Origin of the sequence: Paraburkholderia dipogonis (assembly GCF_046027395.1) — a bacterium.
Taxonomy (GTDB): Bacteria; Pseudomonadota; Gammaproteobacteria; order Burkholderiales; family Burkholderiaceae; genus Paraburkholderia; species Paraburkholderia dipogonis_A.
In genome coordinates, this window is sequence record NZ_JAQQEG010000038.1 from 1 (window position 1) to 95,034 (window position 95,034).

Consider the following 95,034-nt stretch of genomic DNA (forward strand, 5'->3'; position numbering starts at 1 on the left):
GGCATGCAAAGAAAGTAGGTGCCGCCCCGCACAGGGGCAACACTAATAGACCACAAAGAATTCAAGGAAAGGCCAACACCATAGGAGCACAACCCAAGAAGCAATCAAACCTGCCGCAGGCAATACTGAGCGACAGCGTCCAAAACCGCCTCATCCTCACCCACAGCAACAGCGCACTTAATCAGAACAGAGGGATGCAATGCCTGGCATTGCTCGATCACCAGAGGCAAGTCTTTCCTGACATGCCCCCCTTGCCCAAAAAACACCGGCACAACGGTGACAACATCGCAGCCTTGAGCAACAAGCTCACCCACAGCCGTAGGCAAATCCGGCTCCATCAACTCAAGAAACGCCAACGCCACCGGCCCAGCCTCAGGAGAAGCGCCCCGCAACTTGATAGCGAGTCTCTCAAACGGCTCCCGCCACCGCACATCTCTCGCGCCATGCCCAAACAAAACAATCCCATGCATAGCCATGGCGCACGCCCCTAATGACGATCAACCCACTTCAACCCAACCAGCCCGAGCACGAGATAAACCAACCCAGGCGTAGCCGCAGTCAAAGGCGCGGGCCAGGTATTCAACGTCCCGATATGCGAGAACAGCGTATTGAACAGTTGAAAACTCATCCCCAGCATAATCCCGCCGAAAACCTTCATCCCCACGACACCAGCCCGCGTATGCAAATACGCAAACGGCAACGACAAAACCAGCATCACGAACACAGCAAACGGATACAACAGCTTGCGCCACAACGCAATTTCATACCGCTGCGTGTCCTGATGATTCTCGGTCAAATGCTGGATATACCGGAACAGATTGAACATCGACATCCGATCCGGCGACACCAGCAGTACAGACAGAATCTGCGGCGTCAATTCCGAACGCAGCGAATACTCCGGCACAGTGACTTCCTTCGCCCGATACACGGGATTCAACGCATCGGCGGGCGTGCCCGGAGGAGGGGGCACATCGATCAATTGCGTATCGGTCACACCGGTCAACTGCCAATGACCCGGCGGCTGATACTTGCCGCTCTTGGCGGTCCGCACATTCGAAAGCCGGAACTTCGAATCGAATTCGTAGATGCGCACATTGCTGATCGTCGCGTCCGGCTTCAATTCGCCGACGTTGACGAAGCGCGTCACCTGCTCGCCGTCCGCGCGTGCCGTCAGCGTGTCTTTCACCCACACGCCCGACTCGAAGTTGCTCGACACGGAAGACCCGAGCGCCTCGAGCCGCACACGCTCCGACAACTGATCCGTGTAAGGACCAACCACTTCACCGATCAGATAAGTCAGCAAAACCAGCGGAATACCGATCTTCAACAACGACCGCAACGCCTGATTCGTAGCAAGCCCGGATACACGAAAAATCGTGTACTCGGAATTCGCCGCCATCTGCGCAAACACATAGATCGCGCTGATCAAAGCCGCAACCGGGATGATTTCGTAGAAGCGCGACGGCGTCTGCAGCGCAACCCGCAACACGGCGTACTGAAACTTGTAATTGCCGTGCCCAACCGAGTTCAGTTCGTTGATCAGATCGAAGAAAAAGAACAGACCCGAAAACGCAAACAGAATGAAGATGAACGTGAGATAGATCTGACGCGCGAAGTACCTTTCATAGATGCGCATCGGTCAGGCTCCCTGCGAACGGCTGAACATCGCCCGCGTGAAGAGCGGCCGGTTGCGCACGCGCAGCCAGAAAATAAACGCGACGATCGCCGCGACGATCACGTGCAGGCCCACCAGCCCGACCGGGAACGACATCTTGCCCTGCTCGATCCACGACTGCACCACGTTCAACAGATTCGAATACGTCAGATAGATGAGCACCGCCATCACGAGATTGATGGTGCGGCTGCGCCGCGGATTCTGGTGCGCGAGCGGAATGGCCAACAGCATCAGATTGATTGCGATGAGCGGCAGCCCCGCGCGCCAGGCGAATTCGGCGAGATTATCGTTGCTCGGATTACGCAGCAGCGTGAGCGTGGGCGTGCCGGTCGTACTGGGCGTATTGACGACCGGCTGGCTCTGGATCTTCACGCCGTAGCGCTCGAACTCCATGATGCGGAAATCGGGCTGGCCCGGCTGGCCGTCGTAACGGCGGCCGTTTTCCAGCACGACGAAGCGATCGCCGTTCTTACGCGTCTCGGTATGGCCGGTCTTCGACACGACCACGTTGACCTTGCCGTTCTCCGTGCTGGTCACGAACACGTTTTCCACACGCGCCTGGTCGGGCGACATCTTCTCGATGAAGAACACGCGATGACTGGTGGCCGATTCGCGGAATTGACCCGGCGCGAGCAGCGAGACTTCGTCGCGCTGCTGGAAGCGCGCGCGGATCAGCTTGCTCTGCTGGTTCGACCACGGCCAGCCGACGAACACGAAGAACATGATGAGGATGATGATCGGCGTGGCAAAAATGCCGATCGGCTTGATGAATTGCGTCAGACTGACACCCGACGAGAGCCACACGACCATCTCGGAGTCTTTGTACCAACGGGTCAGGACGAACAGGATCGACACGAACAGGGTCGCGACGAGCATGATCGCCAGGTAGCCGATCACGGTCAGGCCGATCAGGACCAGCACGTCGCGCGGGTCGATCTCGCCCGAGGCTGCGAAGCCGACGATGCGGATCATCATCGTCGTCAGCACGAGCGTGAGGAGAACCATGAACACGGCACCAGCCGTATACGCGAGTTCGCGCTGGAGGGAGCGTTCGAAGATCATTATTGATGATGAGAGGGGGCGCTCTCAGTGGCGCACGGGTTGCTTCCCGTCACACCTCCGGTGCAGCCGCCGCGGGAAAAATAGCGGATAATTGCGGCTTTCATCCTAAGCCCAGATTTTATCCGAGGACAAGCGCGATGGACTTTAGCATAAAAGCCTGTGATTGGACCAAAGGCTCGTCAAACGGTTTCCTGACTGGGAAATCCGATTGCATCGTAATCGGCGTGTTCGAGTCGCAAACCCTGTCGGGCGCGGCTCTCGAGATCGACGAGGCCACCCGCGGCCTGCTGAACCGCATCATCAAGGCCGGCGACATGGACGGCAAGGCCGGCACCACGCTGTTCCTGCATGAAGTGTCGGGCATCGGCGCCTCCCGCGTGCTGCTGGTCGGCCTCGGCAAGCAGGACGCTTTCAACCAGAAAGCCTACGGCGAAGCCGTGCGGGCCGCCTGGCGCGCGCTGCTGGGCACCAAGATCGTCCAGGTTACCTTCACGCTGGCGCAAGCGCCGATCCTCGAACGCACGGCCGATTGGGGTGTGCGCGCTGCGATCCTCGCGCTGCGTGAGCTGACCTACAAGTTCACGCAGATGAAGAGCAAGCCGGACAATTCGGCACGCGCCTTGAAGCGCATCGTCTTCAGCGTCAACACCGGCGACGAGAAGGCCGCCAAGCTGGCCGCGAAGCAGGGCGCCGCTCTCGCCAATGGCATGGACCTGACGCGCGACCTGGGCAATCTACCGAGCAATGTGTGCACGCCGACCCATCTCGCCAACACCGCGAAGAAGCTCGCCAAAGACTGGAAGCTGAAGGTCGAAGTGCTGGGCGAAAAGCAGTGCGAAGCGCTCAAGATGGGCTCGTTCCTGTCGGTCACGGCCGGCTCGGTGGAACCGGCGCAGTTCATCGTGCTGCAGTACCAGGGCGGCGCCGCGAAAGCCGCGCCGGTGGTGCTGGTCGGCAAGGGCGTTACGTTCGATACGGGCGGCATCTCGCTGAAGCCAGGCGAAGGCATGGACGAGATGAAGTACGACATGTGCGGCGCCGGTTCGGTGCTGGGCACGTTGCGCGCCGTCGCCGAGATGGGCTTGAAAATCAACGTGGTCGGCATCATTCCGGCGGTCGAGAACATGCCTTCGGCCACGGCCACCAAGCCGGGCGACATCGTCACCAGCATGAAGGGCCTGACGATCGAAGTGCTGAATACGGACGCCGAAGGCCGCCTGATCCTGTGCGACGCGCTGACCTACGCCGAGCGTTTCAAGCCGGCTGCGGTGATCGATATCGCCACGCTCACGGGCGCCTGCATCATTGCGCTCGGCCACCACAACAGCGGCCTGTTCTCGAAAGACGACGCGCTGGCGGGCGAGCTGCTCGACGCATCGCGTGAAGCATCCGACCCGGCCTGGCGTCTGCCGCTCGACGACGAGTATCAGGACCAGCTCAAGTCGAACTTCGCGGATCTGGCCAACATCGGCGGCCGTCCGGCGGGCAGCGTGACGGCGGCGTGCTTCCTGTCGCGCTTCACCGAGGCGTATCCGTGGGCACACCTGGATATCGCGGGCACGGCATGGAAGAGCGGTGCGGCGAAGGGCGCCACCGGCCGGCCGGTGCCGTTGCTCGCGCAGTTCCTGATCGACAGGGCCGCTGACGGTCGCGCCGCACAATGACGCAATGCAGTAAAGATGCAGGCGCGGCTGCAAATGCAGGCGCAAAGCGGAGCCGCCGATGACGAGAATCGACTTTCACTCGAACGTCGGCGATTCGCTGCTGTATGCGTGCCGCCTGATCCGCAAGGCGTATCAGGCGGGCCAGCCGACCATCGTGCTGGCCGAGCCCGCGCGCCTGAAGGCCTTCGACGAACAGTTGTGGACCTTCTCGCCGCTCGACTTCGTGCCGCATTGCATGGCGGGCACGCCGCTCGCCGCGCAAACGCCGATCGTGCTGGCTTCCAGCCTCGACGACGTGCCGCATCATCAGGTGCTGCTGAATCTGGGCGCCACGGTGCCGGCGCAGTTCGCGCGCTTCGAGAGATTGCTGGAAGTGGTCGGTAACGCACACGAGGAACTCGCTGCGGGCCGCGAACGCTATCGCTTCTATCGCGATCGCGGCTATGCTTTGAACAACTACAAGCAAGGCAGCTAGGTCCTGTTTCGTCCGCGTCGCGTGTGTCTGGTCTCAGGCATCCGGCGTGCACGCGGGCTGCTTCAGCTTCGACTCAAACACGGAGAGCGCACGTGTCCGATCCCAACGACGATTCGATCCCGGTTCTGCACGAGGTTCTCGTGCAGGGCCATTCTGTGCAGGCGCGGCAAGCGTCGAGCGATGCGGCCGAGCTCGACGGCCCGCGCGAACCCAGTTTCAAGGCAGAGCCCGTGCTCGCGCCGCAGCCGGTGCTGACGCCGGAGCAGGTGAGGTCGGCGGAACCGGTGCTCGCGGCGCAGCCGTTGCATGCGCAGGAACCGACCCTCGCACCGCAACCGCCGCGTGCGCCGCAAGACGCCGCGCATCCGGCGCATCCGGCCGACCATCATCATCCGAAGAAGCGCCCGCGGGCGCACCACGCCGCGGAGCCGCGGCATGCGCATGACGACGCGCAAGCGCCGTCGGCGGGCGTGTTCGATCGGGCCGAGCCGATCACACCGCTCGAGGCGGGCTCGACCGTACCGCCGGATATCGCGCGCGAAGGCGCCGTCGAGCCGCCGCTGGCGCTGGACGCCGACGTCATTGCCGAACGTCTGCGCGGACGCGTCGCCAGTTTTCTGGCGGGCGACGGGCGCAGCGTAATCGAGGAACGTTGCCGCGAGGCCTTGCAGGTGCACACAGGCTGGCTCATCGACCAGATCACGCGAGAAGTGGCGCTGACGCTGGAGAGTGAGATGACAGGCTGGGTGCGGGAAGCGGTGGTGGAAGAGATCGCGCGGCGCGCCTCGGCAGCGCGTGATCGTGTGAGTGAAGCGGGCGCGCGTTGAGCGTCGCCACCGCCTGCGTGCCGTTCAGCTTAAGTACTGGCGCCGTGGTACGACCATCTACTGGGGACTACGTGCGCTGGGAGCGTTGCCCGCGCGCAGCGCCTTTCGCGAGGCGCTCTTTGTCTGAACCGCTTATTTGAGCGTCAACACCCAACTCGCCAGCGTAGCCGCCTGATCGGGCGTGAGTTGCGTATTGGCGGGCATCGGCACCGGACCCCACACGCCCGTGCTGCCATCCAGAATCTTGTGCTGCAAATAAGCGGCGGCGTCTTCGCGACCGGCATATTTCGCCGCGACATCATGCAGCGCCGGTCCCATGAAGGAACGCGTGACCGAGTGACAACTCATGCAGTTCTGCTGCTGGGCCAGCGCGAGGCCAGCGGCCTCGGCATGCGCCGCCGGACTGCCGGCACTCAACGCGACGCCCAGCACGACGGCGGCTGCAAGCGCTGTGTGCGACTTTGATTTCATTCTGGTCTCCGTCGGTGCGGATGCCCGACTCGTGGTGCCAGCATTATAAAAGGAAAGGGGCGCACGGATTCCCGTGCACCCCTTTCGCTTTTACGTAGCCTTACGCGTTTTCGCAGGACTGTCGTCGTGATCCCGGACCACGCGCGTTCGCCAGCCGGCCGTAACCGTAGCCGTAGCTGCAGCCGTCGTTTAGCCCGTTATCGCCCCCTTGTTGGCCGGGAGCGCCAGTGCGAAGTACTTCGCCAGCACGCCACGCGTGTAACGTGGCTTCGGCTGTTGCCATGCGGCACGGCGGCGCTCCAGCTCGGCGTCGTCGATGTTCAGTTGCAGCAGCAGCTTGTGCGCGTCGATCGTGATCGAGTCGCCTTCCTGCACGAACGCGATCGTGCCGCCCACGAAGGCTTCCGGCGCGACGTGACCGACCACCATGCCCCACGTGCCACCCGAGAAGCGACCGTCGGTGATCAGGCCGACGCTTTCGCCGAGACCCTTGCCGATGATCGCCGAGGTGGGAGCGAGCATCTCCGGCATGCCGGGGCCGCCCTTCGGGCCGAGGTAGCGCAGCACAACAACGTCGCCGGCCACGATCTTGTCGGCCAGAATCGCTTCCAGCGCGCTTTGCTCGTCGTCGAACACGCGCGCCGGGCCGGTGATGACCGGGTTTTTCAGACCGGTGATCTTGGCGACCGCGCCGTCGACGGCCAGATTGCCCTTCAGGATCGCGAGATGGCCTTCCTTGTAGAGCGCCTTGTCGATCGGGAAAATCACCTGCTGATCGGCGCGCGGCTTGCTCGGCACGTCCTTCAGCTCTTCCGCGATGGTCCGGCCGGTGATCGTGATGCAATCGCCGTGCAGCATGCCCGCGTCGAGCAGGATCTTCATGACTTGCGGAATGCCGCCAGCCTTGTGCAGATCGGTGGCCACGAACTGGCCCGACGGCTTCAGGTTGCAGATCACCGGCACCTTCTTGCGCATGCGCTCGAAGTCCTCGATGCTCCATTCCACTTCGGCCGCGTGCGCGATCGCCAGGAAGTGCAGCACGGCATTGGTCGAGCCGCCGGTAGCCATGATCACGGCCACGGCGTTTTCGATCGACTTCTTCGTGACGATGTCGCGCGGCTTGAGATCCTTCTTGACCGCTTCGACCAGCACGCGGGCCGATTCGGCCGCCGAGTCGACCTTTTCCTGATCCGGATTGGCCATCGTCGACGAATACAGCAGCGACATGCCCAGCGCCTCGAACGACGAGCTCATGGTGTTGGCGGTGTACATGCCGCCGCACGAACCCGTGGACGGGCATGCGTTCTGTTCGACCCCTTCGAAATCTTCCTGCGACATGCGCCCGGCCGTGAACTCGCCGACGGCTTCGAACGACGACACGATGGTCAGGTCGGTGCCCTTCCAGTTACCCGGACGGATCGTGCCGCCGTACACGTAGATGCTCGGCACGTTGGTGCGCAGCATGCCGATCATGCCGCCCGGCATGTTCTTGTCACAGCCGCCGATCACGACCACGCCGTCCATCCATTGGCCTTGCACGCAGGTCTCGATGCAGTCGGAGATCACTTCGCGCGACACCAGCGAATACTTCATGCCTTCCGTGCCCATCGACATGCCGTCCGAGATCGTCGGCGTACCGAAGATCTGCGGATTCGCGTCGGCGCCCTTGATCGCGGCGACGGCCGCGTCGGCCAGGCGCTGCAAGCCGGCGTTGCACGGCGTGATGGTCGAGTGGCCGTTGGCGATGCCGATCATCGGCTTGTCGAAGTCGGCCTTCTCGTAGCCGAGCGCGTAGTACATCGAGCGATTCGGCGAACGCGCCACGCCCTGCGTGATGTTCTTCGAACGACGGTTGTATGCCATGGGAACTCCAGTCTGTTTTGTTTTGATCCGCGCTGCGGGTTCTTGCATCGCCGGCGCGGGCTGCCGGCGGCATCCGTCCAGTGTAGTCCGGCGTGTCGCGCAAGGATGCAGTTTCGCGATGCGCGCGTCCAATATATTATTCGGGCTTCATTAGGTCGTAAAATGTATCAATCATGCTGCCTGCCATTCCCGATCTACGCCAGCTGCGCTATTTCGTTACCGTCGCCGAAGAAAAGCACTTCGGGCGCGCGGCTGTGCGTCTTTCGATGACGCAGCCGCCGTTGTCGCAAGCCATCCGGGCGCTCGAGGAGACGCTCGGTGTCGAATTGTTCGCGCGCACCAAACGTTCCGTCGAGCTCACGTCGGTGGGCGCCGATCTGCTGCCCGAGGTGCAGCGCCTGCTGGCGAGCGCCGAGGGCTTACGACCGCTCGCGCAGAGCCTCGCGCGCGGGGAGGCAGGCGTATTGTCGCTGGCTTTCGTTTCGACGGCGGACTATGGCCTGCTGCCGCTGTTGCTGCGCGATTTCGGCGCGCGCCATCCGCGCGTGCGGCTGGAATTGACCGAAGCCACCAGCGACGTGCAGGTGGACGAACTGGTGGCCGGGCGCATCGACGCGGGTCTCGTGATCGCGCCGCTGCCCTCGCGCCACGCCACCCAGCTCTCGTGGCTGCCGATCGCGCGCGAGCCGCTGGTGATCGCCATGTCGACGGAGATGGCGGCGCGCGTGGCGAGCGCCAGCGGCGACGATGCCGACCCGCGCGCCGAATGGCTGGACACGCCGATCAGCCTGCGCGATGTGGCCGACGCGCCGCTCGTGGTCTTCCCAAGACGTCTGGCGCCAGGCTTTTATGACATCATTATGGATTGCTACGGCGTGGCGGGCCTCGCACCCCGGGTCGGCCAGGAAGCGATCCAGATGCAAACGATCGTGAGCCTCGTGTCGGCCGGCATGGGTGTCGCACTGGTGCCGCAATCGTTGCGTAATCTGCGCCGCACCGGCGTCGTGTACCGGCCGCTGTCCGAGTCGGTGCCCGCGATCGAGACGGGTCTCGTCTGGCGGACGGCGGAGGTGAGCCCGGTGCTGGCGGGCTTCATCGACATCGTGCGGGCGCATGCGGCGACCGTCGAGGTGCAACAATCCGCTGCGCCGTGCGTTTAAGAGCGTCTTTGCGAACGCATTGGCGGCCGAACCGTCCAACGCATGCACCGCAGGATGCGGGCAGCGCCGCCCACTACTAGAAAACTGCTTCTGAACCTGAACTGCCCATAACAACACGATGCTCATTCACCCCAATTTCGACCCCGTTGCCATTCATCTGGGGCCGCTCGCCGTGCGCTGGTATGGACTGATGTACCTCGTCGCGTTCATCGCGGCGATCGTCGTCGGCCGGCTGCGGCTGCGTTTGCCGTACGTCGCCGCACAAGGCTGGACCGCCAAAGATATCGACGACATGCTGTTTTACGGCGTGCTGGGCACGATCCTCGGCGGCCGGCTCGGCTACGTGCTGTTCTACAAGGCGAGCTTTTATTTCGCGCATCCGCTCGACATCTTCAAGGTGTGGGAAGGTGGCATGTCGTTTCACGGCGGCTTTCTCGGCGTGACGCTGGCCATGGTCTTGTTCGCGTATCAGCGCAAACGCTCGTGGCTGCAGGTCACGGACTTCGTCGCGCCGATGGTGCCCACCGGCCTCGCGGCGGGGCGCCTCGGCAACTTCATCAACGGCGAGTTGTGGGGCCGCGTGACCGATCCGTCGGCGCCGTGGGCCATGCTGTTTCCGGGCGCCGCGCCCGACGACGCCGCGTGGCTCACTGCGCATCCGCAACTGGCCGCGCAATGGCACTTGAACGAAGTGTTCGCGCAATATCACATGCTGCCGCGCCATCCGTCGGAGCTGTATGAAATCGCGCTGGAAGGCGTCGCGCTGTTCTTCGTGCTGTTCTTCTTCTCGCGCAAACCGAAGCCGATGGGCGCGATTTCCGCTGTGTTTCTGATCGGCTACGGCCTCGCGCGCTTCACGGTCGAATTCGCGCGTGAGCCGGACGACTTCCTCGGTCTGCTTGCCATGGGCCTTTCCATGGGCCAATGGCTGTCGCTGCCGATGATCCTCGTCGGTATCGGCATGCTGGTGTGGTCTTATCGCCGCGCGCGGCGTGAGCCGGCGCAGGCGGTCAGTGCGAGTTGATCCTTAGCTACGGTTTGTCGTAGCCAATGAAAAAAGCCACGGCGTGCCGTGGCTTTTTCTTTTACTGCATCAAACCACTGCCGCTAGCAGTAAAACGCGTTACTTCATCTGCACCGAGCCCGACACGTTGACGGTCACCGTCGACGTGCCGCCTTCGATCGGCACCGGCGCCGAGGCCTTCGCGTCCGCGCCCATGGCGCGCGCGCTCATCATCATCATCGGACGCGGCATCACGCCGTTGTGGCCGACGTTGACCTCGCGAATCGAATAACCGCTGTAGCCGAACGCCTGCGCGGACGAAGCGGCCTGCTCGCGGAACGACTTGATCGCTTCGCCGGTGAGCTTCTGTTCGGCCGCGCGCTGCGCTTCGGGCGAGAGCGAGAACTGCACGTTGCCGACCTGCATGATCGATGCCATTTGACCCGCGAGCTTCGACGCCGCGGCGAAATCGTGCGACTCGAGGACGATCTCCGTGCGGCCGCGCCATGCGGAAATGCGCCCGTCACGGTCAGTGGACGGATAGATCGAGAACGAGCCCGTACGTGCCGTTACGCCGCTCACGCCCTTGGCTTTCTGCAACGCCGAATCGGCGCGCTGGTTCAGCGTTGCCGTGAGCGCCGACGGATCGCTCGCTTCCTGCTCGTAGAACAGCGTGATATCGACGACATCTTGCGGCACTTCCGCGCTGGCCTGCGCGTTCAGCGACAACACGCCGGCCGGCTGATACTGCATGGCGCCTTGCGCGCGTGCGACGGCCGGCGTCAGTGCGAGCGCGGCAGGCGCGGCGCAGACGAGAGCGAAAGCGAGTGCACGTGCGGTGTTTTTCGTCATTGTTGGACTCCTTGCTTGAACAGGTTATGCACGATTGGAGCGAACGCCGCGCAATGGCACGACGTTTGCGAGTCCGTTAGGCGGTTGTAACCTGAGCTTGGTTCCCTTGTTTGACGTTGCTTTAACGTTTGCGTGTGCATGAATACGCGCGGCGCATCATCAAGCGCGCAACGTCAAGCGAGCCGCTTGGTGATGAAGCGCCATTCGGCTTCGGTCACCGGCGTGATCGACAGGCGGTTGCCTTTGGCGAGCACACGCATGTCCTTGAGTTCGTCATGCTCGCGCAGCGCGGCGAGTGGAATCAACGGGATCTTCTTCTTGAACACCACATCGACGAGCACCCAGCGCGGCGTTTCCTGCGACGACTTCGCGTCGTAGTAAGAACTCTTTTTGTCGAACTGCGTGGGATCCGGATACGCCGTGGACGACACCTCGGCGATACCCGCGATGCCGGGCTCAGGACAACTCGAGTGATAGAACAGAACGCCGTCGCCGACCTGCATCATGTCGCGCATGAAATTGCGCGCCTGATAGTTGCGCACGCCGGTCCACGGCAACGTGCGGTGCGGTGCGTTGGCGAGATGGTCGATGCTTGCTTCGTCCGGTTCGGACTTCATTAGCCAGTAGCGCATGAATCGAATTGAACGTTAAGAGGTTGAAGATGCGGAAGAAATCGGCGTACAAAAAACAGCGCCCAAAGAAAAACGGCACCGAACCGAAGTCCGATGCCGTTCTAAATAAGGTCCCCGCCTTAGCCGCTAGGCCGGCATCCTGAACCGGGGGTTCAGAATTGGTCGCAGTTAGCAACACTTCGGGTACATCAGACAGAGTGACGCGCACACCCGTGCTACAAATTTCCGCAACCGTGCACATGGCATTGGTTCAAGGAATATATGACCTTGGCGAACCAGGCAGGGAAGCTAAACCGATGAAGCTAAAAAACGAACTACCGATTGAACTCAAACGTTTGCTGAATCTTGCACGCCTTGTGCTCACGCACTCCGTTTGAATCCGCCGCCGATCTCAGGACCGGCAGCACGATAACACACGACACTTACTGCATGCTGTACTGCTCAATCACAGTACCTAGTTGTTCGTTCATTTGATGCATTGTACGCCGGATTTCTTCAGCGGGAAATGCTTCTCCGTGTCTCACGCTCGATTGCAGCCTAAGCAGTTCCGATGCCAGCGACAGCGCAGCCATGACAGCAATGCGATCCGTGCCGCGCACGTTGCTGTTATTGCGGATCTTCGACATTTCGGCGTCGACGCGAGCGACCGCTTCGAGCAGCGCCGCTTCCGTTTCCGGCGAGCAGGCGAGGCGATAGGGCACGCCGAGAATCGATACTTCGATCTGCTTGGTGGTCATGCATTTTCTCCGTGGCGGGTCGCGTCGCTCTCGGCTTCGACTTCGTGCTGAGCGGGCTCGAGCAGATCGAGCTGGTTGTCCGGCTCGCTGTTCGCGCGGGCACGCGGCAGCTTCTCGAGAATCGCATTCAGGCGCACCTGTGCGTCGTCGATCTTCGCCGATAGCGCGTCGCGTTCCGCCTGCAGCGCGTTACGTTCCTCGCGCAGCATTGCAAGTTCCGTGCGCGTGGCTTCGGCATCGGCACGCGATTGGGCGAGCTGGTCTTCGAGCGCGAGTCGCGCTTCATTGTGGCGCTGGCTGATCGCAATCAGCTTGCCGATATTCTGTGAAAGTGTTTCGAGTTCGGTGAGCATCTGCTGCGTCCTCTAAAGACATCGCATTTTAGCGCGGAATGTCGCAGGTTCCGACAATTGTCTCGTTTCGAGACGTAACAACATCGCTTTGTGCAGGCTTTTATCGACCATATGATGAAAAAGTACTCATGCGTCGGACAATAACCTGCACTTAACAGAACGGATGGCCAAGGTTCCAGCATTCTTGACGGACCCCGAGGCCGCTCCTAAACTTGCCGCACTCTGGTGCCCGCGTGCGCTTTTCAACGGCGCGCGCAGTTAAACGGGAAGCAGGGCGCGCCGTTCGCCTGAACGCGCCAACCTGCGCTGCCCCCGCAACGGTAAGCGACCGCATTCGTCATGCAAGTCGATCCTGATCGCGTGTTGGAAGTTCAACTCGCGAGTGTGCCACTGCGCGTCACGCGTGGGAAGGCGGAATCGATGTGTCGCCAGCCCGGATACCGGCCAGAGGGAGAGGCACGTCACGCGCGAAAATGTTAAATACGCGGGCGCCTCGTTACGCATCGGCCTGCGGGGAAGCGGGCCGCGCACGCTACCCACAGGACTTTCATCCCATGCTGTCCCCCATCGCCCGCGCGGCGTTGCTCGCTTTCGCGGGCCTGCCGATCGTCGTGCATGCGCAAGCTGTTCCTTCATCTTCTTCTTCGTCCCCGTCGGCGGATTCATCGGCTGCCGTGTCGTCTTCGGCGGTGCTGTCGCCCGTGGTGGTGACCGCGGAGCGCGGGCCGCAAGCACTCGCCGATACGATCCCGCAGACGTCGCTGTTCGATCAGCAGGATATTGCCGACACCACCGCGACCGATTTGCCTGGCCTCCTGCAACTCGCGCCCGGTGCGCAAATCTCGCGTACAGGTGGCCCTGGTTCGACCACGAGCCTTTACTTGCGCGGCGCATCATCGACGCAATCGCTGCTGCTGATCGACGGTGTGCGCGTCGATTCGGTGAGCCTGGGTGCGCCGCAACTGGCGCAGATCCCACTCGACCAGATCGATCACGTCGAGGTGGTGAACGGCAACGTGTCGGCGTTATACGGCTCGGGCGCGATCGGCGGCGTGGTGCAGGTGTTCACGAAAGACGGCGGCGACCACCCGCCGCGTTTCAATTTTTCGCTGGGCTACGGCAGCTATCACACGCAGACGCAGCAGGCGGGCGTGAACGGCGCGTTGGATAAAGACGGCAACACGACCTTCAGCATTTCGCTCGCGCGTTCGAAGGACGATGGTTTCTCGTCGCTCAATCCACGCGAGGCGCCCAATGCCAATCCGAATGCGAACGGCTATCTGAACGAGAGCATCTCAGCTTCGCTGCGCCACAAGTTCGACGACAAATGGGACGCCGGCGCCAGCTACTTCCAGTCGAACGGCAACAACAGCTACGACAATGCGTACGGCGTGCCGACCGATCTGAACAACCTGTATAGCAAAGTGCGCCAGGTCTCCGTATTCGCGAACGGCAAGCTGACCGACTGGTGGACGACGCACTTCATCGTCGCGGAAGGCGACGACCGCAGCGTGTCGAATACCAACGGTGTGTACAACGGCCGCTTCGATACCGACAATCGCCAGTACACATGGCAGAACGATTTCGCGCTGGCCGCGCAGCAGAAGTTGCAGGTCGGCTATGAGCATCTCGATCAAAGCCTCGATTCGGATACGTTTGCGGCGCCCGACCGGCATGTGGATTCGGGTTTCGTCGGCTATACGGGGCGCTTCGGGCGCAACCAGATTCAGGCCAACGTGCGCCGCGACCAGTATTCCGATTTCGGCGGAGCGAACAGTTACTATCTCGGCTATGGCTTCGACATCACCGGCCATTGGAAGGTGACCGCAAGCTATTCGGATTCGTTTCGCGCGCCGAGCTTCGACGATCTGTACTACCCGTTCAGCGGCAATCCGTCGATCCAGCCGGAACGCAGCCATTCGATCGAAGCCGCGTTGCAGTACGCATCGAATGCGCTTGGCGTGATGCGCCTGACTGCGTTCCAGACGCGCTACTCGAATCTGATTGACTATGAGCAGGTGACGCCCGGCATCTATCTGGCCGAGAACGTCGGCCATGCGAAGGTGCAGGGGCTCGTTGGATCGTGGAGCGGCCATGTCGGCAAGACGGACGTGCGCGCGTCGGTGACGCTGCAAAATCCCGTCGACCTCGACAACGATGCCGACCTCGTGCGGCGCGCTCGGCGCTTCGGCGCGCTGACGGTGAACCGCAGCTTCGCCGGGTGGCGTGTGGGCGGCGAGTGGATCGTGAGCGGCCCGAGCAATGACAGCAGCGGCAAGCTGGGCGGCTATGGCGTGGTGAATCTGTCGGCGCGCTACAACATCACGAAAGCATGGTACGTGACCGCGCAAATCCAGAATCTGTTGGACAAGGACTATGAAACGGCCTACTCGTATAACTCGCCGCGGCGCGGTGCGTATCTCACGGTTGGTTGGCAGCAGCAGTGAGCGAGTCGCCTCGTTGAGATTGCGCGGATGAGCCGACACATGAGCCGACACTCGAGTTCGATGCCCGCGACACTGCGCGTGATGAGCGCGAAGCGCGCGGCCGCGATCTGGCTCGCGCTCGCCGTGATCGCGCTGACGGTGTTGATGGCATCGCTCGCGCTCGGCAGCGTATCGCTTGCGCCAATGCGCGTGCTGGCTGCGCTGATGCCGTCGCATGCGTCGTCGGTCGCTTCTTCTGACTTGGCCGCCGAGATCGTCCGCACGCTGCGTCTGCCGCGCGCGGTCGCCGGCTTCGCCTGCGGCGCGTTGCTCGCGTTGGCCGGCGCGTTGCTGCAGGTGCTGTTGCGTAATCCACTGGCCGAACCGTATGTGTTGGGCGTATCGGGCGGCGCGGCGACCTTCGCGCTGGTCGCGATGATTGCCGGTTGCGCATGGTGGATCGTCGACGCGAGCGCGTTCGCCGGGGCATTCGTGTCGATCCTGCTGGTGCTCGGCCTCGCGCGCCGCGAGTTGTGGCGCGGCGAGCCGCAGGACACGTCGCCGCGTTTGCTGTTGACCGGCGCGGTGATCGCGGCGGGCTGGGGCGCGCTGATCACCTTGCTGCTCAACCTCGCGCCCGACAACCGTTTGCGCGGCATGCTGTTCTGGCTGACCGGCGACCTCAACGGTGGCACGATGCCTTGGACGGCGCTCGCCGCGCTCGTCATCGTGCTGATTGCGATCGTGCCCGCCGCGCCGCGTCTCAATGTGCTGCTGCGTGGCGACGCCGCCGCGCAGGCGTTGGGCGTGGCGGTGATGCCGCTGCGTTTGCGGGTCTATCTGGTGGCCTCGCTCGCGGCGGCCGCTGCGGTGACGACGGCGGGCACCATCGGCTTTGTCGGACTGGTCGTGCCGCACATGCTGCGGCTCGCGTTCGGTAACGATCAGCGCATGCTGCTGCCGGCCGCGGCGCTCGGCGGCGGTGTCGCGGTGATGGGCGCGGACCTGATCGCGCGCACCGTGATCGCGCCGGCGCAGTTGCCGGTCGGAGTGATCACGTCGATCATCGGCGTGCCGGTGTTTCTGTGGATGCTCTTGCGCAGGCGCCGATGATGCAAGCCCACTCCGTTTCCGAATCCGTCCTCAGCGCGCAACGTTTGACCTTGCGTGTCGGCGCGCGCACTTTGCTCGACGCCTTCACGCATACCTTCTACGCAGGCGAGATCTGGTGCATCGCCGGCCCGAACGGCGCGGGCAAGACGACGCTGCTCTCCACGCTCGCGGGTTTGTTGCAACCGTCGGCGGGACATGTCGAACTCGACGGCGTGCGCCTCGCCGACTGGCCGCCGCTGCCGCTCGCGCAACGCCGCGCGCTGATGCCGCAAAGCGCGCCCGACGCATTCAGCGCGAGCGTGCTCGATATCGTGATGCTCAACCGCTTTCCGCATCTCACCGGCTGGGGCTGGGAGCGCGAGGCCGATCGCGAAGCGGCACACGCGGCGTTGGATCTGTTGGGCCTCGCCGCATTCGCCGCGCGTGACGTGCTGTCGCTCTCGGGCGGCGAGCGGCAACGCGTGGCACTAGCGGCGGTGCTGTGCCAGAACACGCCGTTGCTATTGCTCGACGAACCGTTGTCGCATCTCGATCTGCATCATCAGATCGACTGCCTCGAGGCATTGGCCGCGTGGACGCGCGAGCCTCGGCGTACAGTGATGTTTTCGTGCCACGACCTGAACCTCGCGCGCCGCTTCGCCACGCATGCGCTGCTGCTCGACGGCGCGGGCGGCGCGTATGCCGGACCAGTGCACGACGTGTTGACGCCCACGCGGGCGAGCCGCGCATTCGGCTATCCGTTGCTTCTGATTCGCGACGGCGAACACGAGGCGCTGATTCCCGCGCCGCGCGCACGTCACGAATCGCCTGTCGGCCATGACACACCGGCAAGCTGATCGCTTCATTCCAACATCCTCTATCAGACACGCTCATGACTTCATTGCCACGCTTGCCCGGACTGCCCGAAGTCGAACCGCTCGATCAAACGCTGCGTGACGAACTGCAGCACATCATCGATACCAAGACGAAGCCGCCCGGCAGTCTCGGCCGGCTCGAAACGCTCGCGCGTCAGATGGGCCTGATTCAGCGCACGACGCATCCCACCGTGACGCGCCCGGCGATGATCGTCTTCGCCGGCGACCACGGCGTTGCCGAGGAGGGCGTGAGCCCTTATCCGCAAGCGGTGACCGCGCAGATGGTCGCCAACTTCCTCGCAGGCGGCGCGGCGATCAACGCGTTGAGCCGCGTCTCGGGCATCGAGCTCGAAGTCGTCAACGCGGGCATCGCGACGCCGTTGCCGTCGACGGTGGGCCTCGTGGACATTCCGGTCGCGGCCGGCACGCGCAACTTCGCGCGCGAACCGGCCATGACCCACGACCAGGCACTCGCCGCGATGCAGGCGGGCGCGGCGCGCGTGCGGCATCACGCGGCGCTCGGCACCAATGTGATCGGCTTCGGCGAGATGGGGATTGCGAACACGTCGGCGGCCGCGTGTCTGATGAGCCGGTTGTGCCGAGTGCCGATCGATGAATGCGTCGGCCGCGGCACGGGTCTCGACAACGCGGGACTCGCGAGGAAGCGCAACGTGCTGGCGTCCGCGCTGGCGCGTCACCCGGTGTCCAACGATCCGCTCGACGTGCTTGCCACCTTCGGCGGCTTCGAGATCGCGATGATGGCAGGCGCCTATCTCGCGGCCGCCGAGGCACGCATGACGATTCTGGTCGACGGCTTCATCGCGACCTCGGCCTTGCTGATCGCCGATGCCTTCGCACCGAGCATGCGTGAGTACTGCGTGTTCGCGCATGCGTCGAACGAAGCGGGGCATCGTCGCATGCTCGATCATTTCGGCGCACTGCCGTTGCTATCGCTCGACATGCGTCTCGGCGAAGGCACTGGCGCGGCACTCGCGGTGCCGCTGTTGCGGGCGGCAACGGCGTTCATCAACGAGATGGCGAGCTTCGAATCGGCCGGCGTCGCGAATCGCGATGCATGATCCGCTTGATCCTTCAGACAGAAACGCTCGACCGGCACACTCATGAATCCGCTCGCGGAACTGCGCTATTTCTTCACGGCGCTCGGCTATTTCACGCGCGTGCCCGTGCCGCGCTGGGTCGGCTACGAGCCGCATTATCTGAACGCGGCGGCGCGTTATTTTCCGCTCGTCGGCGTATTGATCGGCGGATTGAGCGCGCTCGTCTATCTCGCCGCGCTGCGCGTTTTTCCCGCGGGCGTGGCGGTGCTGTTGTCGATGGCCGCGTCGCTGCTCGTGACCGGCGCGTTCCATGAGGACGGTCTCGCTGATTGCGTCGATGCGTTCGGTGGCGCCTATACGCGCGAAGATGTATTGCGAATCATGCATGACTCGCGCATCGGCGCTTTCGGCGCCATCGCGCTCGTCATAGCGCTTGCGTTGAAGTGGCAAACGCTCGCCGCATTGCCGCCGATGCGCGCCGCAAGTCTGATGATTGCCGCCCACGCGGCGAGCCGTACCTGTGCGATCAGCTATCTGGCCACGCTCGACTACGTGCGTGCCGAAGGCAAGGCCAAACCGGTGGCGCAGCGCCTGAGCGCCGGTGCGTTCATCTGCGCCGCGATATTCGGTTTGCCGTGGCTGCTGTGGCCGGACGGGCTCGCTGCGCCGGACTGGCGCTTCGCGGGCTCGGCGGTCGTGGTTCTGCTCGCACTTCGCGTGGCAATGGGCCGATATTTCGTCAGACGCATCGGCGGTTATACAGGCGACTGCCTCGGCTTCGCGCAGCAAGTTTTTGAATTGAGCATCTACCTGGTGGGGCTCGCATGGATATCGTCCTGATTCGTCATCCCGCGGTCGCGCTCGATGAGGGCGTGTGTTACGGCCACAGCGACGTGGCGCTAGCTGAAGATGCCGAGGTGTCGTCGACGACACTCGCCTTGAAGCTCGCGACTTTGCAGGTGCCGGCGCCACGCGTGCTGATGTCGAGTCCGTTGAAGCGTTGCTCGGCGCTCGCCGCCGAGTTGGCTAACGACTTCGGCTCTGTGATCAGTCACGACGATCGTCTGATGGAAATGAACTTCGGCGATTGGGAAGCGCAACGCTGGGACGCCATCGATCGCGAATTACTCGACGACTGGGCGGCCAACTTCGAACACGCGCGTGCGCATGGCGGCGAAAGCGTCGCGCAGTTCGTCGCGCGGGTGCGTGCGTGGCTCGATGCATTTGCGCTCACGCGTGAGTTGTCGCCGGCTTATGTGGTCACGCATGCGGGTGTCATGCGGGCGATTGCGTCGATCGTGCTGGACGTGCCGCTGGAACGCTGTCTGCGATGGTCGCTCGATATGAGCGGGATCGTCTGGTTGCGCAGAAACGATGAAACGCAGCAGTGGTCGTTGGTGCGCTGGAATGCGTGAGGCGCGTCGCGGCTGATTGCCCTCGCGTTACTGCGCGCCTGGTTTCCGGCGTGAGCGCGCCACTTCGAGGTCTTCGCACATCTGCTTCGCGCCTTGCGCAATGCGTGGCGCAGGACGGTTGATCAGATCGCCGTCGATAGCAAACAGATTGTTGTTTGCCACCGCTGTCAGGCTCGGCCATGCGCGCCATGTGCCGAGTTGCGGCAAGGTGGTGTCGGGTTTGGTCGCGCCCGGTGCTGCGGTGACGATCGCTTCGGGATTCGCTGCGAGCACTGCTTCGGTCGAGACGGTCGGCACTAGCGGTTCGAGTTTGGCGAACACGTTGCGGCCGCCGCACAGCGCGATCACGTCGCTGACCATGTGCTCGCCGTTGAGCGTCATCAACGGTTGATCCCAGACCTGATAGAACACGCTGACGGGTGGCCGGCTCGCATACTGGTTGCGCAGTTTCGCGATGTCCTGACGATAGGCGGCCGCCGCAGCGTCCGCCGTCGATGACGTGCCTAATAGTTGTCCGAGCTTCGTCAGCGACACGGCCACGTCGTCGAGATGATGCGGCTCGCTGAAGAACAACGGAATGTGCATCTCGCGCAGGCGATCGAGCTGACGCTGCGCATTGCCATGCCGCCACACCACGATCAGATCGGGCTTCAGCGCGACGATGCGCTCGAGATCGAGCGCCTTGTTATCGCCGACGCGCGGCAACTGTTTTGCCTCGGGCGGATAGTCGCTGTATGACACGGCGCCGACCACTTTCGCGCGGCCGCCCGCGGCATACAGCAATTCGGTGACGTGCGGCGCGAGGCTGATGACGCGTTGCGCCGGAGCGGGCAGGGTGACGATTGCGCCGGTGTCATCGGTGACGGAGATTGCGGCATGCGCGTGCAGTGCGTTGATGAAAAGCGCGGTGGCGAGGGTGAAGCGGACGGGTCGGTTCATCGGGCGAGGCTGCGGGGCGCGTAGTTATTGTGGGAGTGAGGGTTTCGTCTTCTTTGAATCAGCCCGCTCACGTAGCATCGATCTCTCGTACGGCTTCGTGCAAGCTCTCTTCGAAGCGTGTCCATTCGGCCTCGCTCGCAGGCAAGCCGAATCGAACGCTGCCCGACGAAGTGAACAGACGCGTCCACACGCCGCGTCGTGCGAGGGCTTCATTCAGAGCGGCGGCGCGTGAGTCGTCGGTCCACGCGAAGAGCGGCGTGCTGCGTGTGGCGAAACCATGCGCGTGCAACAGGTCGGTGAGCCGCGCGCTTTCGGCATCGAGCCGAGTGCGCATGTGCTGTTGCCAGGCTTCATCGGCGAAGGCGGCTTTGACGGCGTGACGGGCCGGACCACTGACCGTCCACGCGCCGAGCGTGTGGCGCAAACGCGCGAGCAACGCCGGCGCACCGAGCACGAAACCCGCGCGCACACCGGCGAGGCCGAAGAATTTTCCCGGCGAGCGCAACACGAGCAAGCCATCACGATGCGTGCTCGCCGCGAGCGACGCCGACGGCATCGTATCGGCGAACGCCTCATCGACCAACAGCGTGCCGCCACGTGCGCTCAATTGTTCATGCCAGTGCAGCAGCCTGGCGGCGCTCAGATGCGCGGCGGTCGGATTGTTCGGATTCACGACGACCACATGCATGAGCGCTTCGGGCAATGTTTCCCAGGCGACATCGAGCGGCATCACTTCATGGCCGCTGCGTTTGAAAGCAGGCGCGTATTCGCTATACGTAAGCGGCGCGATGCCGACGCATGCGCGCGGCAGCAGCGCGGGCAGCGCGCGAATCGCCGCCTGGCTGCCCGCGACGGGCAGCACATGCGCCGCATCGGGCGCGCCGTAGTAGCGCGCGGCGCAGGCGGCGAAATCGTCGCCGTCGTCGGGCAGGCGGCGCCAGGCATCGGCGGGAACCGGCGGGACCGGGTAGCCGTGCGGATTGATACCCGTCGACAGATCGAGCCATTGTGCGTACGGAATGTCATAGCGCCTGGCCGCTTCGTGGAGATTGCCGCCGTGCACGACTGCGTCGATTGCGGCACCCGTTTCGTTCACGCGGCCGGTCATTCGCTCAACCATGAAAGGGCACGCTCAACAGCGCCAGCACGATCAGCACCGCGAGCCACAGAATGACCGTGCGCTCGACCAGCATCAACGCGGCGGTAATGTGGCTGGCTTTCGCGGAATGCCCGAAGCCGAGCGTCGGCCGGTGTTCGAGCGCGCCGTGATACACCGCCGGGCCGCCGATCAACACGTTCAGACTGCCTGCGCCGGAGGCCATCACCGGTCCCGCGTTCGGGCTGTCCCAACGCGGCGCCTGCTCGCGCCAGCAGCGCCACGCGGTGCGCGTGTCGCCGAGCAACGCATAGCTGGCGGCGGTCAGACGTGCGGGAATCCAGTTGAGCACGTCGTCGATACGCGCGGCGGCCCAGCCGTAGCGCAGATAGCGCGGCGTGCGATAACCCCACATCGCGTCGAGCGTGTTGGCGAGACGAAACGCGAGCGCGCCCGGACCGCCCGCGATGGCGAACCAGAACAGCGCGCCGAAGATCGCGTCGTTGCCGTTTTCGAGCGTCGATTCGACGGCGGCACGCGACAACGCGCCTTCGTCGGCATCCGAGGTTTCGCGTGAGACGATGCGCGCGGTCAGCAAGCGCGCTTGCGGAAGATCGCGCTGCGCCAACGCGTGGGCGATCGGTGCGATGTGATCGTGCAGGCTGCGCGCGCCGAGCGCGAACCACAGCAGCAGGACATGCACCACACAGGCCGCAAAAAACGGCAGCACGGCGACCAGGCACCATGCGACCAGCACCGGCGGCATGACTGCCAGCGACCACGCCAGCAGACCTTTGAGCCGCAAGCGCCGGCCGGTGTTGTAGCGCTTTTCCAGACGCGTCGCCCATTTGCCGAAGCCCACCAGCGGATGCGCCGTGCGCGGCTCGCCGAACCAGCGGTCGACAACGACGCCCGCGGTGGCCAGCGTCACGAGAAGCGGGAGCGAGAGCATCACGCGTGGCTCGCGATTTTCAGCGCGAGCGGCAAACCGGCGACCATCATCGTGGCTTTAGTGCTCAACGCGGCGATGCGCTGATTGAGCCTCCCGAGTTCATCGACGTAAAGACGCGTGGCGGCGCCGAGCGGCACCACGCCCAGACCGATTTCGTTGCTGACCACGATGAGTTTGCCTTTCGCGTTGACGAGCGCCGCCTCGAGCGCGGCGACGCGCGCGTGATATTGATCGATCGGCAAGCCTTCGCCTTCCGGCGGACAAAGCAGATTGGCGAGCCACAACGTCAGGCAATCGATCAGGATGCAGTGGCCGGGCGCGTCGCTTTGCGTCACGGCGCCGGCAAGATCGACGCCCGCTTCGAACAACTGCCAATGCGCCGGACGCCGCTCGCGATGATGGACGATGCGCGCGCGGAATTCGGCGTCGTCCGTTACGCGCGCGGTGGCGATGTAGGTAACGGGGAGGGCGCTGTCGCTGGCAAGCTGTTCGGCGTGCATGCTCTTGCCTGAGCGGGCGCCGCCGAGAACGAAGGTGAGGTCGCGGGGAGTCATCGCGTGATTGTACCGGCGTGCAGCGCGGGCCGGCGCGATGGGATAATGCCGCGTTCGAGGCGGTCCACACGCTGCGCTGCTGCATGAAGGATGCGTTGCCGGTTGGCTCATTGATTGTCGGATTTGCATGACCGACTGACCGACACGGACCGCCTGACTGCCTGACTGCCTGACTGATTGACTGCCCGATCCATTGCCTGAATTGATTACCTGTTCACCGCCGAGCCCGAGATTCCGTGACCACCACTTCGACCCCGCCTGACGCCATACCCGTACCGCGCGGCACGCTGATGATCCAAGGCACCACGTCCGATGCCGGCAAGAGCACGCTGGTCGCTGGTCTGTGCCGGCTCGCGCGCCGCGCCGGGGTGCGGGTCGCGCCTTTCAAGCCGCAGAATATGGCGCTCAACAGCGCGGTGACGGTGGACGGCGGCGAGATCGGCCGCGCTCAGGCCTTGCAGGCGGTCGCCGCGGGCATTGCCGCGCACACCGATCTGAACCCGGTGCTGCTCAAACCGACCAGCGATCGCGGCGCGCAAGTGATCATCCACGGCAAGGCGCGCATGAATCTCGACGCGCGTGCGTATCACGACTACAAACCCGTCGCGTTTGAAGCGGTGCTGCAATCGTATGCGCGTCTGCAGGCGGCGTACGAGACGATTTTCGTCGAAGGCGCGGGCAGTCCGGCCGAGATCAACTTGCGTGATCGCGATATCGCCAACATGGGCTTCGCGGAGGCGGTCGATTGCCCGGTCGTGCTGGTGGCCGATATCGACCGCGGCGGTGTGTTCGCGCATCTCACCGGCACGCTCGCGTGCCTGTCGGCGAGCGAGCAGGCGCGGGTGCGCGGTTTCATCATCAACCGTTTTCGCGGCGATGTCAGTTTGCTGAAGCCCGGTTTGGACTGGCTCGAAGCGAAGACCGGCAAGCCGGTGCTCGGCGTCGTTCCCTATCTGCACGGCCTGACGCTCGACGCTGAAGACATGCTGCCGCCCGAATTGCGCGCGGCGCACAACGGCGGCGCGGCGCGCATGCTGCGGGTGGTCGTGCCGGTGCTGCCGCACATTAGCAATCACACGGATTTCGACGCGTTGCGCGCGCATCCGCAGGTCGATTTTCATTACGTGCGAAGCGGTACGCCGGTGCCGCCGGCTGATCTGATCATTCTGCCGGGCTCGAAAAACGTGCCCGGCGACCTGGCGTTTTTGCGCGCGCAAGGTTGGGATGCGGTGTTGCAAAAGCATTTGCGTTATGGCGGCCGCGTGATCGGGATTTGCGGCGGCATGCAGATGCTCGGGCGCGAAGTGGCCGATCCGCATGGTGTGGAGGGCGCGCCCGGTACGTCGGCGGGGCTCGGCTGGCTTGATTACTCGACGGTGCTCACGCGCGAGAAGACGCTGAAGAACGTGACCGGACGCTTGGCGTTGCCAGGCTCGCCCGAAGTGGCCGGCTACGAGATTCATATGGGCGAGACGCGTGGCCCGGCGCTCGACACGCCCGCGCTGCGATTGGGCGACGCGCAGACGGCGCATCCCGACGGCGCGATTTCCGCCGATGGCCAGATTCTCGCGACTTACGTGCACGGTCTGTTCGACACGCCGGCCGCGTGCGCCGCGTTGCTCGCGTGGGCGGGTTTGACCGATGCCGAGGAAATCGACTACCCGGCGTTGCGCGAGGCGTCGTTGGACCGCCTCGCGGATACGCTTGCGGAGCATCTCGATTTGCCGAAACTGTTTGCGGCGATTGGGTGACCTCACGTTGAGCGCGCGGTGGCGATTAAATCCTTTTGGGAAATAATCAAAGCCTGTAAGGCGATTTTTCACGCCATATGGTTCGAATAGAGTTCCGACATCGACGGCCGCTTGGGACCGTCTCTCTCGACAAGGATCTCGTCATGAACTCGAACCGCTCCGCCGATCTGGCCGCTTTACTCCTTCGCGTCGCCTTGGGCGTGCTGTATCTCGCGCACAGTCTGCAGAAGATTTTCGTCTTCACACTGCCCGGCACGGCGCAGTTCTTCGTGTCGCTCGGTTTGCCGGGTTGGCTCGGGTATGTAACGGCGTTCGTCGAATTGTTCGGTGGCATTGCCCTGCTGCTCGGCGTGCAGGTCCGCTGGGTCGCGCTGATGCTGCTGCCGTTCATGCTCGGCGCGATGTCGCAGCATCTGCATAACGGCTGGGGTTTCGCGTCGCCGAACGGCGGCTGGGAATATCCGGCGTTCTGGGCGGTGACGCTGGTGGTGCAATCGCTGCTTGGTGGCGGAGCGCTGGCGTTTAATGGGGTGAAGGCGCCGCGGGCGGTGGCTGCTTGATGGTTTTGCTTCCGACGTAAAGGGCATGTGCGCGAAAGGCTCTCCGTCGTTTCACAAGGCTGTCGGAGAACCGAAGCAGCTTCTTCAGAATCCCCCGGAAACGATATGTTTCGGGGGATTTTGCTTTTACTGGCAGCCTCCGCGATCGTTCGTACCGGCCGTTCCTCGCTGCTGCGCGACAAAACGGGTCATTGCGGTGACGCTGCGCGACAAATACGTCAACTGAGGCGGCCTGGCTTCGCTGGAAAACGACATTTGTCGCGCAGATCACTTCGGCTTTCGGGATCGCAAATTTCTGTGAGGGGCTCCGCTTGCGCCCTCTACTCAATACAACACCATCTGCGTGCAACGAAACAGCGCCATCGTCCTGCCATTCGGATCGGTGACCGTGGCGTCCCACACCTGCGTACTACGCCCAAGATGCACGCCCTTCGCGACCGCGCGAATCGTCCCTTCCGTCGCCGTGCCGAGAAAGTTGCTTTTCAGCTCGATGGTCGTGAAATTGCGCGCCGTCTCCGGCAGATGCGCCAGGCACGCGTAGCCACAGGCCGTATCGGCGAGACCGATCACGGTGGCGGCATGCAGAAAGCCGTTCGGCGCGAGCAATTCCTTGCGCACGGTCAATTCCGCGGTCAGGACGCCTTCTTCCAACGACAGCACATGCACGCCCAGCAGGCCGGGCAGCGAGCCTTTCTGGCGTTCGTGGAGGCGTTCGACGGTGTATTCCGGGCGGAGTTTGCTCATGAGATTCGGGTCCTCGATGGAAAAATCGGCGGGGCACGGCGGTCAATTACCCGTTTGGGGGCTTCGGCCAAAGTGCATTTGTCGATATTATCAACGGCTGGATCGACAGGTGGGTCTGAACCCGGCACGAGTCCGGCACGAATGCGGGCACACTTGCGCATGTCAGAGCAAATACGCGGCAAACCGGCTGGCGGCGTCCAGCCTTCTTTCCGGGAGAATTCATGACGGTGATCGTGGTGGCGAATCCGAAGGGCGGCGTGGGTAAAAGCACGCTGTCGACCAATCTGGCCGGCTATTTCGCCGCGGCCGGCGAATGGGTCGCGCTGGCGGACCTGGACAAGCAGCAGTCCGCGCACGCGTGGCTGTCGCTGCGGCCCGATACGCTACCGGCCATCGAAACCTGGGAAGTCAATCAGGACGCGCCCGCCAAACCGCCCAAAGGGTTGGAGCACGCGGTCATCGACACGCCAGCCGGGCTGCACGGCAATCGTCTGAGTATCGCGCTGGATCTGGCCGACAAGGTGATCGTGCCGCTCCAGCCGTCCATGTTCGATATTCTCGCCACCCAGGAATTCCTCGAGCGGCTCGCCAAGGAGAAAGCGGTCAGGAAGGGCGCGATCGAAATCGGCGTGGTCGGCATGCGTGTCGATGCGCGCACGCGCTCGGCGGAACAACTGCATCGCTTTGTCGAGGGTTTGAAGCTGCCGGTGCTGGGCTTCTTGCGCGACACGCAGAATTACGTGCAACTGGCGGCCCACGGGCTGACCCTGTGGGATGTCGCGAAAAGCCGGGTGGAGAAGGATCTGGAGCAGTGGCAGCCGATCGTCGAGTGGACTAACGGCACCAGCAAGAAGGGTTGAAGTGGCAGGGCAGGCGGCTGTGCCGCCCGCTGCATGATGATGCAGCCCGCGTTGTAAATCTTCAGGGGTTTCGTACGGTGTGCGCGCGTCGGTGGACTACGAGGTGCTCCGGTGCAGATCTGCGTCTGACGCCCCCCGCTCCGTGGCCCGCCAAACGGGACCTCTGCGCGGCGAGCGTAGCGAACGCTCAAGGGACCTACAGGGCGTTTACGTCCAGTTCTGCGTCGGCACGTGATCGCGGCTGCCCTTGATCTTGTTGTTGTCGTCCACGAATACCAGGTCCGGCTTCCAGCCGGCCTTCAGTTCCGCCTCGTCCACCACTGCGAACGCCGCGATGATCACCAGATCGCCCAACTGCGCGCGCCGTGCGGCCGAACCGTTCAGCGAAATCATGCCGCTGCCGCGTTCGCCCTTGATCGCATAGGTCGAGAAACGCTCGCCGTTGTTGATGTTCCAGATGTCGATCCGCTCGTTTTCGACGATGTTCGCCGCTTCCAGCAAATCTTCGTCGATCGCGCACGAGCCCTCGTAGTGCAGCTCGCAGTGCGTGACCGCGACGCGGTGGATCTTCGACTTCAGCATGTTGCGTTGCATGACCAATCCTGTGTGATTTCTTAAGCGTGTCTACGTTATCTAAGACGGCTTCAGATTTCGAGGTTGTCGATAAGGCGAGTGGCGCCGAGCTTGGCGGCGGCCAGCACGACCAGTTCCGCGTTCGCGTCTTGCGGACCCGGCGGCAGCAGATCCGAGCGCTTGCGCACCGCGATGTAATCCGGCTGCCAGCCGCGTGCAGCGAGAGCCGCCATCGCCGCCTGTTCGATCTTTGCGAAGTCGCGCTCGCCGGAAAGCACGGCGTCGCGCACGCGATTCAGTTCGGCGGCCAGCTTCGGCGCCTCGGCGCGCTCGGCGGCTTGCAGATAGCGATTGCGCGAGCTGAGCGCGAGGCCGTCGGTATCACGCACGGTTTCGGCGGCGATGATGTCGGTGGGCAGCGCGAACTGGTGGCACATGCGGCGCACGATCATCAACTGCTGGTAATCCTTCTTGCCGAACACGGCGACGCGCGGCTGCACGCACGACATCAGCTTCATCACCACCGTGCACACGCCCTGGAAGAACCCTGGCCGGAATTCGCCTTCGAGGATATCGCCCAGATCATGCGGCGGATGCACGCGGTACTCCTGCGGCTCCGGATACAAATCCCTTTCCGTCGGCGCGAACAGCACGTAGACGTTTTCCTTCTGGAGTTTTTCGATGTCCGCTTCCATCGTGCGCGGGTATTTGTCGAAATCCTCGTTCGGACCGAACTGCAGCCGGTTGACGAAGATGCTCGCCACGACCGGATCGCCGTGCTGGCGCGCGAGGCGCATCAGCGACAGATGGCCCTCGTGCAGGTTGCCCATGGTCGGCACAAAGGCAGTGCGATTCTGGCCGCGCAACTGGTCGCGCAATTCATGGATCGAGCTGATGACTTTCATGATCGGACAGGGATTTCCTCGCGCGGCGCAAGACCGGGTGGACGCAAAACCCTTGGGGTTGCGCGGCCCGCCGCCTCACTGGTAATGACAGGTTCGGAGCGCCGGATTGTAGTGGATTTGCGCGCCTGCCGCACCGAAAAAAGGCCGCTTCTCCCGCGCAGCGGAATTGCGCCCGGCGGGATTCCGCCCCGTCCGAGGGCTTCAGGCGGGCAGATAGGCGAGGCGCACATAGATCGGTGCGAACGGTTCCGCCTGGGTGATTTCGACGAGTGATTCACGGCACAGCTCAAGCACGGCGATGAAATTCACCACCACCACCGGCACGCCCTTGCTCGTGTCGAACAGGTCGGAGAACTCGATGAAGCGCGCGTTCTGCAGTTGCCGCAGGATCGAGCTCATGTGCTCGCGCACCGACAGCTCTTCGCGCGAAATCTTGTGATGCTGGACCAGCTTGGCGCGCTTGATCACATCGGCCCACGCGGCGCGGAGGTCTTCGCTGTTCACGTCCGGAAAACGCGGCGTGATGCTTTGCTCGATGTAGACCTCGGCGCGCAGGAAATCGCGCCCGAGTTGCGGCAACTGGTCGATGCGTTGCGCGGCGAGCTTCATCTGCTCGTATTCGAGCAGGCGCCGCACGAGTTCCGCGCGCGGATCCTCGGCTTCTTCGCCGCTGTCGGCCTTCTTCACCGGCAGCAGCATGCGCGACTTGATCTCGATCAGCATCGCGGCCATGAGCAGATACTCGGACGCGAGTTCGAGATTGGTCTGGCGCAACTGGTCGACGTAGCCGAGGTATTGCACCGTGACGTCCGCCATCGGGATGTCGAGCACGTTGAAGTTCTGCTTGCGGATCAGGTACAGCAAGAGATCCAGCGGTCCTTCGAACGTCTCGAGAAACACCTCGAGCGCGTCCGGCGGGATGTACAGATCCGTCGGCAGCTTGAAGAGCGGCTCGCCGTACAGGCGTGCAAAAGCAATGCCGTCGACGGTGTCCGGTGTCGAATCGGTGGCGGGCGCGGCGAGCGCGGCGTCGGCGGGGGCCGGCGGTGCGCCGTGGGCCTCGTCGGCGTGACTCACGCGCTTAGAAGTTTTGATAGTACGAGTAAGGCGTCTGTTCTACGCGCGAAGCTCTCTGCTCGGCGCGTTCTTCCAGATCGATCGGCTGTTTGTCCCACAGCAGCGCGCGGCCGCGGCGTTGTTCGGCTTCCAGATTGGGTTTCTGTTGCTTGAGCTGGTTCAGGAACTGGGTGATGTCCGATTGATACATGGCTCGACGTCCGTGGTGTGGGAATTGGCGGCTGCCCGGCGGTCATTCGCGGGTTGCCTCGCGCGGTGCCGCTGCTATTCCATAATTTTACCGCATGCGCGGCGCGCGGTCGAAAAACGGCGGCCTGGCCGGGCGGGCGGCGCGTGAAAATAGCTGGAACCCGCGCGGTGCGGCGTGCGTCAAAGGCGGGCGCGTTGGCGGGCGCGTTGGCGGGCGTGGCGGTGTTGCGGCTGTTGCGGGCGTTGTGGGTGCCTGGCGTTAGCGTGGCACGGGCACGGGCACGGGCGTCGGGATCGGGATCGGCATCGGGATCGGCATCGGGATCGGCATCGGCCTCGGCCTCGGCCGGCCAGCGGCACCGGCAATGGCAATGGCAATGGCGACGGCACTGGCAACGGCAACGGCAACGGCAACGGCAACGGCAACGGCAACGGCAATGGCCGGCGGCTTTGGCAACGGCATCGACACCCGCGCTGGCGTCGCACAGCATGGCGCGCCGCGCGCGAACCCGACGGCAAACCCCGCCGGCAGGCCGCGGACGCCGTTTTAGAGATCTCGCGGCGCCCCGCCGATGTGGTCAAATAGCGTGCTTCGGCCGCCGCGGCGCGCCTGAGCGACAAAATTCATCAACCACGGCCGGAGGTCCTGTTTGGCGGGGTGCGCGATCGACAAGCCGCGGCTGCGGCGCGGCAAGGCCAGTTCCGGGCGTGGGCATCGCACGCCCATGCGGCATTGGCTGCGCACGTGGCTGGCATTCGGCCTCCTCATGCTGACGCTGGCAACCGGCAACGCCCACGCCGCAAAAGCGGCGGCCAGCTACAAGGTCGATGTCGAAGCCACGCCGCGCTCGCTGCGCAAGCTGCTCGAAGCGCATCTGGATATCGCGCGTTTCGCCAAGCGCCCGGACATCAGCGACGACCAGTTCGAGTTTCTGATCACCGCCACACCCCAGCAGGTCCGCGATCTGGCCTCCACGCAGGGCTATTTCACACCGATCGTACGCACCGACGTACGCACCGTCGACAATGCGAAGCGCGTCACGGTGAGCGTCGATCCTGGCCCGCAGACCGTCATCTCATCGATTTCGCTGTCGTTTCGCGGGCCGGTGCTGACCGAGGATCCAGCCCAGGAAAACGCCGCGCGCTTCGCATTTTCGCTGCACGAAGGCGAGCCGTTCTCGCAGGGCGATTGGGATGATGCGAAAAACGCGTCGCTCAAGGCGTTGCAGGCGCGCCGCTATCTCGGTGCGAAGATTTACCACTCCGAGGCGCGAGTCGATCCGCGCACGCACGAGGCGACACTGTCGGTCACGTACGAGAGCGGGCCGACCTTCACCATGGGCAAGCTCGACGTATCGGGCACGCGGCGCTATCCGGAACAGATCGTCGACAACGTGAACCCGATTTCGGAAGGCGATATCTACGACGTGCAGCGCATCACGGAATTACAGCGGCAGTTGCAGAACACGCCGTACTACGCGAGCGTCGCGATCGACGTGGATAGCGACCCGGCCAAGCCAATGGACACGCCGGTGCACGTGAAGGTGTCGGAATATCCGTACAACAGCATTCGAGGCGGGATCGGCTACTCGACGGACAACGGCCCGCTGGTCCAAGGTTCCTATTCGTATCTCGATACGTTCGGCAAAGCGTGGCCGTTCACCATCCAGGGACGCGTCGACCAGATCCAGCAATACGGCCAAATTCAACTCGCCATGCCGCCGGGGCCGCGTGCGTGGACCAATAGTGTTCTGGCGTCCTACACCACGACCGACGTTTCAGACACGCGCATTTACAGTATCCGCGGCGGCGTGCAACGGGCCCGGACCTCGCAATTCATCGACTACAACTACTCGCTCCTGTACTACCAGGACCGGCTCGATCAGAACGCGTTCGCGCCGACCACGAGCCGCGCGCTGGTGCCGTCCTGGTCGTGGACCCGGCGCAATACCGACGACCCGCTGTTCCCGCGCAAGGGCAACCTGATTCATGTCGAGGCGGGCTTCGCGGTCAAAGGCGCGCTGACCGACCAGACCTTCATTCGCGGCTATGCGCGCGGCCAGCAGTACTTGCCGATCGGCAAGGAAGACCTCGTGCTGATTCGCGCCGAACTCGGCGGCGTGTTCACGAGCGGCCCTTCGAGCGGCATACCGGCCTCGCTGCTGTTTCGCGCGGGCGGTTCGAATTCGGTGCGCGGCTATGGCTATCAGAGTATCGGTAACAACGTCGACGGTTCGGTGCTGCCAACAAAGTATCTCGTCACGGGCTCGGCCGAGTACCAGCACTGGTTCAGTCACGACTGGGGCGCAGCCGCGTTCTTCGACGTCGGCACCGCCACCGACACGTGGGGCGAAAAAGTCTTTTATCCCGGCGTCGGCGTCGGGGCGCGCTGGCGCAGCCCGGTCGGCCCGGTCAACGTCGATGTCGCCTACGGCATTCGCAACAAGAGTGTGCGGCCGTATCTGACGCTGGGCATTGCCTTCTGATGAAAACCTGCTTCCACATGATCCACGCATGACCACGGACGTTTCCGCCCAACCTCCCGCGCAGCCGCCCGGTGCACAACCGCCGGAGCAGCCGCCCGGACAGCAGCCGCCGCCCGAGGCGCCGCCGCCAAGGCGCCGGCTCGGCCGGTTGCTGCTGAAAACGTTCGCGTGGACGGTGGCCGTGCTGGTGCTGTTGCTCGCGTTGGCGGTGGGTTTGCTGTACGGCGCACTGACGACCGAGCGCGGCACCGCCTATGCGTGGCAGGCGGCGGTGAAGCTGCTGGGCGGCAAGCTGAGCGGCACGCTGGAGCGCGGTGCCCTCGCGAACGGGCTGCAATTGCGACAAGTGCGGTGGCGCAGCCTCGACGGCAGCGGCACGGATATCCAGATCGACCGCGTGGCGGGCCGCTGGGCGCTCGCGCGCGAACCTTGGCGCTTCACCATCGACTATCTGCATATCGGCACGGTGGACGCGCGTATTGGTTCTTCGTCGTCGAGCAGTAGCGGGCCGGTGAAGTTGCCGCAAGACTTGCGCTTGCCGATGCAGCTCGACGTTCGCGACGTCCAGGTCGACAAGCTGCTGCTGCGTCAGGGCGCGTCGACGACGGAGTTTTCGCGCTTCGTCTTTCATGGACGCAGCGACGGGCGCCATCACGAGGCCGCGATCGAGCGGCTGGACACGCCGTTCGGCGCGGTGACCGCGGCGGCCAAACTCGATGGTGTGCGACCGTTTCCGCTAAGTGGGGAGATCGGCTATTCGGGCAAGGTGAACGACGAGGCGGTGCAGGTGGGTGGCCATCTGAGCGGCTCGTTGGAGAATCTCGTCGCGGAACTCGATGCTAGCGGGATGAAGCTCGCCGGTCATGCGCGGGTCGAGGCTACGCCGTTCGGCGAAGTGCCGTTACAGCGCGCTACGCTGACCTTCGATCACATCAACCCGCAGGCTTTTGCGCCCGGCGCGCCGTTGGCCGACCTGGCCGTGCGGGCGGAGTTGCAGCCGGTGGGGCAGGGCGCGACGGGGGAGGTCGTGTTGGGGGTGAGTGGGGCGAGTGGGGCAAGCGGGGCGAGTGCCGCCGTGGGGGGGGGCGCGGGCCCCCCCCCCCCCCCCCCCCCCGGCCGCCCCCCCGCCCCCCCCCCCCCCCCCCCCCCGCGTCCTTACGCATTCCGAAGATGAGACTTGTGAAGTTTCACTGGCCGCGCACCGCGGCGCGAATCGCGCTGTGCGCCGGTGCGTGTCTGGCATTGAGCGCGCTTTGCGCGCAGGCGCGGCCCTCGATTGCGCAGTACGACGAGCCCAAATATCCCGTCGATTTCACGCACTTCGACTATGCGGATCCCACGGCGCCGAGCGACGGCAAGCTCAGCTTCCAGAACTTCGACGAACTGCAGAGCTACGATTCGCTGAATCCGTTTCTCGTGCGCGGCGCGCCCGCGCCGGACATCCTTCATCTGATGTTCGATACGTTGATGCAGCGCAGTTGGGACGAGCTCGCCTCCGAGTATCCGCTGATCGCCGACGATGTCGAAGTCGCGCCGGACCTCAGTTCGGCCACCTTCCACATCAATCCTGCCGCACGCTTTTCGAATGGCGATCCGATCACCGCGACCGACGTCAAATACTCATTCGACACATTGACGAGCCCAAAGGCCTCGCCGCTCTTCAATGCGCAGTTCTCAGTCATCAAAAGCGCGACCGTGATCGATAAAAACACGATCCGCTTCGTTTTCAGACACGCCGAGCGCGACGCGCCGCTGATCGCCGGCGATTTGCCGATCTTCTCGCCGAAGTGGGGCATGCGCGCGGACGGCACACGTCTACCGTTCGACCAGATCGCGAACGAGCCGCCGGTCGCGAGCGGTCCGTATCTGATCGAGTCGCGCAAGAACGACAAGCAGATCACCTATCGCCGCAACCCCGATTACTGGGCCGCGAATTTACCGTCGCGGCGCGGCATGTTCCGCTTCGCGAGCATCACCTTCAAACTCTATCGCGACCACTACACACAACTGGAAGCGTTCAAGGCCGGCGATGCCGACGCGATTGTCGAATACAGCGCAACGCAATGGGCGCGTAAATACGTCGGCAAGAACTTCGACAATGGACTGCTGAAGCGGGGAGAATTCGCCGACGGCCCCGCGCAGATGCAAGGCATGCTGATGAATCTGCGCAAGCCGATGTTCCAGGACCCGCGCGTGCGCCACGCACTGACGATGGCATTCGACTACGACTGGATGAACCGCCTGATGTTCTACGGTCAATACCGGCGCACCAGCAGCTATTTCGCGGCGAGTCCGTTCGGCGCGACCGGCATGCCCGGCCCGAAGGAACTGGCCTTGCTTGAACCATTGAGGGCCAGCGTGCCGCCGGAAGTATTCGGTCCCATGCTCAAGCAACCCACGACGATCGCACCGGATTCCTTGCGCGGCAACTTGCGCGTGGCGCGCGATCTGCTGGCGCAAGCCGGCTGGCACTATCGCGATGGCGCCTTGCGCGACGCAAACGGCACGCCGATGACGATCGAGATCATGGACGATCAGCCGGGCATGGACCGCCTGATCCTGCCGTATATGCAGGCCCTCGGCATGCTCGGCATTCAGGCGCATATGCGCGAGATCGACAGCGCGTTGTACCAGAAGCGGCTGGACAACTTCGAGTACGACATGACCACGTTCATCTATCCGCCGGTGACGATTCCCGGCGCGGAATTGACGCGCCGCTTCGGTAGCGCGGCGGCGTCGGAAGTCGGCTCGGAAAACTATCCGGGCATCCGCTCCAAAGCGGTCGACTCGCTAATTCACTCAGCGCTCTCCGCCGACAATCTCGACGACCTGGAAGCGGCGACTCGCGCCCTGGATCGCGTGATGATCTATTCGTTCTACCTCGTGCCGGAGTATTACGCACCTGGCGCGCGGATCGGCTACAAGTCGACGCTCGGTCATCCGGACAAAGTGCCGATGTCGTATCAATACGAAGACTGGGTGATCGACTACTGGTACACGAAAACGCCGGCCGCCCAGACCGCATCTTCCACCGCGGCTACGGCCGCTACGGCCCACTGAGGCACAGCATGCTTGCCTACATTCTCAGACGATTGTTGTTGATGGTGCCGACCCTGCTCGGCGTGGTCACGCTGACCTTTGTCGTCACACAGTTCGTGCCGGGTGGGCCGGTCGAACAGGTGATGACGCAACTCCGCCACGGCGCTGGCCGTGGCGGAGAGGCGGGGGCGGGCGGCGGCGGTTATCACGGCAGCCAGGGCGTTGATCCGCAGCAGATCGAGCAGATCAAGAAGCAGTTCGGCTTTGACAAGCCGCCGCTCGAACGTTATCTGCTGATGCTCAAGCGCTACGCGACGTTTGACCTCGGCCAGTCCTACTATCAGCACGACAGCGTGTGGGACGTGATCAAATCGAAGCTGCCGGTGTCGATCACGCTAGGCTTATGGACGGTGCTGCTCACGTATCTGATATCGGTGCCGTTGGGGATCGCGAAAGCGGTGCGCAACGGCTCGCGTTTCGACACCGTCACGAGCGTGCTGGTGCTGGCCGGCTATGCGATTCCCGGATTCGTGCTCGGCGTGTTGCTGCTGATGCTCTTCGGCGGCGGCACGTTCTGGCAGGTGTTTCCGATGCGCGGCCTCACGTCGGATAACTTCAACGATCTCAGCGCGTTCGGCAAAGTGCTCGACTATCTGTGGCACATCGTGCTGCCGGTCACGGCATCGGTGGTGGGCAACTTCGCGATCGTCACGATTCTGACCAAGAACACGTTTCTGGAGGAAATCGGCCGGCAGTATGTGCTGACCGCGCGCGCGAAGGGCGCGCCCGAGCGCGACGTGCTGTGGAAACACGTGCTGCGCAATGCGGCGATTCCGCTGCTCACCGGTTTGCCGGCGGCCTTTGTCGGCGCGTTTCTGAACGGCAATCTGCTGATCGAGACGCTGTTCTCGCTCGACGGTATGGGTCAACTGTCGTACGACTCCGTGATTCGCCGTGACTATCCGGTCGTGCTCGGTTCGCTCTTTCTGTTCACGCTGATTGCCCTCGTAACCAAACTCATTGCTGACGTCTGCTATGTCCTCGTCGACCCCCGCATCCAATTCAACCGCCTGGACCGCTGACGCGGCCGGCGCGGCGCACGCGGCGTCGCCGTCTCCGTGGCGGCGTACGTGGCTGCGCTTCAGGCAGCAGCGTCTGGGCTACTGGAGCCTCGTCATTTTCGTGTCGCTGTTCGTCATCAGCCTGCTCGGCGAGGTGTTGTCCAACGATCGTCCGTTACTCGTCCGTTACGACGGACACTACTATTTTCCCATCGTGAAGGACTATCCGGAGACGCTGTTCGGCGGCGATTTCCCGGCGCGTGCGAATTACCTCGATCCGTATATCCGTTCGCGGCTCGAATCGAACGGCAACTTCGCGATCTATCCGCCGAATCATTTCCACTACGACACGATCGACTATTTCGCCGCGCATCCTTATCCGGCGCCGCCTACCACGAGCAACTGGCTCGGCACGGATCAGTTCGGGCGCGACGTGCTGGCGCGGCTGCTGTACGGTTTCCGTTTGTCCGTGCTGATGGCGCTGGCGCTCACGGTGTCCGGCGTCGTGGTCGGCGTGCTGACCGGCGCGGTGCAGGGCTTTTACGGCGGACGCACTGATCTGATCGGCCAGCGCCTGATCGAAATCTGGAGTTCGATGCCCGACCTGTACCTGCTGATCATCTTCGCGTCGATCTTCGAGCCCACGTTGTGGCTACTCTTCATTCTGCTGTCGATGTTCGGCTGGCTCGTGCTGTCCGATTACGTGCGCGCCGAATTTCTGCGCAACCGTTCGCTCGATTACGTGAAGGCGGCCCGCACGATGGGTCTGAGCAACTGGCAGATCATGTGGCGCCATGTATTGCCGAACAGCCTGACACCGGTGATTACCTTCCTGCCGTTCCGCATGAGCGCCGCGATTCTCTCGCTGACCAGCCTTGACTTTCTCGGCCTCGGCGTACCGCCACCGACGCCGAGCCTCGGCGAACTGCTGCAGGAAGGCAAGAATAATCTCGACGCGTGGTGGATCTCGATGTCGGCGTTTGCGGCGCTGGTGATTACGCTTCTATTGTTGACGTTCATGGGCGACGCATTGCGCAATGCGCTCGACACGCGCTCGCGCGGCTCGGCTTTCGGCGGAGGTCCGCGATGACCAACACTCAGGCGCCGATCGCTCGACCGTTGCTGGAAATCGACCGTTTCTCCGTGCGTTTCGGCGACAAGGTCGCCGTGCACGAACTCAGCCTCTCCATTGCACGCGGCGAGCGCGTGGCGTTGGTCGGCGAATCGGGTTCGGGCAAGAGCGTCACCGCGCTGTCCATTCTGCGGCTCGTCGAGCATGCCGAATTGAGCGGCCGCATGCTGCTCGATGGTGAAGACCTGCTGCAGAAAACCGAGCAGCAGATGCGTGGCCTGCGCGGCGCCGACGTCGCAATGGTGTTTCAGGAACCGATGACGGCGCTCAATCCGCTCTTCACGATCGGCAAGCAGATTGCCGAGAGCTTGCGCTTGCACGAAGGTTTGCGGCCCAACGCGGCGCGTGAGCGCGGCATCGAATTGCTCAGGCGCACGGGTATTCCCGAACCGGAGCGGCGCATCGACAGCTTTCCGCATCAGTTGTCCGGCGGCCAGCGGCAGCGCGCGATGATCGCCATGGCGCTCGCGTGCCGTCCGCGTTTGCTGCTCGCGGACGAACCGACGACGGCGCTCGACGTCACCGTGCGCCAGCAGATCGTCGACCTGTTGATTTCGTTGCAGGAACAGGAAGCGGCTGAGCGCGGCATGGCCGTGCTGCTGATTACTCACGACCTGAATCTGGTGAAGCGTTTCGCGCAGCGCGTCGCGGTGATGGAAAAGGGCGTGCTGGTCGAAACCAATACGACCGAGGCGCTGTTCACGAGCCCGCAGCATCCGTACACGCGGCGGCTGCTCGACAGCGATCCGCAACGCGCGGTCGAGCCCGTCGAGGAGGGCGCGCGCCGCCTGCTCGAAGTGCAAGGCTTGGCCGTCGATTACCGCACGTCGGCGAAAGGCTGGCGGTCCATGTTCGGGCGCTCCACGTTCCGTGCGGTGCATGACGTCGATCTGAGCGTGCGGCGCGGCGAAACGCTTGGCATTGTCGGTGAATCGGGTTCGGGCAAATCGACTTTGGCCGCGACCGTGCTCGGCCTGCAACAGCCGGCTGCCGGTCATATCCATATCGACGGCTTGCCGCTTTCCACGCTCAAGACGGCGAGCTCGCGCCGCGCGTTGTATTCGCGCATGCAGGTCGTGTTTCAGGACCCGTTCGGCTCGCTGTCGCCACGCATGACGGTGGAGCAGATCATCGGTGAGGGTCTCGCCGTGCATAAGCCGGAAGTGGATGCGAAGGCGCGGCGCGCGCGCGTCGGCAGCCTGCTCGAAGAAGTCGGCATGCCCGCCGACGCGATGCTGCGCTATCCGCATGAGTTCTCCGGCGGCCAGCGTCAACGCATTGCGATTGCGCGCGCGCTGGCGGTCGAGCCGGAATTGCTGGTGCTCGACGAGCCGACCAGCGCGCTCGATGTCTCGATCCAGAAACAGGTGCTGAATCTGCTGACAAATCTGCAGAAAAAGTACAAGCTAAGCTATTTGTTCATTACGCACGATCTGGCGGTGATGCGAGCCATGGCGCATCGTGTGATCGTGATGAAGTCGGGACGCATCGTCGAAGCGGGCAACACACTCGATGTGTTGCATGCGCCGTCGCATCCTTATACCCAGTCGCTGCTGGCTTCGTCACTGAACGTGCCGGAGCCCGGCGGCGCCGCGACTCATACGGGACATGCCAATGATTGACGAACGTTGGGCGCAAGCCGCCCAAACGCTGAAGAGCCGCGCAGCGTTCTGGTCGCTGCGCATTGTCGACGAACAGGTCGACGACCACGAGATCCGCAACGACATCGCGCAGCCGCTGCGCACGGTGCGCGATCGCGGTGCGATGCTGATCGCGTGGGTGGGCGCCGGCGCGGGTTATGCCGCGACCGCGAATCTCTCGGCGGAGGGTTTGCAGGCGGCGCTCGATATAGCCACCGTGCGCGCTGAAGCGAGCGCGGCCTTGTCGTTGATCGACCATCGGGAAGTTGCGCGTCCGGCGGCGAGTGGCCAGTATGTGTCGCCGAACGCGCAACGCGCGTTGCCTAACCGCGCCGAATGGCTCGAGCTTCTCGGCGCGGAATGCGCCGGTGCGAATCTCGACGCCAAGATTGTCGAACGTGTGGCCGCCGTGCAGATCACGCACACCGATCAGCTTTACATCACCGGCGACGGCGTGCGGATCGACCAGCAGTTCCGTTTCGTGATGCCGCAATTGAGCGTCGCCGCACATGCGAACGGCGATACGCAGGTTCGCACGCTGGGCGGCAACTACGGCACGCTCGGACAGGGCGGCATGGAAGTGCTGGCGCGCTTCGGCTTCGAAGGTTCGGGCGCCCGCGTCGCTAACGAAGCGCTGCAATTGCTGGCCGCGCCGAATTGCCCATCCGGCAAGCGCGATTTGCTGCTGATGCCCGACCAGATGATGCTGCAGATTCACGAGTCGATCGGCCATCCGCTCGAACTGGACCGCATTCTCGGCGATGAGCGCAACTTCGCGGGCTGGAGCTTCGTCAAGCAGGACATGTTCGGTTCATACCGCTACGGTTCGGAACTATTGAACGTCACCTTCGATCCGGAGCTGCGCGAAGAAGCAGCGGCCTACGCATTCGACGACGACGGCACCGAAGCGCACAAGCAGTATCTGATCCGCAACGGCGTGCTGGAGCGTCCGCTCGGCGGCGCGCTGTCGCAACAGCGTGCAGGCATGCCAGGCGTTGCGAACTCGCGTGCGTCGAACTGGAACCGGCCGCCGATCGACCGAATGGCGAATCTGAATATCGAGCCCGGCGAGAGTTCGCTGGAGGAGATGATCGGCAACATCGAGCACGGCATTCTGATGCGCACCAACACGTCCTGGTCGATCGACGACCATCGCAACAAATTCCAGTTCGGCTGCGAGTTCGGCCAGTTGATCGAGAATGGCAAGCTCACGCAGGTCGTCAAACAGCCGAATTATCGCGGTATTTCGGCGAATTTCTGGCGCAGCCTAAGCGCGGTGGGCAATGCGGCCACGCGCGAAGTGTATGGCACGTCCATGTGCGGCAAGGGCGAACCGGCGCAGATCATCCGCGTTGGCCATGCGTCGCCGGCCTGCGTGTTCAGCGATGTCGACGTGTTCGGAGGCGCATGATGAGCCAGTTCATCTCTTCGCGCGCCGCGACATCGGTGGATTGGGAGCGGCATTTCACTTTGCTCGCCGATGCGATAGACCGCTTGCAGCAAGGTGGCGAAACCACGCTGAGTTCCTTTGCCGGCGAGCAGTCCGATTTCATCCGCTTCAATTCGGGCAAGGTGCGGCAGACCGGCAGCGTGTCGCAAGGCAAGCTGACCTTGCGCCTGATCGACGGCGCGCGTCAGGCCTATTCCACGCTGACCGTGTGCGGCGATCTGCAACAGGATCTCGACGAAGTGAGCGCCGCGCTCGCCACCCTGCGCGAAGGTCTGCGCGATGCGGCGGACGATCCGCATCTGCTGTTCGACACATCGAAATGGCAGCGCACCACGCAGCGCTCCGGCAAGCTGCCGAATCCCGATGGCCTCGCGCGCATCGTCGCGGAATGTGCGCAAGGGCTCGACTTCGTGGGTTTTTATGCGGGCGGCACCATTGTGCGCGGCTTCGCATCGACGAACGGCAGCCGCGGCTGGTATGAAGTGGACAACTTCAATTTCAGCTGGTCGCTGTACGACCCGAGCGGCCGCGCGATCAAAACCACCTACGCCGGCGACGACTGGAGCGATGCCGTGTTCACGCGCAAAGTCGAGCAGGCCGCGACACGTCTTGCCGTGCTCGCACGCACGCCGCGCACATTGGCGCCGGGACGTTACCGTTCCTATCTGGCGCCCGCCGCGCTCGCGGAACTGCTCGGCGTCACCGCATGGAGCGGTTTTTCCGCCCGCGCGCAGGCGAGTTCACGCAGCGAGTTGTACAAGCTGCATGTGGGAGAAGTCGTAGTCGACCCGCGCGTAACGATCAGCGAAGATCTGAGTCTCGGCATTACGCCCGGCTTCAACGACGACGGCTACCTGCGTGACAGCGTCCCGTTGATCGAGGCCGGCCGCAGTGCCGAACGCCTGACCAACGCACGCAGTGCACGCGAGTACGGTTTGACGCCCAACGGTGCGCTGGCCAGCGAGTCACCGGCCGCGCTGTCGATGCAAGCGGGCGATCTGCTGGAAGAAGACGTGCTCGCAAAGATCGACACCGGGCTCTACATCGGCAACCTCTGGTACGTGAACTTCTCGGACCGAATGAATTGCCGCCTCACCGGCATGACGCGCTTCGCGACGTTCTGGGTCGAGAACGGAGAAATCGTCGCACCGCTCGAAGCCATGCGTTTCGACGACAGCCTGTACCGTCTGCTCGGCAGCGAACTCGAACAGCTCAGTGCGCAGGCCGAACTGTTATTGAGCGACTCGACATGGGGAGAGCGCGCCACGGGTGGCATGCAATTGCCGGGCATTCTGGTGAGGTCATTCGAATTGACGTTATGAGCCTATGGATCAACACAAAAAAACAAAACCTGAGAGCTTGCCCGAGGGCCTGACGCTGCGCGCATTGCGCGTGGCCGACACGGAACAATTTCACGCCATGCTGCAATTGCCCGCGGCGATGAACGGCAATCCGCAGGTGCCGTTTCGGACAATTGCCAGCACACGGGAGTACCTGGAAAAACTCGAGGCCCCCGAAATCGCGATCGCGGCGACGGTCGGCGATACGCTGGTCGGTGGAGCGAGCCTTAGGCCTTTCAAGGGGCGCCGCGCGCATGCTGCATCGCTTGGCATCGGCGTACACGATGCATGGCAACGGCGCGGCATCGGTCATGCGTTGATGGCCGAACTGCTCGATCTCGCCGACAACTGGCTCGGTCTGCGCCGCCTCGAGTTGCATGTCTACACCGATAACCACGCGGCACTCGCGCTATACCGCAAGGTCGGCTTTGAGATCGAAGCGCATCAGCGCGGCGCGGTATTGCGCCGCGGCGTGCTGATCGACTGTTATTTCATGGCGCGTCTGCGCGAGCCGGCGCCCTGGATGGCGCCGCCTTCAGTCACCCGTGTCGCAGCGGAATAAGACCATGAAAGAAACAAGGTTGCCGGAAGACGCCGGGCACGACAAATGTATTATGGTCCGCGCGCTCGAATCGTCGGACATGGATGCGTTCGCCGAGATCATGAGCCTGCCCGGCGTGCGGCGCGGCACGCTGTCGGTCGGCTATCGCAGTCCTGAACAACTCGCGGCGTGGTACGAGCGGCGCCTCAAAGTCGGCGTGAACGTGTGCGCTATTATCGACGGACGCGTGGTCGGCCATGCCGGTCTCGAGGTCCACCGGTCGAGCCGCGCGCACTGCGCGCACTTAGGCCTCGCGGTGCACGACGCGTATCATGGGCGCGGTGTCGGCTCCGCGCTTCTGCAAGGCTTGACCGACTGCGCGGATGCCTCGCTCGGTTTGCGCCGCATCGACCTCACGGTGTTTTCCGACAACGCGCCGGCCATCGCGCTGTATCGCAAGTTCGGCTTTGTCGAAGAAGGCCGCTCGCGCGGTTTTGCCTTGCGCGACGGCGTGCTGACCGACGTGCTGCACATGGCCCGCCTGGTCGACGCACCGCGCTTCCAGACAAACTGAACGGATTCCTTGAGTGCCATTTTTCTTCATCGACCGCCCGGTCTTCGCATGGATCGTCGCGCTCGCCATTGTCGTGGCGGGCGCGCTGGCTATTCCGCAATTGCCGGTGGCGCAGTATCCGCGCCTTGCGCCGCCGCGCATCGTGATATCCGCCATGTATCCGGGGGCGTCGACTGAAGTCGTGGACGAGAGCGTCGGCAGCATCATCGAGGAGAGCCTCGATGGCGCCGACAATATGCTGTACTACCAAACGACCAGCGACAACCTGGGCGAGCTCGAAATCGACGCGACCTTCGCGCCCGGCACCAATCCGGATCTCGCGCTGGTCGACATCCAGAACCGGCTCAAGCAGGTCGAGCCGCGTTTGCCGCAGCAGGTCGTACAGCAGGGCATCAGCGTGTTCAAGGCGGCCAACACGTTCCTGATGCTGGTCGCGCTGAGTTCCACCGACGGCACGCGCGACTCCGTGCAATTGAGCGACTATCTGAGCCGCTACGTGTTGCGTGAGTTGAAGCGCGCGCCGGGCGTGGGCTCGGCCCAACTCTGGGACGCCGACGAAGCGCTGCGCATCTGGCTCGATCCGATGAAGCTGCGCGAATACGGCCTCGGTGCCGCCGAAGTGAACGCCGCCATCGCCGCGCAGAACGCGACCGTGACCGCTGGCACGCTCGGCGACGCGCCGTTCGTGCCGGGCCAGCAACTGACGGCCTCGGTGAGCGTGAAGGGTCAGTTGATCTCGCCGGCCGAATTCGGCCAGATCGTGTTGAAGGCGCGGCCCGACGGCTCGGCCGTGCGCCTGCGCGACGTCGCGCGAGTCGAGCTCGGGCGTGACAATTACTCGTACTATTCGCGCCTGAACGGCAAGGCTGCGGCGACGGTCGGGATTCAACTCGGGCCGCGCGGCAACGCGCTGGAAACGTCGAACGCAATTCGCGCGCGGCTTGCCGAGCTGGCCAAAGGATTGCCTTCGGGCGTCGCCATCGAAATCCCGTTCGACAACGCGCACTTCGTGCAGATCGCGATTCACGAGGTGCTCGTCACGCTCGCGGAAGCGGTGGTGCTGGTGTTCTTCGTGATGTGGCTGTTCCTGCGCGATCTGCGCTACACGCTGGTGCCGACCGTAGTGATTCCGGTCACGCTGATGGGCGCGTTTCTCGCCATGTACGCGTGCGGTCTGTCGATCAACGTGTTCACGATGTTCGGCCTCGTGCTCGCCATCGGCATTCTCGTCGACGACGCGATCGTGGTGGTGGAGAGCGTGCATCGCGTGATGGAAGAAGAGGGTTTGCCGCCACGCGAGGCCACGCGCAAGGCCATGTCGCAGATCGGCGGCGCGATCGTCGGCGTGACCGCGGTGTTGACGGCGGTGTTCGTGCCGATGGCGTTCTTTCCCGGCGGCGTCGGCGGAATTTACCGGCAATTCGCGGTGGCGATGATCGCGTCGATGCTGGTGTCGTCGTTCATGGCCTTGTCGTTGACGCCCGCGTTGTGCGCGAATCTGCTGAAGGCGCACACGCAATCGGTGCGTCAACGCGATGCGCGCCGTGGCATTCTCGGTTTCGCGGCGCGCGCGGCGAGCCGCTTCACGTCCGGCTTCGATCGCGCCGCGCGTGGCTATCGCGGGCTGACGGCGCGCACGCTGCGCCGCATCGGTCCGATGCTCGCGATATACGCACTGCTGGTCGGTGCATGCGGCGTGCTGTACTGGCAAATGCCCGGCGGGTTTTTGCCGAGCGAAGACGAAGGTCAGTTGCAAGTGATGGTGCAGTTGCCCGCAGGCGCCACCCAGGCACGCACGCTGGCCGTCGTGCAACGTATGGAAAAGATTCTCCATGCCGAACCCGCCATCGCGAACGTCACGAGTGTGATCGGCTGGAGCTTTTCGGGGAGTGGTCAGAACGTGGCGATGGGTTTTGTCGAACTCAGGGACTGGGGCAAGCGCGATATCGATGCATTGGCCTTGCGCGAGCGCCTCAACGAAAAGTTCGACAAGATTCTGGACGGTAACGTCGAGGCGCAATTGCCGCCTTCGGTGCCGGGCCTCGGGCATTCGGACGGTTTCGTGTTCCGCCTCGAGGATCGCGGCGGAGTGGGGCTCGACGCGCTGAAGGCCGCGCGCGAGCAACTGTTCGTGCAGGCCAAGGCGAGCCCGGTGCTGGCCTCGGTGCACTCCGAAGATCTGCCTGACGCGCCGCGCGTCGAGCTCATCATCGACCGCGCGAAGGCGTACGCGCTCGGTGTGTCGTTCGATCGCATCGCCGACGTGCTGGGCAGCACCTTCGGCTCGACCTATATCGACGATTTCCCGGCCGGCGGCCGCATGCGCCGCGTGATGATCGCCGCCGACGCCGCCACGCGTATGACCGAAGACGATCTGCTCGCGCTCGCCGTGCCCAACGCGACGGGCGGCATGGTGCCGCTCTCGGCCATCGCGACGCGTCAATGGACGATCGGCCCGGTGATGCTGACGCGCTACAACGGTTATCCGTCGCTCGACGTGAGCGGCCACGCGGCGCCCGGCAACAGTTCCGGTGCGGCCATGGCGGAGATGGAGCGGCTTGCCGCTTCGTTGCCGGTCGGCGTGCGCTATGACTGGGTCGATGCGGCACGCGAGGAAACCGCGGCCGCGAAACTCACGCCGCTGCTGATCGGGTTGTCGCTGCTGGCGGTGTTCATGGCGCTCGCCGCGCTATACGAAAGCTGGACGATCCCGCTTGCCGTGCTGATGGTCGTGCCGCTCGGCATGATCGGCGCGGTCGCGGCGGTGCTGTTGCGGGGCATGCCCAACGATGTGTACTTCAAGGTCGGCATGATCACGGTGATCGGCCTCGCGGCGAAGAACGCGATTCTGATCGTGCAGTTCGCCCGCGATCTATACCAGCGCGGCCTGCCGTTGACGCGCGCCGTGACCGAAGCCGCGGGCGCGCGCTTCCGGCCGATCGTGATGACTTCTGCGGCATTCCTGCTCGGCGTCGTGCCGCTCGTAGTGTCGAGCGGCGCGGGCGCCGAGAGCCGTCGCTCGATCGGTACGGGTGTATTTGGCGGCGTGCTGGCCGCCACGCTGTTCGGGCTGGTGTTCGCGCCGGTCGCGTTCCATGCGGTCGCATCGCTCACGCATGGACGGCGGCGGCTGGCGGAACTGCATCGCAAGCGTGAGGAACGGCGGGCGCGCCGTGCCGCGGTCGAACGCGGATCGTTCGACGAATCGACGACGGCTTGACTGCGCTCCACCGGCGCCTTGCTCAACCAGCCGGCTGATTCACCGCTTGCACGGGCGCCGCGCCAGTCGGCATCTGCGCATTGCTTGCCGACACGCGCGGCGCGGCCGGCATGCAGTCCGCGCGATACTCGGCCTGCAGCTTCTTCTCTGCGTGTTGCAGATCGCTCGGGTAGTCGTCGTCATCGGCGTTGGGTTGCTAGCCGACCGCGTCGAGCAGCACGGCGCTCTCGTCGATGCGATGCGATGCGAACGCACTTGCCGCGCTCACGACGGCCGGTGTCAAATCCTCTGACATTTACCGGAGTTGTGCGCTGCAAACGTTAATTCGTCATACGTATAAATCCGCCAATGTTTCAATATAGAAACATTTTCGGAGGTTCGAGAATTGCGTTACCAAATCTTAATCTCGCTCAACTCGTTAAAACCCGCTTCGATTGCATTTGGCAGTCAATAAATTCCCAATTTGCGAATAAAGCGGGTATTGAACGGTCATTATCTGGGAGGTTTGCAGTTCAAGTTTGAAACACTTTTGGATGGCGCTCTGCCATACGCGGGTCACAAATCGAATCCCTTCAGGCCGGCCCGCGCGACGTCCGCCGATGCCCGAAGAACGAGGCTGCACGCGGCTTCGCGGGCCGGTGGCGAAAATCGCTCCAGCATGGTTTGCTGTGGCGCCTGCGCAACCCGCCGTTTTCATATCAAACGCGAGATAACGCTTTTCTTCATACATTCTGTTTCCCGATAGTAATTTGTTTTTCAAATTTACTATAGCGAGCCATTCCGCTAACATCACGCTTAATCCGTTAAGTGGCCTTGCCGCGATTTCAACCGGCAATAAATCATTCCGCTCATACTGGCTGCTAACGGCGATCGGGGTCCACAATGTACGACAGTTTGGGGAAATATCATGCCGCACATGCACCTTGATACTGCGAGGATCACCTGGTTACATACGCCGACGTTGAACGTGCGTAGTGCAACGCGGCGAATCGGCGTGTTGCTGTTCGACGGCTTCTGGCTGCTCGGCCCAGGCACCGTAGTGGAGATGTTCCAGACCGCGAACGAACTCTCGGGTTCACGCGCCGGTGAAGAACAGCCTTACGAAGTGCAATTCCTTTCCATGGACGGCGGCAGCGTCGCGAGTTCTTCTTCCGCGCGCATCTGGACTGACCGTATCGATGCGCGCTTTGCGAGCGGTTTCGACGTGCTGTTCATCGCGGGCGGCTACGGCGCGCATGTGGCCGCGCGCGACGAGCGCGTGCTTGGCTGGTTGCGTTCAGTGCAATCGCGCACGCGCGCGATTGAGACGATCGGTGAAGGGCGGCTCGTGCTGGAAGCGGCCGGCCCGACGGATAGCGACGGACAGCAGGTGACCCGCTATCTCAGCAGCGTCACGGGTGAGTCCGCGCTCAGCGCGTCCAACGATCGTAACGACTGTGCCCGCAGCGCGCTCATGTTCATCAAACGCGATCTCGGCGCCGAGCTTGCTCGCAGTGTCGCCGACCGTGTGATGCCCGGCATGGCTGCCACCTGGGTGCCGCTGCCGGCGGAAGGCGGCACGCTCAGCGTGGCCGAGAAGATCCGTGCCGCAGCGCGCTGGATGGAAGCCAATTGCGACCGTCCGGTTTCGGTGGCCGACGCCGCGCAGGTTGCGGCGATGAGCGAGCGCAATTTCCTGCGGCGTTTCAAGCATGAAATGCAGGTCACGCCGTCGGACTATCTGCTGCAGGTCCGACTGCGCATTGCCTGCAACTTCCTGACCGAGACCGAACTGCCGGTCGACAAGATCGCGCGGCGCAGCGGTACGGGCAACGGCGATCGTCTCGCGAAGATTTTCCGCAAGCGCATGGCGCTGTCTCCAACCGAATATCGCGCGCGCAGCCGCGTGGCGAGCGAGGCGTAATATTCATGCAGGTGCCCGTGCCGGCGGCGGGGCGCCTTACGACACGTGGACGCGTCCGTCGTGGCGGCCGCGTTTTCGCCGGTCAGGCTTCTTACGAGCACAGCAGCAATGGGCAACAAGGTGATCGCGACGGCATTGCCGGAGGTGAAACTCATCGAGCCCGAGGTGTTTTGCGACGAGTTCGGCTTCTGCTTCGAGAGCTTTAGCGCGGACGAGTTTATCGACGACCTCTCGCAAGCTTTCCAGTTTGTGCAGGACCGGCATTCGCGTGCGGTGCATGGCGTGTTGCGCGGGTTGCACTATCAGGTGCAACGTCCTCAGGGTCGCCTCATGCGGGTCGTGGTGGGCGAAGTCTTTGCGGTCGCCGTCGACGTGCGGCTCAATTCGCCGAATTTCGGCAAGTGGTGCGGGGCGTATCTGAGCGCGGCCAATTATCGGCAGATCTGGGCGCCACCGGGCTTCGCGCTCGGTTTCGTGGTGCTGTCCCACTTCGCCGAGTGTTTGTGGAAGACCACGGAATACTGGTTTCCCGAGCTGGAGCGCTGCATTCTGTGGCGCGATCCCGACATCGGCATCGAGTGGCCGATCGATTTCGAACCGACCCTTGGTGCGAAGGATGCCGCGGGCCGGCGTCTTTACGAAGCGGAAAACATCGCCTGAGCCAGGCGCGCGGTCTTGCCGCGCCTGTCAACGCGTCACCACCACGGCGCCGACGCTCGCGGTCACCACCAGCAACGTGCCCGCGATCTGTAACACCCCCATCGGCTGATGCAGTACGACAAAGCCGGCCAATGCGCCGATCGCCGGTTCGACGCTCATCAGGATGCCGAATGAGGCGGCCGGCATGTGCCGCAACGCCACCATTTCCAGCGCGTACGGCAACAGCGGGACCAGCAGCGCGAGACCCGCCGTCGCCGCGATCTGGCCTGTCGCGACATGAAGACCGCTTTGCGCCAATCCAAATGGCGTGGCCACGAGTGCCGCCGCGATCAGCGACACGGACAGTCCCTCGAGTCCCGCGAACAAGGTGCCGGTCTTCTTCATCAACACGATGTAGGTGCCCCACCCGAGCGCCGCGCCGCAGGCGAGCAGCACGCCGAGCGGTTCGCCGATCCAGCCGGCGCGATCGCGTGAAAGCAGGATCACCCCGGCGATCGCCAGCGCGGGCCACAGCAAGGCGCGCGCGCGACGGACCGCGAAGGTCGCCACGGCGAGCGGCCCGAGAAAGTCGATCGCGACGGCAAGTCCTAACGGAATGCGCTGGAGCGCCGCGAAAAAGCACAGCGTCATGCCCGCCATCGCCGCGCCAAGCACGCCGGCAGCGGTCCAATGAGCGCGCGAGTAACTCAGAAAGCGCGGACGCACCAGCAAGGCGAGCACCAATGCCGCCCAGCACAGGCGCAGCCACGTGGTGCTGAGTGAACCGTAAGTGGTCATCGTGGGCGCGGAAAGCGCGGCGCCGAATTGCACGCACGACATCGACAGCACGCACAGCAATGCCGCCCCGGCCGCGCCGCGAGTGGGTTTATCGCTGGTTTGCGCGGGATTCAGCGCGGGTTGGAGGGTAGTGTCCTGCATGGTCGTCGGTTTGGCTGGCGCTCGATCGGAATTCGTCATCGCTATCTTATCGGTGCCGGCGGTATTAAGATAAGTTGATATTTCTTATGCTGACTTCAACAATCTTTATGACTCGAGATCTCGATAGCAGCCTGCTGCGCGCCTTCGTCACCGTGGTTGAGACGGGCGCGGTGGGCGTGGCGGCGACGCGCCTCGCGCGTACCCAGGCCGCGGTGAGCATGCAATTGCGCCGGCTCGAAGAAGAACTCGGCCAGCGTCTGCTTGACCGCTCGCCGCGCGGCGTGCAGCTCACCGAAGCAGGTCACTTATTGCTGCCGTACGCCCACACGATACTCGGCGCGGGCGCCGATGCGCGCCGCGCGCTGAGCGCAGGGCAGGTGTCCGGCACCGTGCGGCTCGGCATGCTGGAGGACATTGCGGTCGGTCGTTTGCCGCGGGCGTTGCGGCGCTTTTCGATCGCTTATCCGCAAGTGGCGCTGGAGATCGTCGTCGACAGCAGTGCGGCGCTGTCGAACCGGCTCGCGGATGGCAGCCTCGACGTGGTGGTCGGCGATCCCGCGCTGGTCGACGCAGCGCCGCTTCTCACGTGGACGCAGCCGCTCTTCTGGGTCGGCGCGCGCGGCTTCAGCCGCGACGCGCAGGCGGCGTTGCCGGTGGTGGCATTCGGCGGCGCGTGTCTGTGGCAGCAGCAGGTGTTGACGGCGCTGCGGCGCGCGGGGATCGCGTGGCGCATCGTGTGCACCAGCACCAGTCTGCCGGCCGTCCAATCCGCGGTTGAAGCGGGGCTCGGTGTGTCGGTGCTGCTCGACGGCAACATTCGTTCGGAATCGATGCGCGTGCTGGGTCAAAACGACGGTTTGCCCGACGCGCCCACCGCGGACTTCGGACTCTTCATGCGCGAGGTTTCCGGCACGCAGGCAGCCGCCGTGCAAACCTTGCAAACGTTCCTCTGCGAGGAATTGCATCTCGGCCTGCGCGAAGGCGGGCCGCAGCTCGTACCGGCTTTGGCTTAATGCGCCGGCAGCTGTTCCCATGTGAGTTTTTACGACATTTTTTCTTGAGACGCATCCACACGAAATCTACACTTCGAGCATCTTGATACCGCGAGGTGCTCAACGTGAAACGACGTGCAACGAAGCAACAATCCGTTCGTATCGACTACGTGTGTCACGGCACGGGCCGTGTCGAATTGCGCCGCTTCGATCCGGCGCGCGATTCGTTCGTCGCGTTGACGGCGTTGTTGCATCGGGCCTTCACGCCGCTCGGCGCGATGGGCCTCAATTGCACGTGCGTGGACCAGACCGTCGAGACGACACGCTTGCGCGCAGCGCGCGGCGATTGCTATGTGGCGGTGTGCGACGGACGCATCGTCGGCACGATGACACTCTATGCGACGGATCGTGAATCGGCGTGCGAGCTATACCGTCGCGACGATATCGCCAGCTTGCGCCAGTTCGCGGTCGAGCCGGTATGGCAGGCGCGCGGTATCGGTACGTTGCTGATCGCATTCGCCGACCATTGGGCCGCGACGCGAGGTTATGCGGAGCTCGCGCTCGACACGCCGCAACCGGCTGCGCATCTGATTGCGTTTTATCGTGGACAGGGGTTTCGTATCGTCGATTTCGTGCGCTTCGACGGCAAACGTTACGACAGTGCGATCTTGAGCAAGCCGCCAGTGGCGACGCGTACGCTCGCTAACTGGTCGCATCGATTGGGTGTGCGTACGCCGATTGCACGCGCGGCGTGAAGACGAGGAAGCGACAACGATGACTGGTGAAGTGCTGCAGCGCAATGCGTGGTAGAGAACGCATCGATGCAGGTCAAGCGTGGAAGTGAAAACCCCGGCGCGGGCAGCAACAATTGCAATACGGTACGGCAAGTATTGCAACGGATTGCTGATTCTCGCGCCGGGGCAGCTGTGTTTCCGCCTAAATGGTTGAAGCGTTCATCAGCGTCGCATCACGCCCATCAGCAAGGTGACGAGGAAGATCACCACGAAGATGAAGAACAGGACCTTGGCGATTTCCGTCGCGCCTGCGGCGATGCCGCCAAAGCCGAATACCGCGGCGATGATGGCGATGATGAAGAAGATTGCAGCGTATCGAAGCATGGGGCCTCCCACCGATGGATTGCTGGATTGAAATGGAAAACGGCGACTCGTTGTGGGCACAGCGTGCTTTGACGGGTTATTTGCCGGCGAGCGGAATAGAGCAATAGGTGTGCCCAGACCGCGCAGATGAAAGGGCGCCTCTGATGGGCGCGCCGGCATAAAGAAAAGTTCGTTCCAGACACTGCGGCCGGCGTCGCCGGCCGCAGCAAACATCGTGTCGATACGAAGTCACAGTTTTACGGCGCGGCGGCGTCCGTCACCTCGTCGTTCCAATACGGCGGCAGCGCCTTATACGGATTGCTCCCGGACAGCGACGTCACATACACGCCGCCCGCACCATGCGTCTTCGCGTATTGCATGATGCCAGGCAACTGCGCGGCAGTTGCGCCGTACACCATGTGCACGAAACGGCTCTTCGGATAGGCGGCCTGCCAACTCATCGGCTGATATTTTGCGTAACTCCTGGCAGTGCTTTCGAACAGGACGAACTGGTCGGCCGTTGGCAGGCTCGCGTACAACTCGGGAATGTTGCTGCCCGGATTGGCCGTCACCGAGTAGGTGGCGTTCAGTCCTTTGATGTAGTTGTAGATCGACTGGTAGAACTGGATGTGCGACGTCTTGCTGTCGGACGTCATCTCGTCGATGAAGAAGCCGTCCACCTTATATAGCGCGACGTAGGCGTTGATGTCGGCCACGACCGCGGAGAGCGAGCGTTTGCCGTATGCGGTGGACACGTAGCCGACCACCTTGCTGCCCGCGGCGTGAAGCCTGGTGACGGTGGCGGCAAAGTTCGGGTCTTCCTTTACGCCGGGGCCATCGTTCGGATTCAGGATGGCGGTGGTCGGCACCTTGCGCGCCGAGGCCACGAGACTGTTCCAGTTCGACGTCGCGACGCTGCCAGTGGCATTGAAGTAGGAGGGTACGACGAGACTGAGGGTTGCCGTGGTACCCGCGAAGGCGGTGCCGTTCAGGCATCCCACTAGCAGGCCGGCGATCAGTCCGGCTCGTTTCAGGCATCTGCCGGTGCGCTCCAGGAGACGGGTTCCTTCCGCCGAGCCCGAAACAACAACCGCAACCGCACCCATTCCCCGATTTTCTTGCATGTAGCCTCCTGACGCGGTGTGGTCACCGCTGTCGATTGGCCCGCCGTGGACACGGCGGGCAACTGGCAAACTCCCGCGAGGGAGTCCCTATAGCTTTGCGTCGCCGGATCGCTCCGGGTTTGCCCAAACTGCGCTAACGGCATCCCTTGGGTTTTCTTTAGGGGGCCGATTTATTTTCCGTTGTTTGATTCAAGTGTCCCGAGAGTAACCGAAAATCGATTTCTGTTTTGCCTTTCGGTATTTATTGCTGCGTGTGACGCCGATCCGAGCTTGAGATCTGGGCGAATACGCCTGTTTGATGGTGCTTAAAAAGGTTTGAAAGAATTGGGAAAAGTTAGGCGACGTATTTTTCTCTTGCGATTTATTGGTCAGAAGATTAAGGGCACGGCAGGTTTGATCTGAACCTGCTGCAGCCGTTTCCCAACACATTGCAGATCCCCTTGACGAATCGATTTTAACCAGTCGCGACAGTGATATTGGTTGTGCCGGGCCGCGCAATCGTTTGCCTTTGAATTCAAGCGGATGCATTTGCCAGTATTTAACTATTGGGATTCCCGCAATGACATAAGCGAGCTTGAGACGTCACATGTCATGTGATATCTTCCACCGCCTTACCAGTAACCAGACAAAAAGTCGGTATCGCATCCGCCGCAATGTCACTTTTGCGCGATGTAAATAATGCCGACGGGCCGGCTCGAAAATCCGCTAGCGGAAACATTCTCCCGACAAGGAGAACGCCGCTCGCGTTCAGACTGAACGGGGAAAGATTTTGGCGATGAAGAAGCGGACCCGGGCATGCGCCGGCGGGGACACTTGCGGGGTTGTCGGACGGACGGGCGAACGATTTCTCACGCGTACCTTGATTGCGGTAATGCTTGGCGCGGCCGGTATTGCACCGCTTGTGACTCATGCAGCGACACAGACGGACGCTGTACCGCCGCAGTCCGCTGCCGCAGCGGCCAACTCTGCCGCGGCTCAGCCCAATCTCGCTTTCTTCTATGCGGCCAATCCGCCTGTCGGCGAATTGCAAGCATTCGATGCCGTCGTGGTCGACCCCGCCACGGGTTTCGACCCGGCGGCTCATCCGCTGGCTCATACCACCTGGATCGCGCGCACCAGCGGCGCCGAGTCAGCCGGTTCGGCCGACACGTTCCTCTCCAGCCAGATCGAACCGCTGTGGCAGCGCGGCTATCGTGGCTTTCTGCTCGACACGCCCGCGGCCGTGGCTGCCGCTGTCCGCATTCATGAAGCGCATCCGGACGCACGCCTCGTGGCGGGTGGCGCCGACGTCTTGCGCAACGCGCTGCCGGTTGCGAAGTCGCTCTACGCGGTGGTCGGCGACTCGCTGGTGCGCGGAGTTGATGACAGCGGCAGGCTTCTCGATGTCGCTGAATCATTGCGCGCACAACGCATTGCAGATGCGCACGCGTTCACGCAGCAAAGCGGCGTGCCGGTGGTGTCCGTGGAGTATTGCGAGCGCACCGACCGGCAGTGCGCCCGCGACACCGCTGCGCGCGTCGTGTCCGCCGGCATGCTGCCTTACGTCACGAGCAAGGCACGCGACGTAGTCGGCATCGGCAAGATCGAAGTGCTGCCGCGCAAGATTCTCGTGGTACAGGATCGAGATACCAAAGATCCCCTCGACGCGAGCATCGGTGTGCGCGTTCTCGCCACACCACTGAACTACATGGGTTACGACGTCGAGTACGCCGATCTCTCGTCGCCACTGCCCAATGGCGTGACACCCGACCGTTACGCGGGCGTCGTCGCGTGGATCCAGCGGGGCGTGGTCCCCGACAGCCCGGCGTGGCAGCGCTGGATCACCTCCCGCATGACGGATCATGTTCCCGTGGCGTTCCTCGGCGAATTCGGTTTCGACGCCGCTGGCACGGCGGCTGCCGCGCTCGATCTCCAACCTGTGTCGGAGACGTTGTCCGCGCCGATCAAGGTGGTCAGGAGCGATCCGATGATGGGCTTCGAAATCAGTCCGAAACTCGAGTTGCCGGATCTGCTGGGCGTGCGGGTCGGTTCGCGTGGCGAGCCGCTTTTGCGCGTGTCGGCGAGTGGCGTGCTAGTTGATCAGGTCGCGCTCACGCCGTGGGGCGGCTATGCAATGAGCCCGTACACCGTCGTGTCGCTTGACAGCATCGAGCAGCAGCGCTGGGCCATCCAGCCGATGTCGTTCCTCAAAGCGGCGCTGCGTCTGCAAGACATGCCGTCGCCCAGTGTGACGACCGAGAATGGCCGGCGTCTCCTCATGTCGCATGTCGATGGCGACGGCTTCGCGTCGCGCGCCGAATTCCCCGGTCCTGACTACTCCGGCGAGGCCTTGTATCAGCGGATCTTCACGCGCTACAACGTGCCGATGACGCTGTCGGTGATCGAGGGCGAAGTCGGCCCGGCAGGGCTTCACAAGGACATCTCGCCGCGCCTCGAGGAGATCGCCCGCAAGATGTTCGCGCTGCCGCATGTCGAGATCGGCACGCATACATATTCGCATCCATTCCAGTGGGAACAGCTCGATGCCACGACAGGCGCGCCCGTCGACCGCGGAGGCGGCGACGCGGCATTCTCGCTGAATATTCCGGGGTATCACTTCAACGTCGATCGCGAGATCACGGGCTCGATCGACTACATCAACTCGCGTCTCGCGCCTCCCGGCAAGAAGACTGTGCTGCTGCAATGGTCCGGCGATTGCCAGCCGCCAGGCTTCGTGGTGCGCAAGGTGCACGAGGCCGGTGTCTATGACATCAACGGCGGCGATACGGTCATCACGAAGACGAACAACAGCTGGACGGTGATCGCGCCGATTGGCGTGGACAAGGGTCCGGGCGCCTATCAGGTGTACGCGCCGAATCAGGACGAGAACGTTTATACCAACGACTGGCAAGGTCCGTTCTACGGGTTCCAGCGCGTGCTCGAAACCTTCGCGATGACCGACAGTCCGCTGCGCTTCAAGCCGATCGACATCTATTACCACATGTACAGCGGCACCAAGCTAGCCTCGTTGCGGGCGCTCGACCAGATCTTTTCGACGGTGCTCAAGCAGCCGGTCATGCCGATCTACGTCACCGAGTACATCCGCAAGGTGCTCGACTGGCGCACTTTCGCTGTGGCGAAAGAAGTGGGTCCGCAAGCGAACGACTGGATCGTGCGCGGTAACGGCGAGGTGCGCGAGTTGCACTGGCCGCAAGCGACGAAACCGGTGCTGGCCGACGCATCGGGCGTGACCGGTTTTGCAACGGGTCGGGACGGCACCTATATCCATATCGACGGCGGCAACGCTCGCTTTGCGATCGGCGGTGCCGCGAGCGCGGGAGCGGCGCCGTATATCGGCGAAGCCAATGGTTTCGTGCGCAACTTCCGGCGCACGGCGCAGGGCATGCGTTTCGAATTCGCCGGTCACTACCAGCCGTTCGTCAAGCTGGCCAACGCGCAGCAGTGCAAGGTCAGCGTCAACAAGCAGGCTGTCGCCACGCGTCGCGACGGCGAGTTCCTGCGTTTCGATGCGCCGGCTGACGTCGGACAGAAATTGAACTACCAGTCAGTCGAGGTCGCTTGTGGCCGATAACCGCCCTCGCATCGCGCCCACGTGGCTCGTCCTGCTGCTCGCGGGCGTCGTGTTGATCACGCTGTATCTCGTGCATCCGCGCGGTGGCCTGCGTAGCCGGATGACGTCGACCGACGCGCCGAGCGATCTCAGCATCGCCTATCTCGAAGCATGGCTGCGCGTGCAGCCCGACAACACGGAAATCCTCTCGGTGCTCGGCACGCAGTATGTGCGTCTGGGCCGCAACGAGGACGCGCGGCATATCGCCGCCCGCATGGAGGCGATGCCGAGCGAGCAGATGCGCCGCGCCGCGCAGTTGCTGCGTCTGACGGTCGATACGCGTGAAGCGTTCGCGCTGCCCGCCAACGATCCGGGCCGCGATGCCGCGCTCGCCCGTTTGCGTACGCAGCTCACGAATGCGGCGGCGCTGACATGGTCGAATGCCGATCTGCAGATGCTGGCTGAAGCAGCCGCTTCGGTGAATGCGCAACAGCTCGCCGGCCAGCTCTATGCGCGCCTCGCTGAACAGGATCCGGCGCAGCAAACGCGCTGGAACCGCGAAGTGGTGCGCTTCGCCATGTATGGCGGCGACTATCGCGGCGCGGCGAACGGCTGGTTCCGCCTGCAAGCCAGTGCGGCGACGTTCGATGCGCAACGTCAGTGCTTCATCGAAGGCATTCGGGCCTTGCAATCGGGCAATCTGCTCGACGAAGCGCTCGCTGCCGCCAACGAACACGGCGCTGCGTTCGCCCGCGATCACGAGACGCTCGTCGTGCTGCTGAATCTGGCGCGCGCGGCGCATCGTCCGGATCTCGTCGACCGTTACGCGAAGGCGCTGGCCGGCTATGCGCAGGCGCAACCGGACGAGGACGGCGCGCTGCGCCTCGTCGACTTCATCCGCGAGCGGGCGCGTAACGACGCTTCGCAAGGGCAGTACGCCTATATGGATGGCCCGCAAGCCGGTTTTAGCCTCGCCACGCGCACTCGTACGCACGGCTTGCGCGATGTGCGCGTCGTGCGCGTCGCGGCGTCCAGCGCTGCGCCTGCCGCTGCGGCGTCGCATCCCGCAGCAGCCTCGGCTTCCGCGTCCGCTACCGCATCGAACCCAGCCGCCGCATCGAACGACGTCCCGGGCCTCCTGTATCAGTCGTTCCTCGAATCGAGCGATCTGCCGAACGCACAGCGCGTGGCCACCGAGCAGGTCAGCAAGAACCCAGGCTCGCCGGTCTGGACCAGGCGCCTGGCTCAAGTCGCCGAATGGAACCACGCAGCACCGCTCGCCTTGCAGATGTGGCTTGCCTACGCGCAGGCCTCGCACGATCCGGAAGGCTGGAAAAACGTCATGCGCCTCGCGCCGATGCTCAACGACGACAATGCCTATCTGGCGGCGTTGATCCAGGCATCGAATGCGGCGCCCGACGATCTCAAGCTGGTCGATTCGGTGGTCGCGGCCTACGAACGTCTCGGCCGTCCGGACGACGCGCTGGCTTTCCTGCGCACCCGCCAACGCAATTCACCGGCGGAAGCGATCGACTCGCGTCTGGGCCTGCTCGCCGAGCGCGCCGGTCACGACGACGAAGCGCTGACCTACTACCGCAAGCTGAATCAGCTCTATCCGTCGAACACGCAATACGCGCTGCGCACGGCGAGCCTTTTGTATCGCCACGGCGACTACAAGGGCGCGCTCGACACACTGCTCGCAGCGCGCCGCGGTGCCAGGGACGACGACGTGCTGTTCTGGCGCAATGCCGCGCAACTCGCGCGTCTGCTGCAGCGTGACGACATTGCGAACGACGCCTACAAGCATCTGCTGGCAAGCGGCCAGGCGGCGCCTGAAGACCTGAGCGCGATGACGTACTTCTACGACGCGTATCCGGTCGACGCGGCCCGCACGTCCGAGTTGCAGTTCCGCCACGATCATTCGCAACGCGCGCTGCAGAGCGCGATTCACTATTACACCGATGCTGAGCGATACGATCGCATCGATGAATTGTTGAAGCACCTGACGCCCGAGCAACTGGCGGCCGCCGAAGGCGACCCCGCGTTTCTGCGCGTGCGGGCCGAATACTATCGTCAAATCGACCGTCCGCTCGACGCGCTGCACGATCTGCAGCACGCAGTGTCGCTGCCAGGTGCGACGCTCGACCTGCGCGCTGCGTTGCTCTGGACGCTGGTGGACTACGGCAGCGACGCGCAACTGCGCGAGGCAGTCGCCGAATGGCGCAATGCGCCCGAGCAGGCGCCGGCTTTATGGGGGCCGCTGGCCGCCGCGCTGATACGTCTGAACCAGCCGGAGGCCGCGCTCAAGTATCTGCGTCTGCAGTCGGCGTCGATGTCACGCGATCCGCTGTGGCAACTGACCTATGCCGAAGCCCAGGAAATGGCGGGGCGCAGCGATCTCGCATGGTCGATCCGCCGCAATGTCTGGCGTCAGATGCAGCAGGAAGAGGCGGCGATTCGCGCCAACACCGCGCAAGGGCAGATCGTGCTGCGCACACGCGCCTCGCAGGGCGGTGACGTGCGGGAGCAGATGCTCGGCCGCCGCGTCACGCTCGCGTCGATCTTCGAAAATGCGGACGTGTCGAAGGCTTTCCTGATCGATCTGCTCGCCACGGACGCAGGCCGCAACGACAAGACCGAAGCACGCCGCACACGACTCGGCGACGCAGCCGGCCTGCCGCCCGCGCAACCCGCGAAGGCGCATGCGGGGTCGCCGGATCAGGCGCGCTTGACTTCGTCGGTGGCGCGCGACGTGGCGCTCGCCTGGGCGATGTCGCATGAAGCCAATCCGATGGCGAAGCGTTGGCTCGCTCGCCAGTACGCCGACGTGCTGGTGCAGCCTTCGGAGCAGTTGATCGCGATCGCGCTCGCCGAAAACGACAAGCCCGCGATGGAACGTCTGCTCGACCAGCAAGGCGGGCGTTTGCCGCTCTACAGCCGTATCGACGCATCGATCGTGGTGGATCGTCCGGACGCGGCTGAAGATCTCGCGTTCCAGGGTTTGGAAGGCGCGCCTTACGATTCGGAACTGCATAGCCGGCTGGAGCAGACCGCGTTGACGTGGCCGCAGTCGCTCGACGCGACCGTGACCAGCTACGTCGAACATCCGCTCGATTACATCGAACAGACGTTGGCGGGCAGCATCAAGGTCGCCGATCTCTACATGGTCGGCGTGAATGGTGTCCAACGCTTCCAGCACTCGACGGATGAGTCGCAGCTCACCAACGTGCCGTCGGTGGATCGTTCGGTGGAATTCTTCGCGCGGCGTCAAACGTACGACACCGCCTTCATGGTCACGGCGGGCCGCCGCGAAGCGCTCGACAGTTTCTATAGCGTGGCGGTCAGCGCGGAGTGGGGTAGGAATTCGCCGTTGTCGGTCGGGCTCAAGGCGGGCCGCAATCAGACCGCGCAAGAGTCGCAGGCGCTGCAGGTCGGCGGCATGAAGGACAACGTGGTTGCTAACTTCACGTACCGCGTGACGCAGCACCTCTATGCGTCGGGTAGCGTCGAGGCCGACCGTTTTTACAGCCAGGCGCGTAACTACCTGGGCAGCGGCGTGCTGTCGTCGGGTGAGATCGGCTACCGGATTTTCACGAACTATCCGGACTACACGTTCCGGCTGGTCGGCGCGCATGGCGACTACAGCGCGAGCGGCAACGCCGACGCCCTGATTTCGCGGCTGATTCCGGTGGCAGCCGGGCCGGTCAACGCCGCGACCTTCGTGCCGCAGACTTACTCGCAATACGGCTTTTTCTTCGGTTTCGGCAACGATCTGATCGACCAGTACACGCGCGCATGGCGACCGTTCCTCGACGTGGGCCTCCAGCACGACTCGAACCAGGGCTGGGGGCCGGGGATCAGCCTGGGTCTCGCGGGAACGATATTCGGCGGCGATCACGCGGCAATCTACTTCTCGCATCAGCGCGTGTCGCATCTCGGCACGCCGGTCACCCAGATCGGCGCACGGTATAGCTGGTTTTATTGAACCGGATTTCGAATACATATCCAAAGGAGCATTCTTCATGGTCGGCATTAAACGATTGGCTCGTACGAGCGCCTGGTGTGTCGCGGCAACCGCGCTGGCTCTGATGGTGAGCGCATGCGGCACGGTGCGCCAGACGTCGGGCCCCGCGCTGTCACGCGGCGACAAGGTGGCGGTGGTCTCGATCGCCAACTACACTGAAACGCCGGACGCGGGCAAAAGCGCCGAATCGATCGCGGCCAACGCGCTGCGCGTCGGCGGCATTGCGGACGTGCGCATCGCCCCCGCCGATGCGAACCGCAATGCGATGTTCGACACGAACCAGCGCGCCGACGGCGACAAGGCGCTGGAATGGGCACGCTCGCAGAGCGCCCGCTATGTGCTGTCGGGCGCCGTCGAAGAATGGCGCTACAAGACGGGCGTGGACGGCGAGCCGGTGGTCGGCGTGACCTTCGAACTGATCGACGTGTCGAACGGCGCCGTGGTGTGGAGCGCGACGGGTACGCGTACGGGCTGGAGCCGCTCGGGTTTGTCGAGCGTGGCGACCTCGCTGATCGCCAAGGTTCTGTCGCCGTTGCAAGCGCGCCAGTAAGGACGTCAGTCAGCATATCCCCAAGGTTGCGGCTTGCGCCCGATGTGCGGGTCGCAAGCTGAAACCCGACATGTGAAAAGGAAATGGCCGTGAATACCGCAGCCGTGGAAAACAACCCGGGCGCCTCGAAGCCGCGCCATGCGCATCCGTTCGGCAATCTCGGACGCGTGCGCCGCTTGCTGGCGCCCGCGGTGGCGCGGCCGTTCGCGATCGTTGAGACTGTCGTGCTCGTGCTGGCCGTACTGGCCGTGGCGCGCTGGCTTCATCCTGAAGACCCGTTGCTGCTGCATGCCGGTTTTCCGTGGCTGTGGCTCGTGCCGTTGCTGGTGGCCTTGCGCTACGGCAGCCTGCTCGGCCTGCTGAGCGGCGCTTTCATGCTCGGTGCATGGGCGCTCTTTTATCCGCATGGCGGTCCGTTCCCCGCCCTGTATTTCGCGGGCGGTTTGATCCAGACGATTCTCGCCGGGCATTTCGGCGATACGTGGGGCAGCCGCGCCGAGCGCGCGTCCTCGCTGAACGATTACCTGAACGACCGTCTGGTCGCGTTGACCAACAGCCACTATCTGATGCGCCTGTCGCACGAGCGGCTCGAAAAGGATTTGCTGTCCCGCCCGACCACGTTGCGCGATTCGATTACCGAGTTGCGCCGTCTCTCGGTTGCCACCGATACGGCGCTCGCCGTGCCGGCAGCGGGCAAGGAAAGCGATCCGTTGGGCGGCGCGAGCGGTCTGCTCGAATTCGTCGCGCAGGCCTGCCAGATCGAAGTCGCGGCGCTGTATCCGGTGCATAACGGCAAGCTCGGCACGCAAGCCATCGCGCAGATCGGCGATGCGTTCGAGCTCGCCGTGCACGACGAACTCGTCACGCATGCGCTCAACACGCTGAGCGTCGCGCATCTGAAAAACGAAGACACGGTCGTGCCGGTCAGCCAGTACCTGGTCTGCGCGCCGCTGGTGTCCGCGGACGGTGAACTGCGCGCGCTGCTGATCGTCAAGCGCATGCCGTTCCTGTCGCTGAATTTCGACAATCTGCAATTGCTGCTGGTGTTGCTTGGCTATTACGCGGACGGCGTCGAGCATTCCGCCTTCGTGCAGCGCATTCTCGACCGAGTGCCGAACTGCCCGTACGAATTCGCGCTCGACCTGAGCCGCCTCACACGTCTTCAGCAGAAGGCGGGCGTGGCGTCGTCGCTCGTCGCACTGGCGTTCCCGCGTGATGAAGAGGGCGACTCGCTGTTCGAGCACGTCATGCGCCGCCGCCGTTCGCTCGACGTGATGTGGCCGGTGCAGACCGCGAAGCAGTCGGTGCTGGTGAATCTCATGCCGGCTACCGACACGACCGGCATCGACGGTTATCTGGCGCGGATCGAAGCCAGCCTGACGGCCCAGTTCAACACCGACCTGGAACACGCGCGCGTCGGCGTTCACACGCTCCACCTCGAGGGCGACGAGCCGGGCGCGGCGCTGATGCGTCTTCTCAAACGAAGCGGCCTCGATGTCTAAGACCCTTTCTCTCATCGTCAGCGCGCTCGCGGCCGTGGCGGCCGTGATCGTGCAATATCTGGCGATCGCGAGCCTGCTGCAACCGGCCGGCGCGATCGATCCTTTGCTGCGCTTCCTCGCGCTGCAAGCGGCGGCGGGACTCGCCGAAGCAGTCGCGTTCCGCGCATGGCTGCCGTCGAATTATCGCGAGCCCCGAGTGGTGTCGTTCCTGTTCCTGTGGCTCGCCTGCACCTTCGTGCCGCTGTTCGGCGGCCTCGTGGTGCTGATTAGCTGCATCTGGGCGGCGCTCTTTCCGGGCAACAAGGACAGCGATCAACTCGCCGATGTGCCGCGGCCGGAATTCGTCACGTACCTGGTGTCGCGTGTGTCGCACGGCGGCGGCGCGCGGCTGCAGGCGCGCCTTGCCAACACGCAGGTGTCGCCCACCGACCGGCTGTCCGCCCTCGTGGCGATCCAGAGCATGCCCACCCGCACTACGGGCACGTTGCTGCGCGAGTTGCTTGCCGACCCGCTCGAAGACATTCGCCTGATCGCTTACGGCACGCTGGATCACGCCGAAAACGAAATCATGCAGAAGATCTTCCGGACCAGCAAGGCGCTGGAAGCGACCGACAGCGACGTCGAACGCCACGCGCTCAACCGGCTGCTCGCCGAGCTCTATTTCGAACTCGTGTACCAGAACCTGGTGCAGGGCGCGGTCTACCGCCATACGCTGCAACAGGCTGACCGCTACGCGCAGGCAGCGCTCGAAACCGATCCGGGCGATGCCGCGTTGTGGCTGATTCGCGGCCGTCTCGCGCTGGCGAGCGGCTTGCCGAATGCCGCGCACGAATACATCGGGCGCGCGCTCGCGCTCGGTTTCCCGCGCGAACGTCTGGTGCCGTGGCTGGCCGAAGCCGACTTCCTGCGCGGCGATTACGCTCGTGTCAAGCAGCTTCTCGCATCGCTGGGCAATGCCGCCGCGTTGCCCACACTCAAACCGGTTGTGAAGTACTGGTCATGATGAAAGAACTCCCGATCCGCCGTGCCGCCGATGCCGATGTCTGCCTGCTGCTCGAAGGCACGTTCCCGTTCGTGCGTGGTGGCGTGTCGAGCTGGGTCAATGAAATGATCCGCTCCTACCCGGAGACCCGTTTCGCCATTGTGTTCATCGGCAGCCGGGAACAGGACTACAACGGCGTTGCCTATGCGCTGCCGGACAATGTGGTGCACATCGAAACGCACTTCCTGTACGAGCAAGCCGTGGCGGACTTTCAGCCGCGTGCCGTCGATGGCGACGCCGCGGCCTTTGCCCGCTCGCAGAAATTGCATGACGCACTGCGCGATCCGCGCAACGGCACGGACGTGAGCGCGCTGATGGCCGACGTGATTCCGATGCTCGGGACGAACGGCGCGTTGAGCGAGGAACAATTCCTGTCGAGCCGCGCGGCCTGGGACACGATCGTCGATCAGTATCAGAAATACTGTACCGATCCGTCGTTCACCGATTACTTCTGGACCGTGCGCATCATGCACAAGCCGTTGTGGCAACTCGCGCGCGTCGCCGAAAAGCTGTTGCCGGCGAAGGTGTACCACACGGTATCGACGGGATATGGCGGCTTTCTCGGCGCACTGGTGCATTACCGCACGGGGCGCCCGCTGCTGGTCTCCGAGCACGGCATCTATACGAAAGAGCGCAAGATCGACCTGCTGCAGAGCCAGTGGATTCGCGATAACCGCGGTGTGTTCGAGCGTGATATCTCGCGCGTCAGCTATTTCCGTGAACTGTGGGTGCGTTTCTTCGAAGCGATCGGCAAGCTCGCGTACGACGCCGCGGACGAGATCGTCGCGTTGTACGAGGCGAACCGCCAGCGCCAGGTCACGGACGGCGCGCGCGCCGAGCGCACGCAATGCATTCCGAACGGGATCGATGTCGACGCGCTCGCGCCGCTGGTGGCCGAACGCAAGCCGCGCTCGCACCGCGTGGTCGCGCTGATCGGGCGCGTGGTGCCGATCAAGGACATCAAGACCTTCATTCGCGCGATCTTCATTGCGTCGCGCACCATGCCGGATCTCGAAGGCTGGATCATCGGACCGGAAGAGGAAGATCCCGCCTACGCGCTCGAATGCCGCGCGCTGGTGGAGAGTCTCGGGCTGAGCCGCAATGTGAAATTCCTCGGCTTCCAGCGCATCGACGACATGATGCCGCAGGTCGACGTGATCGCGCTGACGTCGATCAGCGAGGCGCTGCCGCTGGTGGTGCTGGAAGGTTTCGCGGCCGGCGTGCCGGCCATCACGACGGACGTGGGCTCGTGCCGTCAACTGATCGAAGGCGTGGATGCGGAAGATCGCGCGCTCGGCTCGGCCGGCATGGTGGTCCAGCTCGCGGACCCGGCGGCATTCGCCCAGGCCGTGCTGTCGCTGCTCGCCGACGAAACCCGCTGGCAGGCCGCACAGCAGGCCGGACTCGCGCGTGTGCGCCGCTATTACACCAGGAAGCAGATGATCGACCGCTATCGCACGCTGTATGAGCGCCTTGCCGCCATGCCGGACCGCGAGCGCAGCGGCACGTCCGCCGACGCGGCGCGCTGCCCGATGCACCACGGCACTCAATCCAGGGCAGAGCCGCGCGAGCAGCCGGCGCAGGCCGCTCAATCGCAGGAGACACGCTGATGGCGGGTATCGGCTTCGAATTACGCAAGATCATGCGGCGCGACACGCTGACCGGCGTGGCACGCGCCTATGCCTACGCGGGCCTGATCAGTTCCGGTCCGCTGATCCTGTCGATCTTCGGCATCCTGATCATCGGGCTGATCAGTCTGACTTCGGTGATTCCGACCTTCGCGATCGTGCAGTTTCAGGTGTCGGTCACTTATCTGATCGCGCTCAGCCTGATTCTGACCGGACCGCTGCAACTGTCGTTCACGCGCTTCATCTCCGATCGGCTGTTCGAAAAGCGCGACGACCTCGTGCTGTCGAACTATAACGGCGTGGTGCTGGTGTCGTCGGTGCTGGCCAGCGTGGTCGCGGTGATCGCGATGCTGGTGGGTTTCCGCGAGGAGCCGCTGATCTACCGCTTGCTGATGATTACGGGCTTCGTCGTGGTCAGCAATATCTGGATCGCCGTGATCTTTCTGTCGAGCGTGAAGCAGTACCGGCAGATCCTGATGGTGTTCGCCGTGGGCTACGCGTGCGTGGTGTGCCTCGCACTCGCATTGAATGGCTATGGACTGGTCGGCCTGCTCGGCGGTTTCGTGGCGGGGCACATTGTGCTGCTCGCCGGGTTGTCGGGTCTGATCTACCGCAACTACCGCAGCGAGCGTTTCGTTTCGTTCGAAGTGTTCGAGCGGCGCTTCGCCTATCCGAGCCTCGCGCTGGTCGGGCTGCTGTTCAATATCGGAGTGTGGCTCGACAAGTTCATGTTCTGGTATGCGCCGGGCACGGGTACGCGCGTGATCGGGCCGCTGCATGCGTCGGTGATTTACGACATTCCGATTTTTATCGCCTACGTGTGCGTGATGCCCGGCATGGCGACGTTCCTCGTGCGCATCGAGGCGGATTTCGTCGAATACTACGACGCCTTCTACGACGCCGTGCGCAGCGGCGCGACGCTGCGCCACATCAACGAAATGCGCGACATGATGGTGGGCAGCGTGCGTGCCGGCCTGTACGAAATCATCAAGGTGCAGACGGTCGTGCTGCTCCTGATCATCGCCTTCGGCGAGCGCGTCCTGGGTTCGCTCGGCATTTCGCCGCTGTATATGCCGCTGCTCGTCGTCGACGTGGTGTCGGCGAGTCTGCAGGTGTTGCTGCTGGGTCTGCTCAACGTGTTCTTCTATCTCGACGGGCGGCGCGTCGTGCTGCGGCTCACCGGCGCATTTGTGGTGCTGAACGGACTCTTCACCGGCATCACGCTCAAGCTCGGGCCGGATTTCTACGGCTATGGATTCGCGTTGGCGTTGCTGGTTGTGGTGGTGGCGTCCGTGAAGGTGCTCGACCGCAAATTCATGTCTTTGGAATACGAAACGTATATGTTGCGGGGTTGAATCGTTCGACTTCGGATTCCACCATGCATCAGTACGATCTTGGCCCGCTTCGGCGGCCCGCTCGAGCGCGCCTTGCCGCCGATGTTCAATACGGCCGCCGCGTCGCGCAACGCTGGATCCGTGCGGCCGCGATCGTGGCGGCCTGCAGTCTGTTGGCCGCCTGCGGAGGCGGCGGCAGCGGTACGGGCAGCACGAATGGTTCGACTGCGGCTGCGGTGACCTCGGCGAGCGGTAGCGCCAGTAACTCTGGTAACCCGACCGGTACGACCAGGTCGACCGGCTCGACGAACTCTTCCGGTTCGAGCGATTCCTCGTCGAATACGAATTCCGGCTCGACTACCACGCCGACGATCTCAACGGCGCGCGCCTTGCCGGCGTCGCCGGTCTGGGCCGTCTATTACGGCCAGGGCAGCGCGATCGACATCGCCCACGCGGCGGCCACGTTCAAGCTGATCGTGATCGACGCGGATCCCGGCAACGGCACGCCCGCCTTCTCGGCCGCGCAGATCACCGCGTTGAAGGCGAACGGCGCGAAAGTGCTCAGCTACCTGAATTTCGGCGCCTGCGAGAAATGGCGGACTTACTGGAACACGGTCCCGTCCGGTTTCGTGTCGTGCGGTGCGAATACTTCGGCGAAAATCAGCAGCTATTCGGGCTTCCAGGAGTACTGGATGAATCCCGCCAATGCCGACTATCAGAACCTGATCGTCAACTACGTCGCGCCGCGTCTCGCGGCAACCGGTGTCGACGGCTTCATGCTGGATAACTTCGAAATTGTCGGCCACGGCGCCAATGCGCCGACGGCCCCCTGCAATGCAACCTGCGCGCAAGGCGGCCTCGATCTCGTCAAGCAACTGCGCGACCGCTATCCGGATCTGGCGCTGGTGCCGAATGCGCCGCCGGTGCAGGCCATCGGCGGGACGACGGGCGGTGTCTCGTTTCCGTGGCTGATCGACGGCGTGATCGCGGAACAGGCCTTCTTGCCGTCGACGAGCACGTCAGTCGTGCAGCTGTTGAAGTCGTGGCAAAGCACCGAGCAGAATCTCGGCCGCAGCGCTTTCTTCGTGGGGTCGCTCGACTATACGTCGTCATGCACGGCGAGCTCGACCGCGCAAACCGCGTGGAGGGCCGCGCAACAGGCGGGCTTCAGTCCTTCGATCTCGACGGAGTTGCTCGATAGCATCTGCTGGTGGTCGTTCCTGCCGGTGGGTAGTTAGAAACGACAGCCAGAAACGGGCAGCGTTGCCCGAACAACATGAAAGAGGAACCGGCTTTGTCCGAGCACGATCACGATCACGACCGAGGTTTCACCTTGCGCGCGCTGCTGCGTCGTGTCAGCCGATTCGCGCGCATGGCCGCGCTCGGCGCGCTGGCTTCGGTGGCGCACGCGCAGAGCGCGCCGGACGCGCCGGTGGGACCGTCGGTGGCGCTGTACTACGGCGCGAATCCGCCTGTCGAAGAACTGGCCACATTTGATGTCGTCGTGGTCGACCCCGACGCGCACTTCGATCCGCGTGCTCACGCGAAGACGCATCCGGCGTGGTTCGCTTATGTGAGCGTCGGCGAGGTGAACCCGCATCGCGCGTATTACAGCGCCATGCCGTCCGCGTGGCTGCCGGGCGTCAACGAGGCGTGGGCGTCGCATGTGATCGATCAGACGGCGGCTCAATGGCCGGTGTTTTTCGTCGACAAGGTGATCGCGCCGTTATGGAAAAAAGGCTATCGGGGCTTTTTCCTCGACACGCTCGACTCCTACCATCTGATCGCCAAAACCGATGCCTCGCGAGCCGCGCAGGAAGCCGGACTGGTGCGCGTCATACGCGCGATCAAGAAGCGTTATCCGGAGGCGAAGCTGATCTTCAACCGCGGCTTCGAGGTATTGCCGCAGGTCCATGATCTTGCCTACATGGTGGCGTTCGAATCGCTGTATCGCGGTTGGGATGCCGGCAAGCAGCGATATACGGAAGTGCCGCAGGCTGATCGCGACTGGCTGCTGATGCAGGCGGCGATCATCCGCGATCAATACAAACTGCCGGTGCTGTCCATCGACTATTGCCCGCCCGCCGACGACGCGTGCGCAGCCGCCACCGCAGCGCGGATTACCGAAGCCGGGTTCGTGCCTTATGTCACCGACGGCGGGCTCGCGACCGTCGGCGTGGGCGCGGCCGAGCGGCAATGAGCGGCCGTGACACTCGAATTGAATAAATCTAGAAGGGAATTTCGCATGGACTTGAAAGGCACGATTCTGGTAACCGGCGGCGCCGGCTTTATCGGCTCGCATACCTGTGTCGAATTGCTGAACGGCGGCTACGACGTGGTCGTGGTCGACAACCTCGTCAACAGCAACCGCGAATCGCTCAGACGCGTCGAGCAGATCACGGGCAAGCGCGTGGCGTTCTACGAAACGGATTCGCGCGATGAAGCCGCGCTGCAACGCATTTTCGATGCGCACGCGGTGACCGGTGCGATTCACTTCGCGGCGCTCAAAGCGGTGGGCGAATCGGTCTCGAAGCCGATCGAGTACTACGACAACAATCTCGGCAGTCTGCTCACGCTGCTCTCGGTGATGCGCGCGCGCAATGTGAAGCAGTTCGTGTTCAGTTCGTCGGCCACGGTGTACGGCGTGCCGAAGACGTCGCCGATCGACGAATCATTTCCGCTGTCCGCCACGAATCCGTATGGCCAGACGAAGCTGATCGCCGAACAGATCCTGCGCGATCTGGAAATTTCGGATCCGTCGTGGCGCATCGCCACGCTGCGTTATTTCAATCCGGTCGGTGCGCACGAGAGCGGTCTGATCGGCGAAGACCCGGGCGGCGTGCCGAACAATCTCATGCCGTATGTCGCGCAAGTCGCGGTCGGCAAGCTGGAGAAGCTGCGCGTATTCGGCGGCGACTACGACACGCCGGACGGCACGGGCGTGCGTGACTACATCCACGTGGTGGATCTGGCGCGCGGACATCTGGCCGCGCTCGACGCGCTCGCCAAGCGCGATGCGAGTTTCGTCGTGAATCTCGGTACGGGGCAGGGCTATAGCGTGCTGGACGTAGTGCGCTCGTTCGAAAAGGCGTCGGGCAAGCCCGTGCCTTATGAAATCGTGGCGCGCCGTCCGGGCGACGTCGCGTCCTGCTTCGCCGACCCGGCCGCGGCGGACAAGCTGCTCGGCTGGCGCGCGCAGTACGGCATCGAACGCATGTGCGCCGATCATTGGCGCTGGCAATCGACCAACCCTGCCGGTTACGCCTGAGGCTTGACTCGATTCGGGGCGGCTCGCCCCATCCGATACAACATCACGTGGGAAAACAAATTTTATGTGTGGCATTGTCGGCGCAGTAGCGCAACGTAACATCGTCCCGGTTCTGATCGAAGGACTGCGGCGTCTCGAGTATCGCGGCTACGACTCCTGCGGCGTCGCCGTGCTGGCCGCCGGCGGCCCGCGCCGTGCGCGCAGCACGGCGCGCGTCGCGGACCTCGACGCGCAGGCGCGCGAGACGCATCTCGAAGGCGGCACGGGCGTCGCGCACACCCGTTGGGCGACGCACGGCGCGCCGGTCACGGACAACGCGCATCCGATTTTCTCGAAGGACGAGTTGGCGCTGGTGCATAACGGCATCATCGAAAACTACGAACCGTTGCGCGAGATGCTACGCGCGAAGGGCTATGTGTTCGTGTCGCAGACCGACACCGAAGTGGTCGCGCATCTCGTGCATTGTCTGTATCGGGGCGATCTGTTCGAGGCGGTTCGCGATGCCGTGAAGCAACTGGACGGCGCGTACGCGATCGCAGTCGAGCACAAGGCTCATCCGCATCTGGTGGTGGGCGCGCGGCAGGGCTCGCCGCTCGTCGTCGGCATCGGCGAAGGCGAGAATTTTCTCGCGTCGGATGCGCTGGCTTTGGCCGGCGAGACCGAACGCTTCATCTTCCTGGAAGAGGGCGACGTGTGCGAGCTGACGCTCGAACGCGTGCGAGTGGTGAGCCGCGACGGCGCCGACGTAGCGCGCGAAGTGCGCACGGTGGCCGCGTATGGCGGCGGCGTCGAACTCGGCCCGTACCGGCATTTCATGCAGAAGGAAATCTTCGAGCAGCCGCGCGCGATCGCCGACACGGTGCCGCAGGGCGAGTCGCTCGATGCGTCGCTGTTCGGCGAAGAGGCTGCCGCTGTGTTTGCGGATATCGACAGCCTGCTGATTCTCGCGTGCGGCACCAGCTATTACTCGGGACTGACCGCCAGGTACTGGCTCGAATCGATCGCGAAGATTCCCACTCAGGTCGAAATTGCCAGCGAATACCGCTACCGCGATTCTGTGCCGAATCCGAAGGCACTCGTGGTCGTGATCTCCCAGTCCGGCGAAACGGCCGACACGCTCGCTGCCTTGAAGCATGCGCAGTCGCTCGGACATCAGCACACGTTGTCGGTCTGCAATGTGGCGACGAGCGCGATGGTGCGGCTGACGTCACTGTCGTTTCACACGCATGCGGGCCGCGAAATCGGCGTGGCGTCGACCAAGGCGTTCACCACGCAACTGGTCGGACTGTTCGTTCTTGCCGCGACGCTGGGCAAAATCCGCGGCACGGTGAGCCCGGAGCAGGAAGCCGACTATGTGCGCCAGTTACGCCATCTGCCGGCCGCGTTGAACGCCGTGCTGGCGCTGGAACCGCAGATCATCGCGTGGTCGGAGAAGTTCTCGGGCAAGGAAAGCGCGTTGTTCCTCGGACGCGGCTCGCACTATCCGATCGCACTCGAAGGCGCGCTCAAGCTCAAGGAGATTTCCTATATCCACGCGGAGGCGTATCCGGCGGGTGAACTGAAGCACGGGCCGCTGGCGCTTGTCACCGATGCGATGCCGGTGGTGACGATCGCGCCGAACGATGCGCTGCTCGAGAAGCTGAAGTCGAATCTTCAGGAAGTGAAGGCGCGCGGAGGCGAGCTTTATGTGTTTGCCGATACTGACACGCGGATTGGCAGTGAGCCCGGGATTCACGTGATCAGAATGCCGGAGCACTATGGGCCGTTGTCGCCGCTTTTGCATGTGGTGCCGTTGCAATTGCTCGCTTACCACACGGCGTGTGCGCGCGGGACGGATGTCGATAAGCCGAGAAATTTGGCGAAGTCGGTGACGGTGGAGTAAAGGGTTAGCGGCGGGGTGGCCGGCGGCCCCGCCGGCTTCGTTGTTGAATGGTTGCGGAGACAGGTTTTTGTCCAGGTCCGAATACGTATGCCGCCGACTGCTTCGAACTCCTGGGCTGGCAGCGGGTATCCGCAACTAATCCGAAAGTGCTTTCGGACTGTGGTGTGTTTCTAGTTTGACAGTTGCGCCCGAAAGCCCCCCGTCAGGCTCCCTGCCTGCCAAAGCTTGCTCAGCGCTTTGATCATCGCTCGCGAACCGCGCGGCGACTGCGTTCTCATCTTCTTTACTCTTCAGCGTCACGACCCGAGTGCAAGCTGTTCAGTGCGACGATCATTGGATTGCGCAAAGACCTGTATGGATGTACAGTATCCTGCATGGATTTCGTCGCGCTGCCGTAATTGTGGCGGTGCGAGCGTGGAGCATAGGGAGAGAACATGTTTCGATTTTTCGGCTTGGGCACCATGCTGTTCGCGGCGGTTTCGACGGCCATGGCCGGCGAGCACTACGTCGAAGTCTGGAACCCGCCGGAAGCGCGAGCGAGCATGCCGCATCGCGCAATCGTTGCCCATCGACCTGCCGGTAGCCGGCATATCGTTCCCCATGCCGTGAAAGCTCGCGCGCGGCCTACATCGGCGCCAGTTGCCAGGCTCGTTGCAAAAACGGACCGGCGGGAGAGCGTGCCTGTCCATTCACCGGATGGGTCCGAGATTCCCAGGCAGATCACGCCCGAGGGCAATGTATTGCGGGTGGATTCCCGCGGCATGACGGCTGAGGTGACGCGCTGATGGAGTCGCAGACTTATCACGGCTACACCGTCTGGGGTCACGCCATCTTGCAGCAGGAGGACATCTTGCGGCCCGAGCGGTACGGCGCCAGCGGGACCATTACGCTCGCCGGCAAGCTGATCGAAGCGTCGGGCATTCTCGACCACTTCGATACTGAGGAAGAAGCGCAACGCGCAGGCCTCGAGTGGGCGCGTGCCTGGATCGATAGCCACGGGTGACCAGCGCAGAAAAGCCGCGCTGGCGTCTGACTCATCGCATCCAATTACAGTAGTCTCGGCAAAGCGCTCGCATCGAGCGTGACAACACGTCGGGCGATCGTCGTCCGAGCAGGCTGTCATCGCCTGTCAGTCTCTCAGTCTTACTTCGCCGCGCGAGCCGCCGTGATAATCGCTGCCGCGACTTCAGTCGGCTGCGACAGCATCGCAACGTGGCTCGCGTTGACCTTGACCAGCGTGGCGCCGATCTGTTGCGCCATCGCGGCCTGCAAGGGCGCGGGGATCATGCGGTCCTTCTCCGTCAGCACGTACCACGACGGCTTGTTGTGCCACGCCGCGGTCGCCACCTTGTCGTCAGAGCAACCGGCAAACCAGGGGCCTTGCGTCGCGGCTACGATACGGGCCTGGGCCGGCGGGAGGTCCTGCGCGAAGTCCTTGGTGATCCCGTTTGTCGACAGTGTCAGATAGCCGGCGGAGTCCTTTTGCAATTCCGTCGCCCATGAAGGCGCGGGCTTGCCTTTGAGGATGTCGTTGATCGATTGACCGTTATCCGGGGCAAACGCCGCGACATAGACGAGCGCCTTGACCTTGTCGTCGTTGCCTGCCTGAGAGATCACCGCACCGGCCCACGAGTGGCCCACCAGAATGACGGGGCCGTTCTGTTGTTCAATGACGCGTTGGGTCGCCGCTGCATCGTCGTCGAGCGACTTGAGGGAGTTTTGCACCGCCACCACGTGCAGACCTTTTGCTTCCAGCAGCGGAATCACCTTGTTCCAGCTCGAGCCGTCGGCGAATGCTCCGTGCACCAGCACGACGTTCTTTCCTTTGAGGTCGTCGTTCGGCGCGGCGGCGCCTGCCGGTGTAACGGCGGCCAGCGACAGCAAGCCTCCCAGCATCAGCGTGGCAGCCAGGCACTTTTTCAGCAAGGTATTCATAATGTTCATCCTCTTCGTCAATTTCGTTGGGTAAGAAACAACTTGCGGATTGAAGGATGCGCCGGTCGGCCGATTTCCAGTATCGGTCGAATGACCGAGCCGACACAGTCCGGCTGGACGCGCGAGTACTGACAACAAGGTCGAAAGCTATGCATGACGTTTCTGCAATCCGGGTGCTGGACGCAGTCAAGGCCCTCGCGTTCATTGGCGACCTCAGCATGGGGCAGCCCACCGACCATTCGCCACGCACAGCGTGGCTGGCGGCGCGACTCGCCGCCGAGGCCGGTCTGGACGACACGCAATGCGATGTCGTCCAGGAAGCGTCCCTTTTGAGGTGGTCCGGCTGCACGGCAAACGCGGCCGGCTTTTCTGACTGGCTCGGTGACGACATCGGCGGCCGCGCGGCCATGCTTGCCATGCGGCCGGACTGGACCGGGACCGGCGAGTCGCCGGCGCAAGTGGGCGCTGCGATCACGCCGCTCGCCCAGATACACTGCGAGGTCTCGGGCGAGGTGGCCCATATGCTCGGGCTCACGCATGCGACTCAGGAGGCGCTTCGACGCATTTTCGAAAGTTGGGACGGCGGAGGTTTCCCTGACCATCGGCCTGGGCGCGATGTACCCGTCGCGGTGTTCATCGTCGCTGTGGCCGGCGATCTCGAGATTCTGAGCCGGGTCTACGGTCTCGAGCGCGCGCAGGTGCTGATCGCGCATAAGGCCGGCCGGCAATACCCGCCGGAATTGGCGCGGCTCGCCTCGGCTCGTGCTGCCTCGTGGCTCAAGGAACTCGGGGATTCGATCGCGCAACGGCGTGACGAGTCGGGCTACACCCAGGCGCTGCAATTGGTCAGCGCGCCGGAGATCGTCGCCGACGTCATCGACCTGAAGCTGCCGTGGATGACCGGCTATTCGCGGCGAGTAGCCGAGACGGCCGGTGCCTGCTGCGCGCATTTAGGCCTGAGCGACGACGCGCGGCGCAGCACGTACACGGCGGGGTTGCTCCATGGCATGGGACGCATGGCGGTCCCCAACGCCGTCTGGAACACGGCGGGCAAGCTTTCTCCGGCCGCATGGGAAAAAGTACGCCTCGTGCCCTACTGGACCGCGCGTGCGGGCAAACAGATCGAGGGCCTGGCTCGCGAGTCGGAGATCGCTTCTTTCGCGTACGAGCGTCTCGACGGTTCAGGCTATTTCCGCAGCAGCGCCGGCGATGCAATTGGACGCGAAGCGCGTGTGCTTGCGGTTGCCGCCGCCTGGGTCGCCTTGCGCTCAGCGCGCCCCTGGAGGCCGGCATTTTCGCCGGAACAGGCCGCGGCGCTGCTCAACGAGCAGGCGCGGGCGGGGCGTTTCGATATAGAGGCGGTCGAGGCAACAGTCTCCTCCGAACTCGGCGATGTCCCCGCGTCCGGCGAGCGTGCGCGGAATCCGAAAGCAGGGTTGCTGTCGCCACGGGAAGCGGAAGTGCTAAAACACATCAGCCTGGGTGCGAGCAACAAGGAGGTCGCCCGCATTCTCGAATTGAGCCCCAGTACCGTGCGCACGCATGTGGAAAGCGTTTTTCGCAAGCTCGAATGTTCTACCCGTGCCGCGGCCACGCTGAAGGCTTCCGCTCTCGGGTGCATCTAGGTGGATGCGTCGCGTACGGGTTTGCAGTGGCGCAGGTACCCGTACTTTCTGAAAGTCTCGGCTTGCTGCCGACTCGTCCAATTACAACCGCGCTGGCGGCGCTCACCGCAACTGCGTCACCGCGAGCAGCAGCACCATGCTGCCGATTGCGCCATCCAGTACGCGCCATGCCGTCGCCCGCTTGAAGAGTGGCGCGAGGGCGCGAGCACCGTAGCCCAGTCCGATAAACCAGATCCCGCTGACCGCCATCGCGCCCAGCGCGAAAGCGACCCGTGCGCCTTCGGGTTCGCGTGCGCCAGCCGTGCCGATCAATAGGAACGTGTCGAGATATACGTGCGGATTGAGCCACGTGAAGGCGAGCGTCATCAGAATGATCGGCACGGCGCGCTGCACGGGCGCCGCGCTGACGTTCTCGCCATCCATCACCGCATGCCCCGGCCGCACTGCGCGGCGCAATGCGTTGATCCCGAACCACGCCAGATAGGCGAGCCCGACATACAGCATGGCGTGAACGAACACGGGATAGCGCTCGACCAATACCGAGGCGCCGCCGACGCCCGCGCCGATCAGAATGAAGTCCGACAACGCGCACAGCGCGACGATCTTGCCGACATGCGAGCGCATGATGCCCTGACGCAGCACGAAGGCGTTTTGCGCACCGATCGTCACGATCAGGGATGCGCACAAGGCGGCGCCGTGAGAAAAAGACAGCCAATTCATAATCGATCCAGTAGACGGGAGAAGCGAACGAGGCTAGTCTGCGGGTTTGCTACTCATAAGAGAAGCTAATTTACTTAATGTCGATTAAGGAACGCTAATGCTCGACTATGCGTTGCTCGATGCGCTGGCCGCTGTGGTGCGCCACGGCTCGTTTGACCGTGCCGCCAGCGAGCTGAATGTGACGCCGTCCGCGGTATCGCAACGGGTCAAACTACTGGAAGAGCGCGTGGGCAGCGTGCTGGTGAAGCGCGGCCAGCCTTGCGTCGCGACCACCTCGGGCGCGCTGCTGTGCCGCCACACCGAACGCGTGCAATTGCTCGAAGCGGAACTGACCGGCCGCCTGCCGGCGCTGCCAGGCGCGCTGGTCGAACCGTGGCCGGCGCTGCGCGTCGCGGTCAACGACGACAGCGTCGGCACCTGGTTCATCGATGCGGTCGCGCAATTCTGCGTCGAGCGGGAGATGCTGCTGGATCTGGTGATCGACGATCAGGACCACACCGCGCAGCGGATTCGCGACGGCAGCGTACAAGGCGCGGTCACCACGCAAGCCGAGCCGGTACAGGGTTGCCGCTCCACGCGCCTTGGACGAATGCGTTATCTGGCAGTCTGTTCACCGGACTTCCTCGCACGTCACTTTGCCGACGGCGTTACACGCGAGAGCCTGCGGCGCACACCGTGCGTCGACTTCAATCCCAAGGACCAGTTGCAAAAGCGCTTCATGCGCCGCATCACGCGCGCGGACATTGATCCGCCGTTGCACTGGATTCCACACGTCGCCGGTTTTTTGCGCGCTTGCGTCACGGGACTCGGCTGGGGCATGTGCCCGGAGCGCATGATCGCCCCGCATCTGGCCAGCGGCGAACTGGTGGAGATCGCGCCCGGCAAGCATATCGATGTCGATCTCTACTGGCAGAGCTGGCGTTTGTCGATCGGCTGGCTCGACGACTTCGGCGCAGTGTTGCGCAAGCGGGCAACAGAGTTTCTGGACTGACCCACAGCGCGCAATGCATCGTCAGCTTGCCGGCCAGTGCCGATATTCGATCCGCACGCCGCTGGTTTGCGCATCCGCCGTGAAACCGTCGAGCACGCGCCGCACGTCGTGGTCGATATGATCGGCTTGGGTTCCGTCGAGAATCAGCGTCGCGCCCGGCGGAATCTGCCCAAGATAACTTTTCAGTTGCGGCGTGCAGAAGAAGGTGGCGTTTCTGCGCAGGGTCAGCACGTAGTGATCGCCGTCGCGCGTAAAGCTCATCGCGCGATGCAGATTGCGTTCGACGACAAGTACCACGCTCAGCGCGAAGCCGATTGCAATGCCGCTTAGCAGATCCGTCAGCAGCACCCCGGCGATGGTGCCGATGAACGGCACGAACTGGCTGCGTCCGGCGCGGCCCATCGCCACGAAGAGCCGCGGCTTCGCGAGTTTATAGCCGGTATGGATCAGGATCGCCGCGAGGCTGGCGAGCGGAATCATATTGATCACGCCGGTCAGCGTGAGCGTGGCGATGAGCAGCACCAGGCCGTGCGTGATACACGAAACACGGCTGCGGGCGCCCGCGTGCACGTTGGCCGCGCTGCGCACGACCACGGCGGTGAGCGGCAGCGCGCCGACCAGACCGGCGAGCATGTTGCCGACGCCTTGCGCCTTCAGTTCACGATCGGGCGGCGCTCTGTGATGCGCGGGATCGATCTGTTCGAGCGCTTCGAGACTCAGCAAGGTTTCCAGACTCGCGACGATCGCGATCACCACGGCCACGCGCCACACAGCGGGGTCGAGCCAGTGCGCGAAGCCGGGGAACGTGAGTGCGTCGCGAAACGCATCCCATGATCCGAGCGAGGGCATCGCGACACGTTGCACGGACGCGATCGCGTTGCCCGGCGCGAGGGAGTCGGCCAACCCCGAGACAGCGATGCCGATCAGCACCACCGCAAGTGGCGCGGGAGTCGCGCGTACGAGACGCCAGCGCCGCAGCGCAGGCGTGTCCCACGCAACGAGTATTGCGATCGACGCGATCGCGAGCAGCGGCATGACCACGGAGATGCCGTCGCCACCGATGCCCACGGCCAGCGGCAACTGGTTCGCGATCAGCAGAATGCCGATCGAGGCGAGCATGCCGTTGATCACCGGCACCGGCACATAGCTCGCCAGCCGTCCAGCGCGCAGAAAGCCCAGCATGATCTGCAAAGCGCCTGCGATTACGAGCGCGCTCAGAAACGCGGCGAAGCTGCCGAGCGTGGCCAGCGCATCGACGACGATCACGACGAGCCCGGCGGCCGGTCCGCTCACGCTCAGCCGCGAGCCGCTCAACAACGCGACCACGAGGCCGCCGATCACGCCGGCCAGAATGCCGGCGAATGGCGCGACGCCGGAAGCCTGCGCGATGCCCAGGCATAGCGGCAGCGCGATGAGGAAAACGGTGATGCCCGCGAGCAGATCGCTGCGCCACGCATGTGCGCGAGCCGCAGGGCTGTTGTTGACTTCAGGTGGTTGAGAGCTGGATGGAATCATCGTAAAGCTTGCCTCGAAGCAGGGGAGTCGAAAAAAACGCCGCGCTTATCGGCGGCGTTTGTCGTGCGCGGTTGCAGCAGCGCGGGCGATTGGGACGAGTCGGTCTCCTCTCACGGATTCCGACTGTTTGGCGCAGAGGCAATCAGCCCACTGCGGCCTCGGTGTCCGTGTGGCGGGTCGCGGTCCAGGGCGTGTCGGTCAATGTTTTCAGACGCCCTTCGAGCATCGAGAAAATCCAGCCGTGAATCTGCACCGGGCGCGGTGCACGCTGAATCAACGGCATGGTGTGCAGCATCTGTACCTGCGCCAGCACATTGAGTTCGGCGAGCCGGTCCGCGCGTGCCTCGAAGCTCTGCAGTTCGCCCAATTCGGCGCTATGCAGCGCGCACAGCCGGCGAATTCCTCCAATGCGCCGATTGACGTTCGGCAACTCGGGTGCGGGCGGGCGCAGCGCCGCCTGCACGCCGCCACAGCAGTGATGCCCGCAGACGATCACATGCTCCACCCGCAGCGCGGTGACCGCGTATTCGAGCACGCTCGAGAGGTTGTCGTCGTTGTCGGCGACGAGATTCGCGATATTGCGATGCACGAAGATCTCGCCGGGCATCGCTCGCGTGATCGCTTCCGGCACGCGGCTGTCGGAGCAACCGATCCACAGCACGTTCGGTTGCTGATTGCTGGCGAGGCGCCGGAAATACGCAGGATCACGGTTGTTGATTTCGTCGGACCAGGCGAGGTTTTCGACGAGCATGCGCTTCGGGTATGTCATGAACGAGCTTCCGTTGATGCGACGATCGCGTTGGGGATTGCACGGGTGTCTGCTGGCGGGTGGGCGTCAGTCGTTCTCAGCCCAGTAGCGCTGGACCGCTGCATGGCGGGCTTTATTCGCGTCGATGCTCCGTTGGCTCGGCGGATAGTCGGCCTCGGTGTTGGGGATGAGACCTTGCCGTTGAGCCTCGATTAACTCCTGACGCACCTGCTCGCGGGATTTCCCCATCTGTTGCGGCTGGCCCGCGAGGGTGCCTTGCGGTAGCAAGGTGAAGGTGGCAATGCTGTTGCTGTCGTTTGCCACGGCGGTGGTGGCGAGTGTGCTCAGAATCAGGGCGGCCAGGGCGGTTGCGTAGTGTTTCATCGAGTCCTCTGCAAGTTGATCTGGATGCCTGATCAATGTCGATCAGGCAAGGACATTGTGCATGGCAGGGGATGAGACCGTGGTGATCGCCGCATGATAGTTTTGTCATCGTGCGGGCGTGTGCTTCGATTAGCTGATCGGCGGATGCTTCGGAAAGCGCAGGCTGAACGTGGTGCGCACGTGCGGTACGCTTTCCACGCTGCATTCGCCCTGATGTTCGTCCATGATCGACCTGACGATGGCAAGTCCGAGGCCCGTGCCGCTCGCCGAGTTGTGCCGCGATGGATCGACCCGGTAGAAACGGTCGAAGATGCGCTCCAGATGCGGTCGCGCGATGCCGGCGCCGATGTCCGACACAGAGACGTGCGCGTAGCGCCTGCGTTCCGCGCACTGCACGTCGACGGTGCTGCCGCGCGGCGCGTGGGTCAACGCGTTCGAAATCAGGTTGCTGAGCGCCCGCTGCACCATCAGCACATCGCCTTCGAAACGCGCATTGCCCAATACGGCGATCTCGACGCCGGCATCGGCGGCCATGATTTCGTAGTAGCCGGCAATGCGCAGCGCCTCGCTGCGCGCGTCAACACACTGCAGTGTCAGGCGGTGGCGGATGCTGTCCGCGCGCGCGAGAAACAGCATGCTGTCGATCAGACGCGCGAGGCGCTGGAATTCGTCCACGCTCGATTCGATCACGCCGCGGTATTCGTCGGCGGAGCGCGGTTGCGAGAGTGCCACTTGCGCTTCCGCCAGCAGATTGGTGAGCGGCGTGCGCATGTCGTGCGCAAGGTCGGACGAAAATTGCGTGAGACGGGTGAACGACTCATGCAGGCGCGCCAGCATGCGGTTGAAGGCGCGGCTCAGTTCCTTCAGTTCGCCAGGCATGTCGTGCTCGGGCAATGGTTCCGCAAGATGGCTGCTGGAGATCTGCTCGGCGCGCGCCGTCAAACGGGCCAGTGGCCGCAGTCCGAAACGGGCGATCGACCACGCAAGCAGCGCATTCACCAGCGTCCCTGTCACGATGACGACCAGCACGTTGAGTGCGTAGGCGCGCAGTAACGCGCGTTCGCCGCTCGCGTCGTATTGCACGACCACGCGCACTTGAGTGCCGGAGGGATCGGCGAGCAGCGCCATTGCCACCAGAAAGCGCAGTGGCAGTTTCTCGATCGACACGCGCACGGGTGCGAGGCCGGCGCGCACGGTCATGGTCTCCGCATTCGGCCAGTAGCCGTTGGTGCGAATGAGCGGTGCGCTGCGCGTGTCGAACAGCGCGATATCGAGGTTCTGATGTCCGTATAGCTGGTTGTGCCAGGTCTCACGATCCGCGCTGACAGCCTGGATGCTGGGCATGGTGTGCAGGCGCAATTGCAGCGCGGCGAGGGTGGTGGTCATCTCGCGCGCCGACGCCGCTTCGATACGCGTTTTCAGGCCGTGATACAGCAATACGCCATTGAAGATGAGGAGCAGCGAAGTCGAAAGGGCGAAGAGCATGGATAGCCTCGCACGCAAGGTGCGCGGCACGAGAAGCGCCGGGGGCTTGAAGCACCGCGTCTTCGCGCGCAGGCGCAGCGCCGCGAGTAGACGTCGGATCATGACTGCGCTGTGCCGCGCTCTTCCAATACATAACCCATGCCGCGCACGGTGTGGATCAGCTTCGGTTCGTAGTTGTCGTCGACCTTCGCGCGCAGGCGGCGAATCGCGGCGTCGACCACGTTCGTGTCGCTGTCGAAGTTCATGTCCCAGACCTGGGAGGCGATCGTCGAACGCGGCAGAATTTCGCCCTGACGACGCATCAGCAGCCATAGCAACGCGAATTCCTTGGCCGTGAGCAGGATCATGTCGCCGTGGCGCGTGGCCTTGCGGCGCGTCAGGTCGAGCACCAGATTCGATACTTGCAGGGAAGCGGCGTCGCGCGTTTGCCCACGTCGCAGAATCGATCGCACACGGGCCAGCAGTTCGGCAAAGTCGAACGGCTTGACGAGATAGTCGTCGCCACCCATATTGAGGCCGCGCACCTTGTCGTCGACCTCGTCGCGCGCGGTGAGCAGCAGGACCGAAGTCGAATGGGTGCGGCGCAGGTTTTTCAGCACCGTCCAGCCGTCCTGGCCGGGCAGCATGACGTCGAGCACGATCAGATCGTAGTCTTCCGTCAACGCGCGATGCTGGCCGGTCACGCCGTCTTCCACCCAGTCGACGATGAAACCCGCTTCGGTCAAACCTTTCCGAAGGTATGTGCCGGTTTTGATTTCGTCCTCGACGATCAGGATACGCATGATTTTCTCTCAGTGCCGCGGGTCAGCGGCCGATGCGTGTGTTGGGCACGCATGACGTGGAGGCATTGGGTGCATCGAGCCCGTGATCGGCTGCAGGCAGCGAACTGGAGGTCCGCGGCATGGCGCGAGTCATCGCGGAAAACACCTCGAGCGAGAGCAGGCCTCGTGTGAACAACGGCGCGTCCTGGCCACCTGGCTTTCCATATGCGGAAGGGCAGGCTGGCTCTCCGCCGTCGAACAGCCCGTCAGGTTGATTCCACCAGAACGCCAGCGAACTGAGTGCAATGACGAGTAGCGCGGCCCCTAGTGAGACGGGATGGTCGATGTGAAGCCGTTCCCAGCGCGCCGGAAAGCTTGCGCTGAAATGCGTGATGCGCATCGTCAGGCTTCGCATTCGTTGAAAGTGCCGCATACGGTTCAATTTGAAGATAGAACGGTCCCATCGTACGGATACCTGATCGATGCGAACATGAACGCAACATGACAATTCCGTCATATAGCTTGCGTGCATGTTTTATTGCGGGGCATCGCACGCATGACAGGATCGTCATGGCGCGTTCATGTTCAGGGAGCCGCTCCGATCTAGCATGACGGGTCAATCAAACGGAAACGGAGAATAGATCGTGCGGAATGCGAAGTGGTTTGCGGGACTCGTGCTGGGCTTTGCGTGGATGAGTGTATCGGTGGCGAGCGACGGTGTTCCGCTGCATGACCCAGCCACGGGGCCGCGTGTGGCTTACGAGGCTCAGCAGCAGGCGCAGCAAGAACCGCAGCAGGTGCAGGGCGGGGAAGAACGTGCGGTGCAGAAGGCGCGGCAGGCGCCGCAAGGAAAGACCCGCGAGGAAGTGAAGCGTGAACTGGCCGTCGCGCGCGCGTCGGGTTGCATGGATGTGCCGGACAGCCAGTATCCGCAACCGTGTCCGTTACCGGATGGCGCGCGTTCCGTCGCGGACGCGTTTCAGATGCGCTAGTTTGAAGTAGGTAGGAAGCCGCTCACTTGCCGAACCGACCGCATCTGTCGGCGCGTGAGCAGCAAAGTTTTTTTAGTGCAGACGGATCACCGGATGCACGCGTCTGCGCAACCAGTGGCTCGCCGTATCGAGCGCCATGCGCGCGAAACCGGTCAGCGTCATGACGTGCCGTCGATAGATGAGCTTGTAGACTGCGGTGGCGAGCCAACCGTCGACGAACACCGGCTGCGTCAGCAAGCTGCTGGTGAGGCTGCCAATGGTGCCTTCACGCCCGAAGCCGACCAGCGTGCCGGCGTCGCGATACACGAACTCGGGCAACGCTTCGCCTGCCACCCGGCACTTCAACGCACGCGCGAGAAACAGCGCCTGTTGATGCGCGACCTGCGCGCGCGGCGCGAGGAATGCGCCGGCGTCGTCGGCGGGGCAGGCCGCGCAGTCGCCAAGGCCGAAGATGTTCGCGTCGTTCGTGCACTGCAACGTGCGATTCACCTGGATCTGCGCGTTGCGATTCACTGCGATGCCGTCCAGCGTACGCAATACCGGCGGTCCCGAGATGCCCGCCGTCCAGATCGCGATGTCGCTGGCGAGCGGAGCGCCGCCGTCGGTCTGCACGGCATCGGCACGCACTTCGGTAACACGCGTGGCGCTCAACACTTCCACGCCGAGGCTGCCGAGCATCCGCTCCGCGCGCGCTGAAATCGTTTCGGACAGAGCGGGCAGCACACGTCCGCTGCTTTCGATCAAACGGATGCGGAAGTCGCGTACCGGGTCGAGCGAAAACGGCGTGTAGCGGTTCAGCAACCGCACCGTGTCGCGCAACGCGGCGGCAAGTTCGACACCGGTCGCGCCCGCACCGATGATGTTGATCGACACCGGCGTATTCGCTTGCGCGGTCCGCGCCCGACGCGCATGGTTCGCACGCAGACAGGCATCGAGCAGCTTGCGGCGGAATGCTTCCGCATGCGCGACCGATTCGAGCGGCAATGCATGCTCCGCGGCACCGGGCACACCGAAATACTGCGTGACGCTGCCCATGGCCAGCACCAGCGTATCGAAAGCGAGTTGACGTGCCGGCAGAATTTCGCGGCCTTCTGCGTCATGCAGTGCGCCCAGCGTGATATGCCGCTCTGCGCGATCGAGCGCGGTGAGTTCGCCCTGTTCGAATTCGAAACCGTGCCGTTGCGCCTGCACCGCATATTGCAGTTGATGGGTTGCGGGATCGAGTTGGCCTGAAGCGGCTTCGTGCAGCAGGGGCTTCCAGAAGTGTGTGGGCCAGCGATCAACCAGCACGATCTGTGCGAGACCGGCGCGTCCGAGCGATTCGGACAGACGCGTGGCGAGCCCGAGTCCACCCACACCGCCACCGACGATCACGACCCGATGCGCCGCCGTATTGTCCGTGCGTTGCGCGGATTGCGCGTGGTGCGCCCGTTGCGTTGTTGCGCCTGCCTGCTGATCGATTGCGGCCATGATCTCTATCCTCCTGACGTTATTCGTGCCGGGCCGGTGCTGGCGCCGCGCGGAGCGCGATTCCAAACATTCTCCGGCTCATCTGTCAGGCCAGTATAGAATCGGCAAAAACCGCAGCACAATTTAATGTTTATACAGAACATATAGGTTTTCACTTATGTTAAAAGCCGCGACGTTTCGTCAGTTGAAGGCCTTGCACACGATTGCGAAGCTCGGCAGCGTGTCGCGCGCGGCCGAGGAATTGCGGCTTACGCAGCCGGCTGTGTCGCTGCAGGTGCGGCTGCTCGAAGAGGCCGCGGGCGCGCCGCTCTTGCAGCGCGTGGGCCGTGGTGTGCAGTTGACCGCGGCCGGTGAGATCCTCGCCCGTTATGCGTTGGAAATCCTCGACCTGTGGAACGGCGCGGCGGACGATCTGGCGGCGCTGCACGGCGAGCAGGGCGGTACGCTGCGCATCGGCGCGATCACCACAGCCGAATATCTGATCCCGCCATTTCTGGTGCGTTTCACCGAATCGCGTCCGCAAGTGAAGGTGCAGTTCAAGGTCGGCAATCGCGCCGACATCATTCGCATGCTGGCGACGCATGAAATCGATCTCGCGGTGATGGGCAGCGCGCCGCGCGAATTGCGCACGGCGGCGACCGCGTTCGCCAAACATCCGATGGCGTTCGTTGCTTCGCCTGCGCACGCGCTGATGAAGAAAAAGCGCTTGTCGCTCGACGATCTGCAAGGCGCGAATCTGTTCGTGCGCGAACGCGGCTCGGGCACGCGTTCGACCGTCGAAAATCTGTTTCGGCTCGCGGGCCTCAAGCTTCATATTGGCTCCGAGTTGTCGAGCAACGAGGCGATCAAGCAGTTGGTCGAGGCGGGATTGGGTATCGCCTTTCTGTCGCTGCATGCTTGCTCGCTGGAGTTTCAGGCGGGTTTGCTCGCGCTGTTGCCGATGCCCGCGAACCCGATCGAGCGCGACTGGTATGTGATGCATGTGTCGGATAAACGTCTGCCGCACGTGGCCGGCCTGTTCCGAGATTTTTTGATCGAGCACGGCATGTCGGGTGCGGTGCCGGTGCCGCTGCCGGCCGTCGCGGCTGCGAAAAAGCGCCGCCAGACGCGCCAGGCGGGCGGCGCGGACGCGGCTTGACGGGTGCCGGTTCTCGCTATTCGCTTCGACGTTTGCGCCGAACCGGCCCTGCGTAAAGTCCCTACGCGGCCTTTCAGCGGTCCTGCGAAGCCTTGGCGGGTGCGGCTTCCGGGTTACATCGCTAGAAATCGAAGTAAAGGTTGGGCGGACGATATTTTTGCCCGCGCCGATTGTCTTTACAGTGGCGTCCAGACATCTGAGAAAAGTGGACGCCGCATCCCCGTGGCGAGCCATTGTGATTGACCTGGCCGTTACAGGAGTCGGAGACAATGAGCAGCAACAGCATCACTCAAGTCGAAACATTCGGTTTCGAACGCATTCCGGATCGCTCACGCTATGCGCGGCCGATCGATCTGTTCCGCTTGCTGTTCGGCGGTTGCAATACCTTTTCGACGTCGGTGCTCGGCAGTTTTCCGGTGCTGCTCGGTTTGTCGTTCAAGGCGGGTGTTTATTCGATCGTGCTCGGCGTGCTGATCGGCTCGTGCATTCTCGCGCCGATGAGCCTGTTCGGTCCGCGCAACGGCACTAGCGATCCGGTCTCGTCGGGCGCGCATTTCGGCATTCACGGACGGATCGTCGGCTCGTTTCTGGCAGTGCTCACCGCGGTCGCGTTTTTCTCGCTGGCGGTGTGGAGTTCGGGCGATGCGCTCGTGGGCGGCGCGAATCATCTGCTCGGTTTGCCGGTCAACTGGATGACGCTGAGCTTCGCGTACGGTCTGTTCGCGGTGCTGGTGCTGACCGTCTGCGTGTATGGTTTCCGCTTCATGCTGTGGGTCAACAAGATCGCGGTGTGGGCGGCGAGCATTCTCTTCGTGGTTGGGCTGTTCGCCTTCACCAAGTCATTCGATGGCGCGTATGCCGGCAAAGTCGCGCTCGGCTCGGTGGGTTTCTGGCCGGCCTTCGTGAGCGCCGTGCTGGTCGCGATGAGCAATCCCGTTTCGTTCGCCTGCACGCTCGGCGATTGGGCCCGCTATATTCCGGAGAACACACCGAAACAACGCACGATCATGGCGGTGATGATTGCGCAACTGGCCACGTTCGTACCGTTCTTCTTCGGCCTCGCCACGGCGACGATCATCGCCAGCAAGGCGCCGGATTTCATCGCGTCGAATAACTACGTGGGCGGTTTGCTGGCGATCTCGCCGAACTGGTTCTTCCTGCCGGTGTGCCTTATCGCGATCATCGGCGGGATGTCGACGGGCACGACCGCGCTGTACGGCACCGGCCTCGATATGTCGAGCATGTTTCCGAAGTTCCTGAACCGAGTGCGCGCCACTTTGCTGATCGGCAGCCTCGCTATCGGCTTCATTTTTCTCGGCCGCTTCGCGTTCAATCTGGTCGAAAGCGTGTCGACGTTCTCGGTGCTGATCAACGTCTGCAGTTGCCCGTGGATGGTGATCATGATCATCGGCTTCGTCACGCGGCGCGGTTTCTATCTGTCCGACGACTTGCAGGTGTTCAATCGCGGCGGCCGCGGCGGTCACTACTGGTTCACGCACGGCTGGAACTGGCGCGCGATGGGTGCGTGGATTCCGAGCGCGGCGATCAGCTTGTGCTTCGTCAATCTGCCGGATCAGTTCGTCGGTCCGCTCGGCCAGCTCGCTGGCGGTCTCGACATCAGCATGCCGGTTTCGCTGACGCTGGCGGCCGCGCTGTATATCGCGTTGTTGCAGTGCTTTCCGGAGCCGGACGGCGTGTATGGACCGCAAGGCCGCCGTTGGCTGCGTGGCGGTTCGCAGCACAATGTGACCGTGCATCCCGTGGTTCCGGCGACTAAGCTTAAAGCAGCCGCGCAGCAGCGAACGAAACTGCAACACGCCGTACGTGCGGAACGTGAGCGCGAGGCAGAACTGGACACGCAGGACGCAGGTTGAAGCGCACGCCGATGTGCGCGGCTTCGAGCAGTACAAGCAATCGAAATCAAATTGAGTAGGCAAACAGGATGAGCGAGTCAGTAAAGCGCGCGTTTGAAGGGGTAAAACTGTTTCCGTTCTGGCTGGACAATCCGCGCGCGCCGGCTGTCGAACGGGAATTGATCGGTCCGACCACTGCGGATCTGGTCGTGGTGGGCGGCGGCTTTACCGGACTGTGGGCCGCGATTCAGGCGAAAGAAGCCGACCCGTCGCTCGACGTCGTGCTGGTCGAGGCGGGCAAGGTGGCGTACGGCGCCTCGGGCCGTCCGGGCGGCATCATCTCGACTTCGGTGATGCACGGTCTGCCGAATGCGACGCGCGTCTTTCCGCAAGACCTCGACGTACTCGAAAGGCTGGGTCAGGAGAATCTCGACGGCTTCAAGGAATCGTTGACGCGTTACGGCATCGAAGCGGATGTCGAATGGAACGGCGAGATGACCGTCGCGGTCGATCCGGGCCACCTCGATCATCTGAAGGGCGATTACGAGTTGCATGTCTCACACGGGCACGACGTGGTGCTGCTCGACAGCAAGGGCGCACGCGAGCAACTCGATTCGCCGCTCTTCGCAGGCGCGATGTGGTCGCGCAATCGCAGCGGCACGATTCATCCGGCCAAGCTCGCGTGGGGTTTGAAGGCCGCCGCGCTGAAACTCGGCGTGCGTCTGCATGAACATTCGCCGATCACGCGCCTCGAAGATTGCGGCGCGAAGATGGTCGTGCACACGCAGTCGGGCCGCATCGAAACGCCGCGCGTGCTGCTCGGCACCGGTACCGCGGACGTCGGCGTGACCGACATCAAACGCCGCGTGATGCAGGTGCGTGATCACATCATCGCGACGGCGCCGTTGAGCGAAGAGCAGATGACGCGCATCGGCTGGAAGAATCGCCAGGGCATTTACGACACGCGTACGCAGCTCAATTATTTCCGGCTCACGAAAGACAATCGCATCATCTTCGGCGGACGGGTGAGCTATCACTTCGGCGGCAATCCGAATCCCGCTGCCGATCGCGACGAAAGCACGTATTACAAGCTGGCCGAAGCGTTCTACCGCACCTTCCCGCAACTCGATGACGTGCGCTTCACGCATGCATGGGGTGGCCCGATCGATTACTGCTCGCGCGGGGCGGTGTTCGCGCGCCGCTATCACGGCGGCAAGAGCGTGTTCGTCGCGGGTTATACGGGCTTCGGCGTGGCGGGCAGCCGCTTCGGCGCGAAGATGGGCCTCGACATGCTGTGGCATCGCGAGACTGTGATCACGTCGCTCGATATTTCGCGTAAAGGACCGTCGTATATTCCGCCGGAACCGGTGCGCTGGATCGCCGCGAAGATCACCTTCAACGCGTTCGACGGCGCCGACGATCGCGGCGGCTGGCGGCGTCTGTGGATCAATTCGATCAAGGCGCTGGGTTTTCCGATGTAGTAGATGGCGTCCGCGCAGTCGTGGCGGACGCGTTTTTTTATGTATTGGCTGGAATAAAAAAACCGCACCTTAACCAGTGCGGTTTCCGTTGAAGCAATGAAGCAATGCAGTAAGACTTAACCGCAGTACACGATGCTGTACTTCTTGGTCGCCACCGGCATATGCCACGTGCCCGAGAAGCCTTTGTGCAGGATGAAGGCGTCGCCGGCGGCATAGCGTTCGCTGCGGCCGTCGTCGCTGGTGATCACGACTTCGCCTTCGATCAGCACGCACACTTCGTGGATCGGCAGGTCGGCCAGCTTCAGCGTGCCCGCATCGCATTGCCACACGCCCGCGGACAACATGTTGGTGGCGTCGGAGTAAGCATTGAGAGCGTGCGGTGCCTTGGCGCCGTCGAGAATGACGTCGGCCGGATCGTGCAGGGCCGGGTTCAGACCGCTGGCGCCAGGGCCTTTAGCGTCGATGCGGGTGAAAGTGATGTTGCTCATGTGTCTCTCCTGGTTGATTGGATCGAGGTCGCACTCGTTGAGTCGATGCGAAAAATGGATTCGAAGCCGGAGTCTGAGCCAAAGCTGCGTAGCGATGAATTTCGATTTGAAGACATTCAGATTGAGCGGCGTCGATGTAAAGCAGACGATGCCGCCGCGGGTGCGATAAGTCCCGCGTCTGACCTGAAACATTCATGTAGAGGACAAGCCCCATGCAACACGCCAAGCAGTTTTATATCGAGGGTCAGTGGGTCGATCCCGTTGACGAGACCAACGCGGCCACGCTCGACGTGATCGATCCGTCCACCGCCGCCGCATTCGCGCAGATCTCGCTGGGCAGCGCGGCGGATGTCGATCGCGCCGTCGCGGCCGCGAAGCGCGCGTTTCCCGCTTATAGCGAAACGACGATCGCGCAGCGCATCGATCTGCTGCAAGCGATCCTCGACGTCTATCGCAAGCGCTATGACGACATGGTGCATGCGATCAGCCGCGAGATGGGCGCGCCGCTGCAGTACGCAAACGACGCGCAGGCATGGACCGGCGTCGCGCATCTGGAAACGATGATCCGCACGCTCGACACCTTCGAGTTCGAGTACGTGAAGAGCGGCATTCTGATCCGCAAGGAAGCGGTCGGCGTGTGCGGGTTGATCACGCCGTGGAACTGGCCGGCCTTGCAGATCACCACCAAGGTCGCGCCCGCGCTCGCGGCTGGCTGCACGATGGTGCTCAAGCCTTCGGAACTGGCGCCGCTGTCGGCCATCATCTTTGCCGAGATTCTCGACGAAGCGGGCGTGCCGGCCGGCGTGTTCAACCTCGTGAATGGCGAAGGCCGTACCGTGGGCGAAGCGATGTCGTCGCATCCGGACATCGACATGATGTCGTTCACTGGTTCGACGCGCGCGGGCGTGCAGGTCGCGAAGGCCGCAGCGGATACGGTCAAGCGCGTGCATCAGGAACTGGGCGGCAAATCCGCCAATCTGATTCTCGAAGACGCCGATCTGAAAGAGGCCGTGACGCGCGGTGCGCGTGCGTGTTTCGACAACAGCGGCCAATCGTGCGATGCGCCCACGCGCATGTTCGTGCCGCGTGCGCGCGAAGCGGAAGCGCTGGCGTATGCGAAAGAAGCCGCGGAAGCATTAAGCGTCGGTCCCGCGGACGCGAAGGGCACGGACCTCGGCCCCGTGATCAGCGAACAGCAGTTCGACAAGATCCAGCGGCTGATCGGCGTGGGCATCGAAGAGGGCGCCGCGCTAGTGGCTGGCGGCCCGGGTCGTCCCGAAGGACTGAAGGACGGCTACTTCGTGCGGCCGACGGTATTCGGCAAGGTCACGCCTGATATGACGGTCGCGCGCGAGGAAATTTTCGGGCCGGTGCTGTCGATCCTCGCCTACGACTCCGAGGACGAAGCGATTGCGATGGCCAACGACAGCCTCTACGGTCTCGCGGGCTACATTCAATCCGGCTCGATCGAGCACGCGCGTGCGGTGGCGAAGCGCCTGCGTACCGGCACGATCTATCTGAACTATGCGGACTACAACCCCGAGGCGCCGTTCGGCGGCTTCAAGCAATCGGGTAATGGCCGCGAGTACGGCGAGTTCGGTCTGGAAGACTTTCTGGAGATCAAGGGCGTGGTCGGTTACGACGCTTGAATGCGCACAGCGCCGTGAAATAACCGGAAACTAAAGCAGCAACTCGATCGAATGAAACAGCCGGCGCTGCTCGGGATCTTGCGAGCGCGCCCCTTCGTCGATCACTTCACGCAGGCATTCGAGAAAGCACGCGGCCGCCGGACTCGTCGGCGCGCCGCGGCGTGACGTGATGCTGACGATGGTTTCATCCACAGTCTCACGCAATGGCAGCGCCCACAACTGCTCCTTCGCGAGCGTCACTTCCACGAGCGGCCACGGAAAAATGCTGAGCATGTCCGTGTGTGCGAGCAGACCCAGCACCACCGCCAGCGAATGCGCAAGAAGAATGGTGTGCGGCACCTGCATGCCGCGCTTGCGGAACACGTTGTCCGAAATCGACTCGCGACTCGCCGGGTCCCAGTTCAATATCCACTCCGCGTCTTCCAGTTCGAGCAGCGTGCGGCAGCCGGCCTTGGGATGATCGCGCCGAGCGACCACGGCCGAATGCGTGGAGAAGAGCGGCACGTTGTGAAACTCCGATTGCGGCGACGCGGGTGGCGGCCGTCCGATCGAAAAGTCCAGGCTGCCGTCGCGCAAGCGCGGCTGTACGACCGCGAGCAAGCCTTCGAAGAACTCCAGTTGCACTTCCGGCATGCGCTGCCGGAAGCGCTGCACGGCGGGCGGCAGAAACGTCAACGCGACCCACGGCGTGACACCGATCGACAGCTTCCCGGCCGCCGCGCCGCGTAACGCTTCGATCTCGGCTTGCGCCCGTTGCAATTGACCCAGCACCACGCGCGCATGCACGACCAGCGCGCGGCCGAACTCGGTAAACGCGACGCCGCTCGCGCTGCGCACGACCAGTGGCGCTTGCAGATCGGCTTCCAGTTCGCGCATCGCCTTGGTCACGGCGGCGGGCGACAGGCCGAGCGAACGGGCCGCGGCCCGGATACTTCCAGTATCGGCAATGGCCGCTAAGGTGCTGAGTTGATGCAGTTTCATCTGACAAGGCGGACGTTGGGGTGGCAACCACGAGTTGCTGCCGCAACGATTTTACGCCTGCCGCTGGAAAATCGGCGTCGTTATGCTGGGTTCACGCTTTCAATGACGGAGACACGACGTGAACACCATGGCCATTCCGGCGGGCATCGCCGAACTCGAAGACGAAATGATCGCGCTGCGTCGCCGCATCCACGCGCACCCCGAACTGGCTTACGAGGAATTCGCCACTGGCGACCTCGTCGCCGAACGCTTGCAGGAGTGGGGCTACACGGTGCATCGCGGGCTCGGTCAGACGGGCGTTGTCGGTCAATTGAAAGTCGGCGACGGCACGCGCAAGCTTGGGCTGCGCGCCGACATGGACGCGTTGCCGATTCATGAAGCCACCGGCCTGCCGTACGCGAGCAAGCTGCCCGGCAAGATGCACGCATGCGGACACGACGGCCACACGGCCATGCTGCTTGCAGCCGCCAAACATCTGGCGCAGGAAAAGTGCTTCGACGGTACGTTGAATCTGATTTTCCAGCCCGCCGAAGAGGGCTTGGCCGGCGCGAAAAAAATGCTCGACGACGGCCTGTTCGACAAGTTTCCGTGCGATGCGGTCTTCGCCATGCACAACATGCCGGGTTACCCGACAGGCAAGTTCGGTTTTCTGCCGGGCTCGTTCATGGCTTCGTCGGATACGGTGATCATCAAGGTGACCGGCCGCGGCGGCCACGGCGCGGTGCCGCATAAGGCGGTCGATCCCGTGGTGGTGTGCGCGCAAATCGTGCTGGCGTTGCAGTCCATCGTGTCGCGCAACATCGCGCCACTCGACATGGCGATCATCACCGTCGGCGCGATTCACGCGGGCGAAGCGCCGAACGTGATTCCCGAGACCGCCGAGATGCGTCTCTCGGTGCGCGCATTGAAACCCGAGGTTCGCGATTATCTGCAGGAGCGCATCACGGCTGTGGCGTGCGGCCAGGCGGCCGTGTTCGGCGCGCAGGCGCACGTCGACTATCAGCGTCGCTATCCGGTTCTCGTCAACGATACGGTGATGACCGGGCTGGCGCGGCAAGTTGCGCTCGACTGGCTGGGCGAAGGCGGCCTGATTGCCGACATGCAGCCGCTCACCGGCAGCGAAGATTTCGCGTTCCTGCTCGAGCGTTGCCCCGGCAGCTATCTGATCATCGGGAATGGCGACGGCGAAGGCGGCTGCATGGTCCACAACCCGGGCTACGACTTCAACGACGATTGCCTCGCCACCGGCGCCGCCTACTGGGTGAGACTCGCGCAGACGTTTCTGGCCTGAGGCCATACCGTTTGCATAGGCGGGCAAAGCCGCCGCGCATTAGCAGGAAGAACATCACGGAGACACAGATGGACTATTCCGCCACACCGCAACCCGCAGGCACCGACGCGTTGAGCATGCAGAGCACGCCGGCCGCGCGGCCTGTCGAACGCACGAGCCACGCCAAGGCGATTGCCGCGATCACACTGGGCAACGGCCTCGAGTTTTTCGACTTCACGATCTATAGCTTCTTTGCGACGATCATCGGCAAGTTGTATTTCCCGGTGGAAGGGCAACTCGCGCAACTGATGCTGGCGGTCGGCACGTTCGGCGTCGGGTTCATCATGCGTCCGGTGGGTGGCATCGTGCTCGGTGGGTATGCGGATCGCGCGGGCCGTAAAGCCGCGATGAGCCTCACGCTTTGGCTGATGACACTCGGCTCCGCGATCATCGCGTTTGCGCCGACTTATGCGGCGATCGGTATAGCCGCGCCGTTGCTGGTGATTCTCGCGCGGCTGATTCAGGGTTTCGCGCTGGGCGGTGAGGTTGGTGCATCGACGTCGCTGTTGCTGGAGTACGGGAGCAATAAAACGCGCGGCTTTTATGGCAGTTGGCAGTTCGTTAGCCAGGGGTTGAATACCGTGTGCGGGTCGTTGCTGGGTGTCGCGTTGGCGGCGGCGCTCTCGACTGCCGCGCTGGAGAGTTGGGGATGGCGCGTGCCGTTTGTGATCGGCATGGCGATGGGGCCGATCGGAATCTATATCCGGCGGCATCTGAATGAGACGCTGCCTGGTGTTGAAGATGGCGCGGCTCCGCAGTCGGGCGAGGGTGTAGCGGCGGCTTCGCAGCCGGTGCGCAAGCTGTTTCGCGAGCATTCGCGCGTGATCACGACGGGTGTGTTGACGACGATCGGTGGCACGGCGGCGAACTATATCGTGCTGTTTTATCTGTCCACGTACGCGATCAGGATTTTGCATTTGCCGATGTCGTCGGCGCTCTGGGCTGCGTGGACTGCAGCGGTGGTGACGGTGATCTGTTCGCCGTTTGCTGGCGCGTTGTCGGATCGGGTTGGGCGTAAGCGCGTGTTGTGGGTTTCGCGGGTGATGTTGATTGTGGCTGTTTATCCGGCTTTTATGGTGATCAATGCTTCGCCTACGGTGCCGGTATTGTTGGCGGTTGTTGCCGGGTTGGCTGTGCTCGTTGCGTTTACGGCTGTGCCTAATATCGTCATGCTGCCGGAGATGTTTCCTCGCGAGATTCGTGCTACCGGGATGTCGATTGTTTATTGTCTCGGCGTCTCTATCTTTGGTGGGTTTGCGCAGTTTTTTGCTACGTGGTTGATTCAGGTTTCTGGCAGTAATCTCGCGCCGGCCTGGTATCTGATTGGGTGTGGGGTGGTTTCTTTGTTGCCGTTGCCGTTTATGCGGGAGACTGCTGGGCAAGATATTGGGTAGTGTTTTTTCTTTGGGGTTTTGCCTGTGCTGCGGTTTTTTTGGCTGTGCTCTTTAGGGTGTTGGCCTTTCCTTGTGTTCTTGGTGGTCTATTAGTGTTGCCCCTGTGCGGGGCGGCACCTACTTCTCTTTGCCGCCGCAAAGAGAAGTAGGCAAGAGAAAGCGGCTCAAACCGCTAGCTTATAAGCAGGTCCCTCGCGCAGCCACGGTAGTGGTGCATCTGGAATCTGTCTTCTCGCACAGTCCGCCCTGGTGACAAGGCCGTCATTCTTCCGGCGGCGCTGCGCGCGCCGAAGCGGT

General features: G+C 63.4%; 85 protein-coding genes, 1 other RNA gene, 1 pseudogene and 2 riboswitches. Of the genes and pseudogenes, 52 read left to right on the top strand and 35 right to left on the bottom strand.

The genetic code is table 11. The features are described 5' to 3' along the window. Positions 1-104 precede the first annotated feature (104 nt). From PQR32_RS31520 to lptF, 3 genes are read right to left on the bottom strand one after another with little or no spacing between them, the layout of a single operon-like run. Positions 105-476, bottom strand: a complete 372-nt coding sequence (locus PQR32_RS31520) for a sirohydrochlorin chelatase (RefSeq protein WP_408236386.1) — start codon at positions 474-476, stop codon at positions 105-107. 11 nt (positions 477-487) lie between these two features. Beyond that, on the bottom strand, positions 488-1,636 hold the full coding sequence (lptG, locus tag PQR32_RS31525; protein ID WP_116142638.1) for an LPS export ABC transporter permease LptG: 1,149 nt from the start codon (positions 1,634-1,636) through the stop codon (positions 488-490). A gap of 3 nt (positions 1,637-1,639) precedes the next feature. Beyond that, a complete protein-coding gene (gene lptF / locus PQR32_RS31530) occupies positions 1,640-2,737 on the bottom strand; it encodes an LPS export ABC transporter permease LptF (protein ID WP_408236390.1) in 1,098 nt (365 codons plus the stop codon). Positions 2,738-2,874: 137 nt separating this feature from the next. Here lptF and PQR32_RS31535 point away from each other — a divergent pair, with 137 nt between their 5' ends. From PQR32_RS31535 to PQR32_RS31545, 3 genes are all read left to right on the top strand, one after another. Then, positions 2,875-4,401 carry a leucyl aminopeptidase gene (locus tag PQR32_RS31535; protein WP_408236393.1) on the top strand — a complete coding sequence of 509 codons (1,527 nt, stop codon included), beginning with the start codon at positions 2,875-2,877 and terminating at the stop codon, positions 4,399-4,401. Positions 4,402-4,459: 58 nt separating this feature from the next. Next, a complete protein-coding gene (locus PQR32_RS31540; protein WP_408180711.1) occupies positions 4,460-4,876 on the top strand; it encodes a DNA polymerase III subunit chi in 417 nt (138 codons plus the stop codon). A gap of 92 nt (positions 4,877-4,968) precedes the next feature. Continuing rightward, positions 4,969-5,703 (top strand): DUF2486 family protein, encoded by a 735-nt coding sequence (locus tag PQR32_RS31545; RefSeq protein ID WP_408236396.1) that lies wholly within the window; start codon positions 4,969-4,971, stop codon positions 5,701-5,703. Positions 5,704-5,835: 132 nt separating this feature from the next. On the opposite strand, the gene PQR32_RS31550 is transcribed toward PQR32_RS31545, so the two are convergent. Together PQR32_RS31550 and ilvD are read right to left on the bottom strand one after the other, a co-directional pair. After that, positions 5,836-6,174, bottom strand: coding sequence for a c-type cytochrome (locus tag PQR32_RS31550; RefSeq protein ID WP_408236399.1), 339 nt, complete (start codon positions 6,172-6,174; stop codon positions 5,836-5,838). Positions 6,175-6,363: 189 nt separating this feature from the next. Continuing rightward, positions 6,364-8,037 carry a dihydroxy-acid dehydratase gene (gene ilvD / locus PQR32_RS31555; protein ID WP_408236402.1) on the bottom strand — a complete coding sequence of 558 codons (1,674 nt, stop codon included), beginning with the start codon at positions 8,035-8,037 and terminating at the stop codon, positions 6,364-6,366. 173 nt (positions 8,038-8,210) lie between these two features. Here ilvD and PQR32_RS31560 point away from each other — a divergent pair, with 173 nt between their 5' ends. Together PQR32_RS31560 and lgt are read left to right on the top strand one after the other, a co-directional pair. Then, a complete protein-coding gene (locus PQR32_RS31560) occupies positions 8,211-9,197 on the top strand; it encodes a LysR family transcriptional regulator (RefSeq protein WP_408236405.1) in 987 nt (328 codons plus the stop codon). Positions 9,198-9,315: 118 nt separating this feature from the next. After that, positions 9,316-10,221, top strand: a complete 906-nt coding sequence (gene lgt / locus PQR32_RS31565; RefSeq protein ID WP_408236408.1) for a prolipoprotein diacylglyceryl transferase — start codon at positions 9,316-9,318, stop codon at positions 10,219-10,221. Positions 10,222-10,320: 99 nt separating this feature from the next. On the opposite strand, the gene PQR32_RS31570 is transcribed toward lgt, so the two are convergent. The 5 genes from PQR32_RS31570 to PQR32_RS31590 all read right to left on the bottom strand — a co-directional run bounded on the left by PQR32_RS31570 (position 10,321) and on the right by PQR32_RS31590 (position 12,774). Beyond that, positions 10,321-11,052 (bottom strand): SIMPL domain-containing protein, encoded by a 732-nt coding sequence (locus PQR32_RS31570; protein ID WP_408236411.1) that lies wholly within the window; start codon positions 11,050-11,052, stop codon positions 10,321-10,323. Between the two features lie 173 nt (positions 11,053-11,225). Continuing rightward, positions 11,226-11,684 (bottom strand): EVE domain-containing protein, encoded by a 459-nt coding sequence (locus PQR32_RS31575; protein WP_408236414.1) that lies wholly within the window; start codon positions 11,682-11,684, stop codon positions 11,226-11,228. Between the two features lie 107 nt (positions 11,685-11,791). Continuing rightward, a non-coding RNA gene (ssrS, locus tag PQR32_RS31580) (6S RNA) lies at positions 11,792-11,973 on the bottom strand. 133 nt (positions 11,974-12,106) lie between these two features. After that, positions 12,107-12,421 carry a cell division protein ZapA gene (locus PQR32_RS31585; protein WP_012432043.1) on the bottom strand — a complete coding sequence of 105 codons (315 nt, stop codon included), beginning with the start codon at positions 12,419-12,421 and terminating at the stop codon, positions 12,107-12,109. Continuing rightward, positions 12,418-12,774 (bottom strand): ATPase, encoded by a 357-nt coding sequence (locus PQR32_RS31590; RefSeq protein ID WP_408236417.1) that lies wholly within the window; start codon positions 12,772-12,774, stop codon positions 12,418-12,420. The genes PQR32_RS31585 and PQR32_RS31590 overlap by 4 nt, the downstream gene beginning before the upstream one ends. 206 nt (positions 12,775-12,980) lie before the next feature. Further along, positions 12,981-13,237: riboswitch (cobalamin riboswitch) on the top strand. Between the two features lie 91 nt (positions 13,238-13,328). On the opposite strand from PQR32_RS31590, the gene PQR32_RS31595 reads away from it, so the two are divergent. Genes PQR32_RS31595 through cobC form a run of 6 tightly spaced genes read left to right on the top strand, consistent with a single transcriptional unit; the run spans position 13,329 to position 19,640 of the window. Next, on the top strand, positions 13,329-15,221 hold the full coding sequence (locus PQR32_RS31595) for a TonB-dependent receptor domain-containing protein (RefSeq protein WP_408236420.1): 1,893 nt from the start codon (positions 13,329-13,331) through the stop codon (positions 15,219-15,221). 39 nt (positions 15,222-15,260) lie between these two features. Further along, on the top strand, positions 15,261-16,313 hold the full coding sequence (locus PQR32_RS31600; RefSeq protein WP_408236423.1) for a FecCD family ABC transporter permease: 1,053 nt from the start codon (positions 15,261-15,263) through the stop codon (positions 16,311-16,313). Further along, entirely contained in the window at positions 16,310-17,149 is an 840-nt protein-coding gene (locus tag PQR32_RS31605; protein ID WP_408236426.1) for an ABC transporter ATP-binding protein, read from the top strand. The genes PQR32_RS31600 and PQR32_RS31605 overlap by 4 nt, the downstream gene beginning before the upstream one ends. Positions 17,150-17,184: 35 nt before the next feature. Further along, positions 17,185-18,246, top strand: a complete 1,062-nt coding sequence (cobT, locus tag PQR32_RS31610; protein WP_408236429.1) for a nicotinate-nucleotide--dimethylbenzimidazole phosphoribosyltransferase — start codon at positions 17,185-17,187, stop codon at positions 18,244-18,246. Between the two features lie 42 nt (positions 18,247-18,288). Next, the gene (locus PQR32_RS31615; RefSeq protein WP_408236432.1) at positions 18,289-19,065 is read left to right on the top strand and encodes an adenosylcobinamide-GDP ribazoletransferase; all 777 of its coding nucleotides are present in this window, start codon (positions 18,289-18,291) and stop codon (positions 19,063-19,065) included. Beyond that, the gene (cobC, locus tag PQR32_RS31620) at positions 19,050-19,640 is read left to right on the top strand and encodes an alpha-ribazole phosphatase (RefSeq protein WP_408236435.1); all 591 of its coding nucleotides are present in this window, start codon (positions 19,050-19,052) and stop codon (positions 19,638-19,640) included. Before PQR32_RS31615 ends, cobC begins: the two co-directional genes overlap by 16 nt. A gap of 27 nt (positions 19,641-19,667) precedes the next feature. Here the strand turns inward: cobC and PQR32_RS31625 are convergent, their stop codons facing one another. The 4 genes from PQR32_RS31625 to cobU all read right to left on the bottom strand — a co-directional run bounded on the left by PQR32_RS31625 (position 19,668) and on the right by cobU (position 23,181). Further along, complete coding sequence (locus tag PQR32_RS31625; protein WP_408236438.1) at positions 19,668-20,579, bottom strand: cobalamin-binding protein; 912 nt, start codon at positions 20,577-20,579, stop codon at positions 19,668-19,670. Between the two features lie 67 nt (positions 20,580-20,646). After that, positions 20,647-21,699 carry a threonine-phosphate decarboxylase CobD gene (gene cobD, locus PQR32_RS31630; RefSeq protein WP_408236441.1) on the bottom strand — a complete coding sequence of 351 codons (1,053 nt, stop codon included), beginning with the start codon at positions 21,697-21,699 and terminating at the stop codon, positions 20,647-20,649. Continuing rightward, a complete protein-coding gene (gene cbiB, locus PQR32_RS31635) occupies positions 21,692-22,627 on the bottom strand; it encodes an adenosylcobinamide-phosphate synthase CbiB (protein ID WP_408236604.1) in 936 nt (311 codons plus the stop codon). The genes cobD and cbiB overlap by 8 nt, the downstream gene beginning before the upstream one ends. Beyond that, complete coding sequence (gene cobU / locus PQR32_RS31640; protein ID WP_408236444.1) at positions 22,627-23,181, bottom strand: bifunctional adenosylcobinamide kinase/adenosylcobinamide-phosphate guanylyltransferase; 555 nt, start codon at positions 23,179-23,181, stop codon at positions 22,627-22,629. Before cobU ends, cbiB begins: the two co-directional genes overlap by 1 nt. Positions 23,182-23,471: 290 nt before the next feature. Between cobU and PQR32_RS31645 the strand changes: the two genes are divergently transcribed. Together PQR32_RS31645 and PQR32_RS31650 are read left to right on the top strand one after the other, a co-directional pair. Further along, on the top strand, positions 23,472-24,932 hold the full coding sequence (locus PQR32_RS31645; protein ID WP_408236607.1) for a cobyric acid synthase: 1,461 nt from the start codon (positions 23,472-23,474) through the stop codon (positions 24,930-24,932). Positions 24,933-25,075: 143 nt separating this feature from the next. Next, on the top strand, positions 25,076-25,492 hold the full coding sequence (locus PQR32_RS31650) for a DoxX family protein (RefSeq protein ID WP_408236447.1): 417 nt from the start codon (positions 25,076-25,078) through the stop codon (positions 25,490-25,492). A gap of 324 nt (positions 25,493-25,816) precedes the next feature. Here the strand turns inward: PQR32_RS31650 and PQR32_RS31655 are convergent, their stop codons facing one another. Next, positions 25,817-26,236, bottom strand: coding sequence for a PaaI family thioesterase (locus PQR32_RS31655; protein WP_408236450.1), 420 nt, complete (start codon positions 26,234-26,236; stop codon positions 25,817-25,819). A 221-nt stretch (positions 26,237-26,457) separates the two neighbouring features. Between PQR32_RS31655 and PQR32_RS31660 the strand changes: the two genes are divergently transcribed. Beyond that, positions 26,458-27,096 (top strand): nucleotide-binding protein, encoded by a 639-nt coding sequence (locus PQR32_RS31660; protein WP_408236453.1) that lies wholly within the window; start codon positions 26,458-26,460, stop codon positions 27,094-27,096. A 207-nt stretch (positions 27,097-27,303) separates the two neighbouring features. On the opposite strand, the gene panD is transcribed toward PQR32_RS31660, so the two are convergent. From panD to PQR32_RS31680, 4 genes are all read right to left on the bottom strand, one after another. Next, complete coding sequence (gene panD, locus PQR32_RS31665; protein WP_012432059.1) at positions 27,304-27,690, bottom strand: aspartate 1-decarboxylase; 387 nt, start codon at positions 27,688-27,690, stop codon at positions 27,304-27,306. 50 nt (positions 27,691-27,740) lie between these two features. Further along, the gene (gene panC / locus PQR32_RS31670) at positions 27,741-28,574 is read right to left on the bottom strand and encodes a pantoate--beta-alanine ligase (RefSeq protein ID WP_408236456.1); all 834 of its coding nucleotides are present in this window, start codon (positions 28,572-28,574) and stop codon (positions 27,741-27,743) included. 201 nt (positions 28,575-28,775) lie between these two features. Continuing rightward, positions 28,776-29,651 carry a segregation and condensation protein A gene (locus tag PQR32_RS31675; protein WP_408236458.1) on the bottom strand — a complete coding sequence of 292 codons (876 nt, stop codon included), beginning with the start codon at positions 29,649-29,651 and terminating at the stop codon, positions 28,776-28,778. 4 nt (positions 29,652-29,655) lie between these two features. Next, positions 29,656-29,841: a DUF3460 family protein gene (locus tag PQR32_RS31680; protein ID WP_175150426.1), complete on the bottom strand. Its 186-nt coding sequence runs from the start codon at positions 29,839-29,841 to the stop codon at positions 29,656-29,658. Positions 29,842-30,217: 376 nt separating this feature from the next. Between PQR32_RS31680 and PQR32_RS31685 the strand changes: the two genes are divergently transcribed. The 12 genes and pseudogenes from PQR32_RS31685 to PQR32_RS31740 all read left to right on the top strand — a co-directional run bounded on the left by PQR32_RS31685 (position 30,218) and on the right by PQR32_RS31740 (position 46,323). Further along, the gene (locus PQR32_RS31685; protein WP_408236462.1) at positions 30,218-30,391 is read left to right on the top strand and encodes a hypothetical protein; all 174 of its coding nucleotides are present in this window, start codon (positions 30,218-30,220) and stop codon (positions 30,389-30,391) included. Positions 30,392-30,490: 99 nt separating this feature from the next. Next, complete coding sequence (locus tag PQR32_RS31690) at positions 30,491-32,326, top strand: autotransporter assembly complex protein TamA (RefSeq protein ID WP_408236465.1); 1,836 nt, start codon at positions 30,491-30,493, stop codon at positions 32,324-32,326. A 28-nt stretch (positions 32,327-32,354) separates the two neighbouring features. Next, positions 32,355-33,434, top strand: a pseudogene (locus PQR32_RS31695) (translocation/assembly module TamB domain-containing protein); the annotation flags it as partial. 62 nt (positions 33,435-33,496) lie between these two features. Continuing rightward, complete coding sequence (locus PQR32_RS31700; protein ID WP_408236468.1) at positions 33,497-35,386, top strand: extracellular solute-binding protein; 1,890 nt, start codon at positions 33,497-33,499, stop codon at positions 35,384-35,386. 8 nt (positions 35,387-35,394) lie between these two features. Beyond that, positions 35,395-36,447 (top strand): microcin C ABC transporter permease YejB, encoded by a 1,053-nt coding sequence (locus tag PQR32_RS31705; RefSeq protein ID WP_091795321.1) that lies wholly within the window; start codon positions 35,395-35,397, stop codon positions 36,445-36,447. Further along, on the top strand, positions 36,401-37,516 hold the full coding sequence (locus PQR32_RS31710; RefSeq protein ID WP_408236471.1) for an ABC transporter permease: 1,116 nt from the start codon (positions 36,401-36,403) through the stop codon (positions 37,514-37,516). The genes PQR32_RS31705 and PQR32_RS31710 overlap by 47 nt, the downstream gene beginning before the upstream one ends. Continuing rightward, entirely contained in the window at positions 37,513-39,180 is a 1,668-nt protein-coding gene (locus PQR32_RS31715; protein WP_408236474.1) for an ABC transporter ATP-binding protein, read from the top strand. Before PQR32_RS31710 ends, PQR32_RS31715 begins: the two co-directional genes overlap by 4 nt. Then, on the top strand, positions 39,173-40,609 hold the full coding sequence (locus PQR32_RS31720; protein WP_408236477.1) for a TldD/PmbA family protein: 1,437 nt from the start codon (positions 39,173-39,175) through the stop codon (positions 40,607-40,609). Before PQR32_RS31715 ends, PQR32_RS31720 begins: the two co-directional genes overlap by 8 nt. After that, entirely contained in the window at positions 40,609-41,970 is a 1,362-nt protein-coding gene (locus PQR32_RS31725; protein WP_408236480.1) for a TldD/PmbA family protein, read from the top strand. The genes PQR32_RS31720 and PQR32_RS31725 overlap by 1 nt, the downstream gene beginning before the upstream one ends. 4 nt (positions 41,971-41,974) lie before the next feature. Further along, on the top strand, positions 41,975-42,550 hold the full coding sequence (locus PQR32_RS31730; RefSeq protein WP_408236483.1) for a GNAT family N-acetyltransferase: 576 nt from the start codon (positions 41,975-41,977) through the stop codon (positions 42,548-42,550). A gap of 4 nt (positions 42,551-42,554) precedes the next feature. After that, on the top strand, positions 42,555-43,103 hold the full coding sequence (locus tag PQR32_RS31735; protein ID WP_408236486.1) for a GNAT family N-acetyltransferase: 549 nt from the start codon (positions 42,555-42,557) through the stop codon (positions 43,101-43,103). Positions 43,104-43,116: 13 nt separating this feature from the next. After that, positions 43,117-46,323: a multidrug efflux RND transporter permease subunit gene (locus PQR32_RS31740; RefSeq protein ID WP_408236489.1), complete on the top strand. Its 3,207-nt coding sequence runs from the start codon at positions 43,117-43,119 to the stop codon at positions 46,321-46,323. A 418-nt stretch (positions 46,324-46,741) separates the two neighbouring features. Here the strand turns inward: PQR32_RS31740 and PQR32_RS31745 are convergent, their stop codons facing one another. Then, positions 46,742-47,053, bottom strand: a complete 312-nt coding sequence (locus PQR32_RS31745) for a hypothetical protein (protein ID WP_408236491.1) — start codon at positions 47,051-47,053, stop codon at positions 46,742-46,744. A 177-nt stretch (positions 47,054-47,230) separates the two neighbouring features. Between PQR32_RS31745 and PQR32_RS31750 the strand changes: the two genes are divergently transcribed. Both PQR32_RS31750 and rfbC read left to right on the top strand, forming a co-directional pair. Then, entirely contained in the window at positions 47,231-48,226 is a 996-nt protein-coding gene (locus PQR32_RS31750) for a GlxA family transcriptional regulator (protein WP_408236494.1), read from the top strand. A 108-nt stretch (positions 48,227-48,334) separates the two neighbouring features. Next, a complete protein-coding gene (gene rfbC, locus PQR32_RS31755; protein WP_408236610.1) occupies positions 48,335-48,886 on the top strand; it encodes a dTDP-4-dehydrorhamnose 3,5-epimerase in 552 nt (183 codons plus the stop codon). A gap of 27 nt (positions 48,887-48,913) precedes the next feature. On the opposite strand, the gene PQR32_RS31760 is transcribed toward rfbC, so the two are convergent. Next, positions 48,914-49,804 (bottom strand): EamA family transporter, encoded by an 891-nt coding sequence (locus tag PQR32_RS31760; RefSeq protein WP_408236613.1) that lies wholly within the window; start codon positions 49,802-49,804, stop codon positions 48,914-48,916. 86 nt (positions 49,805-49,890) lie between these two features. Between PQR32_RS31760 and PQR32_RS31765 the strand changes: the two genes are divergently transcribed. After that, positions 49,891-50,817: a LysR substrate-binding domain-containing protein gene (locus PQR32_RS31765; protein ID WP_408236497.1), complete on the top strand. Its 927-nt coding sequence runs from the start codon at positions 49,891-49,893 to the stop codon at positions 50,815-50,817. A 104-nt stretch (positions 50,818-50,921) separates the two neighbouring features. After that, positions 50,922-51,551 (top strand): GNAT family N-acetyltransferase, encoded by a 630-nt coding sequence (locus PQR32_RS31770; protein WP_408236500.1) that lies wholly within the window; start codon positions 50,922-50,924, stop codon positions 51,549-51,551. A 201-nt stretch (positions 51,552-51,752) separates the two neighbouring features. Here PQR32_RS31770 and PQR32_RS31775 read toward each other — a convergent pair whose 3' ends face one another. After that, the gene (locus PQR32_RS31775) at positions 51,753-51,914 is read right to left on the bottom strand and encodes a DUF1328 domain-containing protein (protein WP_007182451.1); all 162 of its coding nucleotides are present in this window, start codon (positions 51,912-51,914) and stop codon (positions 51,753-51,755) included. Between the two features lie 236 nt (positions 51,915-52,150). Then, positions 52,151-53,017: a spherulation-specific family 4 protein gene (locus tag PQR32_RS31780; protein ID WP_408236503.1), complete on the bottom strand. Its 867-nt coding sequence runs from the start codon at positions 53,015-53,017 to the stop codon at positions 52,151-52,153. 54 nt (positions 53,018-53,071) lie between these two features. Further along, positions 53,072-53,151: riboswitch (cyclic di-GMP riboswitch) on the bottom strand. 737 nt (positions 53,152-53,888) lie between these two features. Here PQR32_RS31780 and PQR32_RS31785 point away from each other — a divergent pair. The 7 genes from PQR32_RS31785 to pelG all read left to right on the top strand — a co-directional run bounded on the left by PQR32_RS31785 (position 53,889) and on the right by pelG (position 66,668). Continuing rightward, positions 53,889-56,588 (top strand): bifunctional glycoside hydrolase/polysaccharide deacetylase family protein, encoded by a 2,700-nt coding sequence (locus PQR32_RS31785; RefSeq protein ID WP_408236506.1) that lies wholly within the window; start codon positions 53,889-53,891, stop codon positions 56,586-56,588. Then, positions 56,578-60,552, top strand: a complete 3,975-nt coding sequence (locus PQR32_RS31790) for a tetratricopeptide repeat protein (protein WP_408236509.1) — start codon at positions 56,578-56,580, stop codon at positions 60,550-60,552. The genes PQR32_RS31785 and PQR32_RS31790 overlap by 11 nt, the downstream gene beginning before the upstream one ends. A 37-nt stretch (positions 60,553-60,589) precedes the next feature. Continuing rightward, the gene (locus PQR32_RS31795) at positions 60,590-61,141 is read left to right on the top strand and encodes an LpoB-related protein (protein WP_408236512.1); all 552 of its coding nucleotides are present in this window, start codon (positions 60,590-60,592) and stop codon (positions 61,139-61,141) included. Between the two features lie 89 nt (positions 61,142-61,230). Further along, complete coding sequence (locus PQR32_RS31800; RefSeq protein WP_408236515.1) at positions 61,231-62,643, top strand: PelD GGDEF domain-containing protein; 1,413 nt, start codon at positions 61,231-61,233, stop codon at positions 62,641-62,643. Then, positions 62,636-63,646, top strand: coding sequence for a tetratricopeptide repeat protein (locus tag PQR32_RS31805; RefSeq protein ID WP_408236518.1), 1,011 nt, complete (start codon positions 62,636-62,638; stop codon positions 63,644-63,646). The genes PQR32_RS31800 and PQR32_RS31805 overlap by 8 nt, the downstream gene beginning before the upstream one ends. Then, a complete protein-coding gene (gene pelF, locus PQR32_RS31810; RefSeq protein ID WP_408236521.1) occupies positions 63,643-65,295 on the top strand; it encodes a GT4 family glycosyltransferase PelF in 1,653 nt (550 codons plus the stop codon). The genes PQR32_RS31805 and pelF overlap by 4 nt, the downstream gene beginning before the upstream one ends. Beyond that, on the top strand, positions 65,295-66,668 hold the full coding sequence (pelG, locus tag PQR32_RS31815) for an exopolysaccharide Pel transporter PelG (protein ID WP_408236524.1): 1,374 nt from the start codon (positions 65,295-65,297) through the stop codon (positions 66,666-66,668). Before pelF ends, pelG begins: the two co-directional genes overlap by 1 nt. 85 nt (positions 66,669-66,753) lie before the next feature. Here pelG and PQR32_RS31820 read toward each other — a convergent pair whose 3' ends face one another. After that, complete coding sequence (locus PQR32_RS31820; RefSeq protein WP_408236527.1) at positions 66,754-67,011, bottom strand: hypothetical protein; 258 nt, start codon at positions 67,009-67,011, stop codon at positions 66,754-66,756. A 25-nt stretch (positions 67,012-67,036) separates the two neighbouring features. On the opposite strand from PQR32_RS31820, the gene PQR32_RS31825 reads away from it, so the two are divergent. From PQR32_RS31825 to PQR32_RS31850, 6 genes are all read left to right on the top strand, one after another. Then, complete coding sequence (locus tag PQR32_RS31825; protein ID WP_408236530.1) at positions 67,037-67,885, top strand: glycoside hydrolase family 191 protein; 849 nt, start codon at positions 67,037-67,039, stop codon at positions 67,883-67,885. A 38-nt stretch (positions 67,886-67,923) separates the two neighbouring features. After that, positions 67,924-68,847, top strand: a complete 924-nt coding sequence (locus tag PQR32_RS31830) for an endo alpha-1,4 polygalactosaminidase (protein ID WP_408236533.1) — start codon at positions 67,924-67,926, stop codon at positions 68,845-68,847. Positions 68,848-68,892: 45 nt separating this feature from the next. Then, complete coding sequence (gene galE / locus PQR32_RS31835; protein ID WP_408236536.1) at positions 68,893-69,915, top strand: UDP-glucose 4-epimerase GalE; 1,023 nt, start codon at positions 68,893-68,895, stop codon at positions 69,913-69,915. A 64-nt stretch (positions 69,916-69,979) separates the two neighbouring features. Then, complete coding sequence (gene glmS / locus PQR32_RS31840) at positions 69,980-71,797, top strand: glutamine--fructose-6-phosphate transaminase (isomerizing) (protein ID WP_408236539.1); 1,818 nt, start codon at positions 69,980-69,982, stop codon at positions 71,795-71,797. A gap of 434 nt (positions 71,798-72,231) precedes the next feature. Further along, the gene (locus PQR32_RS31845) at positions 72,232-72,582 is read left to right on the top strand and encodes a hypothetical protein (protein WP_408236542.1); all 351 of its coding nucleotides are present in this window, start codon (positions 72,232-72,234) and stop codon (positions 72,580-72,582) included. Next, on the top strand, positions 72,582-72,800 hold the full coding sequence (locus PQR32_RS31850) for a DUF6566 family protein (protein WP_408236545.1): 219 nt from the start codon (positions 72,582-72,584) through the stop codon (positions 72,798-72,800). Before PQR32_RS31845 ends, PQR32_RS31850 begins: the two co-directional genes overlap by 1 nt. A 140-nt stretch (positions 72,801-72,940) precedes the next feature. Here the strand turns inward: PQR32_RS31850 and PQR32_RS31855 are convergent, their stop codons facing one another. Continuing rightward, positions 72,941-73,732, bottom strand: a complete 792-nt coding sequence (locus PQR32_RS31855) for an alpha/beta fold hydrolase (RefSeq protein WP_408236548.1) — start codon at positions 73,730-73,732, stop codon at positions 72,941-72,943. 149 nt (positions 73,733-73,881) lie between these two features. On the opposite strand from PQR32_RS31855, the gene PQR32_RS31860 reads away from it, so the two are divergent. Beyond that, on the top strand, positions 73,882-75,357 hold the full coding sequence (locus PQR32_RS31860; RefSeq protein WP_408236551.1) for an HD domain-containing phosphohydrolase: 1,476 nt from the start codon (positions 73,882-73,884) through the stop codon (positions 75,355-75,357). A 102-nt stretch (positions 75,358-75,459) separates the two neighbouring features. Here PQR32_RS31860 and PQR32_RS31865 read toward each other — a convergent pair whose 3' ends face one another. Next, positions 75,460-76,077, bottom strand: coding sequence for a LysE/ArgO family amino acid transporter (locus PQR32_RS31865; RefSeq protein WP_408236554.1), 618 nt, complete (start codon positions 76,075-76,077; stop codon positions 75,460-75,462). A gap of 97 nt (positions 76,078-76,174) precedes the next feature. Between PQR32_RS31865 and PQR32_RS31870 the strand changes: the two genes are divergently transcribed. After that, entirely contained in the window at positions 76,175-77,068 is an 894-nt protein-coding gene (locus PQR32_RS31870) for a LysR family transcriptional regulator ArgP (RefSeq protein WP_408236557.1), read from the top strand. Positions 77,069-77,089: 21 nt separating this feature from the next. Here the strand turns inward: PQR32_RS31870 and PQR32_RS31875 are convergent, their stop codons facing one another. The 6 genes from PQR32_RS31875 to PQR32_RS31900 form a co-directional block, all read right to left on the bottom strand. Beyond that, positions 77,090-78,583, bottom strand: coding sequence for a SulP family inorganic anion transporter (locus PQR32_RS31875; RefSeq protein ID WP_408236559.1), 1,494 nt, complete (start codon positions 78,581-78,583; stop codon positions 77,090-77,092). 142 nt (positions 78,584-78,725) lie between these two features. Beyond that, positions 78,726-79,352 carry a carbonic anhydrase gene (locus PQR32_RS31880; protein WP_408236562.1) on the bottom strand — a complete coding sequence of 209 codons (627 nt, stop codon included), beginning with the start codon at positions 79,350-79,352 and terminating at the stop codon, positions 78,726-78,728. A 66-nt stretch (positions 79,353-79,418) separates the two neighbouring features. Beyond that, a complete protein-coding gene (locus PQR32_RS31885; protein ID WP_408236565.1) occupies positions 79,419-79,715 on the bottom strand; it encodes a DUF4148 domain-containing protein in 297 nt (98 codons plus the stop codon). A 129-nt stretch (positions 79,716-79,844) separates the two neighbouring features. Further along, positions 79,845-81,302, bottom strand: coding sequence for a heavy metal sensor histidine kinase (locus PQR32_RS31890; RefSeq protein WP_408236568.1), 1,458 nt, complete (start codon positions 81,300-81,302; stop codon positions 79,845-79,847). Continuing rightward, complete coding sequence (irlR, locus tag PQR32_RS31895; protein WP_408236571.1) at positions 81,299-81,982, bottom strand: heavy metal response regulator transcription factor IrlR; 684 nt, start codon at positions 81,980-81,982, stop codon at positions 81,299-81,301. The genes PQR32_RS31890 and irlR overlap by 4 nt, the downstream gene beginning before the upstream one ends. Before the next feature lie 22 nt (positions 81,983-82,004). Further along, complete coding sequence (locus PQR32_RS31900; RefSeq protein WP_408236574.1) at positions 82,005-82,361, bottom strand: hypothetical protein; 357 nt, start codon at positions 82,359-82,361, stop codon at positions 82,005-82,007. A gap of 244 nt (positions 82,362-82,605) precedes the next feature. On the opposite strand from PQR32_RS31900, the gene PQR32_RS31905 reads away from it, so the two are divergent. Continuing rightward, entirely contained in the window at positions 82,606-82,953 is a 348-nt protein-coding gene (locus PQR32_RS31905; RefSeq protein WP_408236577.1) for a DUF4148 domain-containing protein, read from the top strand. Between the two features lie 72 nt (positions 82,954-83,025). Here PQR32_RS31905 and PQR32_RS31910 read toward each other — a convergent pair whose 3' ends face one another. Beyond that, positions 83,026-84,423 (bottom strand): NAD(P)/FAD-dependent oxidoreductase, encoded by a 1,398-nt coding sequence (locus tag PQR32_RS31910; RefSeq protein WP_408236580.1) that lies wholly within the window; start codon positions 84,421-84,423, stop codon positions 83,026-83,028. A gap of 157 nt (positions 84,424-84,580) precedes the next feature. Between PQR32_RS31910 and PQR32_RS31915 the strand changes: the two genes are divergently transcribed. From PQR32_RS31915 to PQR32_RS31925, 3 genes are all read left to right on the top strand, one after another. Beyond that, positions 84,581-85,561: a LysR family transcriptional regulator gene (locus tag PQR32_RS31915; RefSeq protein ID WP_408236583.1), complete on the top strand. Its 981-nt coding sequence runs from the start codon at positions 84,581-84,583 to the stop codon at positions 85,559-85,561. A 269-nt stretch (positions 85,562-85,830) separates the two neighbouring features. Further along, positions 85,831-87,435, top strand: coding sequence for a purine-cytosine permease family protein (locus PQR32_RS31920; RefSeq protein WP_408236586.1), 1,605 nt, complete (start codon positions 85,831-85,833; stop codon positions 87,433-87,435). Between the two features lie 68 nt (positions 87,436-87,503). Next, a complete protein-coding gene (locus tag PQR32_RS31925; protein ID WP_408236589.1) occupies positions 87,504-88,895 on the top strand; it encodes an NAD(P)/FAD-dependent oxidoreductase in 1,392 nt (463 codons plus the stop codon). 116 nt (positions 88,896-89,011) lie between these two features. On the opposite strand, the gene PQR32_RS31930 is transcribed toward PQR32_RS31925, so the two are convergent. Beyond that, entirely contained in the window at positions 89,012-89,383 is a 372-nt protein-coding gene (locus tag PQR32_RS31930) for a cupin domain-containing protein (RefSeq protein WP_012432544.1), read from the bottom strand. 212 nt (positions 89,384-89,595) lie between these two features. Here PQR32_RS31930 and PQR32_RS31935 point away from each other — a divergent pair, with 212 nt between their 5' ends. Beyond that, positions 89,596-91,032 (top strand): aldehyde dehydrogenase family protein, encoded by a 1,437-nt coding sequence (locus tag PQR32_RS31935; RefSeq protein ID WP_408236592.1) that lies wholly within the window; start codon positions 89,596-89,598, stop codon positions 91,030-91,032. Positions 91,033-91,062: 30 nt separating this feature from the next. Here PQR32_RS31935 and PQR32_RS31940 read toward each other — a convergent pair whose 3' ends face one another. Next, positions 91,063-92,013 (bottom strand): LysR family transcriptional regulator, encoded by a 951-nt coding sequence (locus PQR32_RS31940; RefSeq protein ID WP_408236595.1) that lies wholly within the window; start codon positions 92,011-92,013, stop codon positions 91,063-91,065. A 118-nt stretch (positions 92,014-92,131) separates the two neighbouring features. Between PQR32_RS31940 and PQR32_RS31945 the strand changes: the two genes are divergently transcribed. Together PQR32_RS31945 and PQR32_RS31950 are read left to right on the top strand one after the other, a co-directional pair. Beyond that, positions 92,132-93,304 (top strand): M20 aminoacylase family protein, encoded by a 1,173-nt coding sequence (locus tag PQR32_RS31945; RefSeq protein WP_408236598.1) that lies wholly within the window; start codon positions 92,132-92,134, stop codon positions 93,302-93,304. Positions 93,305-93,372: 68 nt separating this feature from the next. Then, on the top strand, positions 93,373-94,737 hold the full coding sequence (locus tag PQR32_RS31950; RefSeq protein WP_408236601.1) for an MFS transporter: 1,365 nt from the start codon (positions 93,373-93,375) through the stop codon (positions 94,735-94,737). Positions 94,738-95,034 lie beyond the last annotated feature (297 nt).

Coding starts and splice junctions, on each gene's coding strand:
- PQR32_RS31650 (WP_408236447.1), top strand. CDS start 25,076: ATGAACTCGAACCGCTCCGCCGATCTGGCCGCTTTACTCCTTCGCGTC.
- PQR32_RS31590 (WP_408236417.1), bottom strand. CDS start 12,774: ATGCTCACCGAACTCGAAACACTTTCACAGAATATCGGCAAGCTGATT.
- PQR32_RS31900 (WP_408236574.1), bottom strand. CDS start 82,361: ATGCGCATCACGCATTTCAGCGCAAGCTTTCCGGCGCGCTGGGAACGG.
- PQR32_RS31615 (WP_408236432.1), top strand. CDS start 18,289: ATGAATCCGCTCGCGGAACTGCGCTATTTCTTCACGGCGCTCGGCTAT.
- lptG (WP_116142638.1), bottom strand. CDS start 1,636: ATGCGCATCTATGAAAGGTACTTCGCGCGTCAGATCTATCTCACGTTC.
- galE (WP_408236536.1), top strand. CDS start 68,893: ATGGACTTGAAAGGCACGATTCTGGTAACCGGCGGCGCCGGCTTTATC.
- PQR32_RS31950 (WP_408236601.1), top strand. CDS start 93,373: ATGGACTATTCCGCCACACCGCAACCCGCAGGCACCGACGCGTTGAGC.
- PQR32_RS31595 (WP_408236420.1), top strand. CDS start 13,329: ATGCTGTCCCCCATCGCCCGCGCGGCGTTGCTCGCTTTCGCGGGCCTG.
- cobC (WP_408236435.1), top strand. CDS start 19,050: ATGGATATCGTCCTGATTCGTCATCCCGCGGTCGCGCTCGATGAGGGC.
- lgt (WP_408236408.1), top strand. CDS start 9,316: ATGCTCATTCACCCCAATTTCGACCCCGTTGCCATTCATCTGGGGCCG.
- PQR32_RS31535 (WP_408236393.1), top strand. CDS start 2,875: ATGGACTTTAGCATAAAAGCCTGTGATTGGACCAAAGGCTCGTCAAAC.
- cbiB (WP_408236604.1), bottom strand. CDS start 22,627: ATGCTCTCGCTCCCGCTTCTCGTGACGCTGGCCACCGCGGGCGTCGTT.
- PQR32_RS31680 (WP_175150426.1), bottom strand. CDS start 29,841: ATGTATCAATCGGACATCACCCAGTTCCTGAACCAGCTCAAGCAACAG.
- PQR32_RS31570 (WP_408236411.1), bottom strand. CDS start 11,052: ATGACGAAAAACACCGCACGTGCACTCGCTTTCGCTCTCGTCTGCGCC.
- pelG (WP_408236524.1), top strand. CDS start 65,295: ATGGCGGGTATCGGCTTCGAATTACGCAAGATCATGCGGCGCGACACG.
- PQR32_RS31575 (WP_408236414.1), bottom strand. CDS start 11,684: ATGCGCTACTGGCTAATGAAGTCCGAACCGGACGAAGCAAGCATCGAC.
- PQR32_RS31605 (WP_408236426.1), top strand. CDS start 16,310: ATGATGCAAGCCCACTCCGTTTCCGAATCCGTCCTCAGCGCGCAACGT.
- PQR32_RS31550 (WP_408236399.1), bottom strand. CDS start 6,174: ATGAAATCAAAGTCGCACACAGCGCTTGCAGCCGCCGTCGTGCTGGGC.
- PQR32_RS31750 (WP_408236494.1), top strand. CDS start 47,231: ATGCCGCACATGCACCTTGATACTGCGAGGATCACCTGGTTACATACG.
- PQR32_RS31885 (WP_408236565.1), bottom strand. CDS start 79,715: ATGAAACACTACGCAACCGCCCTGGCCGCCCTGATTCTGAGCACACTC.
- PQR32_RS31560 (WP_408236405.1), top strand. CDS start 8,211: ATGCTGCCTGCCATTCCCGATCTACGCCAGCTGCGCTATTTCGTTACC.
- ilvD (WP_408236402.1), bottom strand. CDS start 8,037: ATGGCATACAACCGTCGTTCGAAGAACATCACGCAGGGCGTGGCGCGT.
- PQR32_RS31735 (WP_408236486.1), top strand. CDS start 42,555: ATGAAAGAAACAAGGTTGCCGGAAGACGCCGGGCACGACAAATGTATT.
- PQR32_RS31860 (WP_408236551.1), top strand. CDS start 73,882: ATGCATGACGTTTCTGCAATCCGGGTGCTGGACGCAGTCAAGGCCCTC.
- panC (WP_408236456.1), bottom strand. CDS start 28,574: ATGAAAGTCATCAGCTCGATCCATGAATTGCGCGACCAGTTGCGCGGC.
- lptF (WP_408236390.1), bottom strand. CDS start 2,737: ATGATCTTCGAACGCTCCCTCCAGCGCGAACTCGCGTATACGGCTGGT.
- PQR32_RS31710 (WP_408236471.1), top strand. CDS start 36,401: ATGTCCTCGTCGACCCCCGCATCCAATTCAACCGCCTGGACCGCTGAC.
- PQR32_RS31925 (WP_408236589.1), top strand. CDS start 87,504: ATGAGCGAGTCAGTAAAGCGCGCGTTTGAAGGGGTAAAACTGTTTCCG.
- PQR32_RS31780 (WP_408236503.1), bottom strand. CDS start 53,017: ATGCAAGAAAATCGGGGAATGGGTGCGGTTGCGGTTGTTGTTTCGGGC.
- PQR32_RS31540 (WP_408180711.1), top strand. CDS start 4,460: ATGACGAGAATCGACTTTCACTCGAACGTCGGCGATTCGCTGCTGTAT.
- PQR32_RS31705 (WP_091795321.1), top strand. CDS start 35,395: ATGCTTGCCTACATTCTCAGACGATTGTTGTTGATGGTGCCGACCCTG.
- PQR32_RS31910 (WP_408236580.1), bottom strand. CDS start 84,423: ATGGCCGCAATCGATCAGCAGGCAGGCGCAACAACGCAACGGGCGCAC.
- PQR32_RS31585 (WP_012432043.1), bottom strand. CDS start 12,421: ATGACCACCAAGCAGATCGAAGTATCGATTCTCGGCGTGCCCTATCGC.
- PQR32_RS31785 (WP_408236506.1), top strand. CDS start 53,889: ATGCTTGGCGCGGCCGGTATTGCACCGCTTGTGACTCATGCAGCGACA.
- PQR32_RS31850 (WP_408236545.1), top strand. CDS start 72,582: ATGGAGTCGCAGACTTATCACGGCTACACCGTCTGGGGTCACGCCATC.
- PQR32_RS31920 (WP_408236586.1), top strand. CDS start 85,831: ATGAGCAGCAACAGCATCACTCAAGTCGAAACATTCGGTTTCGAACGC.
- rfbC (WP_408236610.1), top strand. CDS start 48,335: ATGGGCAACAAGGTGATCGCGACGGCATTGCCGGAGGTGAAACTCATC.
- pelF (WP_408236521.1), top strand. CDS start 63,643: ATGATGAAAGAACTCCCGATCCGCCGTGCCGCCGATGCCGATGTCTGC.
- PQR32_RS31765 (WP_408236497.1), top strand. CDS start 49,891: ATGCTGACTTCAACAATCTTTATGACTCGAGATCTCGATAGCAGCCTG.
- PQR32_RS31795 (WP_408236512.1), top strand. CDS start 60,590: ATGGTCGGCATTAAACGATTGGCTCGTACGAGCGCCTGGTGTGTCGCG.
- PQR32_RS31880 (WP_408236562.1), bottom strand. CDS start 79,352: ATGACATACCCGAAGCGCATGCTCGTCGAAAACCTCGCCTGGTCCGAC.
- cobU (WP_408236444.1), bottom strand. CDS start 23,181: ATGACTCCCCGCGACCTCACCTTCGTTCTCGGCGGCGCCCGCTCAGGC.
- PQR32_RS31865 (WP_408236554.1), bottom strand. CDS start 76,077: ATGAATTGGCTGTCTTTTTCTCACGGCGCCGCCTTGTGCGCATCCCTG.
- cobT (WP_408236429.1), top strand. CDS start 17,185: ATGACTTCATTGCCACGCTTGCCCGGACTGCCCGAAGTCGAACCGCTC.
- PQR32_RS31715 (WP_408236474.1), top strand. CDS start 37,513: ATGACCAACACTCAGGCGCCGATCGCTCGACCGTTGCTGGAAATCGAC.
- PQR32_RS31890 (WP_408236568.1), bottom strand. CDS start 81,302: ATGATCCGACGTCTACTCGCGGCGCTGCGCCTGCGCGCGAAGACGCGG.
- PQR32_RS31660 (WP_408236453.1), top strand. CDS start 26,458: ATGACGGTGATCGTGGTGGCGAATCCGAAGGGCGGCGTGGGTAAAAGC.
- PQR32_RS31520 (WP_408236386.1), bottom strand. CDS start 476: ATGGCTATGCATGGGATTGTTTTGTTTGGGCATGGCGCGAGAGATGTG.
- PQR32_RS31845 (WP_408236542.1), top strand. CDS start 72,232: ATGTTTCGATTTTTCGGCTTGGGCACCATGCTGTTCGCGGCGGTTTCG.
- PQR32_RS31875 (WP_408236559.1), bottom strand. CDS start 78,583: ATGATTCCATCCAGCTCTCAACCACCTGAAGTCAACAACAGCCCTGCG.
- PQR32_RS31930 (WP_012432544.1), bottom strand. CDS start 89,383: ATGAGCAACATCACTTTCACCCGCATCGACGCTAAAGGCCCTGGCGCC.
- PQR32_RS31760 (WP_408236613.1), bottom strand. CDS start 49,804: ATGCAGGACACTACCCTCCAACCCGCGCTGAATCCCGCGCAAACCAGC.
- PQR32_RS31600 (WP_408236423.1), top strand. CDS start 15,261: ATGAGCCGACACTCGAGTTCGATGCCCGCGACACTGCGCGTGATGAGC.
- PQR32_RS31805 (WP_408236518.1), top strand. CDS start 62,636: ATGTCTAAGACCCTTTCTCTCATCGTCAGCGCGCTCGCGGCCGTGGCG.
- PQR32_RS31775 (WP_007182451.1), bottom strand. CDS start 51,914: ATGCTTCGATACGCTGCAATCTTCTTCATCATCGCCATCATCGCCGCG.
- PQR32_RS31830 (WP_408236533.1), top strand. CDS start 67,924: ATGAAAGAGGAACCGGCTTTGTCCGAGCACGATCACGATCACGACCGA.
- PQR32_RS31625 (WP_408236438.1), bottom strand. CDS start 20,579: ATGAACCGACCCGTCCGCTTCACCCTCGCCACCGCGCTTTTCATCAAC.
- PQR32_RS31700 (WP_408236468.1), top strand. CDS start 33,497: ATGAGACTTGTGAAGTTTCACTGGCCGCGCACCGCGGCGCGAATCGCG.
- PQR32_RS31720 (WP_408236477.1), top strand. CDS start 39,173: ATGATTGACGAACGTTGGGCGCAAGCCGCCCAAACGCTGAAGAGCCGC.
- PQR32_RS31935 (WP_408236592.1), top strand. CDS start 89,596: ATGCAACACGCCAAGCAGTTTTATATCGAGGGTCAGTGGGTCGATCCC.
- PQR32_RS31645 (WP_408236607.1), top strand. CDS start 23,472: ATGATCCAAGGCACCACGTCCGATGCCGGCAAGAGCACGCTGGTCGCT.
- irlR (WP_408236571.1), bottom strand. CDS start 81,982: ATGCGTATCCTGATCGTCGAGGACGAAATCAAAACCGGCACATACCTT.
- PQR32_RS31855 (WP_408236548.1), bottom strand. CDS start 73,732: ATGAATACCTTGCTGAAAAAGTGCCTGGCTGCCACGCTGATGCTGGGA.
- panD (WP_012432059.1), bottom strand. CDS start 27,690: ATGCAACGCAACATGCTGAAGTCGAAGATCCACCGCGTCGCGGTCACG.
- PQR32_RS31745 (WP_408236491.1), bottom strand. CDS start 47,053: ATGTATGAAGAAAAGCGTTATCTCGCGTTTGATATGAAAACGGCGGGT.
- PQR32_RS31685 (WP_408236462.1), top strand. CDS start 30,218: ATGGCGACGGCACTGGCAACGGCAACGGCAACGGCAACGGCAACGGCA.
- PQR32_RS31655 (WP_408236450.1), bottom strand. CDS start 26,236: ATGAGCAAACTCCGCCCGGAATACACCGTCGAACGCCTCCACGAACGC.
- PQR32_RS31730 (WP_408236483.1), top strand. CDS start 41,975: ATGGATCAACACAAAAAAACAAAACCTGAGAGCTTGCCCGAGGGCCTG.
- cobD (WP_408236441.1), bottom strand. CDS start 21,699: ATGGTTGAGCGAATGACCGGCCGCGTGAACGAAACGGGTGCCGCAATC.
- glmS (WP_408236539.1), top strand. CDS start 69,980: ATGTGTGGCATTGTCGGCGCAGTAGCGCAACGTAACATCGTCCCGGTT.
- PQR32_RS31940 (WP_408236595.1), bottom strand. CDS start 92,013: ATGAAACTGCATCAACTCAGCACCTTAGCGGCCATTGCCGATACTGGA.
- PQR32_RS31870 (WP_408236557.1), top strand. CDS start 76,175: ATGCTCGACTATGCGTTGCTCGATGCGCTGGCCGCTGTGGTGCGCCAC.
- PQR32_RS31915 (WP_408236583.1), top strand. CDS start 84,581: ATGTTAAAAGCCGCGACGTTTCGTCAGTTGAAGGCCTTGCACACGATT.
- PQR32_RS31725 (WP_408236480.1), top strand. CDS start 40,609: ATGAGCCAGTTCATCTCTTCGCGCGCCGCGACATCGGTGGATTGGGAG.